The following is a 115,343-nucleotide window of genomic DNA, read 5'->3' on the forward strand; positions in this document are numbered from 1 at the left end:
GTTGACGTGACCATGGCTGCAATCCCAATTTTAAAAGCACTTAAGGTTCCGGTGAGTTTAAGTTTTGGTGAAATGGGTTGGTCCTATTGGCAAAAAGAAGGTAATCCTATCCCTGAGAGAACCTGGCAACTCATTAAACAGGCGGATACAACCTTAGTTGGCGCCTCGACGAGTAAGCCAAATCGTGAAGCAAAGGCTGAATTAGCAAGTGAATTAAGAGCTAAAAATCCACAGTATGTCTCACCAATTATTCAATTGCGACAAAATTTAGATTTGTTTGCAAATGTTAGACCCTGTTTTAATATCCAATCAGAAGGGCCTGATTTTAATTTTTGCGTGATTAGAGAAAATACGGAAGGCTTGTACTCTGGATTTGATTATCATCCTATCCCTTCATCATTGCAAAATTTATTAGCTCAGTCGCCAACTTGGCAAAAGCTGGCAAGCGATGAAATGAGTTGTAGCCTACGGTTGCAAAGTAAGCGAGGATTGATGCGTCTTTTTGAGTTCGCGTTCCAATATGCTCAACGACAGAATATGAAACGGGTGACTTTAGCGGACAAACCTAATGTATTACGTCAAAGTGGTGCTTTCGCACGCGAATTATTTGAATCAGTAGCGGACAATTATCCGCAGATTAAAGCGGATATTCTCAATGTGGATGCAGTGGGTTTATGGTTGGTGAGGCGTCCTGAAGAATTTGGGGTTATTGTTGCCGAAAATATGTTTGGTGACATTTTATCGGATGTTGGGGCTGGTGTAATGGGCGGGCTTGGTTTTGCTCCTAGTGAAAATATTGGTGAACAGGCCTGCTACTTTGAGCCTGTGCATGGTAGCGCACCAAGAATGAAAGCCCATCAGGCTAATCCTAGTGCGATGTTTTTAACCATAGGTTTACTACTGCAGCATTTTGGTTATAAAGAACAGGCTGAAAAAATTCGACAAGCGGTTGTGGCTGTAGTAAAAGAGCGTCGTTGCCTAAGCTATGATTTAGGTGGAAACTCTAGTACTGAGGAAATGGCAGAAGCGATTATAAGTTATTGTATTAATGGTAAATAAAATGAATCAATATCAGCGGTTACAGGAATTGAGCACGACAGAGGTATCCGATGCACTGGATGCCTGTGGCATAGAGGCTGCGTTACTCAATATCAAAGCTCTCATTCCCGGGACAAAACTCATTGGCCCTGCCTATACGGTTCAATATTCTTCTTATGATAAAAAACCTGAGGTCTTTAAAGGGGCTGCCGATTATATTGATTCAGTTCCAGCAAACTCGGTTATTGTGATTGATAATAAAGGACGAAGTGATTGCACAACTTGGGGAGATATTTTAACTCAAGTCGCAAAACATAAAAAAATAGCGGGAACTATCGTCAATGGCGCCGTAAGAGATGTTGCCTGCATTCGCACTGCAAATTACCCTTTGTATTGTTCTGCAATTTATATGCGTTCAGGGAAAAATCGAGTTTACAAATCAGGGGAACAATGTTCTCTAAGCATAAATGGGGTGGTTGTTAATCCAGGCGATTTTATATTTGCGGATGATGATGGTGTTTTAGTGATCCCGCTGCATGCCATGAATGAGATTATTGAAAAAGCAGAAAAAATAAAGGCCACGGAAAGAAAAATTGTTGCAGCAGTCAAGTCAGGCTCAAGTTTGGCGCAGGCACGCAAGGATTATCGCTATGACCAACCCTGGCTCAATGAGAAGAAATAACTTGAACGCTTTGCAGGATTTTAAATTTATTGATATTCATTATCATGCTTCTCCCGATCTTTATATTCGTCGCTTTGATGCTATAGAGACGGGCAGACAGTATCAGTCCTTAGGCGGAGCTGTTGTTTTAAAAAGCCATGTAGGTGCAACCTCTGTGCAGGCTACGCTAGCTCAAGCTCAAGGCCTGCCTGTTTTTCCTTCGGTCGTCTTGAATCAGCTTGCAGGCGGTATTGATTATCGCGTCATTATGCGGGCACTTGCCGAATATCAACCGCAAATTCCAACGAAGCTCATAGTCGATTTTCCGACACTTACTGGCCGTAAGTATCAATCCAAATTAGAAAGACAATTAAGTCACGAATATTTATCGAGCCATAGTTTGGCAAGTGAAACGCTTTTTGATAGCCATCATCAATTAAAAAAGAAAGTGATCGATATTTTGAAGATGGCGGCAGATTACCCGATTGTTCTTTCTACAGGGCATGCGTCAAAAGAGGAAATCAATTGTTTAATTGATGCTTGTCTGCAACATCAAGTAAGGACCTTGTTGCTCAATCAGCCAGCTAATCCTTTATCAGGTTTAAAGGCCAATGATTTAAAGGATCTAGCAAAGCACTCTTTTGTTTGGATTGAACAAACGGCATTGACTTATCTACTTGGTTATCAAACGAAAGAGGATATGGTAAAGGTTCTAAGTGAGTTGCCTCGTGTTATCTATAGTTCCGATTTAGGGCAGCCGAATCAAATGAATATTAGCGCATGGCTTGAATATTCATCGGCTTTATTTAATGAGATTAATTTAACGTCCGTTCGTCAAGAGAAGTTATGGCGAACTAATGCTTTGGAGCTTTTAAGTTTAGGATGACTCAATCCAGGAAAGCAAGCCTTTGCTCCTTCCTACGCATATCCTCGATGACATAATTCGCGCCGTAATGATTTAAATGATCGCCATTGAAATAGTAGGGAAGCTTATCATCGCGAGCGATGCATTGATTGTTTTTGCAGAGTAAGGAGCGCGGATCATAAACTTTTACCTGCGGAAACTCCGCTAGCAATTCATCGATGACTTTGTCGTAATCAGCGACTCTCGCGTTGTAGTTAGACTTATCTATCCAACATTGTTTTCTAGATTTTTGTGATAATTGAAACGGCCTTATCTTAAAGCAATTTTTAATATTAAAATCCAAATCCGGTATATCTTTTAAGAAAATAATTTCTTTATTTGTTTTAAGAATAGAGGCAAGAAAATGTCTGCCGTTTTCTTTAAACGTTTTCACGCCTTCTGCGTCTATTGCTTTTGCATGACGCCAATGCTCCCCCTGCTGGCCAAAACCACCCGTCATTAAATAGGCCCAATAGCCGGATAAATATACTTTTTGGATCGATGAATTGGATTGTAAAAAGGAAAGAATCCCCTTGTATTTTTCTTTGCATTCGCCTTGTAAAAAATAATTGCTAGCAAAAGGCAGGCAAGAGGTTTGTATCACCATTAAAACCGAATCTCTGGGGAATTGTTTCCATACGGCATTATAATAATGAGCAGTATGTGAATCGCCGAGAAACATAATATTGGGAGGGGATTCTTTCGATAAGCGACAGCCACCATCAAAGTCAAAGTTTTTTAACTCGGGTATGGAATTGAAACAAAAAAAATCTTGGCCGCTAGGATAAGGGTGATCGATAAGCGTTATTAATTCGTTCAGTTCTTTTAAATTATTAAACCTCAGGGTAAAGCCCTGATGCTCATAAACATAAAACCCGGTATAACCGATTAAAGTCATTAAGCTAATCAGTAAAATAGTTTTAATTTTGTCAATTCTGATGCTGCCAAAACGGATGGGCTTTTCAATAAATTTGTAAGTAAGCCAGGCTAAAATAATTGAAATTACAACGGCTGCGATGCGAATTTTTTTGTTAGGTTTTTCATCTTCGATAATTCTTGCAAATGCGAGCAAAGGCCAATGCCATAAATAGAAAGGAAAGCTAATTAATCCAAACCAGATAATAATAGGGTTGGAAAGAATAACGCGATTGACCCAGGCTTGGTTCCCAGCCAAGATAATCAGTACCGCGCCTAAGGTTGGTATTAATGCCCAAAAGCCCGGAAAATCAGTTTTGGTGAGTTGATAAATGCCAAATTCAATAAGCAAAAAGCCTGATAATGAAAGAAGATGGTTAAAAGTAAAGCGCTGAGCTTTCTCATTTTTTAAAACATATTTGGCCAACCATTGATTAAATTGTTCGCTGATTCTGGTGAAAGCCTGCTGCTTGTAAAGAAGTATCCAGGCAAGCAAACTCCCGCATAACAATTCCCAAAAGCGACTTTGGGGGGAGTAGAAAACGGCTGTTGTATCGCTGCGCACATTTTTGACATTGAGAATAAATGAGACTAAGGCAATACCAAGAATTACTGCAAGCAAGTTAATGCGTTTCTTCCATGCAGCCCAAAGCAGTAATGGCCAAATGATATAAAATTGTTCCTCAATTCCTAAACTCCATAAATGCAATAAAGGTTTCGTTTCCGCAGCATTATCAAAATATCCCGATTCCTGCCAAAGCAAAAAATTGGAAATGAAACCTGCCCCTCCTGCAATGTGTTTACCTAATTGCTTATATTCTTCAGGAAATAATACGAACCAGCCTAAGATAATGCTAAAAACTAAAACGAGCAGTAACGCAGGAAAGATGCGTTTAATTCGTTTTCCATAGAACTCGATAAAACTGAAGTTTTCGCGCTCCAAACTCTCAAGCAAAATAGTTGAAATAAGAAAACCGGAAATGACAAAAAAGATATCAACACCAATAAACCCACCCTTAAAGAGGTTAGGAAAGGCATGAAAGCCAACAACCGACAAAACAGCTATCGCACGTAGACCATCGATGTCTGACCGATATTTAGAGTGGACAAAAGGGATTGAATGCTTTTTCATAAGAAAATTTCATGTAAAAATAACTCGGTACTTTTCCAGGAACGATGGTCCGCTGTTTCATTGTAATGCAAGCCCATTTCATCATCATTAGCCTGTGGATCAGTAAACGAGTGCTGTGTAAGTCCATACATATGAATTTGCCAATCGGCTTTTCGTTGAGTCATTTCATTTGCAAATTGAGTGATTTCCTCGGGTAAAACCAGGGGATCATCATAACCATGGAGAATCAGGATTTTTGCGGAAATGGGCATTAAAACGTCTTGTTCAGGCGCAGATAGTACGCCATGAAAACTGATAACGCCTTTGATATCAATCCCGGTTCGGGCCAAATCTAAAACACATAAGCCGCCAAAGCAATAGCCCATGGCAGCAATTTTTGTTGGATCAATTTGGGGTAATTGAGCAACTCTGTCATAGGCGGCAACGACGCGTGCGGCCAAGCGCTTTCTATTTTCTCTTAAAGGAGTCATTAAGGCCCTTTTTTCCTTTTTATCTTTTCCAAGTGTCGCTTGTCCATACATATCAATAGCGAAGCCAACATAACCCATCGCAGCTAGTTGTGTTGCTTTCTGACAAACGGATTCACCTCGTCCTCCCCAATCGGGAGCAACAAGAACACAGGGTTTGGGGTCAGGATTTGTATCATCATAGGCAAGAAAGCCGCGACAGACAGTTTGCTCATCCAGATACTCAATTTCTTCAGTCTGTATCATGTCTTATTTACCTCTGGTTGAAATTAGGTTCCCACTTTATAGAAAAGTTAATTAACGAACAAGCAGCTAAGTCTCAACAATGCTAAGCTGTAAGAGGAATAACATTTTACCTGAATATTAATAAAAATATTAATAAAGAGGAGAAGTTCGATGGATTATGAACGCCGCGTGGACGACCAAGGAAATCCTTATTTTTTAGTAAGAACTAGCGATTATAAACTTATTCTAAATCCCCTTCTTAATAAAGGGACTGGTTTTTCCAATGAAGAGCGAGAGGAATTTAGATTATTCGGTCTTTTACCGCCAGAAGTGAGCACCATTAAAGAACAACGCGAGCGCTCTTATAAGGCATTTCAGAGCAAAAAGACTGATCTAGAAAAGTATATATATTTACGTGATCTGCAAGATTCAAATGAAACCCTTTACTACAATCTTCTCTGTGAACATATCACTGAGATGATGCCTATTGTTTATACCCCGGTGGTAGGCGATGCTTGCCTCCATTTTAGCCACATTTATCGGCGACCTCGAGGAGTATTTATCTCCTATCCTAATCGTGATCGAATTGATAAAATTTTAGCAAACCCCCATTTTGATCAGGTTAAGGCCATTGTCGTATCAGATGGAGAGCGGATTTTAGGTTTAGGTGATCAAGGGGCAGGGGGTATGGGGATACCTATTGGAAAGCTTGCTTTGTATTGCGCCTGTTCAGGCATCCATCCTGCCGCTACCTTACCTATTTTATTAGACACGGGAACCAATAATTCTGAGCTGATTCGTGATCCGCTATACATAGGCTGGCGGCATGAACGTGTGCGTGGTAAAGACTATGATGATTTTGTTGATGCGTTTGTTTCTGCAATTAAAAAACGGTTTCCCCATATTCTTTTACAATGGGAAGATTTTGCATTACAGAATGCAACACGTTTGTTAGATAATTATCGAAATCAACTCTGTACTTTTAATGATGATGTTCAAGGTACAGCAGCAATTGCGACAGGTACTCTTTTTGCGGCTGTACAAGTCACCGGTATACGTTTGGCAGATCAGCGGATCGTGATTTTGGGGGCTGGTACAGCAGGTTGTGGTATTGCCGAATTGATTGTGCAAGCCATGATGGAGGATGGTCTTTCAGAGCAGGAGGCCAGGGATCATATTTTTATGGTCGATCGGGATGGACTCTTGGTCGAAGGAATGAAGAATTTATTACCGTTTCAACAAAAGTTATTAAAATCAAAAAACCTGGTTGCAAATTGGCAACTGGAAAATGGTAACACCCTTAGTTTAAAAGATGTCATCAATAATTTGCACCCGAATGCCTTACTCGGTGTGTCTGGTCAGCCTGGATTGTTCACGGAAGATTTAATTCGTGAAATGGCCGCTCATGTGAAACAACCGATTATTATGCCCTTGTCTAATCCAATTACGCATAGTGAAGCGAAGCCAAGTGATTTAATGGTTTGGACAGATAATCGTGCAGTTATTGGTACTGGCAGTCCTTTTGGTAATATTGTAAAAAATGGCAATTTATTTCGAGTTGACCAGACTAATAATGTGTATATTTTCCCGGGTATGGGCTTGGGGCTCATAGCGGGCCAAGTCAAAAATGTGACTGATAAAATGTTTATGGCGGCCGCTAAGGCCTTAGCTGAATGTTCACCGGCTAAGCAAGATCCTGAGGCAAATCTCTTACCCCCACTCACACAAGTCCGAGATGTTTCGTACAAAGTAGCGACTGCAGTTTTAAAAGAAGCGGTTAAATCAAACTTAACTGATTCGTTAACTGATCAGGAAATCGAAGATCGTATTCGCAGTCATATATGGAAGCCGGAGTACCTGCCTTATAAACCGAAGCTGAAATAGGCCAACGCTTGATCTGGCGAATCTCCGTGACTTGACCGCGGGGATTCGCATTGATAGATAGACGATATCCTCAAGACAGCGCTACGTGGTTTTCTCGAATTTAACCACGCAGCAACGCCAAGTTTTATTGTCCTGATGTTCCCATTGCACCTGGGCTGGACGCTGGAGGAGTAAAGGTAGGACTAGGTTGAGATGCACGAGCATTCTGGATCAATAACATGGTATTGGTCAGTAACATACGCTCTTGCTGTTGGCGACTTAAATATAATTGATAATTGATCTCGGCCAGTAGGACCGCCATTTCCTTTTGCACCGTTGCTGCGGAAGCGTTATTAATTTGCGTAACCCATTGAGTGTTTGAAGTTAAATCAGGATTATAAAGACGCCAAGTAGCCATAGCAAACTCACTCAAGGCCTGACTGGTCTGCTGGCCAGAGTTATTAGTACTTTGGCTTTGAGGTAATCTCTTTGACAACATGTAATAAAGGTTAGCAATACCAACCGAACTTTGTGCAGCAAAAATTCGGACACTGTTTAAATAAGAAGTTAGCGTCGCTTGAGCAATGGCTTGTTCTGTAGCAGAATAGGTTTTACTTGTGTTTTGCGCCTTCAAAAGTAGGTTATCGTAATCATTGCGATTAGGTAAGGGCAGTGGTGTAACGGCTCCTGTGGCAAAACGAATAAAATTTGCTGCCTGCTGCTCTTGACTCGTAGCGATTAATCCTTGTTGATTATTTCCACCGGAAACAGTCGGTGATGCACCTGCGGAAGAGGGTGATCCGGTGCCAGTGTTAGATTGTTGGGAATAGATTAAAGGACTTATCAAACTATTGACGTTAAGCTCTGCCAAAAGAGGTTGTGTTTGGGCAAAGGTAAAGTAGTTTTGAGTAGTAGGTAAAGTACCAATCGAATTGGACTGGACTTGATAAGCATTTAGGGTACCTGAAGGATAGGTACAAGAAACAACGGCCGTTGCATCATTATTTAAACAGTAACTAAAGTCCGGTGTTCCTAAAATATTTAAAATTGCTTGGCTGACTGGATCAGTTTGGTAAGGAGGCTGATCAATCAAGGGAGAAACTGAAACCGTATCTTGAGCTGGCGATGAATAAGGCGGAGTAGTGAAAGTATAATTAGCAAAGGCATTTATCGGTGTATAAGGATTTGTTGTAGAGCCTGAGGTGGCAACAAACGAAGTTGCATTGGGCACTGCGGTGTTAACTAATAGTGCACCTAAGTAACTGTTAAAAACATAATTTTCATTGAGCTGCGCTGTAGCGCCATTGTTAAAAAGTAAATTTTGACTAATTGTGATAGGTTGTTGGTTTCCATTTGCATCAGTAGCGGTAGGACTGTTTTGTAAGCTATAACCGAAGTATGCGCCTAAATTAAGTAAGTAAGTTGTTAGCTCATTCATGCTATCGTTGGTCGTACCCTCAGCAGAAGCAAAAGAAGACGATGCCGCAAAAAATAAAACGCTAGGTAAAGCATATCGACTCAATAATTTCATTTATTCTTCCCCCTCAAGAGCGCGAGCTATAAGTTTTAAGCGATACTCAGAAAAAACACGAGCTAACAAGCGTAAACGTTCGAAAACGATGTTTCGTTTGAGGAAAAAGCCGGCGGGATCATGGCTGCCTGTGCTTGTTTCTTCAGCGTGGATTAAGATTCTGGAGGCGCTGCCTGGATGAACTGTATCAATGGCTTGAAGCAGACGTAGGCCTCTACCTGATTTGATGTTACCGACTAAGCGAATAAAAATATCTTCCTGAGAAAGCATGCCCATATCTATTTTTTCAATATCTTCTAATTCTCTACCTAGTTGATTGATCGCTGCTTCTAACTCAGGGTTACCATCGAGAGTCCAATCCTCGACACTTTCCATAAACGTAATAACTCGATAAATCATGGGGTCGACGTATTCGTACCAATATTGTGATGATGCTTCATGACTCAGATCAGGCATTTTTTACTCTTTTTTTACTGTATTCTTCAATGGTGGACGATCAATATTCTAACTACTATAGTATATTAAGAAGAGTAAAAGTCTATTTATAAAAAGTAAAATTTATGAAAAAGCAACAAGGTTCCAGGATTGTTAATGTTTTTGCGCGTATATTTAATGTACGATCATGGATCGATTTCGATCGTACAAAATCATTTACACTTTATCTAGTAAATGGTTTTAAAAAAATGTTTGTACCGCAGAAAAATGATAGCGGAGAAACATTTGAGGAAGCTGTATCAAGATTAAATCTAAGCGAGACGGAGCTTCAGGACAGAAAATCAGCCTTGTATCGTTTAAGCCTACTTATGTCTGCTGCGGCGATATTGATTTTTGGTTATGCGATTTACCATGTATTCTATGGTAGTTACAGGGCAGTGATAATTAGTCTAGTAGTGATGCTAATTGCTTTAGCGTTAGCCTTCCGTTACCACTTTTGGTACTTCCAAATCAAGGAACGAAAATTAGGTTGCACGATGCTAGAGTGGTACAGGAAAGGCCTCTTGGGTGATAAAAGATGAAAAAAATAGTATTAAGTATCCTGTCCTTGCTTTTTCCTGCACTGACTTATGCCTCTTCTGGAGGTTCTTCTTTAAGTTTTGCTCCTCCCCCTAGTGATCTGTCGGTTGTTTTTTTAGGAAATATATTTGGTATGGTTGACGGTGTTTTACACGGTACAGGCAGCCAAATTATGGGGAATATGTTTGGTGTATTCAACTCGGCGGTATTAGCACTGGGTGGAATCATCATTATGTACACCTTGCTAGTATCCACAATGAATACAGCACAAGAAGGACAGATGCTCGGCCAGAAGTGGTCGTCGATTTGGGTGCCGATGCGTTCTACTCTAGGTCTCGCGCTATTAATTCCTAAAGCCTCAGGCTACTGTTTAATGCAGATTTTTGTGATGTGGATTGTCGTACAAGGGGTCGGAGCGGCCGATAAAGTATGGGGAGCAGCGCTAAGCTATTTAAACCGCGGGGGTGTTATTGTTCAAACCAATATGACTCCAGCGACTTCTTTTACCAGTGGTGCTAATACGGTTGCTCAAGGGGCCTCAACTATTCTTGCTGGACAAGTTTGTATGGCAGGATTACAAAACCTATTGGAGTCTCAACGACAAAGCTATATTGATGCAAAACAAAACGATTCAGGCCCTTGTTCTGGATCCCCATCTCAGAAAATGCAAGATTTTTGCAATTCCCAAGTGCCCGATTTTATAAGTACCGTAAATATAGTATCAGCCCAACAAAAAGCAGATCAGGCTACTATTAAGCCACTAAATTATTCAGTACAAATGCCTAATTTTCCCACGGGTTCGGCTTTTGCATCCATCAATGGTGTCTGTGGTCTGATCACTTGGAATCCGTTTTCTTCCCTAGCCTCTGTGAAACAAAATATTCCTACGGTTTCTTCCAATGAAATTCAAACTGCACAGATGTCTAGAGCGATTGCTATTCAGCAAATGTATCTTGATTTATCAACGGTTGCGCAAGTAATAGTCAATAATGATCCACAATTGAATCCCCAACAGACTAATAGCAACACGAATAATGGAGCGGGAACGCAAACTAATTTCTCAGCAGTGGCTACCCAGCAATTTGGAGTTCCCTTTTTAAATTCGGGTTCTCCTTGTACTGGACCTAGTTCTAGTTGTGTCTCATGGGGCCAAGATCCATCCGGTAGTTCTGCACCACTGTTTAGTGGAACTGAGTTTCAGGGTGCGATTGCTGATTACAATGGGATTATGCTACCAACGCTAAATTTGGTACAACAAGCGGCTAATAATCAGAATGCAAATAATCAGCGCGCTTTTATCCAGCAAGCGAATACACAAGGCTGGATAATGGCTGGTAGTTATTTCTTTAATCTAGCTTGGTTAAATTCAGCAGCAATTAATAACGCAAATCTCACGGACTCTGATACGGGATTAGCTAATCCCGGTAGTGGTTTTGACGCAAGTAAAGCCCCAGGCGCATTCAACAATGGTCAGTGTGTGGGGCAGTTTGCTGATTTATGTACTTGGCTAGGTAAAAATCCTGCGCCTGTGAACCAACTCATTAGTCTAATTAACGGGTCAGGTATTTTAACTTCTCCTCTCCCACAGCCTAGTTTTAGTGCCACCGGTACTAAAGCAGAATCAGGGATAGCCTCTTCAACGGCTTATGGTTTCATCACCAACTCTAGTCTAGTGAGCTTACCAGGTCAGCCAGGTTTAACGCCTCCGGCCTTTGCGATGAAATTTAATATCGATATTAATCTCGGCCAGTTCCAATTGCAGTCTCAAAATTTCCCCTGTGGATCTGTGAAGATTATGTTCTTTTCTTTCTGCTTAGGTTCATTGCTGGGTAATATCTTCTATAACATCATTATTAAGAATCTTTTCAATTTCTTTCTAAGTATGGTTGCTCCAATTATTAATGCGGTGGTCATGAGTTTCCTTGCAGCTCCTTTGATAGGCATCGGTCAAATTTTCCAACAAGGGGTGGCGATCATACAACAACCCACGGTTAATCCGGTCATTGCCCTTGCTAACATGGGTGTAAATTATATCAATTTCGCTAATGATCTCTGGGTACTCTTGATTGGCTTGTCAGTCACTGTAGTTATGATTCCGGTCTTTGGGTTATTCATTCTCCCGCTAATTGCTTTAGCAATGCCACTGTTGCTTTCTTGGCTAGGGGTTATGGTGGGCATAGGATTCTTAACGGCATACTATATTCCATTTTTGCCATACATGATTTTTACTTTTGGTTCGATAGCTTGGCTCACGGCGGTGATTGAGGCTATGGTGGCAGCGCCCATTGTGGCTCTGGGTGTTACGCACCCGGAAGGTCATGATGCCTTTGGTAAGGGCGAACAAGCAATCATGATTTTGTTGAATGTCTTTTTAAGGCCTGCAATGATGATCATTGGTTATATCGCAGCAATTGCTTTATCTTATGTTTCGGTATGGATTATTAACGCAGGTTTTTCCAACGCTGCTGCCTTTATTCAGGGAACAGCAACTGGCTTGCAGTGGAATTATAGTGCTCAAAATAACATGCAATCACCTTCTTCCTGGGCCAATGATATAAAATCAGCTGGACAAGCTGCAGGCCAGTCTTTCACTGGAGGTACCGCTTCCACAGGGGGAGATGCTGGTCAGGCTGCTGCTAATGCGGCTGCAGCTGCTCAGGCAAATAACTTTAGTTCAATGAGAACTGGTTATAGTGGATGGGCAGGAATTTATGGTTTCTTCTTTTCCGTGCTTATCTATACCACAATGTACCTTATTGTTGTACAAAAAGCGTTTACATTAATCACTTACTTGCCCGATAAAGTACTGCGTTGGATTGGTGGTCAGCCTGAAGGTTTTGGTGAGCAGATAAGCCAATGGGGTGAAGAAGCGAAAGGTAAGGTTGAAGGTGGCGGTAAGGAAACAACCAAGGCAATGGCGACTAGGGATTCGCAATTGCAAGGTTACGCCGAAAAAGGAGTTGCAAAACTCAAAGGCGCTTCAGACAAAGGTAAACCTAGTGTCAGTGGTTTCGGTTCAGAATCGACTCCAAGTTAGGGTTAAAAAAATAGAAAATAGGCCTGCTCAGGCCTATTTTTGCTAATTGTTAACGGGGAGTAAGGGCTCTATTTCTTTACGGATTTTTTTTAACGAAGTGGTTGGTAGATAGCGTTTTAAAACGCGTCCCTGAGTATCAACGAGGATTTTAGTAAAATTCCAAGGAATAAACTTCCAAGGTCTTTTTTTGATGTGTTTAGCAAGATAGGTAAATAAAGGCGCTTGTTCTTTTCCTTTGACATCAATTTTGGCAAATAAAGGAAAGCTGATGTTAAAGCAGCTTTCTGCAAAAGTTTGAATTTCTTGGTTGCTGCCTGGCTCTTGGTGTAAGAATTGATCGCAGGGAAAAGCAAGTATGCTAAAGCCGCGCGTTTTAAATTCACGATAAAGTGTTTCAAGTTCTGCATATTGAGGCGTAAAGCCGCAACGACTTGCTACATTAACGATCAGTAACACCTGTCCTTGATAAGGCTCCAAAGTCATTCTTTGTCCAGCTATGGTAGTGACTTCAGTAGTGTATAGATTAGTGGGGGAGTTTGTACTCATATTTTTCCTGAATGGCTTAGGTGATTATAGATAGTTTAGTAAATTCATAGCCCTTATTTCAACGACTAATGATTTAATATATTTCTTGGATAAACAGGTAAGTTCAAATTTAGGTATTATTTCAATATAAGAAATGAAATGTTAATAAAATGCCGTAATCTCTTGATTATTTTTGTTTTTTATTTTTGGATAAATAATCATTAATATATTTAGGAAGTTGAGTGTTATTATATTCACTGCCATAATAGGCCGGTAATGAGTGAAGTAACTCAGGGGTACAATAGTTATGCCGTGTAGGAAAGTATTCAAAAAGTAGTTGTACTTTGCCCGCGACTTCTTTGCCCGCAATTTCATTAATAAACTCAAAGGCTAAATCAATGCCACTTGAGATACCACCAGCGCACCAAATCTTATCACTTTTAACAATGCGCTCTTCCACAATTTTAAGGTCTGAAAAGAAACTGGCTTCCGACAAAGCCCGCCAATAAGTCGTAACTGATTGATTATGAAGAAGGCCTGCTTTGTGCAAAAGAAACATACCTGTACAAACTGAGAGAATATACTGGGCATTTTTTGCTTGTTCTTGGATGAAGGAAATGGTTTTTTCGTTTTGTACTTCCTTTAGTCGACCTATTCCACCTGGAATGATAAGGTAATCAATGGGGGGAGAGTTTCTAAAATTGAAATGGGTTTTAAGGGTGATATTATTCATACAGTGTACTTCATCTCCTTGCTCGGAAATTAAATACATCTCAATTGGGGCGTTTAGTGTATTTTTCCAACAACCAAGCACTTCCCAGGGACCAAGAATATCCATAGCTTGTGCGTTTTCATAAACGACTATTCCGAGTGTTTTCATGATCCGCTATCCTTAAGTTGTCAACCTATATTGAGTATACCGCTTTTAATTTATTTGATAAATTTTTCTACAGGCGGAATTCTTTACTTGTTCAGCTTTTACTCCGTAATATTTTCCCTTTTCAATATTCGCACAAATCTGCTCCTGATTTAAAGAATCTAAACAGCTTGCTAAATTAAGATTTTCACAGTCACGAAAAATACCTTCGTTATGAATGGCTGTATATTGCTCATCGAGCCACTGCTGATTGGATCGAGTGTAGTAAGTAGTAAAATTACCGAGATTGCTATTTTTATCCAGCTTAAAGATTTTCATAGCTGTATTATTGTAATGGATTCGGCTAATGGCAGGAGTGGAAAAGGCATAGATATTGGGAGCCTGTTCAAAACTAATTTTTCTTATTTCATCCATATGTGAATGAGAGGTAAGTAGGGTAATTTGCTGATAGTGCGATTGATAATATTTAAGCAACTGCAAAAATTGTTCTAAATAAGCTTGGTCCCAATTGAGATTGCCTAAATAATCGTTTCCAGGTGGGATATGCATGGCAATAAGGAGTTGTTTGGCGTGATGTTGTGACAATTGTTGACTAAGCCAATAAAGTTGCATCAACGCATCTTTTTTTTGATTAGGATAGTAAATAAAACGAGAAGATAAATCGGCAAATTGCGTCGAATTTAATGCAATCAACAGTACTTCGTCATTATTAGGCATTACATAAGTGGAATAATAACCTCCATCATGCATATGCTCATCATTAATAATCAAGCCTTCGCAATTAGCACAGGCCCCATTCCAATCTTCAGCAAGACTAAGGGGAGAGCGGCCGTTAGAAGAAAAAGGTTGGTAATTACCAAGCAGGGAATCATTATTGCCAGCGACATAAAACATAGGTTTTGCTGTCTTATTTGCTTGATACAAATTCTGGAAAACAATTTTTTCATAGTTTTCTTTTTCTACGGCGGGATAATAACCATGAGCAGGGAGATCGCCTAAATAAATAATAAAATCGACAGCGTTTGTTAATTGAGTGAACTTAGTCATTGCTAATTGCAATAAGCTATCATTGGTATCATGGCCTTCGTCCGAAATAGTTTTACTGCCGTAATGAATATCAGAAATGGTTAAAAACCGGGTGGATGAAAAACAAGTTTGCACAACGAGAATTAGACTTAATACACGCAAAAAAAATAAGAACATAAAATGGATAGGTTGATAACTGGCAAAAAATCCTACACCATTTATTTTATTAAGGCAAGAAACGAATGACGCAGTTTTTATTAGAGTCACTATAATTTAAATGCATTGTTTGAAGCGCTGAACAAATTCAGGAACATTGATAAGGAAGATCATCATGAAAAAACAGGCTCTACTCGAATATCAAAAATTATCCGCTGATAGTTTTAAAAACTTGCTTGCCCTTCACGCAACTATAATGAATTCTGGATTGGAAGAACGTTTACTGCATCTTGTTTTTTTGCGTGCTTCGCAGATCAATGGCTGTGCTTACTGCTGTGATATGCATGTCAACGAAGCAAAAACAGCAGGGGAGAGTGACCGCCGTTTACACCTGGTTATAGTATGGCGAGAAACCTCTCTTTTTACGGAGCGAGAACGAGCCGCGCTTGCGTGGACAGAATCAGTGACTTTGGTGCATGAAACGCATATACCTGAGCATGAGTTTGAGGCATTGAAAGCTCATTTTTCTGATAAAGAAATTTCAGATCTCACTTACGCGGTTGCTTTAATTAATGCATTTAATCGGTTGGCAATAAGCTTTCATCGCGTCGTGGAGTGAGACAACGATATTGGGTGCTGGGCCTGAGGTATCGTCACTTTTTTTTTGAATAATATATCGAGCCAAATCCAGTGTTTTACTGAGCCGTTCGGGCTGAGGAGGAGCGCCAGCGACGTCTCGAAGGCCTGTCCTGAGGTACTCGAAGGGCCTGTCCTGAGGTACTCGAAGGTGTTCTTTGCACCAAGGCTTCGAGACAACGCTACGCGCACCCGAGCATCCTGAGGCTCTCGAAGGACTCAGCCCGAACGGATCGAGCTAATGATTGGAGCAACACCTATTTTTGTTCAAAAAAAAGTGAAGATCCCCCAGGTGCTGGCCCGGCCCAAGATTCCACCACATAACCGTTTCGCTTCCGCGACGAATTTGCTGGCCAAGACCCCTGCTAGAATCAGAACAAGAACAGGCAAGTCACGGGATTTGAAAAATTATCTTTGATATTCTTTGGTACCAGCAATAATGAGCTTATATACCCGCTCAGAAATAAGACCTTGTTCAAATTTGTTTTTTGCATCCACGGTCATGAGCTGTCCGCGCTGACGTACTAATTTTCGGGTGGTTGAGGTGACTTCGTTGGGATCACCTTCTAATAAAATATCTCGAACTTCTTCATCAAATACCAAATATTCACGCAGAGCAACTCGTTTTCCATCGACGGTGGGTACTAATTTTTGCCAAATACACAGTCTTATTGTTTCCAAAATATCAATTGTTCGACCAAGACGTTCCTCTCCCGCAAAAGAAGTCACCAAGCGTCGCATTGTTTCCGCAACACCTGAAGTATGGAGGGTGGTATAAACGGGGTGTCCTGTTAGCGCGGCTTCAAGAGCGGCACTAATTGTTTCGGCATCACGACACTCTCCCACCATGATTAAACGCGGTTTTCGTCGCAGCGCATTACGTACGCCATCAGCAAAATCGGGTAGATGTCGAGGAATTTCTGATTGGCTTACTACTGCGGAAACCGTTTCAATCTCGTCATAAACAAACTCAATGGGCGCTTCATAAGTTAATACTTTGCGATTTGAATCAGTGGTTTCGATGAGTTCGCGAATAATAGAAGCTAGCAGCGTCGATTTACCAGAACCGGTTGCGCCGGTGATAAAAACTATCCCTTCTTGAGGCGCTATTGCTTCAAGGATATTCGGCGGTAACCCCATGGTTTCCAACCGAGGTGGTGTAGTTGGAATTGTTCTCAAAGTAATTTGGATGGCGTCGTGGCCTTCTACTAAACAGGCGGTAGCATTTACCCTATAACGATAGCGTACTCCACGATTCGGACGGAATTCATAATGGGTATCAATATCTTTACCTGAGAGTAACTGAGTTGTCGCATTGGGCCCATAAATCGAATTAATCAAGTCACCTAGCTCAGTATTAGAAAGGCTACGGTTAGTTATCCTTAACAATCTACCATAAACTTCCGCAAAAATCGGCTCACCCGTCTGAATGGTAATATCAGAGGCGCTAAGATTTTCCGCATGCTGCAGCATTTTATCCATGAAGACAGGTGTAAAACGCGTTGGCTCGTCAGGCATTAAATTAGAATTTGATGACATAATTTATCAATATTTATTACGATCGGTTGTATTTACAGGCGCTATAACAGGTTGCCATGCTTTACTTGTTATTATAATTTTAGTGTTTTGTGCCAATTTTTCCATGTTCTTGAACTGTTCTAAAGCATTTTCATCTTTAGCGACCGGAGCAATCCATTCTTTGGGGTTAACATTCAGAAGAGGTAGAGCGGTAATACGTAATACTCTATCATCGATACGTAATTCATTTGAATCCCCAGTTACTCCTAAATCAGTATGAGAAACAAAGGGTGGCGAAACCATATTCATGGCTAACAATTTGCGATACAAAATCATACCCACATAATCTTCTTTAATACGAGCAATACTTTCTTCGAGAATAGTGGCTGCTTGTTCAACACCATTTTTCCAGCCTGTTTGGACATAATAACTCCAAACCTGTTTTTCTCTTCTCGTTTTGGGGAGCATACCCACGTTAGGGTATTCAGGTTGTTGATAGTCCAACCATAAATATTGTCGCCAATTAGGTGTGGTAGTCACGAAACGGGCTTGTTTAGCAATTTTATAAGTGCGATTTGAAATGCGAATCGTTTGAGCATCAGCAAGGTTAAATGCATTGCGGCCTTCAAGCAGTACCGGCGGCAAAATATTATGTTCAAGAATAAGTGCATTAAAATCATAAATCGCATCAAGTCGACGGGCTAATCGCGTTAATTGATCATCAATCATTCTCGCCCGCCAAGCTAATCCAGCTTGGGCTCCAATACTGAGAGCCGCTTCTCTCAGCGCCGTTTCCTTAATTTTATTCGTGTGTCTTCTTCTATTAGTTTTTTTAGATTGAACATTGGCCATTGCTTGCAAACCAGCAAGCGAGGCAGTATTACCTGGAAGTTGATCATCGTGGTTACGAGTGCAGGCAACGAGCAATGCCAAACAAATGATAGTTAAGCTAAGAATAAATTTTGGCATAGCGTAATTCTACAACTTGACTATTAGGATAAACGTGAATGAATGCTCTTTTTCCAGCTTGGTAATCAATATCACGTAAGATTTCAGCTAAGCTTTCATCCTTAACATTAAGATCAATCAACACAGGAACAGCGGGTTCTTTACCCAAAACGCGAAAACGAAAATGAGCTGCTTTAGCAATGCGTTGAATTAATTCCTCAATGGGGCCAGACCAATCAACTGAGGCGCGAGCTTGTAAGTTATAGGCGTTTGGAATCGTCAAGACATTATCTTTGTTTGGCGGTGTAATGACTTTTTCTACTTTTGCCATTTCCAACATAGAGTCACTCACTGAGACTGCCGCTTCAGCAAGCTTAATTGTTGCATCATCACTAGGGGCATTAACCGGTGGTTTTTTAAATATTCTTATGCCACATCCATTGAGCAGAATTGATGCAATAATTAGTATGACAAACTTGTTGATCATCTTATGGGCTTGAAATCGATAAGGACTGTTCTGATTGAAACAGGAGCATGGTTTCTTGTCAAGAAGAATAAGGTTAAGGTTAAGTTAAGGCTAGGATAAAATCCTAATTTATCATATAGGTGGGGCCTTGACCCAAAATTTATTATCCGCATTGGGTAAAACGTTAGGCCAAGGTCCCCGTTACATTATAATTTCTCATAAAGACCATAATAAACGTTTCCTGCTTTCTTGGATTTTCGTTCTTGCCAAACTGTGGGGTCAGGATGAGGCATTTCTGCCGATTCAAGATAGACCAAGCCGCCTTGGCGAAGCAAATTTGAGTGCGCTATAAAATCAAGGCAATGTGAGAGATAATTGGATGCAAAAGGCGGGTCGAGAAAAATAATATCAAACACCTCGCTTGTTTTTTGGAAATAATCTTCGCTATTCGCATTAACTACAGTTAAACCATGAGAACGAAATGAAGACGCAATTTGCTTAAGATTGCTATAAATTTTCGGTGAAGCTTCGACGAGGACAACCTGCTTGGCACCACGTGAATAAGCCTCAAAACCAAGCGCCCCACTGCCTGCAAAGGCATCAAGACAACGTGTATCGCGAATGTCGTGCATGAGCCAATTAAATAAAGTTTCTTTTACTCTATCAGGAGTAGGTCTCAAACCTTCAATATCGGGAAAATGAAGTTTTTTTCCCCGATATTGTCCACCAATAATACGAACTGTTTGTTTCACATTTTACCCACAGCAATAACCAGCATTTTATCTGGGTGAATTTGTTTTTGAAAAGCTTGTTTTATTTCCGCCGTCGTTACTGCATTAATGCGGTCAACATAAGTATCTAAATAATTTGCTGGCAAATTGTAGAAAACAATTCGTAGCAACATATTCGCTATACTTGCATTAGATGCTAACGATAGGGGAAAACTACCCATTAAATATTGTTTAGCATCGGCGAGTTCTTTTTCGCTTGGGCCATTTTGTAGATAGTTCGCTAAGGTATCTTCTGTGACTTTTAATGCCGTGGCCGCCTCTTTGTTCTCAGTAGATAGACTAATTATAAAAGGACCATTCCCGGGCATGGGCATAAACTGACTTGTCACGCCATAAGTTAAACCTCGTTTTTCTCTCACTTCACGCGATAGGATTGAAACCAAGGCACCTCCCCCTAAAATGTAATTTCCTACTGTCAGAGGAAAATAGGCTGGGTCGTGGTGGTCTATACCAATTTCACTTAGCCGCAGCATGGTTTGCGAGGAAGGAAAGTCAACGGATACCTTTTCTCCCGCAGAAAGAGGAAGCGCTTTAGGAATCGTTGGAGCTGCCTGTCCTTGAGCTAGGCCAGCTGTGATTTGTTCAGCTACTCGATGAGCGGTTACTGTATCCACTGCGCCAACAATCACGATCACGGCATTAGCACTGACAAAATAGCGCTTATAAAAATTGCGCACATCAGTGCTACTCATAGCCATCACGGTCTCTTTAGTCCCATTAATTGAATGGGCATAAGGATGATCTAGATAGAGTTTTTTAAACAGTAGCTGATTTGCGACGTCATCGGGAGATTCTTGGGTTTGAGCAATCGATAATAATTGCTGATTTTTTTCTCGTTCAAACGCCTCTTTTGGAAAGTCTGGTTTGGTAACAATGGCTGCAAATGTTTCCAATGCTTTTTTCATGGCATTGGGGTTTGTCAGTGTTTTAAGGCTTAAAGCGACCATATCGCGGCTGTTTTCGCTGACAAACTGAGCGCCTGTATCGGCTAAGTTTTCTGCCACTTTTGTGGCATCCATTCCTGCGCTTCCTTGATTCATTAGGTTAGTCGTCAAGGTACTGAGGCCAAATTGGTTACCATCGTAGGCAGAGCCTGCTGCGAAAGCAATACTGATGTTAAGCATAGGCACTTCTTGGGCTTGATAAAAAACCACTCGTGCGCCCTGACTTGTCTTCCATTGCTGAGTTTTAAAGGAGTTGGCATATAACGTTTGTGATGAGCTAAGTACTAAAAAACCTGCAAATAAAAATTTTAATTTGGATGAGAATTTCATGCTTGTTCCTCGGGAGATAAAGGAATTAATCGGGCTTCGGTTATTGCATCATCGTTGAAATAACGTTGCGCTGCTTGCTGTATTTGCTCGGGCGTAATACTGTTAATAAAATCGGTATAATTATCGGCAGCTTTCCAACCTAGGCCAATCGTTTCCAGCAGACCTATCTCCATGGCTTGACCAAAAATGGAGTCCTTTTCAAACGTTTTTTGTGCGATGATTTGCGTTTTAATTCGTTGTAATTCAGCAGGTTTTATGGGTTCGGTTTGCAATTTCCTAATTTCATCAAGTATCGCTGCTTTCACCTCGTCAACCGTATGTGATTGGGAGGGCGTGCCTAAGAAAACAAATTGCGTAGGATACCGCGCGTATAAATTATAATAAGTGTTTGCATCACTAGCGATATGCTTGCCACGGATAAGATTTTTAGGAAAACGCGCGCTTTCGCCGGCATCGAGAATACTGGCAATCATTTCTAAAGCATAAGGTTCCCAAGGTGTTTTTGCGGTTTTTGTGCTAGGAGCAGGGTAACCGAACATAATTAACGGGAGCTGTGCAGGGGCGTGAATTTCTACTTTTTTAGGTCCTAAAGGAGGGGGTTCAATCTGCGGCTTACGATGATAGTTCGTTTGTTTACCAATCTGACCAAAATATTTTTTAGCTAATTGATGGACTTGTTCCGGATTTACGTCACCAACGACCACTAAAGTGGCATTGTTAGGAGCATAAAATCGCTGATACCAAGATTCGATATCTTTAATTGTCATTTGGTTCAAATCACTCATCCAACCGATAACTGGATGATTATAAGGCGGTGTTAGATGAGCGGTAGCGAGATAGCGTTCGAAAGCAAGCGCCTGTGGATTATCGTCGGTGCGTAAACGCCGCTCCTCACGAATGACTTTGATTTCTTTAGCAAATTCATTGGCATCTAATAATAGATTTTGCATGCGGTCGGCTTCTAATTCAAAGCTAATCGGCAATTGATTAGCCGCTATTTTTTCAAAATAAGCCGTGTAATCATAATTAGTAAATGCATTTTCTTGTCCGCCCACATCAGCAATTGTTTTCGAAAAGACACCCAAAGGATATTTCTGAGTTCCTTTAAACATAATATGTTCTAGGGCATGGGAAACGCCAGAAATACCGCCGGGCTCATCAGCAGATCCCACGTTATACCAAACCATTGATACTGCAACTGGCGCGCGATGATCTTCCTTTACTAGCACTTTTAATCCATTATCCAAAGTGAATTCCTGCACTTGACTGTAGGATTGACACGACAGAGCAGCTAAAAGAATTAATAATAGAATGCGCACAGATTAACTCCAAAGCAAAAAAAGTGATAGAATTCCACATTTCCTTCGTTTTGTATACCTTATGATAAAATGGTTTAAAAGAAATCAAGGTGATAATACTCCTGTAGAATCCCCTGTAGAGGTTTCACCTGTGCCAACTGAAGAGCAGCATTATGACGATAAATTAGCTCATACACCTGCTCCGGTTGAAGAATCGCCAAAGCAAGGATTTTTTGCTCGTATTAAACGTGGATTAACCAAAACGCGCCAGCAATTTGGTGATGGTATTGGTCGATTGCTGCTGGGCAAAAAGGAAATTGATGCTTCTTTACTCGAGGAGTTAGAGGTTATTTTGCTGAGTGCAGATTTAGGGGTTGAAACATCTCAATCTATACTGAATCAACTGAGTGAGGGCTTAGCAAGAAAACAATTGACAGATGGCAATGCAGTTTTCCAAGAGCTGAAAAAGCGCCTAGAAACTATTCTCTCAGTCAGTCAAAAGCCCCTTGTCTTAGAAACGCCTGATAAATCTCCCTTTGTTATTTTAACCGTTGGAGTGAATGGAGCAGGCAAGACCACTTCGATTGGCAAGATGGCTAAACAATTTCAGCAACAGGGCAAAAAAGTCATGCTGGCCGCCGGGGATACTTTCCGTGCTGCAGCCGTTGAGCAATTACAAGTTTGGGGAGAGCGGAATCAAATACCTGTCATCGCTCAACATACCGGGGCTGATAGCGCTTCAGTAATTTATGATGCTTTCCAAGCAGCAAAAGCAAGAGACATTGATATTCTCATTGCCGATACCGCGGGCCGCTTACATACTCAAGGAAACTTGATGGAGGAATTAAAAAAAGTAAAGCGGGTCATACAAAAATTGGATGCGAACGCGCCTCATGAAACGATGTTAGTACTTGATGCAAGTATTGGTCAGAATGCACTTAATCAAGCCTGCCAATTTCATCAGGCCATTGGTTTAACCGGTATTACAATGACCAAGCTTGATGGAACCGCAAAGGGCGGAATTTTGTTTGCTATTGCAAATGAATTAGGGATACCATTTCGTTACTTAGGCGTTGGTGAAGCAATTGACGATCTACGTCCCTTTGATGCACAGCAATTTGTCAGAGCAATTTTTAATGATGATCAAATTTGACCAAGTTAGTAAACGCTATCCAGGCGGCTTTGAAGCCTTAAGCCAGGTTAACTTTTCTCTGCAAAAAGGAGAAATGGTTTTTCTCTCCGGTCATTCTGGTGCTGGGAAAACGACTTTGCTTAAGTTGATTGCGATGCTAGAACGGCCTTCTTCTGGTCAAATTATGGTCAACGATGTGCGCTTAACTCACTTAAAAAAACATGATATTGCCACTTATAGAAGCGGTTTAGGAATAACGTTTCAATCACCTAATTTATTAAGCGACAGAACCATTTTTGATAATGTGGCCTTACCCTTGCAAATTCAGGGAATGAATCCCGTGATGATAACCAAGCGAGTCCATGCTGCGCTCGATATGGTCGGTTTACTGTCAAAAGAAAAAATGCTGCCTATCCATCTATCTGGTGGTGAACAACAACGAGTAGGTATTGCTCGTGCAGTGGTGCATAAACCGGCCTTGCTTATTGCTGACGAACCGACTGGAAATCTTGACCCTAGTCTTTCAGCTGAAATTATGAGGTTGTTTGAACAATTTAACCAGGTTGGTGTTAGTGTTCTGATCGCTACTCACGATCTTGCTTTAATCGCTAGAATGAAACACCGCATTATTATGTTAAAAGGAGGGCGTGTATGTTAAATAAAATGCGTGCGCTACTCTCTTACCATTTGCAAGCCGCAAGTAGCAGTCTTAATTTACTCTGCAGAAAACCTCTCGCCACAATGATGACTGTTGTGGTGATTGCTATTGCCTTGACCTTACCGACACTATTTTGGGTTTTTACGGATAATCTAGATCAATTAACGACTGGTTGGCAACGAGGTAGTCATATTTCCCTTTACCTGAAATCACCTCTTTCACTGGAGGAGGAAAGTTCACTTCTGGAGCGTGTACGCGCAACAGAAGGAGTAGGGCATGTTAGCTTAAAATCGGCTGCTGAAGGACTTACGGAGCTTCAACAGCAAGAGGGAATGCATGATATTATGCGTTATCTGCCGGAAAATCCGCTGCCCGCTGTGATTGATGTTGTGCCGGCACTCGCTATCCATTCGCCTGCGCAAATAGAACAGTTATTTAATCGTTTAAAATCCTTACCGCAAGTAGAACAAGCTAAGCTTGATATGGAATGGATTAATAGATTGCACGCTATTCTGGGCTTTGTCAGTAAAACTGCACATGGTTTGATTGCTTTGCTTGCCTCTGCGGTAGTATTAATTGTCGGTAATACGCTGCGGTTAGCGATTCACAATCGGCACGAAGAGATTCAAGTATTAAAATTAATTGGCGCAACGGATCCTTATATCGCTCGACCCTTTTTATATTCTGGAATATGGTACAGTTTGGCTGGGGCCATATTAGCCGTGTTTTTGGTTAATATCTTTATGCTAAGCCTCGCTGTGGCGGTGAAACAATTGGCGTCCGCTTACCAAATGCATTACCCTATAACCGGTTTATCTGTAAAACAGGCTTATTTATTAGTTTTTGTATCGACTATTTTGGGCTGGTTAGGAGCTAGATTGTCAGTAAAGAGACAACTTGCTTCTATTGAACCCTATAGTTAATGTATAATAAACAGATCACTTATATAAATGTGCTATGAGTTTATTTATTGGAGGAAATAGCATGAATCAGCAGTTTCAGCTGGCGTCATTGAATTTGCCGATTGGCAGTTTGGATGCTTACATTCATCGGGTCAACCAGATTCCGATGCTTACCGCTGAAGAAGAACAAGATTGTGCTGAACGCTTTCGCAATGAAGGTGATATAGAAGGGGCTCGCCGTCTAGTGCTTGCTCATTTACGCTATGTTGTGCGCGTGGCCCGTGGTTATTTAGGTTACGGTTTACCTCTTAATGATTTGATTCAAGAAGGAAGTATTGGTTTGATGAAAGCGGTCAAGCGCTTTGATCCCAAAATGGGTGTTCGTTTAGTTTCCTTCGCTGTGCACTGGATAAAAGCCGAAATTCATGAATTTGTTCTGCGAAATTGGCGTATTGTTAAAATTGCAACGACTAAAGCACAGCGCAAATTGTTTTTTAATCTGCGCCAAATGAAAAATCGTTTAGGTTGGCTCAATGGCGAAGAAGTGAATGCCGTTGCCCGAGATCTCGGGGTAAGTCCTGAAGACGTGTTAATTATGGAGCAGCGCCTTAATGCCATGGATGCATCTTATGATTCACCTGTGTCGGACGACGATGATGAAGATTTCAAAGCGCCTGTGCATTATCTACACGATCCAAACAGTGATCCTGCGCATTTAATTGAGCAAGAAACAAGCGGTGAACATGGCCGTGAGCAATTATTTATGGCTTTGGAGTGCCTCGATGAGCGTAGCCAAGATATTTTACAGCAACGTTGGTTGGCAGAAGATAAAGCAACTTTACACGATTTAGCGGACAAATATGGTGTCTCCGCTGAGCGAGTGCGTCAATTAGAAAAAAATGCGATGAAGAAACTTCGTCAGTATATGGAAGAAGTAGGGTAAAAACTCTCTTACGATCTCTCTTTATATGCTCAAACCAATTCCCGCGGCATCGACCGCGGGGGTCCATAGATCTTATTCAGACTCCTTCTGGCTCTAATAAAATTGCCCCCATGGTCAAGCCACGGGGATAGCCAGTAGTGAAGGTCCAATCTATATCGCTTACCAAAATCGATGCCCGAACCAGAAAGGCACTGGTCTTCGTATGACCACATAGTTACGCGGTGGAGCCCAGCGGCGGAATTTCGCATAACTCCTATAATTGGAATGATAGAAATGGTCAACTTTGACATGCCGAGCGGAAGGGTAGGCATGGTGATGGGCATAGGATGGTGCGGCAAATAAAGTCGCAAAACCTAAAACACTACCCAGTAACACAGTTCTAGTTATCATTGTTAATCTCCTAATTACTAGCAATTAATATACTCAAGAAACCTTCAATCTCGCTTTTTGGCGATGTTGAGGTATCTAGGGAATAGTCTAGATAAAGAAAGTAATGGACATATAACAAGATGGGGAATAATTGTAACATCGGTGTTACAATTGTTTTTAGGTAAATAAAGCTAGATGTTATGCAAAACAAAAAATTGACTCTGTTTTTATTCTATTCATTATTATTACTAACCAGCATAAAATTAGTTGCCTCCTCTAATTCTCTAATGGCCCAAACTATGTCAAAACAATTTACTGTAATTGCTGATGATTATGAAAATAGCTTATTTGATTATTCCCCTGAAACAGGTCTTTTTTGGGGAAGAATCAATGTGGCTCAAGATCGATTCACTGATTATTCTTTGGAGGCTAGGCAAAAATGGCAACAACAGGAAGACCGTTTTCTCTTGGCTTTAAAACAGTTAGATGAGGTTTCTTTACGAAATTCGCCAGTGTATATCACTTATCTCCTCTTAATAGAAACGTTAGAAAATAAAAAGGCGAGTAGAATTTGTAAAGAAGAACTTTGGGATATCAATCCCGCATCGGGCTGGCATATAAAAATGGCAATAGTTGCTGAGAAGCAACCTGTGGGAACGGCTACAAATAGAGAGCTTGCGATAAAACGTTGGCAAACATTTAATTCCGTTGTTGATAAACAAATTGATAATTTAAAAACGGGCTTGAGTTTGGGTTATACCGCTCCTAAACCCGCAATAGAACGCGTCCTTGCTCAACTAAAAATCATGCTACAGAGTGAAATTGAAGAATCACCCTTTTTTGATTTCGCTCGGCGCGATAATGATCAACGGTTTAAAAAGCAAGTGAACTATTTAGTCGAAACAGTAGTGAATCCCGCCCTAACTAAGTATGTCAATTATTTAGAAAATGAATACCTAGCTCTTGCCAGAGTTGACATTGGACTTTCAGCTTTGCCGGCAGGCAATCAATGCTATCAGGCGAAGATCCAAGAAGAAACGACCCTAGCTAAAACACCCAAGGAAATACACGAATTAGGTCTTCAATTGTTAGAGAAGTTGGAAAAAGAAATTGCGGATCTGGGTTTTAAAAAATATGGTGTTTCTGATATTTCACTGATTTTTGAAGCAATCAAGAAGGATCCTGCCAATTATTTTTCGTCCGAGAAAGAGCTATTAGCTTATAATTTTTCTGCCTTGGAGAGAGCAAAATCTCAGGTTTCAAATTGGTTTGATCTGATGCCTAAGACGGATGGCACAATTAAACCCTATCCCGATTATCGAGCCAAAACGGGAGCTTCCGGTGAGTATTATCCACCTAATGAAGATGGATCGGAGCCGGGAGTTTTCTTTATTAATACTCATAAACCTCAACAACGTAATCGAAGTGATCAAGAAGCAACTTTATTTCATGAGTTAATACCAGGACATCATTTTCAAATCGCTTTAACTTATGAAGATAAATCGCTTCCTAATCTGAATAAATATCTTTGGAATTCAGGTTTTGGCGAGGGCTGGGCTTTATATGTCGAACGCCTGGCTGACAAAATGGGCTTATATCAAGATGAAGTTTCTAAATTAGGTATGTTATCCAATGAAACCTTAAGAGCCGCGCGCTTAGTGGTTGATACCGGAATACATGCTATGGGATGGAGTCGTGAAAAAGCCATCCTTTTTCTAACGCGATACACTTCTCTGGATAAATCAATAATAGAAGCGGAAGTAGACCGATATATCATGTTACCTGGCCAGGCAAACAGTTATATGCTCGGTAAATATGAAATTGAAACACTGAGAGATTTAGCTGAGAAGCAACTTGGTAAACAATTTGATATTCGTAAGTTTCATAATCAAATTCTAAAAAATGGTTCAGTTAGCCTGCCCATACTGAGAAGACAAATCGAGAATTGGTTAGCTGAACAAAGTAATCCTTAACTTTGTGTAAGTTTCATGAGCTAACTAAATCAACAATTTAGTTAGCTTTTGTTTCGTTTCTTTATCTGCAAAAGATGAATTGATCGCCATCTTGGTAAAATCAGTCATCTTAGAGTCAGAATAGAGGTAAGTTTGTTGGACTCTTTCGTATTCGCGGGCTAAATTGGTGCGAAAAAACGGTGGATCATCGGAGCCTAAACTCACTTGAATTCCGGCGGCCATGAGCTGAGTTAAAGGATGTTCCAACATATCCTTAAACAAGCCAAGAGCAATGTTACTGGAAGGGCAGATTTCTAAGGCAATACTGCGTTCTTTTAATTGAGTGAGTGTTTCTATGGAATGCATGGCTTGAACTCCATGGCCGATACGTTGTATTGGTAAATATTCCATGGCTTCAAGCATCCCACTCGCTGGGGCGAATTCTCCAGCATGGACGGTGCAAAAGAGCCCTCCTTCGGCAGCAATTTTGTAAGCTTTAGCAAATAATTTGGGCGGAAAATGGATTTCATCTCCTCCTAGACCAAAACCCACAATGCAAGGTACCGTTTCTTTTAAGGCTTGCTTTGCAACCTTCGTGACAGCGTCGACACCAAAATGACGAACGGCAACGATAATGATACGACCAATAATATTAAATTTTGTCTCAGCATCGTCAATGGCTTGTTGTATAGCTTGTAAGTGTTCTGCGGAAGAAATGCCGGTTGAACGTTCGGCATGATCGGGGGAATACATCATTTCTACATAGATCGTGCCTTCTAAAGCATTGGCTTTGAGATATTCGAAAGTAATATCATAATAATCGCGCGGCTGTTTAATGACCTCAGCTACGGAATCAAATGCTTTGAGAAAACCAAGAAAATCAGGATAGGAATAGCTTGTTCCGTCGGGAACAATTAATTCTTCTGGAAGAGTTAACTTATTTCGTTTAGCCAATCTCCTGGCCAAATCAGGTGTAATAGTTCCCTCTAGATGCACATGTAACTCGGCTTTTTTAATTGTCATGGCTATGTCGTCCCAGTGCTATAATCTTATAAGTTAATAGATGGTATCTTTACTGAAAAACCGATAAAATTACCATTTTGATATTTAAGTATATGCTATCCAGGATAAGTCATGAGTAACAAAGATATCGATAAAGCTTATGTAAGCCCTTACGACAAGTTCCTATTTGAATTTGACGCGACGCATGAAAAATCTGCCTCTCAGTTAAAAGAAATTAAAAAGCATGAGCGTATTGCTTTCCTTCGCGATCATGCGAAGCCAAAAGATTCCGAAGGCGAGATTTGGGACGCTTTTTAATCTCTATTGGGTAGGTGTTGGTCCTTGGGCTGAGGTATCGTCACTTTTTTTTGAATAAAAATAGGTGTTGCTCCAATCAGTAGCTCGATCCGTTCGGGCTGAGGAAGCGCGTAGCGCTGTCTCGAAGCCTTGGTGCAAAAGCACCTTCGAGTGCCTCAGGACTGGCCTTCGAGACGTCGCTGGCGCTTCCTCCTCAGGCTGAACGGTTCAGTAAAACACTGGCTTTGGCTCGAAATATTATTCAAAAAAAGTGAAGATACCTCAGGGTCTTTGCACTCAACTGCTACTGCCTGAATCCTGGCTTGACCGCGTGGATTTGCTTGAGCAGTTAATCAATTAGCAGACCTAACTGCATTTAACTATTCAAATATACCTGTTACCAAGCTTTTTGTTCAATATATATTAAAGATATATACTAAGAAATTGCTCTCTTATACAGGATGTATTTTAATGAGTTTTCTACAGGACTGGTTTCAACTTGAACCTATACCCGGGAATAAATTAGAAGGATACTATGATTTAAGTCTAGTTATTTTATCCTATATAGTCGCTGTTTTAGCCTCTTATGTTGCTCTAACCCTTGTTTCCCGTTTGCGTGAAGAAAAAAATAAACATGCAGCAAAGTACTGGCTTGTTGGTGGCGCATTCACCATGGGGGCTGGCATATGGTCTATGCATTTTATCGGTATGCTTGCTTTCGTATTGCCTATGCCAATGGAATATGAATTAATCTGGACGGGCGCTTCTTTATTTATGGCTATGCTCGCTTCAGGGTTTGCCTTGTTTATTCTCCAGAAAAAAAATTATTCCAGCTTACATTTGGCCTTTGGAGGGTTTTTAATTGGCCTTGCCATTTCAACCATGCACTATATGGGAATGGAGGCAATGAAAAACCATGTCATCATTCATTATCTACCCAGCTTATTCTTTCTCTCCATTTTTATTGGGATAGTCGCAGCCGAAGTTGCGTTATGGTTAGCTTTAGAAAGCGACCGCTTTGCAGCTCAAAAGCAAGTCTATTTTAAAATGGTTAGTGCTCTTATTATGGGGCTGGCGATTTGCGGAATGCATTATACTGGTATGGTGGCTTCAATTTTTACGCCATCACCCACTCATTTGATGCCAGATCAAAATCAAGTCATTCAGCCTAATTACCTTGCTTTTTTCATCGCTGGTGTTAGCGCGCTCATCATTAGCCTTGCATTAATAGTTTCTAGCTACTATAAAAAAATGATCGATGCTGTGCAAAACGAAAAAGAATTTTTAAACGCCATGTTGGATAATTTGGAAGATGGTATTATTGCCTGTAACGAAAAAGGAGAAGTTACTGTTTTAAATAATGCAATTCAAAAGAATTTTAGTATCGACAAATCGCTGCTTAACGTCGAAAAAATGTACAAATATTATCAACTATCGACCCCTGATCACAAACCACTTCCAAAAGATCAATATCCACTCAGACGAGTTTTTAATGGCGAGATAATACAACGATTACCCATGATCGTGAAGTTTAAAAATGATGAAACTATCGATGTGATTATCGATGGTCAACCTATTATTAATAAAGAGGGTCGCTCACTCGGTGCAGTGATAGTTACCCATGATATTACCGAATTGAAACGAGCTGAAAAGCTCAAAAACGAATTTGTTTCTATTGTCAGCCATGAATTACGTACTCCTCTGACTTCAATTCGAGGTTCTTTGGGATTATTGACAAGTGGATACATGGGTGGTTTTACAGAAAAAGCACAAAAACTGCTAGAAATTGCAAACAATAACTGTGAACGGTTACTGTTGCTGATTAATGATATTTTAGATATCGAGAAAATTGAAGCAGGCAAAATGGAGTTCCAGCTTAAAAATATGTACCTCATGGATATGATTAACGAAGCAGTCGATGCAAATAAAATGTATGCGGAAAAATATTCCATTTCTTTTCAGATAATACAGCCCCAAGAAAGATTGACAGTGAGCGTTGATACAGGCCGATTGATGCAAGTGCTTGCTAATCTTTTATCAAATGCCTGCAAGTTTTCACTGCCAAATGCAATAGTAACTATCGAAGTTAAAAAGCTAGAGGAGGCAGCGAGAGTATCTGTCATAGATAAAGGAGCAGGCATTCCTCTCGAGTTCCAACCCCGAATCTTTCAGAAATTTTCCCAAGCGGACTCTTCAGATACCCGAGGAAAAGGAGGTACTGGTTTAGGGCTGAATATTAGCAAAAGTATCATTGAAAAAATGGGTGGTACTCTTAATTTTCAGAGTGAACCCAATCAAGGCAGTACCTTTTATTTTGATTTGCCGCTGGTTGCCTCTTCTCCTGAAAGTGAAGTTTTTCATTTTCACGAAGGCGCAACCTCCACGAAACGTTTATTAATTTGTGAGGATGATCAAGATCAAGCGGATTATTTGAAGGCACTTTTAGAATCTGCCGGTTTTAATGTCGATATTGCTTTCACGGCTAGACAAGCAAAAGAAAAATTGGGGCATCAAGAGTATCAAGCCATGTTATTGGATTTGATACTTCCTGATCAAGACGGTATTTCTTTAATCAGAGAGTTACGGGTCGACCAAAAAACACGGGATTTGCCGATTATCGTTTTATCAATCATTTCCCAAACCGGGAAAATCTTATTAAACGGTGATGCCGTTTCGGTAATTGATTGGGTGGATAAGCCTGTTGATTTGAAACGTTTATTGCAAGTCATTAATAAATTAAAACCGCAGGGCACTGACCATTTGCCGATCATTTTACATGTTGAAGATAATGAAGATACACAACATGTAGTAGGAGTTTTGCTCGAAGAGCATGCCAAACTTTACACGGCAACTTCTTTGGGACAGGCCAAGAAAATGCTAGCGCAAAGAAACTATGACCTTATTATACTTGATTTGCTCTTACCGGATGGGAATGGAGTAGATATTTTGCCATTATTAGCTCAATACAAAACGCCAGTTCTTGTTTTTTCAGACATGCAGCTAAGTAACCAGTATGCACAGTATGTAAGCCAAGCTTTAGTTAAATCAAATTCAAATAACGAAAAATTGCTAAGCACAATTATGAACTTGATATAACGTCAAGGGAGAACTATGAATAATAAAGAGCTACAAAAAATCATCTATGCAGAGGACGAAGAGGATATTCGTGTTATTGCCCAGGTTGCTTTAGAAGATATCGGCACTTTTACAGTTAAATATTGTTTAAATGGCTATGAAGTGTTGGAGGCGATTAAAGAGTTTCAACCTGATTTGTTTTTACTTGATGTCATGATGCCTAAAATGGATGGTCCATCAGCATTGCGCGAAATCAGGCAGATATCTCATTTGGTTGATATACCGGCTATTTTTATGACAGCTAAAATCCAACCCAATGAAATTGAAGAATATAAATCGATTGGGGCAATCGATGTTATTCATAAACCCTTCGATCCAATTACCTTAGCCGATGATATAAAACGAATGTGGGATAAGTACTATGGATAATAAGGTACAGGATAAGCTGAATAACTTAATGCTGCGCTATAGAAGAAATTTACCAACGAAGCTTAATTCTATTCAGTCACAATGGCAGGAAATTCTTGATCGATGGGATCCACAAAAATTGGTGACCTTACATCGTGATGTCCATAGTTTATGTGGTTCAACGGGGACTTATGGTTATTCGGAATTATGCAAACTCGCACGAAAGGCAGAGGTTTTTTTAAAAAATATGCCGCTTGATAAAGAAGCAACCGATGTTGAAAAAAATGCGCTTTCTTCTTATTTAGCCCAACTAAAAACAACTTACTTAGAAAATCCAGATGTTCCCTCAGAGACGTTAGGCATGCTGCCATCGAGTAGTAAGTTAGTTTATCTTTTAGAACAGGACAAGTCTTTCGCTAATGATCTTTGTGACCATTTAAACAATATGGGATTTTATCCCACCATTTTAGATTCAGCAGCGGATCTAATCGTGAAAGTCAAAGAAGATCCCCCAGTTGCTATTATCATCAATAGCAACTACCTAGATAATGACGCTATCGATTTTCTCAGTAATCGCCAATATAGCGAGCACCCTATTCAATTATTTTGCTTTATACCCAATGCGGAACTGCTCCCTAGGTTGCTCGCTGTTCGCGCAAGATGCGATGCTTTTTTCCAACTTCCTGTCGATACTAGTTATTTTGCTCAGGTCTTCTTGAGTAAATGTAGTGCGGTGACGGAGTCATTTCGTATTTTAATTGTTGATGATACTGAAGCGCTTGCTGAATATTATTCATTAATTTTAACTAAAGCAGGAATGGTTACTCATACCCTATCTGATCCCATGCAATTATTAGATGAGTTGAAATTGTTTCAACCGGATTTACTTTTAATGGATATTTATATGCCAGTTTGTACTGGATTGGAGCTTGCTGCCATACTGCGTAAAGAAAAAAGTTACACTAAGATACCCATTATTTATCTTTCTACAGAAGGTGATCGTAACAAAATTTTATTTGCTATAAGCCTGGGCGGCGATGATTTTCTCTCTAAACCTGTTTCGCCTAACCATTTAATTTCTTCTGTGCGTTCTCGCGCTAAGAGAGCGAGTATTTTAAATTACTATATGAGAACCGATAGTTTGACGGGGCTACTTAACCATTCAAGTATTTTAGCGCAATTAGAAATTGAGATTGCGCGAGCCAAACAAAGGAAAGGTCCGTTAACTTTAATTATGATTGATATTGATCATTTTAAAGAAATTAATGATCGTTATGGCCATCCGGTGGGGGACAGAGTTTTAAAACAATTGTCTAATCTCTTTTTAATGTATTTACGTAATCAAGATATAATCGGCAGGTATGGGGGTGAAGAGTTTTTGCTCATACTGCCTGGTACTTTTCCTCAAGATGGAATAACCATTTGCGATGAACTACGTATCCATTTTAATCTCTACCCTTTTAAAGAACAAAATCTAGAGTTTAATGCGACCTTTAGCGCAGGCATTACCTACCTAAAAAACGGTGAGAGCGAAGCGGTTTCGTTGATCAAAGAGGCTGATAAAGCGCTCTATCAAGCTAAAAATCAAGGAAGAAACTGTATTGTCTTGAGTAATAAAAATACCCCTAGCTGAAGATACTGATTTTTTTCTATCGCTTTTTTATCCTAAGAAATTTTATCCAATAAGATAATGCAATACTTTAAAAGCTAAAATCGTTAACAAAGAAGCAAGCGGTAAGGTTAAGATCCAAGACATAAAGATATTGCGAATCACACGCAAATTTAAAGCACCAATACCCCGTGCTAAACCTACGCCCAATACTGCACCTACCAAGGTCTGAGTTGCTGAAACAGGAATTCCTGTACTAGTAGCAACTACGACTGTCGTCGCGGCTGCGAGAGTAGCGGCAAAAGCCCGACTCGGTGTTAAAGCAGTGATGGCAGAGCCCACGGTTTCAATCACTTTTCTGCCATACATTAAGAAACCAGCTATTACGCCCGAACAACCCAGCAAAATAATCCATGCGGGATAATTACTGGCGCCAATTGGCTGATTTGTTTGCATTACTAAACTATGAATGATAGTTAAGGGGCCTACTGCTAAAGCAACGTCATTTGAACCATGAGCGAAAACCATCGCACAGGCGGTTAATGCCATAAGTACGGCAAAATATTTTTCGACTTGAAGGAAACGCTCGCGACGTCTGATTCTAGGCATTTCTGGGATACGTTTAATAAAAATCATGCCAATGATGGTTATAGAAATACTCGTAGCAAGTGTAACTGCCAAATCTTGTTTTAAATTCAGGTGAATATCAAAATGCTTTAATCCTTTAAACACAGTAATGAACGACAGAATAGTGCCCACCAAAAAAAGATAGATGGGAATATATATTTTAGCTTTTCGCAGCGGATCAGATTTTATGAATATGGTTTGTTGAATACTCACAAAAAGGGCATAAGCGGTTACTCCAGCAATGAGAGGAGAAGTAATCCAGCCCATGGCGATGCGTGAAACCTGTTGCCAATGAATCGTATCAGTACCTAATACCATGGCACCAAAACCGACCATCGAACCGACTAACGCATTAGTGATGGAAACAGGGACGCCCAAATAACTTGCAAGATTCATCCAGATTGTACAGGCCAGCAAAACACTAAGCATTCCTTCAATAAGAATGACCGGTTGATTAGATAATTGACTCGTATTAATAATACCATCACGCATAGTCTCAGTGACGCCACTGCCACCAAGAAAAGCCCCTGCAAACTCAAAAACCACCGCAATAATCATCGCTTGGCGTACAGTGATCGCTTTTGAGCCCATTGTCGTAGACATTACGTTAGCGAGATCGTTTGCGCCTACTCCCCAATTCATTAAGAAGCAGAAGGCAATAGCAACAAGAAGCAATATAAACGTATAATCCATGGAATTTATTACCTGGAAATGAGAATTTGGAGCCGACCGCCCACTGTTTGGGCATGATCAGCTAAGTCACCAATCCATTGAACTAGTTTGTAGAGAAAAACTACTTCAATTGCAGGTAAATCCTTTTCCAGCTCAAAAATATGATGTCTAATATCAGCTAATTTTTCATCACTATCGTGTTCAATTTCGTCAAGTGTCATAATCATTTCTTCAACGATTTTCACTTCACTGCCTCGAAAACCACTTTCAAGTAATTCATCTAGCTCATTAATTGCTTTACAGGCTTGCTTAGACGCATCTAAGCATCGATGTAAAAAAGTTTTAATCACAGGCGCGAGACTATCAGGAATAATCATTTGTCGACTAACGATAAGGCCGGCGATATCCTGGGCTTTATTGGCAATGCGATCCTGAGCACTTAATAGCTCGAGTAAATCGGTACGAGATACAGGAAGAAATAAGCCGGTGGGTAAATGCAGTCGCAGATCGCGTTTAATGACATCCGCTTCTTTCTCGAGTTCGCATATTTTTTTCTTTATGATTTCAGCGGTTTTCCAATCTTGTACAAGTACGGCTTCAAAAAAAGGATCAAGTTGCTTCGCGCAATTGTGTGCTTTACGCATGTGTTGTTCAATGGGCCGAATAGGCGATGGCCCGAACATATTAAATATGCTACCCATTTTAAATACACATCGTTATAAGAGAAGATTTTGGCGATTATAACCAAACTTTGATCAGAACAAAACATGTTTATACCTATTCAGGTAGTATGGGTATTATTTCTGCTACACTTGAAATGAATGATTACAAGCACTTAACAGGGAGTGTGCTAATGAAGAAATGGATCTTCGCGTGGATGTTTATCGTGGCGACTGCTTTTGCGCAGTCAGCAATGATTACTAAAGTAATCCAACTGCAGTATCAAAATGCAGATCACATGATTCAACTGATCCAGCCTTTATTGGGAGCAGGGGAGCAAATCAGTGGTTCTGGACAAACCTTGATCGTTAAAGTAACGCCTGACACTTTGACTCAGTTACGCGCGGTTTTACATAAACTTGATCAGCCGCCTGTTACTTTTGAAATTAGCATTTATCAAGGCGACCCAGATTGGTTAAGTCAAAATGACGAGAACACAATTACCATCACCACTCCCTCGCATTCAGATCAACGACAACGTCAATCTGTAACGGTCATGAATGGCGAATCCGCCTTTGTGAGTACAGGAGCAGATCAGCCAGTTTTAAGCTCTGCTGGTATTGGTTTCTGGGGCGCTGGTGTCTCCTATGATAGACGCTTAACTCAGGATGGTTTGTTGGTTGAACCAACTCTACAAGGGCAACAAGTAAAGTTAAAAGTGCGCCGTATTCGCGAACAAGATAACCCCGTTGTTAATCAGCAATTTGATAATCAACAGGTTATGACGACGGTTATGGTACCTTTAAATAAATGGGTTCCTTTGGCAAGTCCGCAAGGTAGCGACCCTGTCGATTCTTCGACCCAAATTATTCGTGCAGGTAACCAGTTTTCGCAAAATTCGACTTTGTATATTAGGGTAAATGTCGTACAGCAACCGACTTCAGACTCTGCTGGAAATTAACCCAATGAGATAAGGTATTGCAATGAAAACTAAGAAAAAAGACCAGATTAGTGAGCAAATTAAACATGAAACGGTTATACCAGCCTTTTCAGTTGAAGAAGGATTAGCCAGTTTGCTCACAGGTACCCATAAATTGGATGATTTATTTAATTTTCTTGACCGTTTTTTTCAGGCTAATCTTGCAAAATTAACTGCAGGAATAAGTCCGGCTACTTTAGCAAGTGCCTATTGTGCTTGGTTAATTCAATTATCTATCAATCCTGGACGTCTATTAGAGCTTGCTCTTTATCCGATCATTCATTCGCAAGATTGCACGAATAAAATTTATTGTGAAGAGAGGACTGGCGATGGCAAAGACGTCCGATTTCAGTCAGACAGCTGGCAATATTTGCCCTGGCGTTATGGGGCAGAGAGTTTTCTGCAAATGGAAGATTGGTGGAAAAGAGCAACGACTAACTTACCCGGTGTATCCACCCCTGCTTCACGCATCGTTGCGTTCTGTACAAGACAAATTATGGATGCGGTGTCACCTTCAAACTTTGTTTTAACTAACCCTGACTTAATGAATGAAACAATTAAATCCCATGGATTTAATTTATTTCATGGCACTAAACTGGCTGTTGAGGACGTTCTTGTAAAGCTAACTGGGGTACCGCCTCAGGGAGTGGAAAACTTTATTCCAGGTCAGCAGGTTGCAATTACTCCAGGAAAGGTGATTTTTAAAAATCATCTTATTGAGTTAATTCAATATGAGCCACAAACTAAAACGGTTTATAAAGAACCTATTCTGATACTGCCAGCCTGGATTATGAAATACTATATTCTTGACCTCTCTCCCGAAAATTCTTTAGTACAATGGCTTGTTAATCATGGACATACTGTGTTCATAGTCTCCTGGCTTAACCCAACCTCAAAAGATCGTAATTTGAGTATGGATGATTATTATCGCTCTGGAGCGATGGCTTCTATCGATCAAATTTCTTCCATCTTCCCCAAAAGAAAAATAAATCTTATGGGGTATTGTCTGGGAGGGACTTTAGCAATTATTACCGCAGCAGCGATGGCAAGAGATGGAGATAAGCGTTTAAATAGCCTTTCTCTGCTTGCAGCCCAGGGTGATTTTAATGATGCAGGTGAGATGATGCTTTTTATTACTCAAGGAGAGATTGCATTTCTTAAGAATATGATGTGGGAACAAGGTTATCTCGATACTAAGCAAATGGCCGGTTCATTTCAAATGCTTCGTTCCTACGATCTAATCTGGTCAAAAATGGTTCAGGATTATATGAGTGGACAGCAAAGAGGAATGATCGATTTGTTGGCATGGAACGCCGATGCGACTCGCATGCCTAGCAAAATGCATAGTGAATATCTTGAGAGACTTTTTCTGCATAATGATCTTGCGGAAGGATCTTTTAAGGTCGAAGGAAAGACGATAGCCCCGGAAAATATCCGTATTCCAGCTTTTATAGTCAGTACAGAAAAAGATCACGTAGCACCCTGGCGCTCTGTGTATAAACTCCATCTCATGATCAATGGCAGGATAACCTTTGTTTTAACAAATGGTGGACATAACGCAGGTATTTTGAGCGAGCCAGGCCATAAAGGGCGAAGTTATCGGATTCATTCAAGTAAAAAAGATGCGCCCTATCTCGATGCATCGGCTTGGATAGAAATTGCGGAGAGAAAAAAAGGGTCATGGTGGATTGCCTGGCATAAATGGCTTGCTAAACACTCTAGTCCAGAGCGAACAGCAGCTCCTATACTCGATTCTTCATTACCTCCAGCGCCAGGAACCTATGTATTACAAAAGTAGAGCTGTCGCTTTCGGTTAAGAATTTGGCCAAGGTCTAGCGGGCGCAGGTACAAATTGGCCAAATATTTTCTATTTTTTCCATTTCTTAACAATCTATCGCTTGAAAATAACACTATTTGGCATTTTTTTTTGGTAAAATAGAGATATAGGTTTTAAGGGAGAGTTTTTATGCTTGATAGTACTAAAGCTGCACAAATGATCGCAGAAATGAAAAAAAAAGAGGAGTTGGACGGAGTAACAAAAAATCCATGCAAACTCTGTAGTATGCGGGGACGTAAGGTTTGTGGTTGCGGTGGCGGTAGCGGGGGTGGCAGCGGTGGTGATGCTGCTAGCGGAGATGATGAGGATGATAAAAAAGAACTCGACTCTATCGGAGAGCTGGATGAAACCGCAAAAATAGACGATAAAAACTATTTCGATATGGAGCTGGTCGCCTCTTCCGCTTTAGAACCTGGAAAATTAGAATTTGAAGATGAATTAGAGCCTGAAGATAAATTAACAGATCAAGAGCTTAGCGCGCTTTTAGAAGAACTCAGTGGTTTATTGAAGATAGAAAGAGATGACGACTCTGGGATTTTAAAAATTGCAAGCGTTCGTCCTTTTTCGAGCCCAGAAGCGCAGCGGATACTTCAGTATATCAAGTTAATTGAAGCGGAATTTGAAGCGTTTAAAGAGGAACTGCAAGAATCCGGAGAAAATCTGAGTGGCTATACTGCGACTAGGACTGAAAATAGCTTGATCATTCGTATTCCGTCAAAAAATTACGATCTCTTTATGGCAAGGTTAGAGAACAAGCATTTGCTCGATTTCAGTGGAAAAGCAGCGAAAGAAAATACTATGGAGATTCCAGAACAAAAAGAAGGACATCGGTTTTCACCCTTGTCAACACGACCTGTCCCTAAAGAAATTTCATCGGAAAGTTAATACTGTTATTACATCAGCTTGACATTGCTCCTTTATAGCAAAACAATAGCCCCAAAATAAATTGCTGAGGAAAAATAATGCAAATAGCTAGTATTAAGGGACGTGAAATTCTTGATTCTCGAGGAAATCCAACGGTTGAAGCTGATGTTATTTTAACGACTGGTGAAATGGGCCGCGCCAGTGTGCCTTCGGGTGCTTCAACTGGAAGCCGCGAGACTTGTGAACTGCGCGATAAAGACAAGTCCCGTTATGCCGGAAAGGGCGTTCGGCAAGCAGTTGAACACATCAATCAAGAAATTAATCAATCGCTCAAAGGTTTTTCTGTCACCGATCAAGCCAAAATTGATGAGCATTTATGCCTTCTTGATGGCAGCGAAAACAAATCCCGTTTAGGCGCAAATGCAATTCTCGCTGTTTCCTTAGCTTGCGCACGGGTCTATGCAATTGCAAAAAAATTACCATTATATCAAGCACTTAATCAAGGTGAGGTCATGTCAATGCCGGTCCCTATGATGAATGTGCTCAATGGAGGAGCTCATGCTGACAATAATGTGGATATCCAAGAATTCATGTTGATGCCAGTTGGCGCGCCTGATTTTGCTACCGCCTTACAAATGGGCACCGAAATTTTTCATGTGCTGAAGTCAGTTTTAAGAAAACAGGGGCTAAGCACGGCCGTTGGTGATGAAGGTGGGTTTGCGCCCGATTTAAAATCTAATCGTCATGCCTTAGATATGTTAGTACAGGCGGTAGAGCAGGCTGGGTATCAATTAGGCCAAGACATCGTTTTCGCTTTGGATGTTGCTGCATCAGAGTTATTCCATGATAATTTTTATCATCTTAGTTCTGAAAATAAAAAACTGAGTAGTAGCGAGATCATTGATTACTATGGTGATTTAGTCGCTAATTATCCTATTGTAAGCATTGAGGATGGGTTAGACGAGCATGATTGGCAAGGTTGGCAACAAATGACTGCTCGTTTTGGTTCTAAATTACAGCTCGTCGGTGATGATTTATTTGTGACTAATACCCGCATTTTACAAGAAGGTATCACACAAAAAATGGCCAATGCGATTTTGATTAAGCTCAATCAAATTGGTACTTTAACTGAAACAAGACAGGCCATTCAACTTGCTCACCAGCATGGTTACCATTGTGTGATGTCTCACCGTTCCGGCGAAACGGAAGATGCTTTTATTGCCGATTTAGCAGTGGCGACAGGTTGCGGCCAGATTAAAACAGGCTCATTGTGTCGTACTGATCGAATTGCCAAATATAATCAGTTACTGCGCATCAATGAAATGGCTAATATAGCCTATGCAGGCCGTCAGGTATTAATCGGCCAATGATGTATTTCATTTGATGTGGAAGCGCTATTATGCTTCCACATCCTATGTTAGTGTATATTAAAAAATATCTCTTCGTTCGAGTGTATTATGAGATCCCTTATTCTAGTCCTAATATTAGCGCTTGTTGGCCTCCAATATAAGTTATGGCTGGGAGATGGAGGCATATTTCAATGGATTGACCTTGAAAAGAAATTGTCCGCGCAAGAAAGCGAAAATGATAAGCTAGAGGTTCGCAATCGTGCTATCGAAGCAGATATTGTTGAATTACAAAGCGGTGATCAAGCGCTGGAAGAGCAAGCTCGCTATGAGTTAGGTATGGTAAAAACAGACGAAATTTATTATCAATTTGTTGATAAATAATTAATTAGCAAAATAGGTATTATAAAGATTGAGATAACTACCGTCTTTTTCCATCGCTTGTAATTGCTGGTTAATGCGCGCAATCAAGGAACTTTGAGAAGGCAGTGCCATGATTCCTATTCCTTGCCCTAGGGAAACGGAATCACCCAAGAGTTGAAATTGTCCACCTCCGTTTTGTTTCCAATAAAGGGCTGACGAGCGATGAATAAAGGCTGCTGCAATATCCCCATCATTTAAGGCGGTAATTAAATCCTCTATATCATTGTAGGGAATACTTTGAAATTGATTACCATAGGTTTGCATTAAATAAGTATTAATTACCCCTCCGTCTTGTTCTCCTTTAATCATTCCAACTTTTTTTCCAGTTAAGTCATTAATACTGGTGTAATCGGAACTTCTTAAAGTTAAAAATTGCCCTTTACTGAGCATGTAAGGCAGACTAAAGAGATATTGTGTACCTCGATTCTGAGAGATGGAAATGCCAGCAATAGCGAGATCAATTTTACCTTCATTTAAAGAAGTGAATAAATTGGTATAGTCCATGGGAACTATGTCGCATGTTTCTTTGATTCCTTGGCAGATAGTGCGCATTAAATCTATATCAAAGCCATCACCAGTGGACATTACAAAAGGTGGGTAAAAAAATACGGTACCCACTTTTATCTTCGCATAAAGAACAGGGGGGTTGTATAAAAAGCAAAAGAGTAGCGCTACTAACTGAGTTTTGAGTTTCATAACATTGCTAATCCTTTGCTTTTTTGAATAAATAAGAAGATGTGGTGTATTAAATTTAGACATTTTTTTTGGTTTTGTAAAATCGCGGGGGATCCAGTAGCTGCTTAGTAAGCAAGAAGGAATAGTGTCCTGTGAAACTCTACAGTAGCAGTTCCCGTGTTCAGCCCAATAGGTATTAGTTAAAGAATCTATTGCCACTAAATAGCAATGAACTCTATAGCGCTCATAGCTGGGGGACTATCCCAAAGACTTACAACATATCCACCACCGCCGGAACCAGTTGGTTTAACTGCTAAGGCACCTAAATCAAGTAACATTTGCATATGTTGTTGTAAGGTTTCGCTGACTAGCCCCCAGTCTTTAAAGCAGGTTGCTGTTGCACCGATGGCCTCTACAAGGGTCCCCAAAGAGTTTTCTCTGTTTTTTTCTAAAGCACTACACGCCTTCCTGACACTCTCATTCATTTTCTGGTCAATACGAGCAGCATGGCTAGCATCGGCCTGCCATAACTGTTGAACTTGGTTGATGCAGTGCGAGGTAATGCCAATCTGGCCACAGGAAGATAAAAACCAATGGGGATGCCAAGTTTGTTTAATGGGATTCATCTTACCTTGTTGAAAATAAATACCGGTTTCGGCAGCTACTCCCGCTATATCGAGACCGCTGCTTTTTCCATGAAATAAATTTTCTAACTCTTTAGCAAACGAAAAAACAGATTCGTTACCTAACATATTCTGCGATTCAAACCATCGAGCCATCGCGACACAAAGCGCAGCAGATGCGCCCATACCAACCCCAATAGGGATGTCACTGTATAAATGGAAATGGCCACAGAGGCTGTTTAGCGATTTTCCAAGTAATTGTTGACCTTGTTCCAATACGCTCCAAAACAATAAATGCATATCGGAACCGCTGGGGCCTTCATAATCAGCACTAAGCTCAGACCCTGACTTTCGGTAGCTGAGGATTAATTTTTTCTCTTTAATAGGAAAAACGAGGGCACCGTGTCCACGAAGAACAGCGTGCTCGCCCGCAAGAATCCATTTGCCGTGTGTAGTAGTTTGAAAATCATAGGACATCATAATTGCCAATTAAATAATCTTGTTTAAAGCGAAGGGCCAGTTCTGTCTGATCGGGACGATAGAGTAAATGGATATTAGGACCAGCATCCATAGTCACAATTGGGCCATCGCCCTCCCGATTCCATAATTCTTGTAAACTTTTTAATGCTTCATCTGCTGTTTCAGTTATATAACTAAAAGGTGGATTGCTGGTAGCAAATAAATGATGCATATCTTGAAATTCAAGCCAGCAGAGATGATAGGCATTCGCCCAATCTTTTGCTTTGAGCGCTCTTAATAAAACTTTCAGGTTCTCAGTGGCCCGGTAGCTACGAGTTTCGTAATGACTTGAACTTTTAACTCGTACATGAGCCTCGCTGGAAGGAACTCGTTTTTCAGCGTGACTGATTATAATGACTTGATGTTGCAACTGCATGTAAGGTAGTTCTATGGCCTTAACTGAGTCTTCTTCCCAAAGTGCCCAAGGAGAATAAAATGAACGGCAAGATGAGCCTGAACCTTGCATACTGAGTTGAGCTTGCTTTTCGATAGAAAGCAGAGGTTGTGATTTAAGTTCGCTGAGCGCAAGTGCTGCACATTTGGTGAGCGCTGCAAAGCTAGATGCAGAACTTGCTAAACCACTACTCGTTGGAAAATTATTACTTGAACGAACAACAAAAGAACCATTGTAGTTAAAATAGGCCTTCATTCGCGCCAAATGTTTCAGAAAACGTTCCTGCGCTAAAATAGATAAGTCGAATGGCGGAGCGCCTGGGATTTCTAAAGGCTCCCAAAAATCTTTCTTTCCCGCCTGGCTTTCAAGCATCACCGATGTTAGCAGGTTATTCAGCGTGTAAGATAAGGATGAGTTGTCTGGTATATTATTTTTACTATCTTTTTTACCCATATATTTTATTAGGGCAATATTAGCGGGTGCTTGGGCAAACCATTGCATAACGATTCTCTCCTGCTCAATAATTAATACCCGGGGGCATCATTCCAAAGAATTTTATGCAGCTGCAATTGAAATCGCACAGCTAATTTGTCTTTTACAATCCAATCAGCAAGCTTTGTTGGGTTTAATTCATTCCAGCTGGGAGAAAAAAGAATATGAGCTCGTTCTGTTAAACGGTATTCTTGCATCATTTGACAGGCCCAATCATAATCTTCGCGGCTACATAAGACAAACTTGATTTGATCACTTTGCTTTAAATGTTCTAAATTTGAAAATAAATTTTTCTCACTTTCACCTGAATCTGGAGTTTTTAAGTCCATGACAACCATCACTCGCTTATCGACCTGAGCAATATCTCTTGCGCCACTCGTCTCTAATGAAACTTGATAACCTTGATCACAAAGTTCTTGCAAAAGAAAGATACAACCTGGTTGAGCAAGCGGCTCGCCTCCTGTGACACAAACCTGTTTGCATTGGTAAGCGGAGATCTTATCTAAAATAGAACGAACCTCTGTTATTTCACCCCCATTAAAGGCATAAGCCGTATCGCAATATTGACAGCGTAGGGGACAGCCAGTTAAACGAATGAAAACCGTGGGGAGGCCCACGGTAGTTGATTCGCCTTGCAAGGAATGAAAAATTTCGGTGATACGAAGTGAGTTACTAACTTGCTTCATGAGACGCCTATAGACTCCAATTTTGTTGTTGCTAATTGTGCGGTTGGTGTATCAGGATAATTTTTTAATACTTGTTGTAGTCGAAGTCTTGCTTCGTTTTCTTTACCTGACGCTGCTAGTGCATAGCCGATTTTAAGAGTAGAGGCTGCTGCTTTAGAGGATGAGGGAAACTGTTTTAATACGGTTTCAAAATGTTCAATTGCTTTGGGATAATTATTTTTAACCATATAAAGCTCGCCCAGCCAATATTGTGCATTTGCGGAATATCCACCTTGTGGATATTGCGTTATGAAGGCTTGCATAGCAACGAGGGCATCATCAAAATGCTTGTTTTTTACTAGATCGTAAGCAGCAAGATAACTAATTTGCTCGTTTGCCGGATTGCTTCGTGACGAGTTAATGACCCCTGAAGCAATTTGTTTCTCTGGTTGAGTAGCTTCGGTAGGCTGAATCGGAAGAGTGGTTTTCGGTGCTACTGCAGCTACGTTAGGGCCGACAGATAGCTCTTGGGGTTGTTCAGTAGGTGTTGCTTGAGCTGATTGCACTGGTTTGGTTGCATCAGAACGCATACGAGTGTCTAAATCTTTATAAAAAGCTAATTGTTGTTGCTGTAATAATTTTAAATCATGGGCTTGTACTTCTAGCTGTCCGCGTAACTCTTGGATATCTTGCTGTAAGCCCTGGAGTTTATTCAATAATTCGGCGCTATCACTATTATTACTACTCTCATGATTATCTCGTGCAAGAGCAACTTCATCGCTATTATCACCATATTCATCAAGCTGCGCTTTGGCAACAGGCTGCTCGATAGCAGCCTGTTGATCATCGAGAATAGCGAAGTTTTCACTATCATCAACTACAGGAGCTTCAGCAAAAACCTGCCAAGATACCAGGCAGGTCATGCATAAGCTAAGTAGAAGTCGATGGAATTTCATCATCGTGTGGCCTCATAGGTTAACTCAACACGACGATTCATCTTGTGAGCTTCTTCATCGTGACCGGTATAAAGTGGACGCTCTTTACCATAGCTAACGACACGAAGTTGTTGTCGGCTAACGCCAGCCATCCGCAGCAGATTAGCTACAGTGTTAGCACGGCGTTCACCTAATGCAACGTTGTATTCGCGGCTTCCTCGCTCATCAGTATGTCCAGCTAAGAGAATATGGGCACCTGGATTGGCTACTAAGTAATTTGCTTGTGCCATTAAAGAAGGTTTATATTTTGATGCAAAAGAAGAGTCATCATAAGAGAAGAGATAACGTTGATTGTGTGGTGCTTGAGTAGTATATGATTCACCCGGTGCTTGACCAGCAAAATGACTAAATTGCCCCAAGCCGTGTGCAGAAGCCCCATCTTCACCATAGCTTACCCCTGCGCTACCATGGTGTTTAGAACAAGATGCGAGCAGAACAATACCTGCAGCAACAAGTCCTAGCTTAAACGATCTGGCTTTCATCCGTTTTCTCCTTCTTATTTTCATAGTTTACAAATTAGGTTAAGAGCCACAATGGCGGCCCATTGTACAATTGTTTTATACATTTGGCCAATGTCATAATGCTAATAAGTTGATTCCACGATAGCAAGAATTTCCATTAATTACGGTTAGAATCTTGTCTAACTTGTGAGAGCACAAAAGCAGTTACCTCTGCAGTAAAATTCTGTGTTGCAATATTGGCCGCAGTTACGCCGCCATAAGGCGTATCGGCTGGACATTTTACTCGTTGGTTCAACAAGCGGGAAGCGACAACTCGATTATCACTAACATGAGACAACACAACCTTAACAATCAACTCTATATGGCTGGGAATTGTTATAAAGTTTTGTTGTAATTCAATCAATTGGGTATCTAACCGGTAATCGGTTAGCTCTGAGTTAGTTGTAGAGGTTACTGCATTAAAATAACCACTACGTTGTAAGCTCTGAGCGATTAAGGGTAAAAGCATCTCAGCTGGTGGGTCGACCCAAACATTATGTGCAAATGAGCTAAGTTCAAAGGGTTTTTGCATATAAAGCATATCTTCGGTTTGATAGCCCGCAACCGCTTCAGGCATTGTTATCAAAATAGACCGCTTCGAAGATTGAGAAGTAAATTGCTTGCTACTATAGGCTTCTAATTTGTAGGAATTGGATTGCTGTAATTTAACCGGTGAACAAGAGGCTAAAAGAATAAGTAAAGCCCAGATAGTCAATTTAATCACATTTATTCTCCTGGTCCAGGCTGGGGTGGTGTGGTGCCGCGAATAACCACAGCAGGATTTTGGCGCATTTCTTTACTTATTTTTTCAAGATTGGCTGCGATCACATCGAGACGACGCATTAAGGTAATCGCTGGTGGAATAGTTTGTTGAGAGATCTTATCAATTGCTGTTTTGCCTGATGTCATAGTGGTAGAAACTTTATTACCCGCATTCGTGAGAGAGGTTGCCATTGTATTAAACTTTTTCAGTCCCGATTTTAGGTCTGTGACAATTTCTGGAAAATGCTCACTCACCTCTGCTGAATTCTGTAAAAGTACTTCTACATTTTTAATGCTATGGTTAAGGTTTGGACCATTTTTGGCCAAAACATCTGAAAACGATCGGATATTGGCTAAGGTATGTTGTAAATTGTCTAGATTATCTTTGCTAAAAACCTGACTGACTTTAACACTTACTTTATTCACATTGACAGACACTTCTTTAAGTACCTTATCAAGCTGATTAAATAAAGAAGGCTTAGCGGGAATAATGGGATAAGGCTGATTCAGACCTGCTCTTAAAGGCGTTAAATCGCTGGATTCGGCTGAAAGTCCGACGTAAGTGTTGCCCGTAATGCCCTGAGAAATTAAAGTAGCCATGGTGCTGACTGTGATAGGAGTACCATCTTCTATATTGAGCAAAATTTCAACTTGGCGGGGATCATTGCGGTTAAGCTCGATTTTGCTAACAAAACCCACTTTAACCCCATTGTATTTAACAGGAGATTGTTCGCTAAGACCGGAGACTGCTTCGCGAATAAAGACTGCATAAGTCTGGTATTTCTTTTGGTCGAAGCCGACGGACAGCCAGAGTCCCGCAGCAACCAAAGCCCCTGCAAGAATCAATACTGCTAAGCCCACCATTGTATAATTGGTTTTTGCTTCCAAAAAACCTGCTCCCGTTATATTTGTTATCTTTTTACCGGTACTTTTAAGATCAGTTTAAAGTTTACTGAAATAATCAGCAATCAATGGATGTGGATTTTTTATTAATTCTTTATAAGGAGCGGCACATAATACTTTTCCCTCTCCTAAAAAGGCAACTCTATCTGCTATCTTTAATGATTCTAAATCATGACTAATCATTACAATAGTTAAATATAACGCCTCTCTTAAAAAAAGAATTAGTTCATCAAATTGTCTTGCACTATGTGGGTCGAGTCCCGTTGTAGGCTCATCCAAAAATAATAACTCAGGGTCCATGGAAAGAGCTCGCGCAGCAGCTGCTCGTCGTTGCATTCCGCCACTTAATTCAGAGGGAAATTTGCCTGCCGATTCTTTCGGTAATCCTACTAAAGAAATCTTTAGCATGCCTAGCTCTTCCATGAACGTTTTTTTGAGCGCGGTAAATTCCTGCATGGGGAACATAATATTTTCTAAGACATTCATGGATGAAAAAAGGGCGCTATGTTGAAACATCATACCCCAGCGGCGACGCAAGGCATTGGCTTGATAGGTATTAAGCTGACTAATGTCGTTTCCAAAAATCTTTAAAGAGCCAGCAGTTGGTTGCATAAGCATGAGTAAGCTGCGTAAAATGGTTGTTTTGCCGCTGCCGCTTCCGCCGATGATGGCTAGAATTTCGCCTTTTTCTACGGTTAGATTGACATCGGAATGTACCCATTGCCCGCCTAAATAGTTTTTTAATCCAGAAATTTCGATGATTGGCTCACTCATTAGATACCCATCCAACTGTAAACGACAGAGTAAACGGCATCGGCAACAATGATTAGAAACAATGCCTGGACAACACTTTTAGTGGTTTGTGAGCCAATCGTATCTCCACTGGCTTGCACCCTGAAGCCTTGAAAGCAGCCTACCAGCGCAATGAGTATGGCAAATGCGGGTGCTTTATACAGCCCTAATAACATCTGTTCCAAGCCAACTGATTCTTTGAGGCGCGCTAGAAAATCGAGATAGCCAACATTCAGCATCCATTTGGACATGAATATAGCGCCGATAATACTAAAAACATCAGACCAGAAAATAATCAAAGGAAACACAAACAACAAACCCATGACTTTGGGCATGACGAGCAGTTCGGTAGGCGATAGCCCCATTGTCAGAAGTGCATCGACTTCTTCATTAATTTTCATACTACCTATTTGTGCAGTGAAGGCAGAGCTTGTGCGTCCGGCAACAATGATTGCAGTAATTAATGGGGCAAACTCTCGAAATATCGCCATTCCAGACAGATAAGCAATAAAAATATTGGCTCCATAAGTTTGCAACTGTAATCCCATTTGATAAGCAAGCACTACTCCGATAAGAAATGACAAGAGAGCAAGAATAGGTAGGGCTTGGATACCCGCGGAATGAATATTGGCCACGATACTGGGAAATTGAAACCGTCGCCAATTGCCAAGAGCTTCAAAAAATTTAGAACTTAAATCGCCGATTAAAATGATTAAACCGTCAGTTTGTCGTATTTTATGGATCGTTTCTTCGCCAATTCTATCTAGTAGGTTCGGCTGTTTGACAGTAGGTGGTTTGTAAGCGAGTATTTCTTTCTTTTCTTGGACTAAGTCTAATAGTTTTTTCTGTTCTTTGTTAAAGTCAGTTAATTCAACATCTTTCCCTTTGCTTTTTAAAATGTCCATGCAATGCGCCAAGGCTAAGGCACCAGAACTATCAAATTGAGTCATGGCGGCACCGCTGATTTTCACTTTTTTCTCTGCAGGAATGGTGGAAGTATCAAAACGACTTAATAAATCATTCAACTTTAAAACAGACCATGACCCCTCGCATTGATAGCAGAGGTTTTCTTGATCAAAAGTAAAATTGGTTAAAGGTGTTGCCTTAGCCATAAGAAATTTTATTAGAGGAAATAACCTAGCATAATACGAAATAGGTCATTGCAGCAAAGTAAGGTTTGAATAATTTTAGAAAAATGAAGAACTACCCAACAAACAGGTGTAAAGTTTCTAGAAAATCTAGTTGGAAGAGTTAATTTGTGATAAAATCCAGACCATTTTTCTGGCGAAGTAAATGGGCATGCAAGACGACTATAGCCAATTTGAAAAACGCAAACAAGATCACATTGAGCTTGCTTTAATGCAGGTAAATCAAGCGAGTGAACTCAATGTCTTAGATCATTTAACTTTAGCGCACGAAGCGCTTCCTGATCTTAATTTTGCAGAAATTATGATTACTAGCCAGCGTTTTGGTAGAGAAGTTTGCAGTCCTTTTTTTGTGAGTTCTATGACTGCTGGACATCGTGGGGCAGTGAATATCAATCGTAATCTGATAACAGCTTGCGCAGAGAGTGGTTGGGCAATGGGGGTGGGTTCGCAACGTCGTGAGTTAACCGACCATCAAGCAGCTCTTGAATGGTATGAGCTGCGTCGCGATTTCCCAAAAGTAAGTCTCTTTTCTAATTTAGGGATTGCCCAGTTAATTAATACGCCTTTGCTACAAATTCAAAATTTAATTGAAGCCTTAGAGGCAGAAGCGCTTATTATCCATTGCAATCCCTTGCAAGAGGCGATTCAACCTGAAGGTACGCCGCAATTTAAAGGCTGCTGGGATGCCCTCGCTAATCTAGTAAAGCAGATCGATAGACCCATTATAGTAAAAGAAACCGGTTGTGGTTTTTCACCCAATACGTTAAAGCGCTTAAATGACATTGGCGTTGCTGCAGTAGATGTCAGTGGTTTAGGCGGAACGCATTGGGGAAGAATCGAAGGACATCGCGCTAGTGAAGGAAGCATTAAACAGCGAACCGCAGTCACTTTTCGGAACTGGGGAGTCGATACGGTACAAACGGTAATTCAGGCGGTTTCTTTAAATCCTAGTTTTGAAGTCTGGGGCTCAGGTGGCGTCCGTAATGGCTTAGATGCCGCAAAATTATTGGCGCTCGGCGCAGCCTCAGTGGGTTTTGCCAAACCAATGTTAGATGCGGCGTTAGAAAATGCGCAAGCCGTACAAGATCTTATGAAATTAATCGAATATGAATTAAAGGTTGCTATGTTTTGTACTGGTAGCCGAATAATCAGTGAGCTAAAGGAGAAGGCATGCCGTTAAGTAATCAAGCAGGTCAATTATTCCAGGGATTTTCTAAATTAGCTCGCGAAGAAAGGTTTCAACGCTTATTAGAGTTGGGAGCGTTAACCGAGGAAGATATTCGCTATTTACAAGCAGGTGGTGTGCAAGAGACAGTGCTCGCTGATAAGTTAATCGAAAACGTGATTGGTTATTTTCAGCTTCCATTAGGCGTAGCCACGAATTTTTTTATCGATGGAAGAGATTATGTAATCCCTCTAGCTGTAGAAGAAACATCGATCATCGCAGCGCTCTCAAAGACTGCAAAATGGATAAGACAGCAGGGTGAAATTACTACTCAAGTAGAGGGCGAATGCATTATTGGCCAAATTCAATTGGCAAAAGTAAATAATTTGGCACGTTTTGAAACGCTTTTTCATGAAAGCAAACGTTTTTTGATAGAAAAAGCAAATGAAGAAGTTGCTTCCAGCATGGTAAAACGCGGCGGTGGAGTGGTTGATTTGCAACTGCGACATCTAGCCCGCGAAGATGGTGGTGATATGGTAGTTATTCATCTAATGATGAATAGCTGCGATGCAATGGGCGCTAATATCATTAACCAAGTTCTAGAGTATTTAAAAGAACCTTTAGAAAATTTAACTGGTGAACAAGTCACCATGTGTATTTTGTCCAATCTAAATGATCAGAAATTAACGACGGCTAAAGTCGTCATTCGTGATGTCGACCCCGAGCTTGGTGACCGTTTACAAGAAGCTTCCTTATTTGCAGAAACTGACCCTTACCGTGCAGCGACTCATAATAAAGGTGTTATGAATGGTATTGATCCTGTCTTAATCGCCACCGGAAATGATTGGCGGGCCGTCGAAGCAGGCATTCACGCTTATGCAACACGCGATGGAAGGTATCAAGCAATTACTCGTTGGCGATATGAACAAGGGACTTTAACAGGTCAATTAACTGCACCAATTATCGTCGGTACTGTGGGCGGAGTGACTGCGCTTCATCCTACTGCAAAACTCTGTCTACGAATGATGGATATTGAATCTGCTAATCATTTATCGCGTATTATTGCCGCAGTTGGTCTTGTACAAAATCTAGGCGCACTTAGAGCATTATGTACTGAAGGAATTATTCAAGGGCATATGAAATTGCACATCGATAATTTAGTGTTAGTCGCGGGAGCGACGGACAGTGAAATGCCTGTGCTGAAAGAGCGCTTGCAACGCTGGTTGACCACGAATAAACGCATCAGTTTAAATAATGCCTGTGCTTTGTTAACTGAAATCAGGCAAGTGCAGACTGCAACATGAAATGGCGTATTCCAGCAAAGACTTTTTTACTCGGTGAATATGCTGCTGTGGCTGGGGCCTCAGCGATTATTTTAACCACATCGCCTTGTTTTGAACTATCGTTGACCGAGGATAATATCATGCAAGGTATTCATCCAGATTCTCCGGCAGGGCAGTGGTGGGCTCATCATCGCATTTCATCTCAGGGCATCAGATGGCATGATCCTTATCAAGGAAAGGGTGGCCTCGGAGCATCGAGTGCCCAATTTCTTGGCGTTTATTTAGCGAGTTGTCGTTTATTGCACGTTGAGCCAAGTCCTAAAGCTTTATTAGATGCTTATTATCAATGCGCGTGGCGAGGCGAAGGTTTGAGGCCTAGTGGTTACGATTTGCTAGCACAATCGCAAAATCGCTGTGTTTATATTAATCGCGAACAGCAAATCCTTAAATCGTATGAATGGCCTTTTAAAGATATTTCTTTTTTGCTTTTGCATAGTGGTCAAAAATTAGCAACGCATTATCATTTAAGGAACATGAGCTTACCCCCCACAATAAACCAGCTAGCTGTCACTGTGGAACTTGCTCAAGCAGCGTTTGAACAGGTTAATAGCGAAGAATTAGTCAAGGCAGTAAACACTTATCAGCAACAATTGGCCAATTTACATTTGGTTGCTCCTCACAGTCTGGAGCATATTCAAATTTTTAATTCACAATCTGATGTTTTAGCAACCAAAGGCTGTGGGGCTTTGGGAGCTGATGTTTTATTACTAATAGTGCCTAGTAATTGCTTAAAAACAAAAGCAAAAAATTTAACGGCCGAGGGATGGACAGTTTTAGCAACGAGCGAAGAATTGTATACTGGTCGTGCGTTAATGAAAAATAAACCGCATAAAACACTTGAAATTTTACCCTGATCGGGTATGATTCCAGCCTCTTTGGGGCCGTTAGCTCAGTTGGTAGAGCAGGAGGCTTTTAACCTCTGTGTCATAGGTTCGAATCCTATACGGCCCACCATTTTGACACAAAAGTTTGTGTCGTAGTTTTATGTGAAGAGTTACCTTGTTAGGGCCGTTAGCTCAGTTGGTAGAGCAGGAGGCTTTTAACCTCTGTGTCATAGGTTCGAATCCTATACGGCCCACCATCCTAACAGATATTCCGATCATCCACCGCAATGCGCTCGTAGCTCAGCTGGATAGAGTACTTGGCTTCGAACCAAGGTGTCGGGGGTTCGAGTCCCTCCGAGCGCGCCATTTAATTCGTTTAAAATCAAATAGTTATAAATTAAATTTACATTTTTTGAAGAATTAGAAAAATGAGATGTAGCAAAATTCTAACACCCCTCTCCAGTCAGCAGGAAAGCCAAGTACCTTTTGTATAGCTATAAATTGGATTTTCAAAAAGAAACCGCTATGAACTCGGTCTCGCACTTCAAATGGTCTATCACGCCAATCGGGTCTAGCTTTGCCAGAAGGTATGCCTTTTATTTTTTAAAATCAGTTGGTTATTCAATAAAATTCGAGTGCGATTGCCATACGCTTTCGTGCAATGATATCTCAATTCTTGCGCAACTTTTTGAAGTATCGTTAGATTATTATCAATAATAATTCTCCTTTTTCACTGATTATCTTAAATCGCTACGGGCACTCGTAGGCTAGGTTTTTACTGCAGCGCTAGTAGATAGGATTTACTAAGTGTCTATCAACGTTATCTAAATCGCTTTATGGTGCAGAAAGAAGGAAATTTTAGAGAAAACCCAGGAGTAAGAATAGTGATTGCGCAGTCTACTGCTCAGATGGTAGTTACTGCTGCGAGGAGTTTTAGTGCTCTCAGGTTCCCGCGATATTATGCGGACTTTGTTGTATCTTCATTATACCATTGCAGCGATAGTGTTAGTTGTTGCATTTTAGTTAGAATCCGTCTTTAATCTTGCAAATAAATTAATAAACTCTAATCAGGAGCTGTTATGCAAAGTAAGTTTGTGCCTGTTAATGCTGAAGATTTCCTAAATAATCTCCTAAACACTGAAGGGGGGGCTAAAGCAATCTTAGTGAAACTAGAGCAAATTAATGGCCTAGCTCTAAAAGAAATTCTGGGTAAAATGGACTCTATTCAGATAGATACTACTCTTCAAGCTATAAAATCTCAGTCACACAACCCTTGGCTTGATCAACAAATTCAAAGTAATTTAGAACTCGTATCGACGGCAATGGCCGAAGTACCACCGGAACAGGATGGAATACGTTTTTTTCCCTCCCCCAGCAGCGAAATGTTGAAAGGCATTAAAGAAGCGATAGAGCAGTATAAAGCGTGGAAAGAAATAGATAAAGAATACAGTCCTATTTTGGAAGAGGAGTTAAAGAAGAGAAATACTTCTTGCCAGCCTTCTTTAAACTAGGGTCTGTTTAGCAAAGCCACAGCAGGTTAAGCAACTAGAAAGAACTTATGCTGCTTTTTTAGAGGCAATAACGATATTTTCAGAAACAGTAAAAATGGAGTTTTTTAATTCATAAATACTAAATGCATTGAAATTCCAATTATGGGGTCGCGCGTCTTGCTTTTGTTTAATTCTAACTGAAAAAGCTAAAGGCAAGACGCGACCCCGATTCCTTATATTCGATGGACATCTTTAGTATATTGCGCCCTTAGAATCGTGACGGGTGGAGTTCGCAGCGCTCATTTATTGATTAGATATTGAATTCATCGATCGGCGAGGTTATGCTGGGTGTTGAGATTGTTCAATTTGCGGAGAAAAATCGGGTCTTTCCCAATTACGGGGGCAATTTCTTAGCCCCATAGCACTCTAACTCTCAGTCTATAATTTTCAAAATTTCTAAATCCATAAGCCCTTCGTTGAATCAATTCATTTTTCGATGAAAGCCTTCTGTTATTCCATTATTTTTCGTAAAACGCAGCATTCTAACGACTTCGTCTCTCCATTTAAATAATGTATTACCTAAAGTTTTAAGAGGTTGAAAAGGGCTTTGTTTGAGTTGGTTAAGCATGTCTAAAAAGCGTGGTAATAACCGCTTACACTCTTTTGCAGTACAGTGCTTTTTGTTCAACAACAGATGCAACTGCTGTTTAAAGTCATAAATTGCGGCGATTGCAGGTTGTTGCTCTAGGTAGCTATTACGTTTTGATAATCTTAAAGAGGTTAAGTTCTCAGGCTTAGTTTTTAAAGCCCTCAACGTACCTCTTTGATATTTCATTTTAGGGTCAATTTGATGGAAGGTTTGCATACTTAGCTGATTGACAAGGCGGATAACATGAAAGCGATCTGCAACGATTTTAGCATTAGGGAAATACTTTTTGATTAAAGAACGAGGGGATCCATACAAATGACTTGGACTCGTTCTTTTCCTGGAAGTTGTTGAAGGTAGTCTCTTAAAGCAGGTTCACTGTGGCCTGGTACTACATCAAATACTTTATGCTTTCTAAGGTCATTTAAATTCCACTAAACTCAACTATTAAAGACTATAATTATCTTAATTGACAGCTTAAGGAGTAAATTATGTATGGTGAAGAGAATGTAATAATAGAAGATTGTAATAACATTTTACGTAATAATGGGTTTTCTACTGATGAATTTAAAATCACAATAGAAAACGGTACCAGTTATAATCCAAACCAAATAGTAGGCGTTCAAGTATGGATTACAGTAGAAAAGAAAGCTATAAGAAAAAAATATGGTTTATACCGTACTGATTGGCCTACTGATTTTGAAGCTGATTTAAAAAATGGCTCTTTTAATTAGGTAGGTAGTGACGCACTCTCTCTTCGACCCGATTGGTCAAATTGCGATAAATGATTACTTATATTAAAACTTTTATTTATGCAATTGAGTGAACTATTTATTGCATGAATACCCTAAAGACTCCAGTCCTTTCTCCAAATAATAAGCAATAGTGGGTTTTGAAAATAAGTGGGCTGTTAAATTAGGAGGTAAATTATTTCTTGCCTCTTTATGTGCACTACTCCAATCTTTTTCAACAAAATCACCTCTGCCTATATACATCAAAGAAAGTAGATCAACTTTCTCGTCACTATTGAGGTCATTTATTATTTCTTTTACTTCGGTATAACTAAGATCATCAGCATGATCTGCCAGAATTTGTTGCATATCATAATCATATTCTGAATTTGGTGCTTCTTCTTCGAAGGTAACACCCTCTTTTGCCTGAAATTCCTTTGCTTTGGCAATTATAAAACAAACAGTTTCAGGCAATGTAAGCATTTTGCTGCGGATTTCCTGGCTGAATAAAAATCAACTGTATCTGAACTTTTATCAGCCCATCGTTTAAGCAACTTACTAATATACTCAGGTATCACAACGTATTTGTTTTGGCTTAACCCGCCATTCAATGATTTGATTAAGTGTTCGAACAACTTGCTCTGCCGGCAAATCCCTTCACATTGCGTAAATATAAAAACACAGACCAAAACTCCAGTTTCGCTGATTTTGTATCAAACGTTCTAACCAAAATGTTTTCTTTTATTAGATCAAGAAATAACTAGGATAATTGTTCGAACTGAAAAAAATAAATTAAAGTGATCAATTCTTTTGTGACCACAACGTGTCTCACTTGTGCCGGTACTCCGCTGTTCTAGGTAGTTCTAGGCAGTTGTATTGTAACTTGACGTTTCGCAAGTGATGATTAATAACGAATCTTTAATGCTATGGCATCAGACTTCGAACCAAGGTGTAGGGGGTTCGAGTCCCTCCGAGAGCGCCATTTTTTACGAAAAACCTTATTTTATATCATGTGAAATTGTTCCAATCCAGTTTTTGGGCTAATGCCTTAATCGCTTTAACAAAAAATATTCTAATGATTCTATAGCCTTATTTGCTCCCTCTTTTTTGAGCAAGGAAATATGAATATTATTTAACTTAGGCAGTATGGGATTTTCAATCGATTCTAGGTAGCTAGGAATCATGGTTCGTTGAATCGCACTAATGCCTAAACCTGCTTTTACTGCTGCCATCCTTCCCGCATAACTGGGGCTTGAGTAGACAAGGCGCCAACGAAGGCCTGCTTTTTCTAAGGTTTGGATAACATTTTCTCGGTACACACAAGGTTGAGGCGACAGGACTAATGGAATAATACTGTTTCTATCCATTGATGAAAAAAAATCCGGTTTCCCTATCCATTCAACTGCCTCGCTCCAAATGTTTACCGCCTTGAGCAAGGTTTCTGGTTGATGGGTTTTAAGTAATACGAGATCCGATTTCCCTTGGGTAAATCGGGTAAAAATGTTAAGCGTTAGATCGCATTCAACATTGAGAGTAACTCGAGGATGCAGTCGTGAAAAATCGACTAGTACATCAGATAAGACCATTGTTGCAAAATCTTCGGGTAAGCCAAATCGAATTTCCCCCGCAAGTTCTGGTTCTTTAAATCTATCTAACGCTTCTCGGTGCAGCTCAAAAATTTTTCTTGCGTATCCAAGAAACAGCTCGCCATCGGTGGTTAATGAAAATGTTTTTCCCCGATTAATCAATGACTTTTCAGTGATCTGCTCAAGCTTTGCAATTTGTTGGCTAATGGCCGATTGCGTTCGCCCTACCTTGTCGGCTGCTTTAGTGAAACTGCCCGTATCTGCAACTGCCAGAAAACATTGAAGGGTAACGGTATCCAGTGACATTAGCTTTCCTAATAAATAATATAAGTATAATTAATTGTACTTATATTAGCATTCCTATTATATTTTTCCAATATTAATTGAAAATCTAATGGAGAGCACTGTGCCTTATTTTAGTGAATACCTAATCTTTTACCCCATACTCATGGTACTTATTACTTTGCTGGGTTTCATTATAAATGGCCTTCTTTATAAAAAAAATCCACTCAAAGGGGCTCAACTCGCTTCGCTCACCATTGGAATAGGGCTGATTTGTGGCCTTATAGGCATACTCTACATGCCAAGTCAGCTCAATAACACGGTATTTCTTGGCCTCAAAGCGGATCGACTGTCTTTATTGATGAGCGATTTAATCTTGTTTGTCAGCTTTATTGTTCATCAGTTTTCCAGGCGCTACATGGCCGGAGATAGAAAGTATAAGCACTATTTTCTTAAATTAACCGCACTAACCTTTAGTGCGATTGCGATGGTATTTGTTGATAATCTCCTGTTGTTCTGGATGGCCTGGAGTTGCAGTAATCTCTTGCTAGTTTCTTTGATGATTCATAAAAGCGAATGGCTAGCTGCTAAACACTCCGGCACTTTGGCATTAAAAATATTAAGCTCTGGTAGTTTGGCCCTGTTATTGTCTTTTTTCTTGATGTATCAAGCAACTGGAAGTAGCTCAATAACGGACATCAACGCACAAGCCACCCAAATTCCCTTACTGTCTTTAACCAGCATCATCTCATTTCTTGTATTAGGTGCGCTGACTCAATCGGCTCAATGGCCTTTTCACCGTTGGCTGACCAGTTCATTGAACTCGCCTACGCCAGTCTCTGCTTTAATGCACGCAGGCTTAGTGAATGGTGGTGGTTTTGTTTTAGTTCGATTTGCCCCTTTATTATTATCCGAAGGGCGTCTCTTGCTGGTATTGTTTCTCATCGGAGCACTCACAGCGATTTTGGGAACCCTCTGGAAGCTGCTGCAAAGCGATATGAAGCGTATGTTAGCTAACTCCACCCTGGCGCAAATGGGATTTATGATGATGCAATGTGGTTTGGGTCTTTTCCCTGCCGCAGTGGCTCACTTATGTTGGCATGGCTTATTTAAAGCCTACCTGTTCCTTAATGCAGGTTCCGCACTTAAAGCTAGAAAAGAAAAAACTCCTGCGCTTAAGCATTCGCCTTTAGTTTTTGCTCTTTCTTGCTTGGTTGGATTGGCAGGTGCTTTAAGTTTTGCCCTGGTTAGTGAAAAATCCCTATTCACCTTACAGCCTACGACCTTTCTAGTTGGCTTTGCTTATATTTCAGGCACACAACTGGCTTATGCGTTGCTTAAAGGTGGCGCACTGTACAAAAGAGTTCTGCCTGCATCCATCCTCGTTTCTTTAGTGGGCCTATTTTACGGTGAAAGCATTCATCTTATCGAATCATTTTTCCCAACTTACTCAGTAAAAGCATTACCCAATTTAAATCTAATACATCTTTTGGTGTTTGCCCTGTTTTTACTCCTATGGCTGGGTATGAATTTAAAAAGCGCTCTCGGTTTACAACGTACTAAAGTATGGAGCCAATTGTATGTGAGCGCCTTAAATGGGAGTCAGCCACATCCCAAAACTATTACGGCCAGCCGCAACACCTATCAATATTAAGACGAGTCATCCAATGATTAGGAGTAATGCCATGAAACAACAAACCAATAGAGAGTTAGAGTCGATGTCTAATTTCGCTGCGCCAAAACAACATCGAGCGGATGTTCAAGCCATGGTGAGTAATGCCGCTCAATGCATAGCTCCCGTTTGGCCTTTAGAAACATTTATTGCCTGTAATCCCTTGCAAGGGCTAGAGAGCGTACCTTTTGAAGAAGCACTTTTAGAGGGGAGACGATTATTTGGTTGTGCTCAGGCCATTACAAAGCTTGAAGTAGTCAATCGGGAATTAATTAAATGGTGTGGGGTATTTTTAGATATGGGGCAAGGAACGATTGAAGCCCCTAATCGTAATAAAGGGTTTTATGCCGCGTTCTTAAGTCTATGCAGCTATGACAACTCATTACATCAAGGATGTCAGACTACAAAATCTTGGCTAAGTAATTTACCGGAACATGCTGAGGATACCATTATCTTATGTCTCAATAAGTTAGGTGTTGCTTCTGAGCATCAAGAATCGTTTATTAAAGAGAGCTTTACCTACCTTCCTGGATGGGCAGGCTATATCAAATGGCGCTCTGTGTGGAAAAACTCCAGTGCAACAGATGACTATTGTCCAGTAACACTAGTTGATTTCATCGCGGTACGCTTAGTCCTAACAGCCACACTTTGGCCAGAAGCACGCTGGGAAAAAAAAAGTATAAAGAATGAAGCTGCCTTAATTGAGTCGATAGTGGCACAAATAAAAGTATCAGAACAAACCTATCAGCATGAGCTCCTGAGAAAGCTCATGCCTCAAGTAAAGAGTATTCAAAGACCCAAAACAAGAGCCGATGCCCAATTGATTTTTTGTATTGACGTACGCTCCGAACCATTTCGACGAAGCCTTGAGCCACTAGGTGCCTATGAAACACTTGGCTTTGCTGGTTTTTTTGGGGTCCCTGCTCGAATTCATGATTTTAACTCGGGAACCAGTAAAGACTCCTGTCCTGTATTACTGAAGCCGCGCTATGATATTGAAGAGCAACCCATTTCTTCTGCTCTGCCTTATGTTAAGAAAAGCGAGCAGGGTAAAGAGTGCTTTAAAATCCTCAGGAATGTCTATCATGAATTAAAATATAATTTTTCAACCCCTTTTGCTTTAGTGGAAACTTTGGGCGCATGGTGCGGTATAACGATGTTAGCAAAGACCGTTGCCCCAAGTCTTAGTGACAAAACAAGTACTGCGTTCAGCCGTCGCTTAATGCCAACATTGGCGACCCAACCGGTCGTTCAAATGGACAGCTCCAGTTCCGTTTATGGCATCTCTCCTGCGGAGCAAGCGCTTTATGGTGAAGCTGTATTAAAAATGATGGGGTTAACTCAGAACTTCGCAAAACTGGTTGTATTTTGTGGGCATCGCAGCACCACTAAAAATAATCCTTATGCATCTGCTCTTGATTGTGGTGCTTGTGGCGGGAATCATGGCGGCTCGAATGCTAAAATTCTTGCAGCGATACTAAATAATCAATCAGTACGCCAAACTCTTGCAGAGCGTGGCATAACCATCCCTGATGATACTCATTTCTATGCGGCGGAGCACGACACAACCACCGATGAAATGACTCTCTATGAGACTGATTTGAGACTTCAATCTCATCAAGAGCTGCTGCAGGATTTAAGACGCGATTTAAGTCTTGCACGAGCTATAAACTCTCAGGCGCGTTGCCAAACTTTTGGGTTAAAAAAGTCATCCAACTCTATTCAAACAACCTCAACACGCAGTAGTGATTGGGCTGAGGTAAGACCTGAATGGGGCTTAGCTCGCAATGCGGCTTTTATCATAGGACCTCGTCAGTTAACCAGGCAGATCAATCTAGATGGGCGTAGTTTTCTTCACTCCTACGACTGGATGCAAGATGAGGATGGCGGCTCGCTAGAGACGATTTTAACAGCCCCCATGGTTGTTGCCGAATGGATTAATACGCAATACCTCTTCTCAACCCTTGATAATGTGAACTACGGCAGTGGCAGTAAAATCACTCATAATGTCACAGGACAACTGGGTATTATGCAAGGTAATGGCAGTGATTTAATGCATGGATTACCGCTTCAATCGGTCAATTCAAGCGATGAAGACTCTTATCACGAACCCCAACGTCTCTTAACCGTAGTTTATGCCCCGCGAGCAACAGTGGATGCAATTATTGGACGTCAAGATATTCTTAAAACCTTATTTTTTAATGGTTGGGTAACTCTCGTGGTTATCGAGCCCACAGAAGAAGTCGCCTATCAGTTAGGTAGAGAAGGCCATTGGAGTTCACTCTAATTAAAGGAGCGTTATATGAGTATTATTAAAGTTCAGGAAAAACGAGAAAGCGGGATTAGTTTACATCCTATGAAAAAAATAGAAGTTATCGTTTCAGGAGAACAGGAGCAGATGATTGCTACAATGATGAACGAGGCTAATTTATCCGGATTTACGTTGCTACGCAATATTTCAGGTAAAGGACATCATGGATTTCATGAAGGAAAGCTTCTTTTTAATGACAAAGCAACTCTAGTCATGTTTATTGCGGTGGCACCTGAAGAGGCAATAGCCACCATTGCTTTAGGCATGAAAATCTTATTCCAAAAAAATTCAGGGGTGATGTTTGTATCGGATGTTGCTGTGGCACGGTTAGACTATTTTTAGTTAAATCATGGTGAACTACTGGCAATTAGTTCACCATGATTCACGTTGATAGGGAAAAAGCATGCATTATAGAAATGAACATGTTTTACTCGCATCCAAACATGAAAAAGAAAGGGTTATACAGCCTATATTTCATGAGAAAATTGGTTGTAAACTATTTACATCTGATTTTGATACGGATCAGTTTGGAACCTTCACGGGCGAGATCCCTAGGAATCAGAATGCCTATGAAACCTGTATTCTAAAAGCTAGAACTGCGGCAATTGCTGCTGATTGTTTTTTTAGCATTGCGAGTGAAGGCAGTTTTGGACCGCATCCATCGATACCCTTTTTTGCAAGTGATCATGAAATTATGGTCTTTATTGATTTGAAGAACGATTGGATTATTGCCGAACAACTCGTCACACCAAAAACCAATTATAAGATGGTGACTCTGCATCCAGGTACAGCTATTGAGACATTTTTACGCTCAGTACAATTCCCAAGCCACGCACTAACTCTTCAAGTAAACCATTCAAAAGAAATTCTTGGAAAAGGCATACAAGATCTTGAGCTTCTGGATAACCTAATAAAAATAGGCTTTACCAAAGGAGATGAATTGCTTTTGGCCACTGACATGCGCGCAATGATGAATCCTACACGGATGGAAGCATTATCCTCCTTAGCAGAAAAATTGGCCGCACGCATTTTAACCTGCTGCAGTGCTTGCGGCGCACCTGGATTTGGTTTCGTATCCACAACAGAACAGTTATCGTGCAGCCTATGTGACTCTCCTACATCAATGCATCGATTTGAGGTTTGGGGTTGTGTTTCCTGTGAGAATAAAGAAAAAAAACCAAGGCGTGACGATTTGGAAAAAGCGGAGCCAACCTATTGCAACTACTGTAATCCATAATCTTATTTTTAAGGGTTACTGACCTTGGTCCGCAGACAAACAGTGATTCAAGAGTCTCTAACGTTTGGAAGGTTTACTTGTTAGAACCCTAAAAAATAACATTATAAAAATTGATATTATATAATGCACGAACCATTTGATAAGTATGAAAAAAATATGAATGATAAAAAACAATGGGTTAACCGACATGAACATCCCGGGTTTTTAAAAAATGCGCTTGCAATCAGCGGTTCCGTGACACCCAGAGTATTTAAAAAAGTGCTATTTATGGTTGGTTATTCTTCTTTTATCTCATGCCTTTATTATTTTATACCGTCAATATCCTTACCCATAGGGCCATTTGAGTATGCTGGATTGATGATGGGACTAATATTGGTTTTTAGAGTGAATGCAGGGTATGACCGCTGGTGGGAGGCAAGAAAAATATGGGGAAACGTCGTCAATCAAAGCAGGAATCTTGCCATTATTATCTCAAATTACCCCAGCACGAGGAACATGAATTGGAGCAATAAGGTAACAAATTATATTGCAGCACTTCCTTATCTGATGAAAAATAATTTACGAGGAGATGCCTCAGTTGAGGGAATAAGACACTTGGTTGATACCCCACTTCTGTCAATTTTAGAACAATCAGAACACAAGCCTAATGCCTTGTCGTCAATTATTGCGCAGGAACTTAATCGAGTCCGTCTTAGCAATGAACTGGATTCTTTTTCATTTCTACAGGCAGAGGAAAAACGCGCTCTGATTCTTGACAGCCAAGGTGCTTGTGAACGTATTCTAAAAACGCCGATGCCCTTTGTGATGGCAGTCAAATCTAGGCGTTTCATTTTTTCATTTTTACTGGCTCTGCCATTTGCTTTAGTCACTGTTTCTCTTTTGATTAGTCCAGTCATTAGTGGTTTGGTAGCCTATGCTTTATTTTCATTAGATCAAATTGGTATTGAGCTACAAAATCCTTTTTCAGAAGAGCGGTTAAGTCATTTACCTTTAAATGATATTTGCGAGACGATTGAAAAGAATATTATCGAAATCCAGAAGATAACGCAGTGATGGTATTTTAGAGCCCAAGGGCTAGATGTTGAAGAGTGTGATTTGTTTTCATTCCTTGCCTTAATACAGTTCGCAGAACTCGTAAAAATGATAAAAGGGCAAGCCTTTGAAGAGTAAAATTAGCCTATCAAATGCCGTGTTGCTATTTCAAACGGTATACTCGCTAAATTTTTATTTTTGGCTTCAACCATAATATCAAAATGGCTCCTAAACGTTCCTGCCCAAGCATTGCATGCGCTATTCCACATCAAGTCACTATGCTGCCTGAGCTGGCTTTTATTGTATCCTTGAGACAGTAGCCTATTTAAATCAGGAAGAATATCAGTCTCATGCTGGTCTAATATGCGCTCTGGTGTCACAGAATAATGGATGACTGGTCGAACACCGCGCCAGCTATCAATGACACGACGAACCCGGTCATCAGTGACTTGAATGTATTCCCCTGTTTTTATCCAGTGATGGTGAATATCTAAAACCAGTGCTAGGTTTTTTTCAAGCTCTAAGCTTGCATCAAGACCCCATGACATTTCATCGTTCTCAATAGTAATCGAATTTCTTGCTTCGGGTGATAACCGCCCTAAAATTAATTTAATGCCCTCAGGCCCTTGCTTACCAGAAATGTGCACGTTGCATTTAAAATCCTGAAATATTTTACCGTATCCCATCCACCTGATTAAATTGGCATGGTATTCAAATTCAGCAATGCTGCGTTCGACAACATCGGGTGTAGTACTGGCAAGAACCACAAATTGCCCAGGGTGCATACTCAGGCGGACATCTAATTGGCGAGCCAAGTCACCCGCAATACGAAATTTTTCTTCAAGAAAAGTTAAAACATCTGCTTGTTGCCAAAAATACTTTAGTTTCGGATGCGTAAAGCCGGGGAGTTGATCACTACCTATTCGAACCATTCGTTGCTCTGGAACTAAATGTCCCACATAGTCAATAAGATTGTAAACAGAGCGCGTATTGTGGGTGATAATTTCCCATAATTTTTTTTCCACTTCATCCTTGCTTCTCGACTCGAGCCACTTAATGGTTGTTGTTTTTTCAGAATAATTTTGTTGTATTTCTTTTAAAATTTTGGGGCTTTGATTTTGATTCAAATCCATATATTTGCATGCAAATCCTACTCGCTTGAAAACCATTATTCGACAACCTTGTGGAATACACTTAATTATTGTTTGTTGCTGAAAATTCCTATCTTTAAAAAAGATGAAGAATGAGGCAGATAAGAGCAAAAGCAACAATGAGAGCGCTATGTTCTATATTAAACTTTTAGTTCTATCGATGGTAGTTTTTTCGCATGAACTTGGTATGAGGCTCGCTGATTCGTCCTAAAGCATAATGCCCTGTTATGTATATATTCTGTCCAGCCAACGCACGAGTTGCGGAATGCTAAGCTTATAAAGTATAGGATTAAATTAAAGACTATAATTAAATAGTTCAATTTTATGGGAATATGAATTATGCCAAACAAGACGCACGAAGAATTAGTAAAGGATGCTCAAAACAAATCAAAGGTGATTGCTTTAATTTACTCGCCAATTGAATTGCATGAGTATATTGTTGAAATAATCTCAAAAGATTCTGAAAAATTTATGCAGAAAGGTAATCAAATCATTCATTTTAACTCTGTCGATCAGGCCCTATATCATGCCACAAATTATGGAGCAGAGGAGTTTTTTCTTTGTGCAGATAATACTTATGATGAATGTGGTTCGAGTGGTCCGGCACAAAAATTTGATTACATACCAATTCATTCAAAATATAAACGATCTAGCAATTAGAATCAGTTATTTATGGCGATTGATCAAATGGATGGAGTTAGTTGGAATTATCTGGGATGTTAAACTAGTGCCAAATCAGTTTTAGAAATCTGATTCAAGCACAAAAATTGATAAGGAACGTTTATGAAATTAATAACCTTGTTTTTAGTGACGATGATTTCAGTGTTCATCATGGATATGATTTGGTTAGGATTAATTGCAAAAAATATATATGCACAAAATATTGGTATGTTGCTGCGTAAATCCGGTGATGCCATGACCCCAATATGGTGGGCTGCGGTGGTTGTTTATGTATGCATCACTATAGGAATTCTCTTTTTTGTACTTCCAAAAGCCCAGGGCAATTATTTTCAAGCGTTTTCTGGAGGGGTAATTCTTGGTTTAGTCACCTATGGTATTTATGATTTTACCAACTATTCCATACTTGCAAATTGGCCCTGGAAAATTACATTCATCGATTTTATTTGGGGAATGGTTCTATGCGGATTGAGTAGTCTTTTTGCCACATTTATTCAGAATCGATTTTTCGCTTAAACCAAGGAAAAAACATTGATGTTTGCTTTTGGTAATCGATGTAGGTTTGTCCTCTTGATTGCACCGATCCGCGCTCCGTCAGAGGCCCAGTGATCTGGGTAAATATTAGATATAAAACCAGGGGTGAAACAATTCCAAAGTATCCCTTATGTGATTGAAAGGCAAACAAAGTAAAGCCTAACCATGTCAACCAATCAAAAAAATAATTTGGATGCCTTGAGTAATTCCATAGGCCTATGTCGCATACGCTACCTTTATGCCCTATTTTGAATCTATAAAGTTGTAAATCAGCTACTGTTTCACCAATAATTCCAACTATGACCATACCGATAGCAATTCTGTCTGTTAGAGTCAGGGTGGCGCTGTTTGAGTTGCTAATCAAATAAAATACAAATGAAATGATAAAAATTAATAACCCCTGCAATTGAAAATTAAGAAAAAAACCAAGGGACTGATTTATTTTCCAATTATTGCTTAGTTCTGTATAACGTTTATCTAGATGACCTTGATGAATTCTGGTGTACCAGAGATACCCCGCTAATCTTAAAGCCCATAGTATAAGAAGCGCACTAGCTACAGTGGTACGTGGTGTTTTAGGCATCGATTCTAAGTAAATTAATCCGGACATCATAAGACCAATTGACCAGGAAGCATCAACAACAGACGGATTTTTTAATAATCGATAAACAATCCACACGAAAGACATTTGCAATACAAGATAAAAAAAGACGATGGCAATCACATTCATTTTATATCCATTATTTTCTTATAAACGTACACGACAAAAGGAAGCAAAATCAGCCAAATTGCTCCGATGAGGAAGCAGGTTTTATATCCATAAGGAAAAAATGCTGCCCCCATTTTCGCACCAATTGCATAAGCTAAAGTGAAGCCCATGAATGATAATAATCCTAATAGAGTTAAATGACTAAAAAGCTTGTCCAATGTTGCATATAAAATAACTGTAAAGCTTATCCAAATGGTTATCATCCAAGGTGAGGTAACATAAGGAGAAAATGGATTTGCTGCAAAAATAATAACCCCACTTGAAATTAACAGGCTATCAATCAGAGTGCTGATAAAAATGACCAATCCTAACAAACACCAAAGCCCATGAGTATTATGTTGAATTTGATATTGCCAAAAAATTTGCAATAATACACAGACTATAACGATAAAGGAGCTCAACCACGCATAACCACGAGCAGCTAATGTGATGCAAAAAAACCAAGCTATATAATAAGTGATCAAATGAAATAAATAATGAAATTTCTTCATTCTCTTTTCCGCCACAAGGCATGAATAACGCTAATGTAATTACTTTCAAAACCTGCCCCTGAATAGCAAAAATAAAATTGCCACATTCGAATAAAATTCTCAGTAAATCCTTGAGCAAGAATGTTTTGCTTATTGGCTAATAATTTATTATGCCAGTCATTTAATGTAGCTACATAATGTTTGCCAATATCTTCAAATGATATCAATTGCATTTTTGTTTGGGTTGCAATGGATTTGGATATGGAAAAAACTGAAGGCAGGCATCCGCCGGGGAAAATGTATTTCTTAATAAAATCAACTTCATTCTTTGCTGCCTCATAAGCCTGATCATTAATCACAATGGCTTGTAAGAAAAACATTCCTTGAGGTTTAACTAACTGATTGCATTGATGAAAAAATGCATCAAAATACTTATGCCCAACGGCCTCAATCATTTCAATTGATAACACTTTATCGTACTGACCTGATAATTTACGATAATCAAGATTCAACAATTCGATCCGACTTTCTAACCCTAGCTGTTTAATTTTTTCTTTGACAAAAGCATATTGTTTATCAGAAATTGTTGTCGTAGTAATTTTGCAGCCGTATTCTTGAGCCGCATACAATGCAAAACCACCCCATCCCGTACCAATTTCCAAAACATGATCACCAGGTTTCAATTCTAATTTATTACAAATTCGTTGTATTTTTTTGTTTGCAGCCTCATCCAGACTGATGTCAGATGGTTCATAAAGTGCGCAGGAGTACATCATGGATGGGTCAAGAATTAATTGAAAAAAATCATTGCCTATATCATAGTGAGCCAAAATATTATCTTTAGCTCGTAGTATAGTGTTCATTTTTAATTTATGGCTAATAGTCCTTATCCAGCTAAACAAGCGCGCAAAAGGGGTTTCTATATTATTAAATAAAGTGTCATTTTTTATAAATAGCTCAATTAATTTTTGTAAATCATCTGTACTCCAATCTCCATCGATGTAACTTTTACCTGCTCCCACAGAACCTTCCAACAGTATTTTTTTATAGGCTCGAGGCTGAATTATATGAAGAGTGGCATTTTGTGCATTAACTGCATTGATATCTCCAAATACATGACTCTCATTACCTTCATTAACCTGGATTGTTCCTTGTTGTATTCTCTTTAATACGTTTAGGATGATTTTTTTTGATAGGGCTTCACCCTGCCTAAATCTCGCATTATTATTCTCAACCATTTGGCTATGTCCTTTTATCCCTTTTTGGATGGAAATGAAACGGTACACCTTTCAGCCATAATTTTAATGCTTGCCAATATATTGCAACAGCTAATTTATAAGTTATCCATGGATAACGTTTAAATACTTTCGTAAATAAGGGTGCTTTTTGAGCTGATGCTTTGAGCCTGAGCGTGGCATCAAAGTCCTTTTTCCCATCAATATGATTTTCCATATGGACGATAATTTCTCGCTTATTTAACTTAAGATTAAATTGGTACTCATAATTCATAGCCATAAATGGAGACACATGCAATTCTTTTTGAAATTGATAATGGTACAGATCATTTTTTGGTTTGCCTGAACTTTCCAGCACGTAGTTATGTTTTTCGCCCCATGGAGTGTTAGTGACCTCAATAATCAAATAATCCAACTGTTGATTGGTTTCATCAAAAATAAAATACAAACTGATGGGGTTAAAGCAATAGCCAAGACAGGTAAGATGAGTTAATAAGTATATTTTTCCTTTCGGGTAGGTATGAAATTTTGCAACAACCAGTTGCCTTGCGTATTCATCCAGAGGAATCTCGGGATGACTCAGATAATTTATACGACGAAAGGAGAACCAATTAAATTTCTCAATTGAAACTTGTTTTATGTCTTTGAATGAATTGGGTAGATCGCCAATATCAAAACAAAACATAAATAATTTGTAGGAAAATTGATGCGTCTTTGGGGTAAAGCGCCGATGCCTCACTTCTCCAGTAAAAATAAGGTTCTCAAACATCTAGTTCCTCAATTAGTCTGCATGTATTGATTGCGCTGTTCACACCATCTTCGTGAAAACCATAGCCCCAATAGCTTCCAACGTAGTAGGTTTTATTTGTTCCATTTATCAATTTAATTTGTTGTTGGGCCTTCAGCGCAGCTTGATCAAGACAAGGATGGGCGTACGTAAAACGCTGAATAATTTTGCTACTGTCAATTGTCCCTGCAAGATTTACTGATACAAAGAAATTAGTGCGTGATTGAATCGATTGCAAGCGATTCATGTAGTATGTGAGCGAGGGAGATGAGCTCCCATTATCTAAATAATTCCAACTGGCCCATGATAATTTTCGTCTAGGCATAATCTGCTCGTCAGTATGAAGAACCACTTCATTTTCTGTAAATTTTATTGCTGAAAGGATATTTATTTCCTCTTCAGTAGGGTGTGAAAGAAGTTTTAAAGCTTGGTCGCTATGGGTGGCAATGACAACGCAATCGAAAATGGACTCATTAAATTCGGATTTCAAAACCACATGATTTGCTGCGCGCTGTATCGTTTCAATTGTAGTATTTAAGAAAATTCGGTCGTTAAGCTTTTTGATCAACGATGGAATATAGCTTTTTGAACCCTGAGTAATAACATACCACGGAGGTCTATTGTATAAATCCAGTAAGCCATGATTTGCATAAAACTTGAAAATAAAATGAGCAGAACAATGCAAAGTATCTTCTTTATTTTTCGACCAAACGGCTGACATCATGGGGATGAGATAACATTCCATAAATTGATCTGAGTACTGGTGGCGTTCTAAAAACTCTTTAATTGAAATATCTTTACTTTGAGCTTGTGCAAGGAATTTTTTAGCATCATCATTAAATAATAGTATTTCTTTGATAAAGCGATAAAAACTTAGTTTGAATAAATTGCGACGATCCGAAAACAGGGTGTTCAAGCTATGGCCATTATATTCGAAACCGCTACTTATTGAGCGGTAACTAAAACTCATTTCACTCAGTTGAATCGGTATATTAAGTTTCTCAATTAATTTGAAAAAATTGGGATAGGTTTTCTTATTAAAAACAATAAACCCAGTATCAATAGAGTATTGTTCATCCTCAATATCGACCGAAACTGTATTCGTATGGCCACCAAGGTAATCATTTGCCTCAAATAATGAAACATCGTAGCGTTCACTAAGTAAATAGGCACTAACCAAACCCGAGATACCTGAGCCAATAACCGCGATCCGTTTCGACAAATAAATCCTTTCTCAAATGCATGCGAAGGAATAAACTTAACATAATTAGCTGATGATAAAAAACAAAATTATCTAATGTTGACAATATCAAGGAGAGACAATGGCTCATTACTTAGTAATTGCTGCAAGTAGTTCTATTGGGCAAGCAGTGACCAACGCTTTAAAGGCACAAGGTGATAGCGTTTTTACTACAGCTAGAGACAAAACCAAAATTAATCCGGACATCTTATTAGATGCTACTGATTTCGATGCGGTAAAGGAAGCGTTTCAACTGGCAGGAACTATCGATGGTGTGCTTAATTGCAGTGGCTCTTTATTATTAAAACCGGCACATACAACCCTTAAAGAGCAATACCAAAGTGTCATTGACGCCTCGTTAACCACGTCATTCGCAACAGTGCATGCTGCTGGACATTACATGAAGAAAGGAGGCTCTGTAGTATTAATTGCATCTGCAGCTGCTTTAGTAGGGCTAGCTAATCATGAGGCAATCGCTGCAGCAAAGGCGGGTATTATTGGATTAGCTCAATCAGCCGCAGCAACTTATGCGACCAATAACCTGCGTTTTAATGTAGTTGCTCCCGGCATGGTTGACTCATCTTTAACCACTCAATTAATAAAAAACGAAGTTATGCATCATGCATCAAAGGCTATGCATGCATTAGGTCGCATTGGTAAACCTGAAGATATTGCACAAGCAATTTTATTTCTTTTAAATCCCAAAAATAATTGGATAACAGGACAAGTAATCGCTGTCGATGGCGGATTAAGCAGGGTTCGGCCTAAGATGAAAATTTAAATGAGTGCAGATAAGGCGACAGTTAAAATATTCATTGAAGCCCCTTTAATTGAGTAACCATATCGCATAATTTAAATAAGTTGCAAAAAGCAACCAAATAAAATAGGGAGCAAGCAATAAACGGATCTCATTTTTTTTATTTTTAATTGAATAAATAGTAAGAAAGGTTAAAGAGGTCATTATCAAGATCCAGATCAAACTAAAACCAATCCAATGGAATTGAAAAAAAAGTGGCGTCCATGCCCAATTCATCAAAAGTTGGGCCATATAGAAATAGAAGGCAGCGCGTATCTCGATATTTTCGCGTTGTCGCCAAAGCGCCCATCCTGCAACTGCAAGAAGCACATATAAAATTGTCCAAACAATTCCAAATACCCAGCCTGGAGGAGTGAGCGTTGATTTATTTAAGCCCTCATACCAAGAGTGAAGATTGGATTGCGTTAATAACCCTAATAAAAATCCGATTACTTGAAAAGTAACAATCCAAATAGTCAGTGTAATCCAGCTTTTTTTGTTCAAACTCTTCTCTCCATACCTCCATCGCTCCGGTTGATGATATGAAAAGTTTCTTGGAAAAACAACATCACAAACGAGAGGCTTTTTATAGAAGTAGGCTCTTATAATTTGGATGGATTAATTATGACGTGTTTATATTAGAGAAGAGCTAATGTGTTATATTGTTATAAACATCACCGATGCATTCCCTTTACAATTAAAAGAAATTTGGCTCTGAAGCCACTAAAAAATTAATGGTGGATGCTTTGTAATTTTATTCCAACTCTAAAAAAGAAGAGTAGTTTATGAAACCTTATTTTTTAATTTTTGGCTTTGGATATACTGCCAAAGTCCTTTCCTCCAAGCTAATTTCACAAGGTTTTAACGTAATCGGAACAAAGCGTAGTTTAGATGAAGAAGAGTTAGAGGTTACTCAAGGAATCAAACTGATTAATTTTAATTCCCCTAATATCGAAGATTATCTAAGTCAGGCGAGTCATATTTTAATTTCTATTCCCCCAACAAACTCCCCTTGTGATTCCGTGTTGATAAAATACGGGGACATGATAAGAAAACAAGCTGGTCAACTTAAATGGTTGGGCTATCTTTCATCCACCGGGGTCTACGGGAATCATGAGGGAGCATGGGTTGATGAAAAATCGATGTGCATTCCTCATACTCCAACAGCTATACAGCGTCTACAAGCAGAACAAGCTTGGCTCTCGTTTGCAAAAATAAATCAATTACCTCTTCAGGTCTTTAGGCTGTCCGGGATTTATGGTCCTGGTCGAAATGTTTTTGAACGCCTGCAACGTGGAAAAAAACAAAGTATATACAAAAAAGAACAGGTTTTTTGCCGTATTCATGTTGAGGATATCGTCTCTGTTCTTCTAGCCTCAATGAACTCCATTAACAACTTATCTATTTATAATGTATCAGATGATGAGCCGGCACCCTTGCATACAGTAGAGCACTATGCTTCTTCTTTGCTCCAGCGAGAACCACCTCCTTTAGTTCCATGGTCAGAGGCCTCGCTATCACCATTAGAGAAAGAATTTTATAGCAACAACCGCCGTGTTTCTAATTTGAAAATAAAAAAGGAGCTTCATATCACTCTCAAATATCCTACCTTTCGTGAAGGTTTAACCCAAATTTGGAGAGACGATTTTGCACCCTAAAACTTGACTCAATTGGTTGTAGACATTGTTGTTTTCCAATCATTGAATTTATTAGGTTTGATATTATAAGTTAACATTTTGATCGTGCCGGACCTCTCCAGGAATAGTCTTTTTTATCATAACTATTGATCGCAATTTAAAGACTAAAAGTTCCTCCTTTCGCCAATAGCAGAGCGAATTCTTCCTTTGGAATCGGTTTGCTAAAAATATATCCTTGAATTATATCGCATTTTATTGATTTTAATTGTTCTAATTCTTCTCTTGTTTCTACGCCTTCAGCAATCGTTATTAAATTAAGTTTTTTTGCCAAATTAATGGTCATAGTAACGATTTCTAAGGTTTTAGGTTTTGTTATCTCTTGTATAAATGACATATCAATTTTTATTGTGCTAAATGGGCATTTATTAAGATAATTAAGAGAAGAATATCCTGTACCAAAGTCATCTAGGGACAGTTTTATGCCTAAATCTCGCATCTCTAGTAAATCCTTAAGAATGTTTTCATGATTTTCTAGGAGTACGCTTTCAGTAATTTCTAATTCCAAGCTTTCGGGCAAAATCCCAGTTTCTAAAATAATATCTTTAATCATATCCAAAAATCCTGGATGATTGATTTGACAGGCAGAAAGGTTAACTGCCAAGTTAAGCTCTTTATAACCTTCAGTATGCCATTCCTTCAGTTGCTGGCATGCTTCTCTCAATAACCATAAACCAATTGGGATAATTAGTTTAGTTTTTTCACAAAGCGAAATGTAGTAGCTGGGAGATATTAAACCCTTTTCTGGATGTCTCCAACGCAATAAAGCCTCTGCTCCGACAATATGATAGTTCTTTGCAGCAACAAGAGGTTGATAATAAACTTCGAATTGATTTTTATCTAATGCATTTTGTAGATCATTATCAGATATTAAAATTCCGTCGGTATAAAGGAATTTATCATTGTTTTTACTCGCGTACAGTTGAAACGCTTCTTGAATAGTTTCAAGTAAAAAATTGGTATCCCAGGGCTTAGCTATAAATTTATAAATAGCACCCTCGTTAATACTTTTTTCAATGATATCAAAGTCTGCATAGCCACTCATAATTAAACGGATGATTTCTGGATATAATTCTTTTATTCTTTTTAGCAGTTCTGCGCCACTCATGTTAGGCATTCGGTAATCAGAGATAATCACTTGTATTGGCGTTTTTTTTAGTGTATTTAAGGCTTCTTCGCCATTTGACGCAGTAAAAACCTTATAACCTCTTTTTTTAAAAAGGGCATACAAAACCTTTAATATTTGCGGCTCATCTTCAACTAATAATATTATTTTATTCATAATATTCCCCAGAAAACTCCGCTGCGCATCAGAACTCTTTAATCGTTCATCTATTGACGTTTAAATAGCAATCTAACATTCTAATAAGTTCGTTTGAGTCGAAGGGTTTTATTAAAAAATTAATCCCTTCTTGTAATTGTAATTCTTTTTTTGCAATCTCCGCGCTGTAACCGCTCATATAAATGACTTTTAATTGCGGGGATTCTTTTAATAAACTTTTTGCTAACTCCCAACCATTTGTACCTTTGGGTAAAATCAAATCAGTCAATAATAAGTCAATTTTATCGCGATTAGCATGCCATAATTTTGAAGCGGTAGAGGCATCCTCTGCCTCTATGATTTGATAACCACAACGTTTCAGTATTTTAGATATTACAAAACGTAATGTGCTCTCATCTTCTACTACTAAAATGGTTTCATTATTTCCATGGACGATTTTGAAGTCTTGTGATTTATTTTGTACATTGATTGTGTTCTCTATCTTTGGGAGGTAAATACGAAAGGTTGTCCCTGTACCCACTTCGCTATACACATTAATCCAACCCTGATGTTGCTTTAAAAGCCCATAAACCGTTGAGAGTCCTAGGCCGGTGCCTTTGTCCACGTCCTTAGTAGTAAAAAAAGGCTCAAAAATCCGAGGTAAAATTTCTGGTGGTATGCCTGAACCAGTGTCACTTATACTAATACATACAAAGGCTCCAACTCTTGAACCAGGCGATTGGAAGATAGTTTCTTCATCAAATCGTTTAGTACAAGTTTCGATAATAAGTTCGCCACCATTTGGCATTGCATCACGTGCATTCACAATTATGTTGATAAGAATTTGATCTATCATTGTTAAATCAGCATGAATAAATTGCCTTTTTTTGGAAAGCTTAAATTTTATTTTGATATGCTCGCCTAAGATAGCCTGTAACATTTTTGCTACGTTTTTTATAATTTCATTAGCATCTTTCTGGACCAGTGACATTTCTTTCTGTCTGCTAAAAAGCAATAATTGGCGAGTAAGATCAGCTGCTCGATTGGTTGCATTATCTATTTCAGCCATTATTCCCGCCTGCTCAGGGGATAACTCCGAGTCTGTTTTTAAAAGTTCTGTGTTACTTTTGATAACAGCGAGTAAATTATTAAAATCATGTGAGATACCTCCTGCTAAGTTTCCGACTGCTTCCATTTTTTGCGCTTGATAGAATTGATCTTCTAATTTTCTAAAAACTGTAATGTCTTCGGCTACCCCGACAAAACGATATCTCTCATTATTTTCATTCATTATTTGGAAACTTCGGGCTCTAATCCACCGCAGGGTACCGTCTTTTCGAATAATGCGGTAAGTGATATTATAATTTTTATCAATATCATAATAAGAATTTTCAACACGTTGGCGATCTTCGGGATGTATTGCTTCTAACCATAAGCGTGAGTCTTTATACAGATTTTTAGCGGTATATCCCCAAATTTTCTCAAAACCTGGACTTATGTAGATTATTTTGCTTTTCATGGCATCTGATACCCAAAAAACCTCTTCAATAGTCTCAACCAACTGGCGAAAAAGTAATTCCGATTCCTGTAATGCTTTTTCCATTTCCAAGCGTTTGGTAACATCCGTTCCAGAAACTACTATTTTCGTAACCAGTCCTTTACTATCAATTATTGGAACAAAGGTCATATCAAGAGTTAACATTCGATATTCAGTTAAATTGATACAAAAATCTGCTCGTATAATCTCACCTTCTTTCGCACGCTGTAAAACCTCTCGAAGAGAGTTTTGAGTTTTTTTAGAATATAGCCACCAATAAGTATCAACAAAAGGTTTGCCGATAATGTCTTCGCGTCGCAAATCTCCCAGGTCTAGGGTGGTTTGGTTTACATCCAAAACAATACCATTGTTTGTAATAATTCCAACGAAAGTAAATAGGCTATCAATAATTTCTTGAAAACGGCTATCTCTATGCAACTCACTTCGGTTGAACGTAGTTCTTCCAAACTCCGAATCCCTTAACTGTTTTAACTGTCGAATCCACCATTTTGTACGTAATCTTTTCAGTTCTATCGTGGCAATTTGCTCTGGGCGCAACAATAGATCCGGCGGTTGGAAATAGGGATTGGGAGATATTAAACCGTCAATCATAGTCAATGGGTGTGTCAGTAATACGTCATGAATTAATGAAAGGTCAAAAATATCTTGCGTATATTGACAAAAAACGACACAGCGTTTGTCAATCAAAAAATCATTCAGCAGCGCCTCTAATTTGATCAAATGCAGACTATCAATATTTTCACCTAATACCCAACTCATTTCAGCGATAAGCCACACGCCTTTAAAACCGTCTTCCAAGGCTAAAGTTTCAACCTTAGACAAAAAATTCATAAATAATTGTGTATCTATTTGACCTGATTTCAGATAGGCATCCCTTTTGGTTAATATTTTCAATGCCCCACGATTTTGTTCATCTACGATGTTAATACCTGTATTGGCAAAGCTTTGGATTATTTTTTCAACCGAACTATCGGCTGCTACAAAAAAACAACGATTTCCATTCTTTAAACCTTGAGTGATAAATTGTGTCCGCTGTTCTATCTGTTCACTACCATTTTTATAAATGGAACAGATATGATCGTTGTATTTCAGAGTTTTCAGTTCTTGTTGCAGGTCGTCACCCATTACGACTCCATAACTTTTAGTCCATAACTGAGTATAGCTAAACTAAAAAGGTATCTAGCTCTAAAATCAATAAATATAGTATATTCAGCGAGTTATGGAAATTATTAGAGCGCAAGCCGCTGATATTATTAATATTAATACTTAATCAAATTAGCCCTTCGAACCAAAGTGCCGGAGTGCAAGAAGGGCTGGTAGGAACACCTTCTAAATCGATTAGAGATTCCTAACAAATCTAATAACTAGGCTCACCAGAAATAATAGGCAGTTAACAATTTTAATGGTCATTGTGAAAGATTTAGCTTGTTATCACTAGGAATAAGAGCAATATCATGGGATAATTATTGGCCAATATCAATAATATTTATCTAGTTGTATGAAAATAAAAGCAATTTATTTAACTATCTTTATTTTTTTTCCTGTCGTTTTATACGCTAATACTAAGACTTGTCCTTTATCAAACGGAATCAATGTACACACCACTAAGCGAGTTTTAACTATTTGTAAACAGGGCACTGTAATTAAGACGTTTAAAGTAGCTCTCGGATATAAAGGCGTCGGTAAAAAACACACAGGGGATAATAAAACTCCAATTGGTTTATATAGGTTAGCGTACCCAAGAAAATCCAGTCAATTTAAAGTCTTTATTCCAATTCTCTATCCAACTACAAAGCAATTAGCGTCAGGATATAGCGGTGGAGATGTAGGGATCCATGGGCCAACTCAGTCATCTGTTGGGTTAAATTGGTTAAACAACCTACCCTACTCAACGCGTGGATGTATTGCTGTTGGCAAAAATAACTACATCGAGTATGTGGCTAGTTGGGTAAAAGCCAATCCCGGGGCTAAGATTTTAATTATTTAAATTTAGACGAGAAGCGTAGTCATATCTCAGATTAATCAACTCGATTAAAATTCCTAGGACTTAGGCTAGAGTTATTATTTCTCTCTTTGTTTTTTAGTTTTTCTTTCTTTATCGAAGGAAAAAAGGCTCTTTCTCGTTGCAACTCTGTGCTCATGAATGTGGTATGTAATTTTTCTCGAATAAACCGTCTAGCAAAACGGCTTAACCCCGATTCAGTGCTGCGAGTTACACTCTTTAGTTCTCTAGTAAAGCGCGAAAAATCTTCTACCTTTTCTTTATCTTGGGTGCATCTAGCTGATAAGTAAGCCTTATTTATACCACCTTGCCATAAATCCAAACCAAGTTCATGGTGCTTAGCCATGCTGGTCGCGGTAACAAGAATGGGAATTTTATCTTGTTTATTAAATTCGGTTATAAATGTTTGAATTTGGTCAGTGGTCGAGGAGGTGGTATCCAATACAAAAACCTGAGGATGAACACTCTCTTTTAAAAGATTAGCTAGTACCTGTACAGCAGTATTAACTTCTATATTTTCCTTATTAATGCAAGGATTATTATCAGCATAATAAACTACAGGTTTTTGCAATTTATCTATCGTTTTTTCATTAATATAAGTAAGAGAAAATTCATTAATAATTCTTATCCCTTTTTCCAGAATATCATTAAGATTTTCTTGTAGAGAGGGGTAATGATCAATGTGTTTGGAGTTGATTTTTAATTCCTGCGAAATTTCATCAAAGCATTGAACTATTATTTCCTGGATATCTAGTTTTTTCCCCTTAATTTTATGCGCGTAAATTATAGGAATAATATGTTTAAAGCAGATTTGACCGGCCAAATAGTTCAGCGGAGGTAAGCTAGCATCCTCAGCTAACTTTTGGTGCACTATCTTGAAAGAATTTCTCTTATACATTTCTTCAGTCCAGTCGCATCGAATAAATTGATTTATATCTAAAGCCTTATTCCAGGTTAGTGCAACTTCAAAGTAATTCCATAAATCGCATCCATAAGGCGTTGCCATATTGGTTTTTGAGTTAAAAACTTTTCTGGCAGCATAGAGCGGAGCAAATAGTGCACTCATTCCGGCGGGCGAATAATAATTTTTTTGTGTGAATTCATTATCACTGTCTTCATCACTCGTATCTTCTGTGATCAGTGGATTTTTCTTTAATAAATATTTCACAGCTAAGTCTTGCGTTTCACATAAACTTCTTGTTAGATATTCAAGATCATTGCTATCTGAAATATCCGGTAATTCAGAATTAGAGTTGATAATTTTTAGATAAACCAACATGATTTCAGAATAAATAACATTGAATTCGTTGTCTGATTTATGTTTCTCATCGAAACTAGGGATTGCATGGTTAATGGCATCAATTAACCAAATTTCCTGCTCATCATTTAAAGAATAGATTTTTTCTTCATCAAAATTATTTTTAAGAAAATAATTAATTTTATTTTTGTCTACAGGTATCGATTTATTGCCACTTTTGTCATAGATAATTATAATGTTTTCGATTTCATTAAAGTAATAGTATTTTTTTAGTGCTCCTTTTTCGATTTTGATTAGATTTTGTCTATCTATATCTGTTTTTGATAAAAATACCTTAGGCTTTTTCGCTGCCACTTCCAACACTGAACTAACTTCTTTCCTTGTGATAATTTGTGAAGTTTCTTTTCTATTATATAGATTAAAAAGATATTTATGAGCCTCTCCACAAAGCTCACCCCCAAGAAAGTTCCTGACTAACAAAGGGTCTTGAGCTTTTTTAAACTCTAGCTCATTAAGTGCTGTATTTGTTTCTTTAATTCCCTCTATAACACAATCAATCCATTCTTTATTAGGTGTAAGTCCTAGTGATAATCTAACTCCAGTCTCAACCTCAGATAAGGTAGGCGTTAAAAAACCAAAACTTTGTCGTCTTTCTATGAGGGGATAGAGGTTTTTCGCCTTTAATTTCAAATTAATTTGAGCAATCATTAAATGAGTAATAAATTCAGGATAGCCCTTTGGAATTTCCTTACCGTCGCGATTAAAGTCCACTCTTCCTAAACCTTCCAGATTAATGGCAGGAAAGGTAATTATGAGGCAGGGATAATTAGCTCTCAGTTGCTCTCTATTAACATTAAGCCAATCAAATTTTTCCAAGGCTAATTGATTTACTAATATTTCAACCACTTTATTTTTATGGACTAATATCCTATCTCTTAATTCATTGAGATTTTTATTATTTCTTTTTGTAGGGATATAACTCGTACGGGAGCTGCTTTTTTTGGGTATATAAGAAATAACTCTATCTACACGTGAAGTATTTGCCCCTACACTGTAAGGGTCACCGTCCTCTGCTAACACATCACTAACATTTTCACCAAAGCGGTTTAACTCATATTTTAAATTATATTTGGTGCCTGTTTTGACTGCTATCGCCTCAAGTATCGCTCTTAATTCTTGATTGTTAAATTTTTTACCCTCTATTATCTTGAAGGCAATTTTTTTCTTATCTTCAATGGAAGGATCTATAATTACTAATTTTCCTTCGATATTAACTAGAAGTTGTTGGTTCTCATCTATGGCTATTAAAATTTCAGTTTTATCGTATTTTTTCTTATTTACTTCTGATAATTTGCAGCCTATTATTTTTTTGCCATCAGCATGCGTTTTATAACACAAATGACCGTCCTGAGATCGGCGATAAAAACGCTCTCTAGCGGGTGCACTACTTGCAATTTGAACAGACTTTGTGTTTATTGGACCAGGCAAGGGGGAAAGCCTATTATTTAGCTTTAAATCCTCAAGGAGATTTAGATCTTCTGTGCGACTAAAATATTGCTCTAAATCCCTTAGATTATCGTTGTAAATTTGAATTTTTTCTTGTAATAAAACGCTAGTTTCATTTCCAATAACCATACGATCAATATCGCCCAGTATTTTAAGGATGTTTTTGAATTCTTTTAAAATGCCAATGTATCCTAGCCTCATAGCCTTTAAAATTATTTTTTGTTTTATTGTCGTTAGATCATCGTCCGCGTTTAGTTCAACGTCAAAATTTTCTACAGAACCGTCTAAATAATAAAATTGAACCACTATTTTATTATCAACAAAGTGGTAATAAAAAACATCTTCCTTTTTTTCTGAACTATCTTCATTAATTTCATAAGTCGAGATAAAGTCAGACATATTATTAAGTGTTAATTTATCCAAAATAATTTTTAATTCAACTTGGATTTCGTCGATGCTTTTCAAAAAGGTTCCCACCTAGTTATCTATTAAAAATTTTAATAATAACGTAGAAAAATTAAAGGAATATTAAGAACTGACTAAAGAAGCTAGCGTTAAAACTCCCTATGCTGTTGCGCAAACCGGAAAACAAGCTGCGGTGAAGTATAGTTATGAATTCAGCAAGCCATCAAAGCGTTTATAGAAGAGAATAAGTCTGAGTTCAATTTGCTGTTTCACCATTCTCTGAGGATGGTTGTTTATTAATCAACCGTTTAAATGTCTCTTCACAGATTGGCTTTTCGTCTCTGGTTTGGAAGTAGCTCAGGGGGGTAAGAAGAGCGATATCAATATTTAACGCAGGACACAAAGTTACCCAGTCTGCATAACACTGCTCATCAAATTCATTCATGCCATAACCTGTCTGTGCATTCCCTAATTTGCAATAGGCGATGGAAGCCATTGCATTGATAAGTTTTGGACCCGCTTCTCTGTAAAGAATATCTTGCCCTTTTTTGTGAAACATAAAAGTAGTACCACAGTAGACGAGAGCGGTTTTTAAACCCGCTTGATAGCGATCAACATATTCAGGGTAATTAATATCTTCTTCATGAATACGTTTATCCGTTTGCGCTATGCGGCCTTGAGCAAAGTCTTGGTAAAACCAAATTAGTCGTCTAATCGCGATGGCTGTATTTAAATGTACTTTTCCTGGTGTTAAAGCGCCTTCATGTCCCTCTAAAAATTCCGTATCGTAACTTTGATTTTGAGCTAAATGAAACGCACTAAATAGTCGATCGGCTGAGGTTTGAGTTAAGCCAAAATTGGTTTGATGATTCAATTTAATTCGATTTTGTAATGTAAGCTCTAAGATATTTTTCCAGTGGTCTAAATCTGTTCTAGCTTCATTAGTGGATATGGAATAACCATTCATTTCCGTGACATTGGTTGAATCTCCGCTGCTTTCTTTGAGGATCATAGCAAGAAGATGCGCCCATTTATAGGCAGTCTGGTCGTCAAAATAAATATGATGAGCGTTGGCTATCTGTTGATAAACAGCAAAATGCTGGAACATAAGCAGCCTCAGATGAGGATGTATCGCGTTACACTGGCTATCGCTTTCTTCCTTCATGACGTCAATGACCTGTTGAGTAAGGAGGTCAATCTGAGCTTTATCAGGCAAGCCAGTAAGATCAGGCAGCCAACCCCCATCGACAGGATCGTGCGATTTCGTTAAAGGGAGATGGTCCGCTAGCGAAGGCGGTGCGTTTTCCTCGAAATTGGGAGAGGTAAATGCCAATAAGGGAGCTAAAAAAAGAATTCTCAGTATTTTAATCGATTGCCTTTTCATATCACACTTCACATTAATGTCATTTCTTCTCCTTGAAAGGTAGTTCGTCCTGAGTTAAAACCAAGATAAATAGGTTCATTTTAGAGAACACTTCGATAAATGCTCACGGTATTTGTTCATTATAGACGCTGAAACGGTGAATATCTTGGGAATAATGGAAAAGACGAGCTATTGAAGGAATAACCAGATCAAGATATCGTTTGTGATAAACAACGTTTTTTTTTCTTAAAAATTGCGTTAGGACATAAAAGGAGCAAAGTTCATGGGATTGTATGACAGCCTATTAGTTCACTGTAAATGTGGTAATGAAATTGAGCTTCAAAGTGAAGCGGGTAATTGTGCAATGTATCTATACAACATAGAAGAGTGCCCTTTAGAAATCCTAATCGATTTAGAAAAGGAAGAACATTACTGCGATCGATGTAATAAAGGTTTTTTCATAAAAGTACAACATTCTGCCCATTTGCTTTGGAATTAAAGGCCTTTTATCGCGTCAGAATACTTTTGAAATTTAACCGGAGGTTATTGTCAGTTTACAAAAGGATCAAAAGGCATAAATGCTTGAAAGGGAACGTTGTTGTGCATATTTTACACTTTTGTATTTAGCGAATATTGAGAGTCATTCGAAGTGCTATCGATACCTGTTGGAGAATAAAAAGGTACATGATTAACAAAGACAAATGGGACAAATTGGCCGAATGGATGGTAAAGCTTCATATCAGTGAAGCCGAACTCATCGAAAAATTTATCCTGGGCAGTGGTAAGGGCGGGCAGAAGTTGCATAAGACAGCTTCGACGGTCTACTTAAAGCATCTCCCCTCGAACTTGGAAGTCAAGTGCCAGGAATCCAGGAGTCAGGAAGATAACCGCTATTTTGCAAGAATGCGTCTTTGCGAAAAATTACATTCCATAATCAGCGACGAAAAGACAAAAGAGCAGCAAAAAGTAGAAAAAATAAAACGGCAAAAGAAAAGACGCTCAAGACGTTCTAAGCAAAGAATGTTGGATGAAAAATCCAAGCAAGGTCATCTTAAGGAATTGAGAAAAAAACCTCAGTCTCGGGAGTAAAATTTTGCTGTGATGGCTCATTTAAATGAGTTTTTGACTCATTAAAAAATCATGGGCAACTGTTTGCGGATTCATTTTTTTTACATCCACCAAGTAATTTAAATGTTGCATGGTTTTATTATCAATTTTTCCCAGCAAAGGCCTTAATACCAAGGCAATTTGAGGATATTTTTTAAGAACAGAATTACGGATGATAGGGGCAGCATAATAAGGTGGATAAAAATGCTTATTATCCTTTAATATGCGTAAATGAAACTCGGGAACTCTGCCGTCGGTTGTGAAGACTTCGATAATTTGTACATCACCATTCTGAATCGCTTGATAGACGAGATCTGGTTGCATTTGTAATATTTTCTTAAAACTAAGTTGATAAGTTTGAGTGAGGCCTGGCAAACCATCCGCGCGCTTAAGAAACTCGGCTGTGGCAGCGAGGATAAGTTGATCGTTGAGCTGGGTTAAATCACTTAAATTCACTAAATGATATTGCTGAGCAAATTGTTCTTTGACTGCTAATGATTCGTTATTATCAAAGCCGAAAGGTTCTAACCATAGTAAATCGTATTTTTTCAGGTAAGCTTCGCGAACAAAGCTATAAGTTTCTTGTGGACTTATAACCTGTTTTTTTTTAAGTACTACCAGATAAGCAGTACCGGTATATTCAGGATAAATATCGATTTGGCCGGCTAGCAAAGCATTTTGTAATATGGTCGTTGTTCCGAGATTAAATTTTTTGATAATACGCAAATCAGTTTTGGCTTCCAGTAATTCTGCCATTAAATAACCTAATAAATATTGTTCGGTGAAATTTTTGGTTCCTATGACCAGTGAATTTTTGCTATTTTTAGCGAAAGAGATTGAATCATAAGTGACAATGAAAATCAGGGTGCCAACGATAAGACTTACTAAGATAATTTTTGTTTTTTTAAAACGCAGTTTTAAACGTCGTCGTGGCGATAATAAAACAGCGAGAGTTGCTATAACGTAATCGATAGTTAAGGCAAGTAGAGCAGCAGGAATTGCCCCTAGCAAAATGAGTCCAGGATCATTGAGTGATAAGCCTTGGGTAATAAAATCGCCTAAGCCTCCAGCGCCTATAAAAGCAGCGATTGTGGTAATACCTATTGTCATTGCCATAGAGGTTCTAATGCCCCCCGTGATAACCGGCAATGCAAGAGGGAGCTCAACAAGATATAAGCGTTGCCATCGTGTAAAACCCAGGCTATTGGCAACCTCACGGTAGATAGGCGAAACTCCTTTTAAACCCGTATAAGTGTTGCTGGTAATGGGTAATAAAGCATAGACAATGAGAGTAATCAGCGTAGGAATCAATCCTATTCCGACAAAAGGAATTAAAAAACCAAGCAATGCAATACTGGGTATGGTTTGAAAAATATTGGTCATACCCAGTATGAAACCTCTTAATTTGGGCAGGCGTGTAATAAGAAGCCCTAAACTCAGGCCAATTAGGATCGCTATGAGCATCGCCGAGACAGATATAGAGATATGCTCAATTAACTTGGTATGTAATTCAGATAAATGTGATCTTATAAAATCCCAGTAATTATCCATTTAATTATTTGTTTTATTATTAAGTAATTGTTTAACAAAGTCGGTAGCCGGGTGAGCCAATACTTCTTCTTTTGTTTCAATTTGTTCAAGATAACCTTCATGCATAATGGCAATTCGGTCTGCTAAACGAAAGGCTTCATTAATGTCGTGTGTTACAAAAATAATTGTTTTATTGATTTTTTCTTTTAAGGCGATGATTTCATTTTGCAATGCCTCTCGAGTAATGGCATCTAAAGCAGCAAAAGGCTCATCCATTAAAATGTAATTGGGATTGACTGCCAAAGCTCGTGCTACGCCAACTCGCTGCTGTTCGCCTCCTGATAATTCATCGGGATAGCGGTTATAGTATTTTTCTGGTTCTAGATTAACGAGCTGTAATAATTCGTTGATACGTTGCTCGCATTGTTTCTTTGGCGTTCTCATCAATCGCATGACAATGGATATATTTTTAGCCACAGTCATGTGAGGAAATAAACCAGTATGTTGAAATACGAATCCCATAGAGCGGCGTAATTGGACTTTGCGATATTTTTCTATTGATTTACCGTCAATTTCTATCCAGCCGGAAGTCGGTTTAAGTGTATGATTTATTAATTTGAGTAAGGTGGATTTTCCGCTGCCTGATGAGCCAACTAAAACTAAGGTTTCTCCATCGACAATAGATAAGTTAATGTTTCTAACCGAATAAGAGGCTTTGCCATCAAAGGATTTGGAAACATTATGTAACGTAATCATCGCTAATTTGGTTTCCTCTAACAACATCTGTTTTTGTTTTAGCCTATTAATAGATAGTTGCAAAATTACAATGGACATGCAATCCCTTTGAGGAAAAGTATAGTTAGGTTAAGGAGGTTATTTCTAGAACATCAATGCTTAAGCTTCATTTAATAAAAAAATGTTAAAATTTGTAATTTATTGATCAATATAAGCCCCTATGAAATCTAAAAACGAAAGTACTGGCAAAAGAAAAGCAAGCGAATTAGAGCTAGGCCAATTAGGTAAGCAGCAAAGCTTAGAAGAAGAGGGAGTAATGGAAATTAGTCAGGAAGAATTCTATCAGCAAAAAGCGCCTAAAAAGCAAAAAGAAATTCCTACTAGACAAGCTAATAGCTCTAAAGAATCGCTATCTTCTATACCGATGGAAGAGCTACTGAAGTTAATGTTTTCTCAAACAGAAGATATATCACTCACGCAACTGAATCCTAATCTATATTCATCAATATTTTCGCCGCTGAATGAGGAACAACAGAAAGGAGTTCTGACTCAAACAACAGAGATCAGCAGTGCAGACCTACAATTTATTACTATTGATGATGAGGAGCCGGATCTAATCTTGCCTCAAACAAGGGAGCCAGGAGAGTTACAAAATGCGCAAGTACCAACACTGACTATCGATGACGATGATGAGGAGAAGGAAAAAGAGAAAGAATTGGCGACAGAAGATAGCAGTTTTCCTAGGACAATGCCTGCACAAAGTCCTACACCAATTTTCTATCTTGATGATAATAAATCCATTGAAGAGTTAGAGAATTCGATTAACTTATCAGTGAAAGGGGTTAGCGTTAAATTTCATTACAAAGCGGGCAAAAAAGATAGGCCAGATCTGGTTTACATTGCGCCTGTGGATATCATTTCATCGCAGCAAACTCATTACGGTGTTTATGCGAGGAGTTTCATCAAAAAGGGAACGGTTTTATTCGAGTACACCGGTGAAAAAGTTTCCGATGAGGAAGATAATGATGGGGAGAGAGACAGAGATTATTTTATGCTTTTGAGACACAAGCAAAAAATACTTGATGCAAAATATCAGGGAAATGGTTCTCGTTTTATTAATGATTCAACCGCTCAGGAAAATGTCGAATTTAGAGAAAAGAAAAAGAAAATGTTGGTTATTGCTGCCAAAGATATGTTTGAGGATGAGCAATTATTGGTTAGCTATGGTGACACTTATCAATTTGGCTTTAAACCGTTTTTTTTACACCCTTCAGATAACTTCAGATCTGCTCAGAAAATTTTTGAAGCGAATAAAGATTACTATCATCCTGTTGTTTATAATTTTGCAAACTGTCCTTATGATCTTAGTCCCTTAGGTATTTCGAAAGAAGATACTGCTTATATAACTAAACCTCTTTATGACCTGCTACACAATAAAAGTATCATAAAATATGATTCTTTTTCTCATTTGCCGTTGCCGATTTTAAAAGTAAAAGATGGACAATTCATACCACTTGGGCAGCAAGAACGCATCACTTTACTTTTGATGGCCGCCTATTTGGGCAAAGCAACTGTTTTGAAGAGGTTACTCCAGAATCCTAAAATGGATACAACGATTCAGCAAGCAATGTCAGGCCGAACTGCACTGCATCTTGTTTGTTTGGGTACTTCGCTGGATAGAATTCCTCGAGACGTAAAAAATCGATTAGCTGCTTTAGAGCTGCTTCTAACAACACCTTGCTTAGATTTCAAAGATGGAAATAAAAGAGCACCTATTTTCACTTTGATTGATAATGCTTCCTCCTGTTATTTAGTGCATTTTCTGCATTGCATTAAACCCTCCTTTAATAATTTCCAAGGTCATAAAAAAAATGGGTTGGACCCATTTTTCTATGCATTAAAAATGCATAAAAAAGACCATGCGTTAGTTATTCTTCAATACATGGAAAAAATTGGAAAATTATCTAATTATGTAGAGTATGTAAAAGAATTTGTGCGTAAAAAACTTATATTTACTAATGGTCACTTTGATCTCAGTTTAATTGCCGATTGTAATGAGGTGCTTGAAAAAGTCGGCATCCCTAAAATGATTGTTAAAGTGCCTAATCTTTTCAGGCCTCGAGTAGCCATTTCTAATGACCGAAACAAAGCTTTTCGAGAGGATTTGCAATCAAATTCGGCCGCACAGGGTAACTAATCTAGATAAGAACTGGTTTGACAGGTACTGCATGCTATGCCAGTCTTAAAACAACTAATTCAAGGAAGATTTCTATGGCTAAAGTTCATGCTTATGCAGCTCATAAAAAATCCGGTCAACTTTCACCTTTTGAGTATAATTTAGGTGAAATTGGTCCCGAACAGGTCGACATAAAAGTAGAATCCTGTGGTGTTTGTCATTCGGATCTCTCAATGATCGACAATGAATGGGGGTTGGCCAAGTATCCTCTTGTTCCCGGGCATGAGGTAGTTGGTACTGTCAGTGCAATAGGGGATCGCGTTAAAAATGTAAAGGTTGGCCAGCGGGTAGGGCTTGGATGGTTCAGTGGAAGTTGTATGTATTGCCATCACTGTCTTCGCGGCGATCATAATCTTTGCGACACAACAGAACATACCATTGTAGGAAGGCACGGAGGTTTTGCAGACTTGGTGCGCTGCGACTCAGTCTGGGCAACTCCTTTGCCTGACCAGCTGAAAGCTAGTGATGCTGGTCCTTTATTATGCGGCGGTATCACCGTATTTAACCCAATTGGACAATTTGATATTCGTCCAACACACCGCGTGGCTGTGATTGGAGTGGGTGGTCTTGGTCACCTGGCGCTGCAATTTCTTAATAAATGGGGATGTGAAGTGACTGCGTTTTCGTCTACAGCGGCTAAAGAAGCTGAAGCCAAACGTATGGGCGCGCATTATGTGGTGAATAGCAATGATAGCAAGGCGCTTCAGAAACTAGCTAAGCGATTCGATTTTATATTGAATACCGCTAATGCGAATCTTGATTGGCCAGCTTATCTCAGTATGCTAGCTCCACGTGGACGATTGCATATAGTGGGTGTTGTTCCGCAGCCTATTCCTGTTTCAGTGATGTCGCTAATTTTTCCTCAATGCAGTTTATCAGGTTCCCCACTTGGAAGTCCTGCGACCACTCTCGATATGCTTGATTTCTGTGTGCGCCACAACATTCAGCCTTTAACAGAGCATTATGCTATGAAAGATGTCAATAAGGCAGTTGAGCATTTACGAGCCGGAAAAGCACGTTATCGTATTGTTTTAGATAACTAATTTAGATATCTCTAAAAAAGGCTAATCCCTCACTTGAGGGTGAAAAAATTCATTAAATTGCTTGTTACAGTGGCGGGTAGTGGAGTAACCGCCGCCACCTAAAATAATACCCTAGTTTTGTTATCTTACTGCTCCATTTCTTCGTGTCACTTCAGTTTTGCGCAAGAGACTCAACGATTTACAGAGGATCGGAGTAAGACCATATCTCTATGAATACGCCACATAAACAAAATCATTAAAAAGGGAATGAGAAAGAGACTAACTACCATAATCGTCATTATTAAATTTAAAGCAGCAGGACTGAGTTTGACTTTATCTAACATACCAGACAATTCTTGAATTTGCGCAGCATTTTTCTTAATCGTGGCAGAACTTTGCTCAATAGCATTAATATTGGCTTGGATTGCTGTTGTGCTTTGAGCGATGATTTTTTGATTATTGTCGATAGCCGCACTGGCTTTTTGAATAACATCATGGTTTTCGCGGATAGCTTTAGAGCTTAGCTCAACAACATCTTTATTGGCAGTAATCACACGACTGCTTTCTTCAACTGCTACTTTATTGGCCTCAATGGCCTTTGTACTGGTTTCGACAGCTTGGTGGTTGCCATTAATTGCAGTTGTACTTTGTTCGACGGCTTCGCGGTTGCTGTTGATAGCAGCTGTACTTTGGTTGACCGCTTGGCTATTGCCATTAATTGCTGCAGTACTTTGCTCGACTGCTTGATGATTGCTGGCGATGGCTTTGGTGCTATCTTCCACGGCTTGGCGGTTATTGCCAATTGCATTGGTGCTTTCTTTAACTTGATCCACTAGCTTACAACCACTTAACATGACAATGAAGAAAAGAAGTGCCAAAGCAACTAAGCTTTTAAGGAATGATGCAATTGTTAGATTTCCTGTCATAATACCGCATCCTTGTGTAATAGCTATCCAGTTATTCCCTACCTGCCTGTTACAAGCTGCACATGTCAAGGGTCCGCTAATAAAATCCGTTTCTCTAGATACATTCTAACCATTTAATGCTAATTTTAAATAGATTTCAAGCGGCCCCTAGGCTTTAATGTACTATTCTGTAGTCAGTTAAAGCGAGCTCTCTTTCTTTTTGAGTTGAGCTATAATTTAAAAGCAATATTCAAATCTCAAAGGATTTGATTTTCGTTCTATGAGAATCAAAATTAACTTAAGAACTCGGAAAAATTCGTTTTTTTACTAAATTGAGTAAGGATAATGAATGATAAAGATAAGATTAATTTTTACTTAGTATCCGTTATTCTTTTAACGTCAGTTGCGATAGGTGCGCTTCTAAGCTCTTATTCAACAGCTCTTTATATAAGTAATTTTCCTCGTTCTAGTTTGCCTTATTATTTTATATTTTCTGGAGTTATTTCTGTATTAGTGATGTGGATTTTAATCCCAATTCTCGAAACGACAGATAAAAAACCCATACTTTTGACTCAGATTATTTCTATAATACTCGCCGCATTATATTTAATTCTTAGTTGGTGGCCATCCAAAATATTATCTTTAATCTATACCTTTTTATTTGTTGGTATAATACCTATTTACGCTGCAAACAGTTGGGATATTGCGGAGTCTGCTTTTGATATTCGTTTCTTTAAAAGGTTTACTAATAAATTTTTAGCAATAAACAGCATTGGTAGTGGTTGTATCAGTATTTTTTCTTATTTTGGAATTGATATCTGGGGGCAGGGTTTTTTAATTTATTTTTCTTTGTTCCTGATGATAGTTAATTGTTTGGCCATTACAAAAGTGAAGTTGGAGCAGACTACGACTTCGAAAAGCCGAACTGATTCTTTATCCTTGCGGATTTATCCTTTGTTCTTGATTCTAGCTGGTTTTATAGCTCTACTTAATCTCGTTGTGGTATTTGCAAATTATCAAATGATGTTTCGTTTAAGCGAAGCATTTGACATGACACAGATTACTAAATTTATGACGGTTTTCTATCTTGTCCTGAACTTCGGTGCGTTCTTCTCTCAGTATTATGCAAAACGCATTTTGGAGGGATTTGGCATCTCTGCATTATTTATATTCTCAACTGTAATTATATTCATTTTTCTTTTACCTACAATCGTTAATTCTAATCTATATAGCATTACTTTATTCAATGAAATTATCTGGATTGCTTACGCTGTTTTTATATCTTTAGGAAGTCAAGTTGCGCTAAATGCCTTGCCTCTTGGTTTAAAGAATAAAGGACAAATCTTTATCAATGCCATTACCGTTAACCTTGCTCGGATTGTTGCTTCATTTATCTTGCTATTTTTTGTTTATCGCTATGCATTTTATCCTTATATGATATTAGCGATACTGGCGCTTAGTATTATGCTTATATTGTCTTGTAAAATTAAGAAATTTTATGGTGAAACCTTGCTTGCGAGTATCAAGGGGAAAAGTTTTTATTTACCTGTCTTAGAGGAAGAACATGACTATCATTTTTTAAAAGGTCAAGTCAACTCTTTGTTAAAGAGTGAAGATCCAATAAAAATTAAATTGGGTTTGTCCATTTTAAGAGGGTCGAAAGACAAAGGAATGGACAAAAATCTACTTAATCTTTTTGACAATCCAGATCCATTAATACGTATCGAAGCTTATAAGGCCTCAAGTGATTTTAAAAAACTATATCTCGCTCAATTAACCCAACAATTACAAAAAGAAACAGATCCAGAAGCTACCTGGCAACTTCTCTATTTAATTTTCCAGAAATCTCCTCATAGTATAATGGAAAAATTGGATGAATACTTACACTCTTCTAATTCGGCCTATCAAGCAATTGCTACTATTGCTGCAATTAAATATGGTGAGTTTTCTCAAGTTCGTGATGCGATAGAAACTCTAGAAAAAATGACCAACTCAAAGGATGAGGATGAGAAATTCTTCGCAGTGATAGCCTTGAGTGAGGTGAGTGTCGGTAATCCAGTGGACTTACTAGAGAAACTCATCAATGATAAAAATTATAAAGTAGCAAAACAAGCAATTAAAGCGACTCACAATATGCAAGATAGGCGAATTGCCCACCTATTAATTAAGAAATTAAGTCAATCCAACATTTGTCATGATGCGATGCAATCTCTATTGAAAATCAAAATCGATGTGGCTCCTTTAATTTTTCGCTCCAGTTTAAAAATTAATGTTCACCGTTACAAACCTTTAATTAGAGTGCTTTGTAATTTGAATAGCTTGACTACAGAAAAAAGTCTGAGTCGTTTGATATCAAAGGCACCCTTCTTACTCTCAATAGAACTAGCTAAGCAAATCGCATTAAGAGCGACTAAATTCGAGCTATCGGAACCATTTAAGAAGAATATTTTGTCACATATTGATGAGATTATTGCTGAGTTAAATACGTTTAATTTTCTTTTGCAACAGCAAACAAATGCAGATAAAAAAAATGAGCTTTTATTTCGCCGGCAATTAGCTGAGAAAAAATTAATATATTATCTAGTAGCAGTGATTAAACCGGAAAAAATAATGGAAATTTATCCTAAACTTGAAGCGAAAAGTTTATCACAAGAAAAAAATACTGAGTATGAGATTGCTCTGGAGTATATAGATTGGTTGATTGATGATAGAAATTTAGCGAAAAAATTTTTTGCATCCATTGAGGATCAATTACAAGTCAGTAACCTAAGTTCATCACAATTGAAGTTAGATTGTTGGACTAAAAAAATCTTGGATCATGAATCTTCTGAGGGTAAAGCTATGGATACAGTCGACAAAGTTTTCGCGTTAAGAAAAGTTCCCATTTACGCACATATACCTGCTGAACTTCTTATGTCCATTGCTGAAGAATGTCAGTTTGTCGAATTTTCAAAAGGAGAAAAGCTAATTAAGATAGGCGATTATCCTGACAAAATTTATATGATTTTAAGCGGCAGCGTTGCTGTTATTCATAACGGAAAAATAGAGCGCTATGAAAAAGAAAATGATGTTGTTGGTTTATTCGTTTTGCTTTCTGGACGTAAGAGCCAGCTTGAGGTAGTAGTGAATGAGAGCTCAGCTATGCTTGAAATATCGCGAACGGTATTCGAACAGCTAACTAATGATTACCCAGAAATACTAAGAGAAATTGCTAAATACGTGGTTGGTATTTACATTGATGTTGTTGAAAGCCTTGGTCCAAACGAGTCAATATCTTAATAGGTCAGGACATCGATTTTCCTCTTATTATTTAATTACAATAGATTCCTTTTAAAGTGGGGATCTGAATACATTCACTTTTTTGTGGTGAGGAAAAAAATAAATTTGATTGTTTTAATTCTGAGTTTGTTTTTTTCCAGTGTGTGGAATTGTAATTTGTTGTTTTTCCTACATTAGAATCAACACAAGATTGGTCAGATTTTTTTTCTGTGTTTATTCGCATTTTTACCGACAAAGTTGATAAAAAATAAATAATTCCTCCGGTGAGGGCGACTGTGCCTATAATGGCGCGATTGATAGGTTTGACGGAAGGAATTTTTAGGGGGGATAAAAAGATAATGAAACTAATTGTCAGCATTATATATTTATAAATATTTAAACCCGATTTGACTCCTTGACAGAAAATAAAAATATCTTTTTTCAGGAAAGAATTATCAAGACCTTTTTCTTGTTCTCTTAGTTTATGATCTAAATAATATAAAAGCCTGAGGTATTCATCTGATAATAAAGGATTGTCAGCTTCCCGGTAAATTTCCTGTTCTAACTCGGATAATCGAGTTATTAAACCATTAATTTCTTTTTCTAATAGAGCAAACTCAATCTTTTTTTGCGAAATTTTTAATTTATTTTGTAAATTAATTTCATCATAAATTCGGATGGTTAGTGTAGCGATTAAATAAACGAGACAAAAAATGGTGATAAAAGTTAAGGCATGTGGCGTTAGCATTCCAAGTGCTAAAACACCGATATAGGGATTAATACCATCGATTAAACCGCATAATACAGAAGAGAGGAATGATAGCGTTTTAAGTTGAGTCGAGGACTTTTGTATTTGGCTTCGGATGAGTTCAATTTCTTCTAGAGATAATTCAGATAAACTACGGATTTCAGCTAGCAAGTTTTTATTGTTGTCATGGAGTTCATTTTGATGATTTGTTTTGTAACGAAACCAAATACGGTTCAGTATTGATAAAATGCCTATCAACAGTCCTAGAGGCATAATAAGATGACGAATGTCGGCAAGATCAAGTAAAAAAATTAATGTGAGGGTGCTAGTTACTCCGCGTAAAGCATTGCGTAAACTTTTTAAGGAATCGCGGAGATAGGGCCATAGGGTCGTAATCAAGCGCTTTAAAGCGTTTTTATCTTGTTTGTCAAAATGAGTCGCTAGTAGTGCGAAACTAATTAGACTCGCAGCAGTTACTATTCCAATTGCTATACCAGCGGGCGAACTCAGCCATTCATGCATTTCATGGACTGATATCTCGCTATTTGTAAATAATAGGTCAAAACAGTACCTAATCATGGCAAAAGATAGCCTGTAACTATCTAGGCCGATATAAAGAGAATAAAGATAAATATATTTGTGATGCTTTTTTGTTTTTGGAAGCATTTAGCGTAGAGTGATCACAAAATAAAGTATAGTGGACTATACTGAGGCAGATAGTAATAATCAATAACAAATTTGGCTTAAAATTTAAGGGAATCGTCGAAATTAATTGACTGATTCACACTAGGCTCTTAAGGCCTCTGCATGAGAGATATCTATCTCTGGCCAAATTTCCCCACGACAGGTTTCGATTATCTTATCTAACTCTTCTTTGATAAAATTACCAGTCTCTTTATAGAGGCCATGTAACTTTTTTTCTCCGTCTGAAAGCACATTTAACAAAGCTGTCAGATTATCTCCTAGTCCATATTTGTTTAATTTGTCCAACTTATCCTGTATTTCTTTGGCTAAAATTTCTGAATCCGTAGAGAAAAATGGTGGTATTTTAATAGGACAAACGGTGGATAAAATTTTATGAACAGATTTCCAAAATTCAGTTCTTTTTTGATAGGCCGAGAAACGTTGGGCCATGGTCTGAGCAAGGGTCAATTCACCAAAACCAGGGGATGATAAGCGATTTATAGAGGAAATCAATTTCTTATAGGTATAAGGAGGATTTGAAAGTATATGGAGTGATCTTGTATGCTGATACTCGGGATAGTTGTCCTTTTTTAACTGTTTTAATATTAATGGCATCTCTCTAAAGATTATTTTAGCTTGTCTAAGTTTTTCGTAGGTAGGGATACTAGAATCCTTTTTTAAATCCTTGAGCTTCTCATAAATCTCCTTTAGATAAGTTATTTGAGTTGTATGAAGAGAACGATTGTAACGCGCGTTTTCACCAAACAAAGTCATTGCTTCATCAATAAATTGCTCAGGACCAACACTTAATTTTCTTAATTGGCGCGCCATATAACTTCTTGGCTCACTCTGCGATAAGAAAGTAGATGAAGAAGAAATCGCTTTCTGTAAAATTTGAGTTGCGGTTTCTCGAGAGTTACTGGCTTTAGCTTGTTTAAGCCCCTCCTGTAATATACTGATAACCACTCTCGTTTCTAACGTATTTTCATTGCGATGATGAACATGATAATTAATTATCGATAAGATAGAGTGTTGTAGAAAACTAAAATCATCGCTTACTAAAGTCTCTCCTAATCTTGGGTAGGGAAAGAGTAGTTTCTTGCGAGGTTCTGGTATTTTGTCGTCTTTAATTCCACAACTTTTACAAAATACATGATAGAATTTCGGGTAGTTTGTTTTTAAATTATCAAGTTCGGACTTTACTAGTTCATCGTTTTCATTATTTTGGGAATTATTGTTAAAAAACCAATCAGACAAGTTGGGGTAGAGTTTTTCAAATAACTCCCAATGCTCTTGATTAACAAATAGTTCTAAATTTTGGACATATTTTCTATGCTCAATTAAAACTCGTCTTACATTGAGCTCAGTACCTTTAGAGTAAAACCACCAGTGCTTTTGCATTTCAACATATTCTGTAAAACGTTCTTTATCAGTTAGCACCTTTGCCTCACATTCGGTGTAATCTGTCCAGCTATGCATGACCTTGTAATTAGGCACTGGCGCATCGGCTGGTAAACTGCCTGTTTCTTTGGTGAATCGAAAAAAATCATCATGCAGTAATCGGGGTACATGGTTTGTATTTTCATCTTCTGTTAGATACATGGCCTTACCATGCCAACCTGGATAAACTTTTGTCGACATTTGGGTTTTTCGAGCATTAGAAACGACATATCTATCTCTATCCTGAGGGTCAAAGCCAGGTTTGTATTCATGTAACATGGTTGCCGATTCAAATTTTGCGACATTAGGTGGGATAGTATAAGAGCTTGGATCTTCGGATCGTCCGGGTCCTGCAACATGCTCGATTAGAAACATATTCACATTGACATCGGGATACATGCTGTATAATAGATGAGCAAGCCTCATGCATGTATCAGCACCACGACTATAACCATGTAAATTAATGGCCTCAGGAGCGTTGCCATTTTTATTTATGTAATGTTCAATGTAAAGAATGGCCTCTAACAATAATTCATCCATGCCTTCACCTGCAAGGCAGCCTTGCATCTGATGCATGAGATCTCTAACTTTTTGGAGTGTTTTTCCTGCTATCAGGATTTTTTGATCGGTTTCTGGATTATAAAAGTATAATCCTGGAGTAGGGTTCTTTTCCCCTTCTTCTGCATTCGCAGCCACTGAACCTACACCATCGAATAATCGAGCAGGTGTTTTTTCCTCTGATACTTTATTATAAAAATGAGTTAAAGCATCTTGATAACAGCTTCTATGACAGGCTGTACCTAAAAAGAAAAAGCTGACTACATTATTTGGCATAGTTCATAACATTGTTTTTTGCCTTAATATTAATGATACATCATGAACATTAATGTTATATTATGTTCAAAAACAAAGCTAATAAATATCTGGCACTAACTTTATTTATAGTTTAAGTAAAAGAATCCCAGGGCAAATGATAAAAAAATGACTTAATTTTGTGCATTATTGTTTTTTTTCACTACAATTAAACCAAATGAGAATGAGTAGTTAAAATCAAGGTAATGGATTATCGATGATTAAATTATTATTCATTTGGGCCTCTTTAATGTCCTCCCTGTGCCTAGCACAGGGGCGTGAAATTGCAATTACTATTGACGATCTACCGCTTGTGGCTTCAAAAATGAATACAATGAATGATCAACTTCTTGCCATGGAGCGTTTTGCCCGTATTGTAGAAGCATTCACACTGTATAAAGTTCCTGCCACCGGTTTTGTGATTGCTGGGTCTATTGCAAAAGGACAGTGGGTTTTTTTAGATCAATTTCGCCACGCTGGCCTCACACTCGGTAATCATACTTATTCACACTATAATCTCAATGAAATAAGCGCCGAGAAATACATTGCGGATATTGATCGCGCTGACAAAATCCTGGCACCAGTTATTTCAGAGCCTAAATATTTTCGTTATCCCTATCTCGCCGAAGGTAGTCCGGCTACCCGGGAAAAAGTCAGTGCTTACCTTAATGAGCACAATTATCTTATTGCGCCTGTCACCATCAATAGCCGAGATTATGATTTCAATGCCTTAATTTATAAAGTTCCACTTCATTTGCGCGAAAAATATATTAAAGGAATCGAGCCTTTCTATTTAATTTTTATTTGGCAGCAAACTTTGCAAGCAGAAAAAAGAGCACAAGAGGAAGGACATGGAACAAGGCAAATACTATTGCTTCATGCCAATCTAATAAATAGCTATCTATTAAAAGATGTTTTGGAGCTGTATCAACGAAATGGATATAAATTTATTAGCTTGAAGGAGGCCTTGGAAGATCCGGCTCCATTACTTACTGTACCTACCCTGGAAGAAAAGAGAAAAATGAAGTTGGAAAATAATCCCACACTTCATAATCCACATTACAGATTGATACAAAATAGATATTAATCAAATATAGGTTGGCCCCACTTAGCCTACTCTCAGGTGGATCCCCCGTGGCGTAACCATTTTACTTGTCAACTGGAGCAAGTTCAGTTTTATTTTGCCTTTTTAACACGAGAACAAAAGGTTCTTCATCGCTTCCATCAATTGCAGGGCTTAATAATTTGACTCGTACCAATGCGCGAATGGTTTTATTCTCCGTTGAACAAGTTTTTTGACCATAAGCGCGACTGCAGTTTGCCACCTGATGAACGGTATCGATTGGACTATCATCAAGAGCAATAAGTCTTTTGGTATCTATGTCGATGAGCTCAAGAGAAAGATGAGTTAGTTTCCATTCGGTATTATCTTGAAAATACCCTACACGACGCTCATGAACTAAGGTTATCTTATCACCAATGTCTAAAATGGTTTGATATTCTTGATTGGGGTGTTCGAGAGTCAATTGGCTTTCAATCAAATCATGACGCTGCTCAAACGCGTTTTCCATATTAAGATAACCCCAGCCATAGGTTCGGTTCCATTCAGAGCCCATGACTTGAAAATGACCATTTGGAAAGTTCTTATTGGAAGGATCTGGGTTTCCACTATCTGTCCAAGCATCAGCACTATTAATAAGCAATGCTTTAATGGCCATTGGATTGTGGATTCCTGCATCCTGGAGCAATAAAGCGGATGCACCGACATGAGGAGCAGCAGCGCTAGTGCCTCCCATTAAGCGATAACCATCGCGGTAGTCCATCGCAGGTGAATAATGCAGACTATAGACTTGAGGGTCGGGGGCACAAGTTCTTGTGTCGTGCCCGGGTGCAGTGAGATCGGGCTTGCGTCTGCCTGAGGGGGTAGGTCCGCGGCTGCTTGTTGAGCGAATAGTATGTTTAGAGCGATCGGCAGTTTTATAGGTTAGACCATTTTCTGTCACTAGGGTATTCATATTAGCTACAGTCAGAGCATTGTAATTATCCCCAGGAACTGTCAGCGTAGAAGCAAAAGAACTCATTAGAGTAGGTGCTATGTAACCTGCATTTCCAGCTGATTTAACCCATAAGATTTTTCCATGATTAACGACGTAATCGATAACTTTCGCAAGCCCGCTCCATTCCGGGCAAAAAGGACAAGCGAGATTACCATTTCCCATACTGTAGTTAATAATCGTGGGTTTTATCTCAGCAGATCCCAACATCCAATCAAGTGTAGTCAATGTCATCATAATATTTTCAGGATCGGCTGTTTCTTCGCCCGATAAGCCTGAAACAATCGTGGAAACGCCATAAGCAACACCGCGATAGACCTTATCTGTACTTGCATAAATACAAGCTACACCCGTGCCATGCGCAGTCCGAACGCCGTTATAAAAATCACGATTCTGCGGATCTCTCTCCACGTGTACAACTAACTTTTTATTAGCCAGTGCAGGATGATTAGGATCCACACCATCATCGATTAAGCCAATCACTCCCTTGCTACCGGTGTAACCATGAGCCCACCAATTCTTTACATCAGGATAAAATGAGGAAGGGGATAATTTTAATGCTTGCGTGGAAATTTCTAACTCTTTCGTGCCTCCTTTAATTGAGGAAACCTGCGCAGGTGCTTCGTAGTTAGCAATTTTACTTAAAATTTTCATCTCAGCAGGAATTGTAATTGCCACTGCAGGCATAAATCCTAACTCTTGAATTTGTACTTCTGGAAGCTCGCTCAGTTCATCTAAGAAGGCTTTTTTTTCTGAAAAGGAATGCAAAAAAATGATAAGCGACAGCGTAGGAGCTGAGGCTTCTTTGAGTTTCAATTTTTCTGTTTTCTTAATACTTTCTAGGACATCCCTATCAATAAGGGCTTTCCCAAAAACGATTGCAGTAAAAGAAAATAAAAAAATGCTTAAGAATAGTTTTCTCATTTAATATAGAAAGGAAGTTATGCTCTTATAGTTGTAAATTAAACTAACTCAGTTTTTATGCTAATTCAATTATACAGATAAGTACTTCTTTATAGAAAACATATTCAAAATAAGATTATATTTTATTAAATCCATAAAACCTTACTATAAAAAACATTATACATTGGGTTCTTGATCTTATACTGCGTGATTAAGGATAGTTAAAACTTAAGAAATACTGAGATGCTGATAGTTGAGGAAAGGTTGGGCTAGAGCCCTGAGGTATCGTCGCTTTTTTTGAATAATATTTAGAGGCAAATCCAGTGTTTTACTGAACCGTTCAGCCTGAGGAGGAGCGTCAGCGACGTCTCGAAGGCCTTGTCCTGAGGCTCTCGAAGGGCCTGTCCTGAGGCACTCGAAGGTGCTTTGCACCAAAAGGCTTCGAGACAGCGCTATGCGCACCCGAGCATCCTGAGGCTCTTGAAGGACTCAGCCCGAACGGATCAAGCTACTGATTGGAGCAACACCTATTTTTGTTCAAAAAAAAACTGACGATACCTCAGGCTTGAGCCCAACCTAGAAATTATGAAAGTTTGCATAAACTAACGTTTTGAAAGTTTGGATAAAAGTAAACCAGATAAAATAACTCCAACTCCTATTGCGATAAGCAAGCTAGGAATTGGCTCATCATGGATTTTATGAGCCATCTTATGAGTCTTATCTATTACCTGATCTCCAAATTCATCCAGTGCATCCTTCCCTTCGGCATAAAGATGACTGCCCAATTTCTTTGTTTTACCAAGAAAATCATCAGTGTGTTCTTTTCCAATGTTCATTTTGCTTTCCTTTTAGTTTGGAGGCTGCGTGATTGGCTGATCGCATGGTTTTACTCATTGCCTCTTTGGACTGATCCATCCCTTGTTTGATGCTTTTCATCGCCTGGTCGGAGTTTGAAAGCCAATTTTTTTCTAATATTTCTGTTGCTTCTTGAAAATATTCCAGCATTTTATGCCCGTTATGAACCAACATTTTAAGGCTTTTATCAAATAGGTCTTGAGGATTTCTTAAACTAGACCACTCTTCCGGTTTAATAAAAGATAGGTTCTTTATCGTTTTCATATTCAGTTCCATTAATTCAGGAACTGGACCTTGCATTCGATGAAGCGAGTCTTTCATATTCTTTAATAGTTCAGGTTGCATGGCACTCTCCTTATGCTAAGTTGAAATAAAGCATAGTTCTTGAATCGTTTTTAGTCAAATTGATCAATAGAGATGCGGTTAAAATACATCCAGAATGGAAGCTTTATGAATTGAGTGGGGCTTTATAAGAAAGATAGAAGGGAGGGCCCTTCTATCTTTTTGTAGAAATTGATAATCGATTATGCGAGTCCCATTTCTTTTTGAACTGCTTGAGCTTTTTGGAGATGCGCCATAACATGACTACGAGTAACTTCCAACTGTTTAACAAGCATTGGGTTAGCCGTTACTTTGATTAAGCCGTTGAGTAAAGCGACTGCCTCGGCATGACTTTTCACCATTGCTGACATATACACTCTATCAAACGTCATTCCATTGGCGTGTCTTAGAGCAGTTAACACTCTCTTGCCCTGGTGTTGTAGTTTTATAGCTACTGGGCCATTCTTAGGCATTACACCCATTCGTTGGCTTAGACTTTGAATTTCTTGTAAATTTTGACTATGTTGTTTATACATCCAGTCTGCGAATCGTCTAACAGCCATGTTAGTGGCTTTACTTTGCGCGACTGTTGCCATAGCAATTTCATTTTGATCAAGTGTAGCTACAGCACCTAAAATCTTTGCATCAGTGTCAGCTTGCGCAGCAGTTAGAGGAGTTGCAGGAACAGTGGTAGTATTGCTAAGTGGTGTACAGGCAGGTAACGCAATAACAGTACCTAATAGTAAAGACATCACTAATTTTAATTTCATCGTATATCCTTATTGAGTTTGGGGAGAGAAAATCAGCATACAATATTTGTAAATAAAAAAATACTAGGATAATCATAGAAATAAATAAATTATTAGCTGAGTTAGCTAGTGGTTGGTGTAGGAATCTCATTCAATGAATTTTCTATAGTTTTCAATCTTACCTTCTATAAATTACGAATTATGAAACAGAATATTGTCCTATTAATTGTCTCGTTTGCTATGTTCATGGAAGCTGTGGATACCACTATTATTAACACAGCTATTCCGGTTATGGCTGTAAGTCTTGATGTAAATCCTATCGATCTTAAATTGGCACTGATTAGCTATCTTTTAAGCTTAGCGATTTTTATTCCTATCAGTGGTTGGATAGCTGATAAGTTTGGTATCAAAAAAATGTTTATGATCGCTGTTATAATTTTTACTTTAAGCTCAGTGTGGTGTGGATTTACACAAAATTTGGGGGAACTTATTCTAGCCCGAATCATACAAGGTTTAGGGGGTTCATTAACCTTACCTATTGGTCGATTAATTATTTTACGCACCTGCAAACGACATGAATTAGTGAGCAAAATGAGTATTGTAGTCATGGTCGCCTCGTTAGGTATGATGCTTGGACCCTTGCTCGGTGGTGTGATTACCCATTATTTTTCCTGGCGTTGGATATTTTGGGTTAATGCGCCGGCAGGTATTTTAACGTTATTACTCTCCATCAAGCTATTGCCTTTTATGCCTTCTTACAAAGTGCCTCCACTTGATAAAATAGGATTTGTTCTCTTTGGTAGCGGGCTTGCAACCTTAACCCTAAGTTTATCCTTGTTTAGCGAAACGCATATTTCGATTACTCAATCGCTTTGTATCTTTTTGGGCGCCATATTACTTCTTCTTGGTTATAGCTGGCATTCCCATAAAAAAGAGAATCCGATTGTTAAAATTGAATTATTAGCGATAAGAACGTTTCGGATTTCTGTTGTAGGTAATTTATTAGTGCGGATGAGTTTCGGCGGCATTCCTTTTCTATTACCTTTGTTATTACAAATTGGCTTACATTTTTCTCCTCAATTATCCGGAGCACTGCTCGCTCCTGTTGCCTTAGGTGTTTTCATCGTTAAACCTTTTTCTATGGCAATCCTACGTCGTCTTGGCTATCGAAAGTTACTTATTTTCAATACCATTTTAATAAGTTTTTCTCTGTGGTCTTTCTCTAGTATTAATGAGGAATCATCGATTTATGAAATTGGCTTTTTGACTTTTATGTATGGTTTTTTGGTCGCATTACAATACACCGGCATGAATTCGCTTGCTTATGCGAATGTCAATGATAATGATATGAGCGCAGCAGCGAGCATTATGGCGACTATTCAGCAATTAGCCCAAAGTTTTGGTGTGGCTATTTCAGCAATTATGCTAAGTTTTTTCTCCTATGAATTTTCAGAGCATCAACAGTTGACGACTAAGATTTTTCACCAAACTTTTATTACTTTGGGGATATTAACTATCTTGATTGGATTAATTTTTACGCGCTTAAAAACGGAGGATGGGCAGGAAATGATCGGGGTTCCTAATAATTCCTAATTCTAAGAATATTCTACAAGAAAGTAGTTTCTTCACTGGCTTGTTTAGTACCTAAAGTTGTGAAAATTTCTAATAAATTTTAGGGTTGCCTATTAAGTAATTTGGATTTTGTTTCGCAAGAATTTGTGCTGAATTAAAGCCCCAAGTTACAGCAATAGAGCCTATGTTTGCGGCTTTTGCCGCATCAATATCTCAAGTTTCAAATTGATCAGCTAAAAGATTAAATTTTTTAAGAAGAGCTTGAAAGCTAGCAATCAAGGTTCCATCAAAGTCAAAAATCAAATGCATAATAAGGCTATCTTTTTGAAAATCTAATCTTTTAAACAAATATCAAACTAATTGGGTGTCTCAGAAAGTTGCTGCTTGGTGCAGATTGTACGTCCAGTTGAGGTACTGTTCAAATAGGTCCAAACGGTGGTAATACTGCCATCGGTCTTAATTTCGCTCACTGAAACACCTGTTTCTTCTGCTTTTTTAGGATTAACAAAACCCGTGGATAAACGTTGTGTGTTCGCGTCGTAAATGCCTGTTCCACTGTAAGAGTTTCCATCACTACAGCTGGCTGTTGATGCATAGGTGTCGCCTGTTTTTTTGACATTCATCTGACATTTAAAAGGAGCATTGCTACCAATTTCATTACCGTGGCAGTCGTAGTTTCCTTCAAAATTTACAGAAGATGCTGCTGCAAAACAATGCGAGCTAAGTAATGCCGCAGTAGCTAAAAAATATTTTCTCATTTTTCATCCTTATAAAATAAAATTAAAAATGAGTGTAAATTTAAATAAAATTATTTTCTAGATTTATCGTGAATATTTTCTTGCATATTAAAAACTACTTAGCTGCTAGGATATTTTCCGAGTAACCTAAAATAGAGTTCTCTGAAATGATTAGAATAAGGAAGTATTTCATTTTCTTCTAGAATAACTACATCTGCAGCCAAAATATCTTGATAAGATCTTGGGTCATCTCGATTAATAGGGATATCAATTTTTTTTCCATTTTGAGAAATTTGGTAGTGATTGAGTATTAAATAATAATAATGATCCAATTGGCTAAAATAGTTCGATTCAGTAAATAATTGTTTAAAGAAGTGCGTAAAACTACCGCCAATAACGGCGAGTTTTAGCGGTACTGGATTTTCATTTACTTTGAAAGAAACGAAGGGAACAGTATAGCGTTTGGGTGGAAAAAGTAATTTGCAAAGATGTAGTAAGTCTTTATCAACTCCAAGGGGTCTAGTGGTGACAGTATAAGAGTAAGAAAGGGGTGGTAATTGCGTTTGTGTTTGTTGAGAGATGAGGTCTAAAATTCTTTGCGCAACTAAGCTCGCGCCCAACATGGTCCAATGAGTACCGCCTCGGGGGAAAAGCAAATAGCCATAGGATTTATCTTTCTGGGCAAGCATAAATTGACTGGCATCAAAATAGGTGACATGGACCTTCTTTAATGCATCAAGCTTTAAAAAATAATCAGGCCGAGTATCCTTAATGATTTTGGCATAGCTATCAGGTAAATATTCAGGATAAAAACTGGCTTTAGAAGGAGTAATTAGATAAATAAATTTTTGTCCCCGTTTTTCAAAAAAATCAGCTAATTCTTTCAAGTCAGCAGCCCATAAGTCAAATTGCCGTTGTGTGTAAGGTATTTTGCTGAGGTTAACATACTGATTGATATAAATTTTTTCATAAAGATAACCTTTTTTGCCGATAACAATATTCGAATCGAACATCAAAGATTTTGAGAAAAGACTGTAATAAAACTGATTATTTAAGTTAGTGAACATAGACTTCAATGGATTATGATTGTTAAACCAAGTTTCATATTCCTTTTGTAAGCTACCGTTTAATACTTTTTCGACAGACACAAGAGGTGGGTTTTGTATTTTTGGAGTGGAGGAAAATTGGTTAACGATCTGCTTTATTATAAATAAATTAATGGGCAATACTAAGATAATAATCATCAAAAAAAATGGAATAATAGGCTGATGTGTTTTTAAAAAATTCTTAATGTTGACAGTCCGATTAGCGGGAACTTCTTCTGCAAGCTCGATGCTCATAATTAAAACCTAAAGTAAAGAAAGGATTTGAATGTTGCAGCCACTACTCTCGAGACTGCAAAGAAAGAAAGTGCAGAGATCATCCAATGTTCAATTAAGCGATGATTTTTTAGAGAATTCCATGATCTAATAGTATCCATGCTAGGTATGAAGCTAATCATGATAGCTGCAATGATAGCAACCCAAATATCATAGGTGATATAAATAAAACTACTTTCTCGAGAAGGATGGAAAAGAGCAGCAAAAAAATTGAGTAATTCAGTCACCGAATTAGTGCGAAAAATAACCCATCCAAACATAACGAACACCAAAGTAAAGATCACGTTGACATAGCGAGGTAAAAAATTGCTAATACGCAACCAACCTAATTTATCTATCACCAAAAAGAATCCGTTATAAGCTCCCCAAATCACAAAGTTCCAGTTAGCTCCATGCCATAATCCTGAAATTAAAAAGCAAATCCAAAGATTAGAATAAGTACGGAAAATGCCATAACGATTCCCCCCTAAAGGGTAGTATAGATATTCTCGTATCCAAGTTGAAAGCGAGATATGCCATCGTCGCCAAAAATCAGTAAAACTGGTGGCAAGATAGGGCATATTGAAATTTTCAAGCAATTTAAAACCAAACATTCTAGCTAAGCCAATGGCCATGTCTGAATAGGCGGAAAAATCCAAATAAATTTGTAAGCTAAAACAGAGAAGACCGAGCCAGGCATGATAAAAACCTAGTTGATCAGGAGGAAGGGAAAAGATTTTATCGGCTAATTCTGCAACGGTATCTGCAACGAGCACTTTCTTGACTAAACCTAAAAGAAAACGTTTAAAGCCGTGGATAAAATTATCTAGAGTTTGGTAATGATTTTTTAATTGTGCGGCAATATCATGGTATTTGACAATCGGACCCGCCAATAGTTTGGGGAAGAAAAATATATAAAGAAGGTAGTTTTTCAGTGAACTTGCTGGTTTAGATATTCCTCGATATACGTCTACAAGGTAGGTAATTTTTTCAAAAACGATAAATGAAATCCCAATGGGTAGGGCAATCTTTAGGATCGGTACAGGCTGTAAGTTCAGATAGGAAAAAAATACATTGGTTGAGCCAATAAAAAAATCGAGATATTTATAATAAAACAACATAAAAACGTTTAATAATATCCCTATATTCAAAAAGATGAGTGCTTTTGTTTTTCTTTCTGCACGAAAAATTTGATTACATAGGTAATAGTCACAGCAGGTTGATAAAACCGCTATAAAGAAGAAGCGCGGCTCCCCCCAAAAATAAAATAGAAAGCTTGCGATTAACAAAACTGTATTTTTTGCTTTTAACGGTGCCATAAAAAACAGGAAAAAAACCAGAGGAATAAAAATGAATAAGAAGAATGGACTCGAAAAAAGCATAATGGATAGGTTTTAAAAAGTGAAACTCGATTTTAAATAATGATTGGGGATAGTGCAATCTTCTGCTTGGATTTGGGCAAAAAGGTTTCAATTGTTAGAGATCGTGCGAGCTGATGTAGCACTTGCCTTGAGGATATTCTCTACCTGTGAGAACCTCTGACGGCTATTTAAGATTTTTTAGCATCTATAATTAGTTTAATAACTAATAGGGATTTTAATAATGGACAAATATTTAATAGAAACAAAGCAATTAGGCATAAGAGCAGTGCAAAAGGAAGATATCACATTTTTAGAAGAGTTGGATAATGATCCTGTGGTAAAAGAATATTTTCCTGAAGGAACCTTAAGTCGCGGGGAAATAAAAGGCTTCATTTTAGAATGTATTGAAAATTGTGAGATAAAAAGCCTACCTTGTTTTGTTATTTTTAGACTCAAAGATGATGAATTTGTCGGGGAAGCTTATTTCGATCAGCTTGATTCGGGTGAAATTAAAGTGGGTTATCTTTTTCATAGAAAATTTTGGGATAAAGGCTATGCGACAGAAGTATTAAAAGGATTATTAGCTTGGGCAAAAAATAATATCAATGCGGAATATATTATAGCCTATGCTGATAAAGATCATAAGGCTTCATTTCGTGTGATGGAGAAATGTGGAATGAAATACTATAAAGAAGATTATTTTTTAGACATGGAATGCAAGTTCTATAAGATAAAAAATCGATAAATCTAGTGATTTTTTAAATCTAAACAGAAAAGATTAATTAAATTTTTGATGACCTTTTCACAAATAATAAGTTGCTCGTTTGCAATAAATTCATTCGGTTGATGAGCCTGATCAATATGTCCTGGACCACAGACTACAGTCGGAATGTTGGCGTCCTGATAGATTCCCGCTTCGGTTGAATAAGAAACTTTTAAGCGGTCTTTTACACCAGTAATGGAGCGCACTAGTCTAATTAGTGGGGTATCTTCTAGAGCAACGAAACCTGAGGCATCTGAAATTTCTTCGAGATAGATAGCTGCTTCCGAATAATTCTTTTTCATCTCAGGAAGCAATTCTTTGTTAATATAATTTTCAATTTGGCTACGAAAATTTTCGAGAGGGAATTGAGGTAAATAACGAATTTCAAGAATAAATTCACAGGTACCAGGGATCACATTATAAGCGATACCGCCGCTAACAATATTGGTGGAAACTGTAGTAAATGGATAATCGAAATCATAATCAAAAGGTCCATTTTCTTTTAGATAATTAGCAAACTTATGAATATAGCAAATTAAGCGGCTTGCGTATTCGATAGCATTACAACCTTTGGCTGCAATCGATGAATGTGCTGACCAGCCTTGTATTTGGCAATGATAAACTCGCCTTGCTTTTTCGCCAATAATGGGGCGCATATTGGATGGTTCGCCTACAATACAACCCTCCGGTTTTATGCCTAATTTTTTGATGTAATCTAATAAAAAATCTACGCCAATGCAGCCAATTTCTTCATCGTAGGTAAAAGCGAAATGAATCGGTTTTAAAAGTGTCAATTTTTTCAGTTTAGGGATTAGGGCTAGAATCACGGCAATAAACCCTTTCATATCGCAGGCACCGCGACCATAAATTTTGCCATTTTTTTCTGTGGCGACAAAGGGATTAGTGTCCCACATTTGTCCTGCAACGGGCACAACATCAGTATGACCAGCAAAAACTAGCCCCCCGGTGATTTGATCATCTTTTGTGGGTATTGATGCAAATAAATTTGCTTTTGATCCATCAGGGCTGGGAATAATATGAAATTGTACATCATGAAGTTTAAGCCAGGACGCAATAGTCTCGATTAATTCCAGGTTGGAATTATTAGAGATAGTATCGATACTAATCAATTTTTCGAGCCATTGCTGTGTATTCATTCATTTTTCACAAAAATGTTATATTAAATAAAATTTAACCAAGCTTTATACAATTTTCCAGTTATCTCTTTATAATTAAAATTTAAAAAAATCTTAAATAGTGTTTGTTATTATTTTTTTAGTTAAAACAACTTAAATTTTTTATAAAAATTCTCTAAGTAAATTCAAAAAGTTCGCTATTATATTGTTTTTTTGTATTTGCTTTCTTTTCTTTATTGTCCTATTCGTTAAGTGGGTAACCAATAAGGAGATTTATAATGCCTAATAAAGAATGGAATCAACCAACTCGTCCAGGTCAACAAAGTCCTGGTCAGCAACGTCCTGGCCAACATGGTCAAGGCCAAGGTCAAACACAACGTCCAGGTCAACAAAAGGAAAATCCATCCCGTAAAGGGTAGTATTTAAAGGAGAAGCGATGCATGGTTCTCTAGAAAGTGGACTTATGCATCGCTAATGAGCGTAGTGGAAGTGGTAGGTTCACAATGGGCATACGACGTCAAATTAGGAGAGCAAATTATGAAAAGGATATTGGCCGCATTGGCTATACTCGCTGTATCTTCAGTTGCTTTAGCAACGAGTAGTGGAACGGGAACGGGCGGTACGGGAACGACAGGTACTACCGGAACAAGCTCCGGCAGTGGAATGGGCACAAGTACAGGCACAGGTACTGGCACTGGCTTAGGAGGAACCGATACAGGTACAACGGGTACAGGAACCACTGGCACCGGTACAGGAAGTACTACTCCTGGTACTACCACTACTCCAGGTGGCACTACTATTCCAGGTGGCACTACTATTCCAGGCGGCACTACTACTCCAGGTAGTTCTAATGGAACTTCTGGATACTGATATTAAGAAAACTTAAGTATAATCATCGAGCTTAGGGCTCGGTGATTATCCGTTTTTAAACGGTGCTATTTACTCAATTTTTTAATCATCTCATCAATATTTTCAACATCACCAGAGTAATGGTAATAAATTCTCTTATATACACAGTCTATGATGCACAGGGGTTCTTTGGGCTCTTCATCGCGCTGTTTAAAAATCCAATAAATCTCATCCGAATTCGCTGATTTAATTTCTTTCAACAAATCGACCATTTTATCTTCTTCAAATTCGGAATGACTACAGATAATTCCTTTAGAATCCCTAGAAATCTTATAAGCAAAATGTTTTTCTATCATGATATTACTCTATTGTAGGTAAAATTAATTCGCAGTTTTTTGGATATCTTGTCCTGCTTTCGAAACATCCTTGCCAAAACCCTTAACCGTGTTGCAGCCGTTCAATAGGCCGATCGTGGTTAGGAAAAGACAGAGCACAATGATTTGTTTGGCAATTTTCATGATTTTCTTATCCTTAAGTTAACGAGTATCGAATCATTCTAGCCTATATTCTTATCTTGGCGGAATATTTAGCTAGGGAATCTCCTTTTGTTTTGAATTTATCAATCATGGCTGTACATTAAAAAACTAAATCGATTTAAATAGTTATTGACTGATAAATATTTATTCTTAATAATCATTTTCATACAGCAAACAAGTGAGTTACCCCCAGGACGTTATGGAACCCATTTAATCGATTGACAAGGAGATTGTTATGTTGACTAGAGAGCAGATTAGAGAAATTATCGAAGAATGTCGTCGAATTGGGGTTAGCGGTCTGGAAAATGGGAGAAGAGCGACTATTCCGTTTATTAAAATTGATATCTTAAGGTCTAACCTCAATTTCACTGGAGCGTTAGGTAATTCCGCCATTTTTATTAATAAAAATACTTACAATATGTTGAGTCAATATCATAGCGGTTGGGTCGCCAATAAAACAATCGCGATAAAAGAGAGTCTTTTGCTAAAACCAACTATTGATATTATTGGCACAATTGTTCATGAAACGGGTCATGCCTTTAATGTGGCAGCAAAAATAGCTAACTCTGAAGGAAATGCCTATATTTTTGAAATCGAAGTGATACTCAAACTGCTGGAGTCCGGTAAGTTGCTCTCTTTTGATTGCGATCGACAAGAGGTTGAAAGGTATTTTCAATCTCGACTAACTAATTATCATATGGACACTCGCAATACTTATTTAGCAACGCTGGTGGGTCAAATTGTAGAAGAATTTGGATTACAAGATGACCGAAAAGAACAGCATGATAAAAAACTAACTTCCTCCGAAGAAACTAAAGAAAGGACTTCTCAAGCAAAGGTTCCTTCGCTACGGTTACTTTTTTTTGCTACGCCAGATAATTCCCAATGGAAAAAGGAAAATAATCTAATCTTGTCTCGTGTTGGCTATTAAAGCTCGCGAGTTTAAAAGACCAGAGAGGGTGTTTTAGAATTCCCTCCCAAAGTTTTTAGCCTGGCAAGCGAATTTTGTCATGATTTTTGCAAGCAATAATTTAAGTATGTGCTAGTTCATATGGGCTAAAATTAGAGGATATTTAGTTTTACTTATTGGAAGGAACTTGCAATGGCGACGACAAGTAATAATTCAGGAAGTAAATCGAAGGGACATATCGTTTTAACTTCTCATCCATCTGGTCATCGCTCAGTGCCATTACCGATTGAATGGGGTGCAAGGGATCCGAAAGAGCGTGGACCCATCATTGCCTCGCTCACCAATCTTAAAAATCGTAATGCGATTGGAACCCATTCAGGTTCCTACTCTGTCTATCGCGCATTGGCAGTTGCTGCCGGCGTTCTTGATCCCGAACATAAGCCTGATTTAACCGATACCACACCGCCGGTCACTATTGGTCCCTATGAGCAGTGGTTTGATCCCAGTAAAATTGTGTCGATTGATCCTTGGGGGCATAGGGTTGCCGAGGTTTTTGCAGACGAGATTGCCGCAGGTTATGACATCAGGCCTACCATTGCAGTGACCAGGGCCCACATCAATTTACCTGAGCTGCAAATTGCCATTCGTCAGGGAAGACTCAAACCAGATGGTAAAATTTTAATGCAATCTGGAGATGTTCTAGTGACCAAGGCTGCCATTGATCCCGTTTGGTATTTGCCTGGCATCGCAGAACGTTTTCAAATTTCAGAAACGGAACTAAGACGAATACTTTTTCAGCATACTGCAGGTATGTTTCCAGAGTTAGTTACTCGAAGCGATCTGAACGTTTTTCTACCTCCCATCGGAGGGTTAACCGCTTACTTCTTCGGTGATGTAACCACGATTCATGATCCCAAGATTGAATTATCTTGCCGTATTCATGATGAATGTAACGGTTCAGATGTTTTTGGTTCAGACATTTGTACTTGTCGACCCTATCTTGCTCATGGTATTGAATTATGTGTGGAATCAGCGCAACGTGGGGGAGCGGGGTTGATTGTTTATAATCGCAAAGAAGGTCGAGCTCTGGGCGAGGTGACTAAGTTTCTTGTTTATAATGCCCGTAAAAGACAAGCAGGCGGAGATACAGCTGCGAAATATTTTGAACGCACAGAGTGCGTAGCCGGTATTCAAGACATGCGTTTTCAGGAGTTGAGCACCGATGTCTTGCAATGGTTGGGTATTAAAAAAATCCATCGTTTTGTCTCGATGTCTAATATGAAGTTTGAGGCTTTATCAAATGCCGGCATTCAAGTCATCGAGCGGGTTAAAATTCCTGACGAACTGATTCCTCCCGATGCGCAAGTGGAGATGGATGCGAAGCGGGCTGCAGGTTATTATTCACCAGATAGACTCATTGATATTAATGAATTAGCCGTACCCAAAGGACGTGGGCTGAATGAATAAGGTATTGCAGTCATTACAAAATTTACAAACAATTCGCCAACAAGCGAAACGTCTTCTTCGTTTAGCACGCGAGAATAAGCTGAAGCATTTTTTATTTGTTGAAGAAAAAATACCGGCCGCGGTTGATTATGTTTTAAAAGTAATGAATGACCAATACCCAACGATGGCGATTCCCTACCATAGTCGCTGGCGTCATTTTGAAGTCGGTGGAATTGATCGCATTCAAAAAATAGGCAATCAACTAACTCAGCTAACAGCAGAAGAGCAGGGGAAAATTCTTTATGAGCTGGTCATTATCAGCGTTCTGTTAGATGCTGGTGCGGGTAAAAATTGGCATTACCAAGAATTAAGTACCGGACATAATTATAGCCGTTCTGAAGGTTTAGCTATCGCTAGTCTAGCCCTTTATCTAAGTGGCGCTTTTAGCGTACAGCCGCAGCAACCTTTTCGTGTGGATGCCGTAAGGCTGCTGGCTTTTAGTGAGGAAGAGCTGAGGAAAGGATTTCAGGTGAACGCAGAAAACCCACTCGAAGGGGTCGCAGGGCGAGTCGCTTTATTAAATCGTCTTGGCACGCTAGTCCAAAAAAAACCTCATTATTTTGGCGATGATCAACGTTTAGGAAATTTTTATTCTTATATAACGAGTCTGCAAAAAAATCATTGCATAGCCGCGGCGCAAATTTTTCAAGCGGTACTCCAGGCCTTCACTGAAATATGGCCTGAACGGCTACGTTATAACAATGTTCCCTTAGGCGACGTCTGGATTCATCCTGGGCTCAGAACGGATCTAGAGGGGTCTGAATTTGTTCCATTTCATAAATTATCCCAGTGGTTAACCTATTCTTTGATTGAGCCTTTGGAGCAATTTGGTATAAAAGTAACGGATTTAAATGACTTAACAGGATTACCAGAATATCGCAATGGTGGTTTATTGATTGATTTGGGAGTCCTACAGGCAAAAGATGAACAAATTTATTACCAGTTACAAGCAGCGGATTCGGAAATTATTGTTGAATGGCGTGCCCTAACCGTTGCTGTGCTTGATGAGTTGGCTGAGGCCATTCGTCAACGATTGCAAATGACTGCTGTTGACCTACCGCTTGCTAAAATTTTACAAGGCGGAACCTGGGAAGCAGGGCGTCGGATTGCCAAACACAAGCGCAAAGATGGTACCCCACCGATCCAGATCATTAGTGATGGGACTGTATTTTAACGAAGAATAGAGACTTGAGAATGTTAAGTCTTGGCCTATCACCGATTCAGGGCTAAACTCTAAGCTTTATCAAGGAATTAAGATGAATGAGAAACAAGTCTTTGAAATTAAACACCCGCTTGTTCAACATAAGTTAACCATTTTAAGAAAAAAAGAAACAAGCACCGTAAAATTCCGCACACTTGTACAAGAAATAAGCATGTTGTTGGCTTACGAGATTACTCGTGATCTTGAAATCAAATATGAAGAAATTGAGACGCCTTTGACTAGCATGGATGCCCCTGTTTTAAAAGGGAAAAAGCTAGTTTTCGTCTCTATTCTGCGAGCTGGCAATGGGATTTTAGATGGCATGTTGCAATTAATCCCCTCAGCGCGAGTGGGGCACATTGGTTTATATCGTGACCCCAAAACCTTAGGATCCATCGAGTACTATTCAAAACTACCTGAAAATATGGAAGATCGCGATGTGATTGTTGTCGATCCGATGTTAG

The 115,343-nt window shown here is 38.8% G+C and carries 104 protein-coding genes, 3 tRNA genes and 3 pseudogenes (2 of these 110 running past the window's edge); 53 read left to right on the forward strand and 57 right to left on the reverse strand.

What is annotated here, in order from left to right; all coding sequences use genetic code 11:
- Together Ldro_RS16980 and Ldro_RS05155 are read left to right on the forward strand one after the other, a co-directional pair.
- Positions 1-1,720 (forward strand): annotated as a pseudogene (locus tag Ldro_RS16980) (isocitrate/isopropylmalate family dehydrogenase); it begins 39 nt to the left of the window's first position.
- A complete protein-coding gene (locus Ldro_RS05155; protein ID WP_238583973.1) occupies positions 1,689-2,585 on the forward strand; it encodes a DUF6282 family protein in 897 nt (298 codons plus the stop codon). Before Ldro_RS16980 ends, Ldro_RS05155 begins: the two are co-directional and overlap by 32 nt.
- A 1-nt stretch (position 2,586) precedes the next feature.
- On the opposite strand, the gene Ldro_RS05160 is transcribed toward Ldro_RS05155, so the two are convergent.
- Positions 2,587-4,650 (reverse strand): acyltransferase family protein, encoded by a 2,064-nt coding sequence (locus Ldro_RS05160; RefSeq protein ID WP_058495346.1) that lies wholly within the window; start codon positions 4,648-4,650, stop codon positions 2,587-2,589.
- Positions 4,647-5,363: a dienelactone hydrolase family protein gene (locus tag Ldro_RS05165; protein WP_058495347.1), complete on the reverse strand. Its 717-nt coding sequence runs from the start codon at positions 5,361-5,363 to the stop codon at positions 4,647-4,649. Before Ldro_RS05165 ends, Ldro_RS05160 begins: the two co-directional genes overlap by 4 nt.
- A 150-nt stretch (positions 5,364-5,513) precedes the next feature.
- Here Ldro_RS05165 and Ldro_RS05170 point away from each other — a divergent pair, with 150 nt between their 5' ends.
- On the forward strand, positions 5,514-7,226 hold the full coding sequence (locus Ldro_RS05170; RefSeq protein WP_058495348.1) for an NAD-dependent malic enzyme: 1,713 nt from the start codon (positions 5,514-5,516) through the stop codon (positions 7,224-7,226).
- Positions 7,227-7,350: 124 nt separating this feature from the next.
- Here Ldro_RS05170 and icmX read toward each other — a convergent pair whose 3' ends face one another.
- Complete coding sequence (icmX, locus tag Ldro_RS05175; RefSeq protein WP_058495349.1) at positions 7,351-8,736, reverse strand: type IVB secretion system protein IcmX; 1,386 nt, start codon at positions 8,734-8,736, stop codon at positions 7,351-7,353.
- Entirely contained in the window at positions 8,737-9,192 is a 456-nt protein-coding gene (icmW, locus tag Ldro_RS05180; protein ID WP_058495350.1) for a type IVB secretion system protein IcmW, read from the reverse strand. It abuts the gene before it with no gap.
- Positions 9,193-9,296: 104 nt separating this feature from the next.
- Between icmW and icmV the strand changes: the two genes are divergently transcribed.
- A complete protein-coding gene (icmV, locus tag Ldro_RS05185; RefSeq protein ID WP_058495351.1) occupies positions 9,297-9,752 on the forward strand; it encodes a type IVB secretion system protein IcmV in 456 nt (151 codons plus the stop codon).
- Entirely contained in the window at positions 9,749-12,787 is a 3,039-nt protein-coding gene (gene dotA, locus Ldro_RS05190) for a type IVB secretion system protein DotA (RefSeq protein WP_058495352.1), read from the forward strand. The genes icmV and dotA overlap by 4 nt, the downstream gene beginning before the upstream one ends.
- A gap of 42 nt (positions 12,788-12,829) precedes the next feature.
- On the opposite strand, the gene Ldro_RS05195 is transcribed toward dotA, so the two are convergent.
- From Ldro_RS05195 to Ldro_RS05205, 3 genes are all read right to left on the reverse strand, one after another.
- Positions 12,830-13,333, reverse strand: coding sequence for a glutathione peroxidase (locus Ldro_RS05195; protein ID WP_083497898.1), 504 nt, complete (start codon positions 13,331-13,333; stop codon positions 12,830-12,832).
- A gap of 166 nt (positions 13,334-13,499) precedes the next feature.
- Entirely contained in the window at positions 13,500-14,192 is a 693-nt protein-coding gene (locus tag Ldro_RS05200; protein WP_058495354.1) for a DJ-1/PfpI family protein, read from the reverse strand.
- A 45-nt stretch (positions 14,193-14,237) separates the two neighbouring features.
- Entirely contained in the window at positions 14,238-15,482 is a 1,245-nt protein-coding gene (locus tag Ldro_RS05205; protein ID WP_274519109.1) for a metallophosphoesterase, read from the reverse strand.
- 64 nt (positions 15,483-15,546) lie between these two features.
- Between Ldro_RS05205 and Ldro_RS05210 the strand changes: the two genes are divergently transcribed.
- Positions 15,547-15,990: a carboxymuconolactone decarboxylase family protein gene (locus Ldro_RS05210; protein ID WP_058495356.1), complete on the forward strand. Its 444-nt coding sequence runs from the start codon at positions 15,547-15,549 to the stop codon at positions 15,988-15,990.
- Positions 15,991-16,248: 258 nt separating this feature from the next.
- On the forward strand, positions 16,249-16,425 hold the full coding sequence (locus Ldro_RS16260) for a hypothetical protein (RefSeq protein ID WP_157066462.1): 177 nt from the start codon (positions 16,249-16,251) through the stop codon (positions 16,423-16,425).
- On the opposite strand, the gene dotB is transcribed toward Ldro_RS16260, so the two are convergent.
- From dotB to Ldro_RS05240, 6 genes are all read right to left on the reverse strand, one after another.
- Entirely contained in the window at positions 16,416-17,546 is a 1,131-nt protein-coding gene (gene dotB, locus Ldro_RS05215) for a Dot/Icm type IV secretion system ATPase DotB (RefSeq protein ID WP_058495357.1), read from the reverse strand. The two genes, Ldro_RS16260 and dotB, sit on opposite strands and share 10 nt — an antisense overlap.
- Positions 17,547-17,552: 6 nt before the next feature.
- On the reverse strand, positions 17,553-18,494 hold the full coding sequence (locus Ldro_RS05220; RefSeq protein WP_058495358.1) for a type IV secretion system DotC family protein: 942 nt from the start codon (positions 18,492-18,494) through the stop codon (positions 17,553-17,555).
- Positions 18,475-18,960, reverse strand: a complete 486-nt coding sequence (gene dotD, locus Ldro_RS05225; protein WP_058495359.1) for a type IVB secretion system lipoprotein DotD — start codon at positions 18,958-18,960, stop codon at positions 18,475-18,477. Before dotD ends, Ldro_RS05220 begins: the two co-directional genes overlap by 20 nt.
- Before the next feature lie 185 nt (positions 18,961-19,145).
- Positions 19,146-19,691: a 16S rRNA (guanine(966)-N(2))-methyltransferase RsmD gene (gene rsmD, locus Ldro_RS05230; RefSeq protein ID WP_058495360.1), complete on the reverse strand. Its 546-nt coding sequence runs from the start codon at positions 19,689-19,691 to the stop codon at positions 19,146-19,148.
- On the reverse strand, positions 19,688-21,004 hold the full coding sequence (locus Ldro_RS05235) for a M16 family metallopeptidase (protein WP_058495361.1): 1,317 nt from the start codon (positions 21,002-21,004) through the stop codon (positions 19,688-19,690). Before Ldro_RS05235 ends, rsmD begins: the two co-directional genes overlap by 4 nt.
- On the reverse strand, positions 21,001-22,323 hold the full coding sequence (locus tag Ldro_RS05240) for a M16 family metallopeptidase (RefSeq protein WP_058495362.1): 1,323 nt from the start codon (positions 22,321-22,323) through the stop codon (positions 21,001-21,003). The genes Ldro_RS05235 and Ldro_RS05240 overlap by 4 nt, the downstream gene beginning before the upstream one ends.
- A 61-nt stretch (positions 22,324-22,384) precedes the next feature.
- Between Ldro_RS05240 and ftsY the strand changes: the two genes are divergently transcribed.
- The 4 genes from ftsY to rpoH all read left to right on the forward strand — a co-directional run bounded on the left by ftsY (position 22,385) and on the right by rpoH (position 25,937).
- Entirely contained in the window at positions 22,385-23,455 is a 1,071-nt protein-coding gene (gene ftsY, locus Ldro_RS05245; RefSeq protein ID WP_058495363.1) for a signal recognition particle-docking protein FtsY, read from the forward strand.
- Positions 23,442-24,092, forward strand: coding sequence for a cell division ATP-binding protein FtsE (gene ftsE, locus Ldro_RS05250; protein WP_058496065.1), 651 nt, complete (start codon positions 23,442-23,444; stop codon positions 24,090-24,092). The genes ftsY and ftsE overlap by 14 nt, the downstream gene beginning before the upstream one ends.
- A complete protein-coding gene (ftsX, locus tag Ldro_RS05255; RefSeq protein WP_058495364.1) occupies positions 24,086-25,015 on the forward strand; it encodes a permease-like cell division protein FtsX in 930 nt (309 codons plus the stop codon). Before ftsE ends, ftsX begins: the two co-directional genes overlap by 7 nt.
- 61 nt (positions 25,016-25,076) lie before the next feature.
- Positions 25,077-25,937: an RNA polymerase sigma factor RpoH gene (gene rpoH, locus Ldro_RS05260; RefSeq protein ID WP_058495365.1), complete on the forward strand. Its 861-nt coding sequence runs from the start codon at positions 25,077-25,079 to the stop codon at positions 25,935-25,937.
- 159 nt (positions 25,938-26,096) lie between these two features.
- On the opposite strand, the gene Ldro_RS05265 is transcribed toward rpoH, so the two are convergent.
- Positions 26,097-26,327, reverse strand: a complete 231-nt coding sequence (locus Ldro_RS05265) for a hypothetical protein (RefSeq protein WP_058495366.1) — start codon at positions 26,325-26,327, stop codon at positions 26,097-26,099.
- 278 nt (positions 26,328-26,605) lie between these two features.
- Here Ldro_RS05265 and Ldro_RS05270 point away from each other — a divergent pair, with 278 nt between their 5' ends.
- Positions 26,606-28,279: a DUF885 domain-containing protein gene (locus tag Ldro_RS05270; RefSeq protein WP_058496066.1), complete on the forward strand. Its 1,674-nt coding sequence runs from the start codon at positions 26,606-26,608 to the stop codon at positions 28,277-28,279.
- 24 nt (positions 28,280-28,303) lie between these two features.
- On the opposite strand, the gene Ldro_RS05275 is transcribed toward Ldro_RS05270, so the two are convergent.
- The gene (locus Ldro_RS05275; RefSeq protein WP_058495367.1) at positions 28,304-29,281 is read right to left on the reverse strand and encodes an adenosine deaminase; all 978 of its coding nucleotides are present in this window, start codon (positions 29,279-29,281) and stop codon (positions 28,304-28,306) included.
- 111 nt (positions 29,282-29,392) lie between these two features.
- Here Ldro_RS05275 and Ldro_RS05280 point away from each other — a divergent pair, with 111 nt between their 5' ends.
- From Ldro_RS05280 to Ldro_RS05295, 4 genes are all read left to right on the forward strand, one after another.
- On the forward strand, positions 29,393-29,578 hold the full coding sequence (locus Ldro_RS05280; protein WP_058495368.1) for a CBU_0585 family protein: 186 nt from the start codon (positions 29,393-29,395) through the stop codon (positions 29,576-29,578).
- 450 nt (positions 29,579-30,028) lie between these two features.
- Positions 30,029-32,653 carry an MHYT domain-containing protein gene (locus tag Ldro_RS05285; protein ID WP_058495369.1) on the forward strand — a complete coding sequence of 875 codons (2,625 nt, stop codon included), beginning with the start codon at positions 30,029-30,031 and terminating at the stop codon, positions 32,651-32,653.
- 15 nt (positions 32,654-32,668) lie between these two features.
- The gene (locus tag Ldro_RS05290) at positions 32,669-33,061 is read left to right on the forward strand and encodes a response regulator (RefSeq protein ID WP_058495370.1); all 393 of its coding nucleotides are present in this window, start codon (positions 32,669-32,671) and stop codon (positions 33,059-33,061) included.
- A complete protein-coding gene (locus Ldro_RS05295; protein ID WP_058495371.1) occupies positions 33,054-34,673 on the forward strand; it encodes a GGDEF domain-containing response regulator in 1,620 nt (539 codons plus the stop codon). The genes Ldro_RS05290 and Ldro_RS05295 overlap by 8 nt, the downstream gene beginning before the upstream one ends.
- Positions 34,674-34,715: 42 nt before the next feature.
- On the opposite strand, the gene Ldro_RS05300 is transcribed toward Ldro_RS05295, so the two are convergent.
- Together Ldro_RS05300 and Ldro_RS05305 are read right to left on the reverse strand one after the other, a co-directional pair.
- Complete coding sequence (locus tag Ldro_RS05300) at positions 34,716-35,969, reverse strand: inorganic phosphate transporter (RefSeq protein WP_058495372.1); 1,254 nt, start codon at positions 35,967-35,969, stop codon at positions 34,716-34,718.
- An 8-nt stretch (positions 35,970-35,977) separates the two neighbouring features.
- Complete coding sequence (locus Ldro_RS05305) at positions 35,978-36,631, reverse strand: TIGR00153 family protein (protein WP_193786642.1); 654 nt, start codon at positions 36,629-36,631, stop codon at positions 35,978-35,980.
- 170 nt (positions 36,632-36,801) lie between these two features.
- Here Ldro_RS05305 and Ldro_RS05310 point away from each other — a divergent pair, with 170 nt between their 5' ends.
- The 5 genes from Ldro_RS05310 to ftsB all read left to right on the forward strand — a co-directional run bounded on the left by Ldro_RS05310 (position 36,802) and on the right by ftsB (position 42,018).
- Complete coding sequence (locus Ldro_RS05310) at positions 36,802-37,569, forward strand: secretin N-terminal domain-containing protein (RefSeq protein ID WP_058495374.1); 768 nt, start codon at positions 36,802-36,804, stop codon at positions 37,567-37,569.
- Between the two features lie 22 nt (positions 37,570-37,591).
- Positions 37,592-39,385, forward strand: a complete 1,794-nt coding sequence (locus Ldro_RS05315; RefSeq protein ID WP_058495375.1) for a PHA/PHB synthase family protein — start codon at positions 37,592-37,594, stop codon at positions 39,383-39,385.
- Between the two features lie 168 nt (positions 39,386-39,553).
- The gene (locus tag Ldro_RS05320; protein ID WP_058495376.1) at positions 39,554-40,309 is read left to right on the forward strand and encodes a hypothetical protein; all 756 of its coding nucleotides are present in this window, start codon (positions 39,554-39,556) and stop codon (positions 40,307-40,309) included.
- Between the two features lie 77 nt (positions 40,310-40,386).
- Complete coding sequence (gene eno, locus Ldro_RS05325; RefSeq protein WP_058495377.1) at positions 40,387-41,658, forward strand: phosphopyruvate hydratase; 1,272 nt, start codon at positions 40,387-40,389, stop codon at positions 41,656-41,658.
- 87 nt (positions 41,659-41,745) lie between these two features.
- Positions 41,746-42,018, forward strand: a complete 273-nt coding sequence (gene ftsB, locus Ldro_RS05330) for a cell division protein FtsB (RefSeq protein WP_058495378.1) — start codon at positions 41,746-41,748, stop codon at positions 42,016-42,018.
- Here the strand turns inward: ftsB and Ldro_RS05335 are convergent, their stop codons facing one another.
- The 10 genes from Ldro_RS05335 to Ldro_RS05380 form a co-directional block, all read right to left on the reverse strand.
- Positions 42,019-42,753 (reverse strand): transporter substrate-binding domain-containing protein, encoded by a 735-nt coding sequence (locus tag Ldro_RS05335; protein ID WP_058495379.1) that lies wholly within the window; start codon positions 42,751-42,753, stop codon positions 42,019-42,021. It abuts the gene before it with no gap.
- 197 nt (positions 42,754-42,950) lie between these two features.
- Positions 42,951-43,832 (reverse strand): mevalonate kinase family protein, encoded by an 882-nt coding sequence (locus Ldro_RS05340; protein WP_058495380.1) that lies wholly within the window; start codon positions 43,830-43,832, stop codon positions 42,951-42,953.
- Positions 43,822-44,769 (reverse strand): GHMP family kinase ATP-binding protein, encoded by a 948-nt coding sequence (locus Ldro_RS05345; RefSeq protein ID WP_058495381.1) that lies wholly within the window; start codon positions 44,767-44,769, stop codon positions 43,822-43,824. Before Ldro_RS05345 ends, Ldro_RS05340 begins: the two co-directional genes overlap by 11 nt.
- A 23-nt stretch (positions 44,770-44,792) precedes the next feature.
- Positions 44,793-45,446, reverse strand: a complete 654-nt coding sequence (gene queE / locus Ldro_RS05350) for a 7-carboxy-7-deazaguanine synthase QueE (protein WP_058495382.1) — start codon at positions 45,444-45,446, stop codon at positions 44,793-44,795.
- Positions 45,443-46,384: a tol-pal system protein YbgF gene (gene ybgF, locus Ldro_RS05355; RefSeq protein WP_058495383.1), complete on the reverse strand. Its 942-nt coding sequence runs from the start codon at positions 46,382-46,384 to the stop codon at positions 45,443-45,445. Before ybgF ends, queE begins: the two co-directional genes overlap by 4 nt.
- Positions 46,381-46,902, reverse strand: a complete 522-nt coding sequence (gene pal / locus Ldro_RS05360) for a peptidoglycan-associated lipoprotein Pal (RefSeq protein WP_058495384.1) — start codon at positions 46,900-46,902, stop codon at positions 46,381-46,383. The genes ybgF and pal overlap by 4 nt, the downstream gene beginning before the upstream one ends.
- A 136-nt stretch (positions 46,903-47,038) precedes the next feature.
- Positions 47,039-47,644: an ABC-type transport auxiliary lipoprotein family protein gene (locus Ldro_RS05365; RefSeq protein WP_083497900.1), complete on the reverse strand. Its 606-nt coding sequence runs from the start codon at positions 47,642-47,644 to the stop codon at positions 47,039-47,041.
- Positions 47,645-47,646: 2 nt separating this feature from the next.
- The gene (locus tag Ldro_RS05370) at positions 47,647-48,570 is read right to left on the reverse strand and encodes an MlaD family protein (RefSeq protein ID WP_131764345.1); all 924 of its coding nucleotides are present in this window, start codon (positions 48,568-48,570) and stop codon (positions 47,647-47,649) included.
- 54 nt (positions 48,571-48,624) lie between these two features.
- Complete coding sequence (locus Ldro_RS05375) at positions 48,625-49,359, reverse strand: ABC transporter ATP-binding protein (RefSeq protein ID WP_058495386.1); 735 nt, start codon at positions 49,357-49,359, stop codon at positions 48,625-48,627.
- Positions 49,359-50,489 carry an MlaE family ABC transporter permease gene (locus Ldro_RS05380; RefSeq protein WP_058495387.1) on the reverse strand — a complete coding sequence of 377 codons (1,131 nt, stop codon included), beginning with the start codon at positions 50,487-50,489 and terminating at the stop codon, positions 49,359-49,361. Before Ldro_RS05380 ends, Ldro_RS05375 begins: the two co-directional genes overlap by 1 nt.
- A 187-nt stretch (positions 50,490-50,676) precedes the next feature.
- Between Ldro_RS05380 and fni the strand changes: the two genes are divergently transcribed.
- The 7 genes from fni (at position 50,677) to Ldro_RS05415 (ending at position 55,368) form a co-directional block, all read left to right on the forward strand.
- Positions 50,677-51,705, forward strand: a complete 1,029-nt coding sequence (gene fni, locus Ldro_RS05385; protein ID WP_058496068.1) for a type 2 isopentenyl-diphosphate Delta-isomerase — start codon at positions 50,677-50,679, stop codon at positions 51,703-51,705.
- Positions 51,696-52,994 (forward strand): hydroxymethylglutaryl-CoA reductase, degradative, encoded by a 1,299-nt coding sequence (locus Ldro_RS05390; RefSeq protein ID WP_058495388.1) that lies wholly within the window; start codon positions 51,696-51,698, stop codon positions 52,992-52,994. Before fni ends, Ldro_RS05390 begins: the two co-directional genes overlap by 10 nt.
- On the forward strand, positions 52,991-53,887 hold the full coding sequence (locus tag Ldro_RS05395) for a mevalonate kinase family protein (RefSeq protein ID WP_058495389.1): 897 nt from the start codon (positions 52,991-52,993) through the stop codon (positions 53,885-53,887). The genes Ldro_RS05390 and Ldro_RS05395 overlap by 4 nt, the downstream gene beginning before the upstream one ends.
- Before the next feature lie 24 nt (positions 53,888-53,911).
- Positions 53,912-53,987: transfer RNA gene (locus tag Ldro_RS05400), tRNA-Lys, on the forward strand.
- A 51-nt stretch (positions 53,988-54,038) separates the two neighbouring features.
- Positions 54,039-54,114, forward strand: a tRNA-Lys gene (locus Ldro_RS05405).
- Positions 54,115-54,146: 32 nt separating this feature from the next.
- Positions 54,147-54,223: transfer RNA gene (locus tag Ldro_RS05410), tRNA-Arg, on the forward strand.
- A gap of 713 nt (positions 54,224-54,936) precedes the next feature.
- A complete protein-coding gene (locus Ldro_RS05415; protein ID WP_058495390.1) occupies positions 54,937-55,368 on the forward strand; it encodes a hypothetical protein in 432 nt (143 codons plus the stop codon).
- A 389-nt stretch (positions 55,369-55,757) separates the two neighbouring features.
- Here Ldro_RS05415 and Ldro_RS05420 read toward each other — a convergent pair.
- Positions 55,758-56,415: pseudogene (locus Ldro_RS05420) on the reverse strand (ISL3 family transposase); the annotation flags it as partial.
- Between the two features lie 69 nt (positions 56,416-56,484).
- Between Ldro_RS05420 and Ldro_RS05425 the strand changes: the two are divergent.
- Complete coding sequence (locus tag Ldro_RS05425) at positions 56,485-56,727, forward strand: hypothetical protein (RefSeq protein WP_058495392.1); 243 nt, start codon at positions 56,485-56,487, stop codon at positions 56,725-56,727.
- A 93-nt stretch (positions 56,728-56,820) separates the two neighbouring features.
- On the opposite strand, the gene Ldro_RS05430 is transcribed toward Ldro_RS05425, so the two are convergent.
- The 3 genes and pseudogenes from Ldro_RS05430 to Ldro_RS05435 form a co-directional block, all read right to left on the reverse strand.
- The gene (locus tag Ldro_RS05430; protein WP_058495393.1) at positions 56,821-57,207 is read right to left on the reverse strand and encodes a DUF3775 domain-containing protein; all 387 of its coding nucleotides are present in this window, start codon (positions 57,205-57,207) and stop codon (positions 56,821-56,823) included.
- Positions 57,197-57,375 (reverse strand): annotated as a pseudogene (locus Ldro_RS16490) (IS3 family transposase); the annotation flags it as partial. The pseudogene Ldro_RS16490 and the gene Ldro_RS05430, both read right to left, overlap by 11 nt.
- 389 nt (positions 57,376-57,764) lie before the next feature.
- A complete protein-coding gene (locus Ldro_RS05435; protein ID WP_058495394.1) occupies positions 57,765-58,616 on the reverse strand; it encodes a LysR substrate-binding domain-containing protein in 852 nt (283 codons plus the stop codon).
- A 100-nt stretch (positions 58,617-58,716) separates the two neighbouring features.
- Here Ldro_RS05435 and Ldro_RS05440 point away from each other — a divergent pair, with 100 nt between their 5' ends.
- The 5 genes from Ldro_RS05440 to Ldro_RS05460 all read left to right on the forward strand — a co-directional run bounded on the left by Ldro_RS05440 (position 58,717) and on the right by Ldro_RS05460 (position 64,865).
- Positions 58,717-60,246, forward strand: coding sequence for a proton-conducting transporter transmembrane domain-containing protein (locus Ldro_RS05440; RefSeq protein WP_238583974.1), 1,530 nt, complete (start codon positions 58,717-58,719; stop codon positions 60,244-60,246).
- A 31-nt stretch (positions 60,247-60,277) separates the two neighbouring features.
- Positions 60,278-62,551: a DUF2309 domain-containing protein gene (locus tag Ldro_RS05445; RefSeq protein ID WP_238583975.1), complete on the forward strand. Its 2,274-nt coding sequence runs from the start codon at positions 60,278-60,280 to the stop codon at positions 62,549-62,551.
- 15 nt (positions 62,552-62,566) lie between these two features.
- The gene (locus Ldro_RS05450; RefSeq protein ID WP_058495396.1) at positions 62,567-62,917 is read left to right on the forward strand and encodes a P-II family nitrogen regulator; all 351 of its coding nucleotides are present in this window, start codon (positions 62,567-62,569) and stop codon (positions 62,915-62,917) included.
- A 61-nt stretch (positions 62,918-62,978) separates the two neighbouring features.
- Positions 62,979-63,812, forward strand: coding sequence for a DUF6671 family protein (locus Ldro_RS05455; protein WP_058495397.1), 834 nt, complete (start codon positions 62,979-62,981; stop codon positions 63,810-63,812).
- Between the two features lie 123 nt (positions 63,813-63,935).
- A complete protein-coding gene (locus Ldro_RS05460; RefSeq protein ID WP_238583976.1) occupies positions 63,936-64,865 on the forward strand; it encodes a bestrophin family protein in 930 nt (309 codons plus the stop codon).
- Between the two features lie 119 nt (positions 64,866-64,984).
- Here Ldro_RS05460 and Ldro_RS05465 read toward each other — a convergent pair whose 3' ends face one another.
- Positions 64,985-66,013 carry an apurinic/apyrimidinic endonuclease family protein gene (locus tag Ldro_RS05465; RefSeq protein WP_065235904.1) on the reverse strand — a complete coding sequence of 343 codons (1,029 nt, stop codon included), beginning with the start codon at positions 66,011-66,013 and terminating at the stop codon, positions 64,985-64,987.
- A gap of 321 nt (positions 66,014-66,334) precedes the next feature.
- Between Ldro_RS05465 and Ldro_RS05470 the strand changes: the two genes are divergently transcribed.
- On the forward strand, positions 66,335-66,655 hold the full coding sequence (locus Ldro_RS05470; protein WP_058495399.1) for a DUF6482 family protein: 321 nt from the start codon (positions 66,335-66,337) through the stop codon (positions 66,653-66,655).
- 123 nt (positions 66,656-66,778) lie between these two features.
- Entirely contained in the window at positions 66,779-67,189 is a 411-nt protein-coding gene (locus Ldro_RS05475; protein WP_058495400.1) for a DUF2177 family protein, read from the forward strand.
- Here Ldro_RS05475 and Ldro_RS05480 read toward each other — a convergent pair.
- Genes Ldro_RS05480 through Ldro_RS05500 form a run of 5 tightly spaced genes read right to left on the reverse strand, consistent with a single transcriptional unit; the run spans position 67,164 to position 71,690 of the window.
- Positions 67,164-67,937: a DUF1295 domain-containing protein gene (locus tag Ldro_RS05480; RefSeq protein ID WP_058495401.1), complete on the reverse strand. Its 774-nt coding sequence runs from the start codon at positions 67,935-67,937 to the stop codon at positions 67,164-67,166. The genes Ldro_RS05475 and Ldro_RS05480 overlap by 26 nt on opposite strands.
- Positions 67,934-68,467, reverse strand: coding sequence for a DUF2878 domain-containing protein (locus Ldro_RS05485; protein ID WP_058495402.1), 534 nt, complete (start codon positions 68,465-68,467; stop codon positions 67,934-67,936). The genes Ldro_RS05480 and Ldro_RS05485 overlap by 4 nt, the downstream gene beginning before the upstream one ends.
- Positions 68,464-69,684 (reverse strand): SAM-dependent methyltransferase, encoded by a 1,221-nt coding sequence (locus tag Ldro_RS05490; RefSeq protein ID WP_058495403.1) that lies wholly within the window; start codon positions 69,682-69,684, stop codon positions 68,464-68,466. Before Ldro_RS05490 ends, Ldro_RS05485 begins: the two co-directional genes overlap by 4 nt.
- Positions 69,685-69,688: 4 nt before the next feature.
- Positions 69,689-70,450: a DUF1365 domain-containing protein gene (locus Ldro_RS05495; protein WP_058495404.1), complete on the reverse strand. Its 762-nt coding sequence runs from the start codon at positions 70,448-70,450 to the stop codon at positions 69,689-69,691.
- The gene (locus Ldro_RS05500) at positions 70,443-71,690 is read right to left on the reverse strand and encodes an NAD(P)/FAD-dependent oxidoreductase (RefSeq protein ID WP_058495405.1); all 1,248 of its coding nucleotides are present in this window, start codon (positions 71,688-71,690) and stop codon (positions 70,443-70,445) included. Before Ldro_RS05500 ends, Ldro_RS05495 begins: the two co-directional genes overlap by 8 nt.
- A 100-nt stretch (positions 71,691-71,790) precedes the next feature.
- Here Ldro_RS05500 and Ldro_RS05505 point away from each other — a divergent pair, with 100 nt between their 5' ends.
- The gene (locus tag Ldro_RS05505) at positions 71,791-72,489 is read left to right on the forward strand and encodes an SDR family NAD(P)-dependent oxidoreductase (RefSeq protein WP_058495406.1); all 699 of its coding nucleotides are present in this window, start codon (positions 71,791-71,793) and stop codon (positions 72,487-72,489) included.
- A 45-nt stretch (positions 72,490-72,534) separates the two neighbouring features.
- Here Ldro_RS05505 and Ldro_RS05510 read toward each other — a convergent pair whose 3' ends face one another.
- Complete coding sequence (locus Ldro_RS05510) at positions 72,535-73,008, reverse strand: TspO/MBR family protein (protein ID WP_058495407.1); 474 nt, start codon at positions 73,006-73,008, stop codon at positions 72,535-72,537.
- A gap of 281 nt (positions 73,009-73,289) precedes the next feature.
- Between Ldro_RS05510 and Ldro_RS05515 the strand changes: the two genes are divergently transcribed.
- A complete protein-coding gene (locus tag Ldro_RS05515; protein ID WP_058495408.1) occupies positions 73,290-74,162 on the forward strand; it encodes an SDR family oxidoreductase in 873 nt (290 codons plus the stop codon).
- Positions 74,163-74,298: 136 nt separating this feature from the next.
- Here the strand turns inward: Ldro_RS05515 and Ldro_RS05520 are convergent, their stop codons facing one another.
- Both Ldro_RS05520 and Ldro_RS05525 read right to left on the reverse strand, forming a co-directional pair.
- Positions 74,299-75,480 carry an EAL domain-containing response regulator gene (locus tag Ldro_RS05520; protein ID WP_058495409.1) on the reverse strand — a complete coding sequence of 394 codons (1,182 nt, stop codon included), beginning with the start codon at positions 75,478-75,480 and terminating at the stop codon, positions 74,299-74,301.
- A gap of 46 nt (positions 75,481-75,526) precedes the next feature.
- Complete coding sequence (locus Ldro_RS05525; RefSeq protein ID WP_058495410.1) at positions 75,527-78,142, reverse strand: MEDS domain-containing protein; 2,616 nt, start codon at positions 78,140-78,142, stop codon at positions 75,527-75,529.
- A 373-nt stretch (positions 78,143-78,515) separates the two neighbouring features.
- On the opposite strand from Ldro_RS05525, the gene Ldro_RS05530 reads away from it, so the two are divergent.
- Positions 78,516-79,004: a L,D-transpeptidase family protein gene (locus Ldro_RS05530; protein WP_058495411.1), complete on the forward strand. Its 489-nt coding sequence runs from the start codon at positions 78,516-78,518 to the stop codon at positions 79,002-79,004.
- Positions 79,005-79,035: 31 nt separating this feature from the next.
- Here Ldro_RS05530 and Ldro_RS05535 read toward each other — a convergent pair whose 3' ends face one another.
- Together Ldro_RS05535 and Ldro_RS05540 are read right to left on the reverse strand one after the other, a co-directional pair.
- Entirely contained in the window at positions 79,036-82,248 is a 3,213-nt protein-coding gene (locus Ldro_RS05535; RefSeq protein WP_157066463.1) for a hypothetical protein, read from the reverse strand.
- Between the two features lie 196 nt (positions 82,249-82,444).
- Positions 82,445-83,572 (reverse strand): hypothetical protein, encoded by a 1,128-nt coding sequence (locus tag Ldro_RS05540; RefSeq protein WP_058495413.1) that lies wholly within the window; start codon positions 83,570-83,572, stop codon positions 82,445-82,447.
- A gap of 262 nt (positions 83,573-83,834) precedes the next feature.
- Between Ldro_RS05540 and Ldro_RS05545 the strand changes: the two genes are divergently transcribed.
- Together Ldro_RS05545 and Ldro_RS05550 are read left to right on the forward strand one after the other, a co-directional pair.
- Positions 83,835-84,050 (forward strand): hypothetical protein, encoded by a 216-nt coding sequence (locus Ldro_RS05545; protein ID WP_058495414.1) that lies wholly within the window; start codon positions 83,835-83,837, stop codon positions 84,048-84,050.
- 185 nt (positions 84,051-84,235) lie between these two features.
- On the forward strand, positions 84,236-84,640 hold the full coding sequence (locus Ldro_RS05550; protein ID WP_058495415.1) for a peptide chain release factor family protein: 405 nt from the start codon (positions 84,236-84,238) through the stop codon (positions 84,638-84,640).
- A gap of 21 nt (positions 84,641-84,661) precedes the next feature.
- Here Ldro_RS05550 and Ldro_RS05555 read toward each other — a convergent pair whose 3' ends face one another.
- Positions 84,662-86,209 carry a glycine betaine ABC transporter substrate-binding protein gene (locus tag Ldro_RS05555; protein WP_058495416.1) on the reverse strand — a complete coding sequence of 516 codons (1,548 nt, stop codon included), beginning with the start codon at positions 86,207-86,209 and terminating at the stop codon, positions 84,662-84,664.
- Entirely contained in the window at positions 86,210-87,022 is an 813-nt protein-coding gene (locus tag Ldro_RS05560; protein ID WP_238583977.1) for an ABC transporter ATP-binding protein, read from the reverse strand.
- A 121-nt stretch (positions 87,023-87,143) separates the two neighbouring features.
- On the opposite strand from Ldro_RS05560, the gene Ldro_RS05565 reads away from it, so the two are divergent.
- Positions 87,144-89,120, forward strand: coding sequence for an SET domain-containing protein-lysine N-methyltransferase (locus Ldro_RS05565; protein ID WP_058495417.1), 1,977 nt, complete (start codon positions 87,144-87,146; stop codon positions 89,118-89,120).
- A gap of 74 nt (positions 89,121-89,194) precedes the next feature.
- Positions 89,195-90,202, forward strand: a complete 1,008-nt coding sequence (gene ahr / locus Ldro_RS05570) for an NADPH-dependent aldehyde reductase Ahr (RefSeq protein ID WP_058495418.1) — start codon at positions 89,195-89,197, stop codon at positions 90,200-90,202.
- A gap of 170 nt (positions 90,203-90,372) precedes the next feature.
- On the opposite strand, the gene Ldro_RS05575 is transcribed toward ahr, so the two are convergent.
- Positions 90,373-91,107 (reverse strand): hypothetical protein, encoded by a 735-nt coding sequence (locus Ldro_RS05575; RefSeq protein ID WP_058495419.1) that lies wholly within the window; start codon positions 91,105-91,107, stop codon positions 90,373-90,375.
- Between the two features lie 324 nt (positions 91,108-91,431).
- Between Ldro_RS05575 and Ldro_RS05580 the strand changes: the two genes are divergently transcribed.
- Complete coding sequence (locus Ldro_RS05580) at positions 91,432-94,365, forward strand: cyclic nucleotide-binding domain-containing protein (protein ID WP_058495420.1); 2,934 nt, start codon at positions 91,432-91,434, stop codon at positions 94,363-94,365.
- A 31-nt stretch (positions 94,366-94,396) separates the two neighbouring features.
- Here Ldro_RS05580 and Ldro_RS05585 read toward each other — a convergent pair whose 3' ends face one another.
- Positions 94,397-95,671: a hypothetical protein gene (locus Ldro_RS05585; RefSeq protein WP_131764342.1), complete on the reverse strand. Its 1,275-nt coding sequence runs from the start codon at positions 95,669-95,671 to the stop codon at positions 94,397-94,399.
- A 207-nt stretch (positions 95,672-95,878) separates the two neighbouring features.
- Entirely contained in the window at positions 95,879-98,050 is a 2,172-nt protein-coding gene (locus Ldro_RS05590) for a DUF5621 domain-containing protein (RefSeq protein ID WP_058495422.1), read from the reverse strand.
- Positions 98,051-98,285: 235 nt separating this feature from the next.
- Here Ldro_RS05590 and Ldro_RS05595 point away from each other — a divergent pair, with 235 nt between their 5' ends.
- Positions 98,286-99,155 (forward strand): polysaccharide deacetylase family protein, encoded by an 870-nt coding sequence (locus Ldro_RS05595; protein WP_058495423.1) that lies wholly within the window; start codon positions 98,286-98,288, stop codon positions 99,153-99,155.
- Positions 99,156-99,216: 61 nt separating this feature from the next.
- Here Ldro_RS05595 and Ldro_RS05600 read toward each other — a convergent pair whose 3' ends face one another.
- From Ldro_RS05600 to Ldro_RS05615, 4 genes are all read right to left on the reverse strand, one after another.
- Complete coding sequence (locus Ldro_RS05600; RefSeq protein WP_058495424.1) at positions 99,217-101,046, reverse strand: S8 family peptidase; 1,830 nt, start codon at positions 101,044-101,046, stop codon at positions 99,217-99,219.
- A 581-nt stretch (positions 101,047-101,627) separates the two neighbouring features.
- Positions 101,628-101,861: a hypothetical protein gene (locus Ldro_RS05605; protein ID WP_058495425.1), complete on the reverse strand. Its 234-nt coding sequence runs from the start codon at positions 101,859-101,861 to the stop codon at positions 101,628-101,630.
- Positions 101,836-102,225 (reverse strand): hypothetical protein, encoded by a 390-nt coding sequence (locus Ldro_RS05610; protein WP_058495426.1) that lies wholly within the window; start codon positions 102,223-102,225, stop codon positions 101,836-101,838. The genes Ldro_RS05605 and Ldro_RS05610 overlap by 26 nt, the downstream gene beginning before the upstream one ends.
- 179 nt (positions 102,226-102,404) lie before the next feature.
- Complete coding sequence (locus Ldro_RS05615) at positions 102,405-102,971, reverse strand: DUF4142 domain-containing protein (RefSeq protein ID WP_058495427.1); 567 nt, start codon at positions 102,969-102,971, stop codon at positions 102,405-102,407.
- A gap of 180 nt (positions 102,972-103,151) precedes the next feature.
- Between Ldro_RS05615 and Ldro_RS05620 the strand changes: the two genes are divergently transcribed.
- Complete coding sequence (locus Ldro_RS05620; RefSeq protein WP_058496072.1) at positions 103,152-104,543, forward strand: DHA2 family efflux MFS transporter permease subunit; 1,392 nt, start codon at positions 103,152-103,154, stop codon at positions 104,541-104,543.
- 335 nt (positions 104,544-104,878) lie between these two features.
- On the opposite strand, the gene Ldro_RS05625 is transcribed toward Ldro_RS05620, so the two are convergent.
- The 3 genes from Ldro_RS05625 to Ldro_RS05635 form a co-directional block, all read right to left on the reverse strand.
- Complete coding sequence (locus tag Ldro_RS05625; RefSeq protein ID WP_058495428.1) at positions 104,879-105,280, reverse strand: hypothetical protein; 402 nt, start codon at positions 105,278-105,280, stop codon at positions 104,879-104,881.
- A gap of 98 nt (positions 105,281-105,378) precedes the next feature.
- The gene (locus Ldro_RS05630) at positions 105,379-106,599 is read right to left on the reverse strand and encodes an alginate O-acetyltransferase AlgX-related protein (RefSeq protein ID WP_058495429.1); all 1,221 of its coding nucleotides are present in this window, start codon (positions 106,597-106,599) and stop codon (positions 105,379-105,381) included.
- 2 nt (positions 106,600-106,601) lie between these two features.
- Positions 106,602-107,936: an MBOAT family O-acyltransferase gene (locus tag Ldro_RS05635; RefSeq protein WP_202972525.1), complete on the reverse strand. Its 1,335-nt coding sequence runs from the start codon at positions 107,934-107,936 to the stop codon at positions 106,602-106,604.
- A 283-nt stretch (positions 107,937-108,219) separates the two neighbouring features.
- Between Ldro_RS05635 and Ldro_RS05640 the strand changes: the two genes are divergently transcribed.
- Entirely contained in the window at positions 108,220-108,723 is a 504-nt protein-coding gene (locus Ldro_RS05640) for a GNAT family N-acetyltransferase (protein WP_058495431.1), read from the forward strand.
- Between the two features lie 2 nt (positions 108,724-108,725).
- Here Ldro_RS05640 and argE read toward each other — a convergent pair whose 3' ends face one another.
- Positions 108,726-109,898 carry an acetylornithine deacetylase gene (gene argE, locus Ldro_RS05645; protein ID WP_058495432.1) on the reverse strand — a complete coding sequence of 391 codons (1,173 nt, stop codon included), beginning with the start codon at positions 109,896-109,898 and terminating at the stop codon, positions 108,726-108,728.
- A 257-nt stretch (positions 109,899-110,155) separates the two neighbouring features.
- Between argE and Ldro_RS16540 the strand changes: the two genes are divergently transcribed.
- Complete coding sequence (locus Ldro_RS16540) at positions 110,156-110,296, forward strand: hypothetical protein (protein ID WP_164480607.1); 141 nt, start codon at positions 110,156-110,158, stop codon at positions 110,294-110,296.
- A 118-nt stretch (positions 110,297-110,414) separates the two neighbouring features.
- The gene (locus Ldro_RS05650; protein ID WP_131764341.1) at positions 110,415-110,747 is read left to right on the forward strand and encodes a hypothetical protein; all 333 of its coding nucleotides are present in this window, start codon (positions 110,415-110,417) and stop codon (positions 110,745-110,747) included.
- 65 nt (positions 110,748-110,812) lie between these two features.
- Here Ldro_RS05650 and Ldro_RS05655 read toward each other — a convergent pair whose 3' ends face one another.
- Positions 110,813-111,082: a hypothetical protein gene (locus Ldro_RS05655; protein ID WP_058495434.1), complete on the reverse strand. Its 270-nt coding sequence runs from the start codon at positions 111,080-111,082 to the stop codon at positions 110,813-110,815.
- Positions 111,083-111,106: 24 nt separating this feature from the next.
- Positions 111,107-111,244, reverse strand: a complete 138-nt coding sequence (locus Ldro_RS05660) for an entericidin A/B family lipoprotein (protein ID WP_058495435.1) — start codon at positions 111,242-111,244, stop codon at positions 111,107-111,109.
- Between the two features lie 253 nt (positions 111,245-111,497).
- On the opposite strand from Ldro_RS05660, the gene Ldro_RS05665 reads away from it, so the two are divergent.
- From Ldro_RS05665 to upp, 4 genes are all read left to right on the forward strand, one after another.
- Positions 111,498-112,193: a hypothetical protein gene (locus tag Ldro_RS05665; RefSeq protein ID WP_058495436.1), complete on the forward strand. Its 696-nt coding sequence runs from the start codon at positions 111,498-111,500 to the stop codon at positions 112,191-112,193.
- 171 nt (positions 112,194-112,364) lie between these two features.
- Positions 112,365-113,639, forward strand: a complete 1,275-nt coding sequence (locus tag Ldro_RS05670) for a GTP cyclohydrolase II (protein WP_058495437.1) — start codon at positions 112,365-112,367, stop codon at positions 113,637-113,639.
- Positions 113,632-114,852, forward strand: coding sequence for a URC4/urg3 family protein (locus tag Ldro_RS05675; RefSeq protein WP_058495438.1), 1,221 nt, complete (start codon positions 113,632-113,634; stop codon positions 114,850-114,852). The genes Ldro_RS05670 and Ldro_RS05675 overlap by 8 nt, the downstream gene beginning before the upstream one ends.
- Before the next feature lie 82 nt (positions 114,853-114,934).
- A protein-coding gene (gene upp, locus Ldro_RS05680) for a uracil phosphoribosyltransferase (protein ID WP_058495439.1) crosses the window boundary here: on the forward strand, positions 114,935-115,343 show its 5' portion. 236 nt of this gene lie beyond the right edge of the window; the window shows 409 of its 645 coding nt (coding positions 1-409); the start codon lies at positions 114,935-114,937; its stop codon lies beyond the right edge, outside the window.

Origin of the sequence: Legionella drozanskii LLAP-1, assembly GCF_001467585.1 — a bacterium.
Taxonomy (GTDB): Bacteria; Pseudomonadota; Gammaproteobacteria; order Legionellales; family Legionellaceae; genus Tatlockia; species Tatlockia drozanskii.

Coding starts and splice junctions, on each gene's coding strand:
- Ldro_RS05485 (WP_058495402.1), bottom strand. CDS start 68,467: ATGAAGAAATTTCATTATTTATTTCATTTGATCACTTATTATATAGCT.
- Ldro_RS05605 (WP_058495425.1), bottom strand. CDS start 101,861: ATGAACATTGGAAAAGAACACACTGATGATTTTCTTGGTAAAACAAAG.
- dotA (WP_058495352.1), top strand. CDS start 9,749: ATGAAAAAAATAGTATTAAGTATCCTGTCCTTGCTTTTTCCTGCACTG.
- Ldro_RS05575 (WP_058495419.1), bottom strand. CDS start 91,107: ATGACAGGAAATCTAACAATTGCATCATTCCTTAAAAGCTTAGTTGCT.
- Ldro_RS05530 (WP_058495411.1), top strand. CDS start 78,516: ATGAAAATAAAAGCAATTTATTTAACTATCTTTATTTTTTTTCCTGTC.
- Ldro_RS05665 (WP_058495436.1), top strand. CDS start 111,498: ATGTTGACTAGAGAGCAGATTAGAGAAATTATCGAAGAATGTCGTCGA.
- Ldro_RS05580 (WP_058495420.1), top strand. CDS start 91,432: ATGAATGATAAAGATAAGATTAATTTTTACTTAGTATCCGTTATTCTT.
- Ldro_RS05160 (WP_058495346.1), bottom strand. CDS start 4,650: ATGAAAAAGCATTCAATCCCTTTTGTCCACTCTAAATATCGGTCAGAC.
- Ldro_RS05615 (WP_058495427.1), bottom strand. CDS start 102,971: ATGAAATTAAAATTAGTGATGTCTTTACTATTAGGTACTGTTATTGCG.
- Ldro_RS05595 (WP_058495423.1), top strand. CDS start 98,286: ATGATTAAATTATTATTCATTTGGGCCTCTTTAATGTCCTCCCTGTGC.
- Ldro_RS05285 (WP_058495369.1), top strand. CDS start 30,029: ATGAGTTTTCTACAGGACTGGTTTCAACTTGAACCTATACCCGGGAAT.
- Ldro_RS05220 (WP_058495358.1), bottom strand. CDS start 18,494: ATGCCAAAATTTATTCTTAGCTTAACTATCATTTGTTTGGCATTGCTC.
- Ldro_RS05610 (WP_058495426.1), bottom strand. CDS start 102,225: ATGCAACCTGAACTATTAAAGAATATGAAAGACTCGCTTCATCGAATG.
- Ldro_RS05270 (WP_058496066.1), top strand. CDS start 26,606: ATGTCAAAACAATTTACTGTAATTGCTGATGATTATGAAAATAGCTTA.
- Ldro_RS05670 (WP_058495437.1), top strand. CDS start 112,365: ATGGCGACGACAAGTAATAATTCAGGAAGTAAATCGAAGGGACATATC.
- queE (WP_058495382.1), bottom strand. CDS start 45,446: ATGAAGCAAGTTAGTAACTCACTTCGTATCACCGAAATTTTTCATTCC.
- Ldro_RS05460 (WP_238583976.1), top strand. CDS start 63,936: ATGCACGAACCATTTGATAAGTATGAAAAAAATATGAATGATAAAAAA.
- ftsX (WP_058495364.1), top strand. CDS start 24,086: ATGTTAAATAAAATGCGTGCGCTACTCTCTTACCATTTGCAAGCCGCA.
- Ldro_RS05415 (WP_058495390.1), top strand. CDS start 54,937: ATGCAAAGTAAGTTTGTGCCTGTTAATGCTGAAGATTTCCTAAATAAT.
- Ldro_RS05495 (WP_058495404.1), bottom strand. CDS start 70,450: ATGTTTGAGAACCTTATTTTTACTGGAGAAGTGAGGCATCGGCGCTTT.
- Ldro_RS05635 (WP_202972525.1), bottom strand. CDS start 107,936: ATGGCACCGTTAAAAGCAAAAAATACAGTTTTGTTAATCGCAAGCTTT.
- icmX (WP_058495349.1), bottom strand. CDS start 8,736: ATGAAATTATTGAGTCGATATGCTTTACCTAGCGTTTTATTTTTTGCG.
- argE (WP_058495432.1), bottom strand. CDS start 109,898: ATGAATACACAGCAATGGCTCGAAAAATTGATTAGTATCGATACTATC.
- Ldro_RS05660 (WP_058495435.1), bottom strand. CDS start 111,244: ATGAAAATTGCCAAACAAATCATTGTGCTCTGTCTTTTCCTAACCACG.
- Ldro_RS05650 (WP_131764341.1), top strand. CDS start 110,415: ATGAAAAGGATATTGGCCGCATTGGCTATACTCGCTGTATCTTCAGTT.
- Ldro_RS05345 (WP_058495381.1), bottom strand. CDS start 44,769: ATGCAATGGTTTGCCCAAGCACCCGCTAATATTGCCCTAATAAAATAT.
- Ldro_RS05545 (WP_058495414.1), top strand. CDS start 83,835: ATGGGATTGTATGACAGCCTATTAGTTCACTGTAAATGTGGTAATGAA.
- Ldro_RS05490 (WP_058495403.1), bottom strand. CDS start 69,684: ATGGTTGAGAATAATAATGCGAGATTTAGGCAGGGTGAAGCCCTATCA.
- Ldro_RS05425 (WP_058495392.1), top strand. CDS start 56,485: ATGTATGGTGAAGAGAATGTAATAATAGAAGATTGTAATAACATTTTA.
- Ldro_RS05200 (WP_058495354.1), bottom strand. CDS start 14,192: ATGAAAACACTCGGAATAGTCGTTTATGAAAACGCACAAGCTATGGAT.
- icmV (WP_058495351.1), top strand. CDS start 9,297: ATGAAAAAGCAACAAGGTTCCAGGATTGTTAATGTTTTTGCGCGTATA.
- Ldro_RS05555 (WP_058495416.1), bottom strand. CDS start 86,209: ATGGATAATTACTGGGATTTTATAAGATCACATTTATCTGAATTACAT.
- Ldro_RS05390 (WP_058495388.1), top strand. CDS start 51,696: ATGCCGTTAAGTAATCAAGCAGGTCAATTATTCCAGGGATTTTCTAAA.
- Ldro_RS05655 (WP_058495434.1), bottom strand. CDS start 111,082: ATGATAGAAAAACATTTTGCTTATAAGATTTCTAGGGATTCTAAAGGA.
- Ldro_RS05375 (WP_058495386.1), bottom strand. CDS start 49,359: ATGAGTGAGCCAATCATCGAAATTTCTGGATTAAAAAACTATTTAGGC.
- Ldro_RS05550 (WP_058495415.1), top strand. CDS start 84,236: ATGATTAACAAAGACAAATGGGACAAATTGGCCGAATGGATGGTAAAG.
- Ldro_RS05600 (WP_058495424.1), bottom strand. CDS start 101,046: ATGAGAAAACTATTCTTAAGCATTTTTTTATTTTCTTTTACTGCAATC.
- ftsB (WP_058495378.1), top strand. CDS start 41,746: ATGAGATCCCTTATTCTAGTCCTAATATTAGCGCTTGTTGGCCTCCAA.
- ahr (WP_058495418.1), top strand. CDS start 89,195: ATGGCTAAAGTTCATGCTTATGCAGCTCATAAAAAATCCGGTCAACTT.
- Ldro_RS05300 (WP_058495372.1), bottom strand. CDS start 35,969: ATGGATTATACGTTTATATTGCTTCTTGTTGCTATTGCCTTCTGCTTC.
- Ldro_RS05590 (WP_058495422.1), bottom strand. CDS start 98,050: ATGCCAAATAATGTAGTCAGCTTTTTCTTTTTAGGTACAGCCTGTCAT.
- Ldro_RS16540 (WP_164480607.1), top strand. CDS start 110,156: ATGCCTAATAAAGAATGGAATCAACCAACTCGTCCAGGTCAACAAAGT.
- Ldro_RS05625 (WP_058495428.1), bottom strand. CDS start 105,280: ATGAGAAAATATTTTTTAGCTACTGCGGCATTACTTAGCTCGCATTGT.
- Ldro_RS05295 (WP_058495371.1), top strand. CDS start 33,054: ATGGATAATAAGGTACAGGATAAGCTGAATAACTTAATGCTGCGCTAT.
- Ldro_RS05585 (WP_131764342.1), bottom strand. CDS start 95,671: ATGATTAGGTACTGTTTTGACCTATTATTTACAAATAGCGAGATATCA.
- Ldro_RS05515 (WP_058495408.1), top strand. CDS start 73,290: ATGAAACCTTATTTTTTAATTTTTGGCTTTGGATATACTGCCAAAGTC.
- Ldro_RS05435 (WP_058495394.1), bottom strand. CDS start 58,616: ATGTCACTGGATACCGTTACCCTTCAATGTTTTCTGGCAGTTGCAGAT.
- Ldro_RS05305 (WP_193786642.1), bottom strand. CDS start 36,631: ATGTTCGGGCCATCGCCTATTCGGCCCATTGAACAACACATGCGTAAA.
- Ldro_RS05470 (WP_058495399.1), top strand. CDS start 66,335: ATGCCAAACAAGACGCACGAAGAATTAGTAAAGGATGCTCAAAACAAA.
- dotB (WP_058495357.1), bottom strand. CDS start 17,546: ATGTCATCAAATTCTAATTTAATGCCTGACGAGCCAACGCGTTTTACA.
- Ldro_RS05195 (WP_083497898.1), bottom strand. CDS start 13,333: ATGAGTACAAACTCCCCCACTAATCTATACACTACTGAAGTCACTACC.
- Ldro_RS05455 (WP_058495397.1), top strand. CDS start 62,979: ATGCATTATAGAAATGAACATGTTTTACTCGCATCCAAACATGAAAAA.
- Ldro_RS05265 (WP_058495366.1), bottom strand. CDS start 26,327: ATGATAACTAGAACTGTGTTACTGGGTAGTGTTTTAGGTTTTGCGACT.
- Ldro_RS05525 (WP_058495410.1), bottom strand. CDS start 78,142: ATGGGTGACGACCTGCAACAAGAACTGAAAACTCTGAAATACAACGAT.
- ybgF (WP_058495383.1), bottom strand. CDS start 46,384: ATGATGAAATTCCATCGACTTCTACTTAGCTTATGCATGACCTGCCTG.
- rpoH (WP_058495365.1), top strand. CDS start 25,077: ATGAATCAGCAGTTTCAGCTGGCGTCATTGAATTTGCCGATTGGCAGT.
- Ldro_RS05640 (WP_058495431.1), top strand. CDS start 108,220: ATGGACAAATATTTAATAGAAACAAAGCAATTAGGCATAAGAGCAGTG.
- Ldro_RS05165 (WP_058495347.1), bottom strand. CDS start 5,363: ATGATACAGACTGAAGAAATTGAGTATCTGGATGAGCAAACTGTCTGT.
- Ldro_RS05310 (WP_058495374.1), top strand. CDS start 36,802: ATGAAGAAATGGATCTTCGCGTGGATGTTTATCGTGGCGACTGCTTTT.
- Ldro_RS05540 (WP_058495413.1), bottom strand. CDS start 83,572: ATGAAAAGGCAATCGATTAAAATACTGAGAATTCTTTTTTTAGCTCCC.
- Ldro_RS05380 (WP_058495387.1), bottom strand. CDS start 50,489: ATGGCTAAGGCAACACCTTTAACCAATTTTACTTTTGATCAAGAAAAC.
- Ldro_RS05565 (WP_058495417.1), top strand. CDS start 87,144: ATGAAATCTAAAAACGAAAGTACTGGCAAAAGAAAAGCAAGCGAATTA.
- Ldro_RS05275 (WP_058495367.1), bottom strand. CDS start 29,281: ATGACAATTAAAAAAGCCGAGTTACATGTGCATCTAGAGGGAACTATT.
- Ldro_RS05445 (WP_238583975.1), top strand. CDS start 60,278: ATGAAACAACAAACCAATAGAGAGTTAGAGTCGATGTCTAATTTCGCT.
- Ldro_RS05315 (WP_058495375.1), top strand. CDS start 37,592: ATGAAAACTAAGAAAAAAGACCAGATTAGTGAGCAAATTAAACATGAA.
- Ldro_RS05480 (WP_058495401.1), bottom strand. CDS start 67,937: ATGAATGTGATTGCCATCGTCTTTTTTTATCTTGTATTGCAAATGTCT.
- Ldro_RS16260 (WP_157066462.1), top strand. CDS start 16,249: ATGATTGGAGCAACACCTATTTTTGTTCAAAAAAAAGTGAAGATCCCC.
- icmW (WP_058495350.1), bottom strand. CDS start 9,192: ATGCCTGATCTGAGTCATGAAGCATCATCACAATATTGGTACGAATAC.
- Ldro_RS05430 (WP_058495393.1), bottom strand. CDS start 57,207: ATGCTTACATTGCCTGAAACTGTTTGTTTTATAATTGCCAAAGCAAAG.
- fni (WP_058496068.1), top strand. CDS start 50,677: ATGCAAGACGACTATAGCCAATTTGAAAAACGCAAACAAGATCACATT.
- Ldro_RS05210 (WP_058495356.1), top strand. CDS start 15,547: ATGAAAAAACAGGCTCTACTCGAATATCAAAAATTATCCGCTGATAGT.
- Ldro_RS05675 (WP_058495438.1), top strand. CDS start 113,632: ATGAATAAGGTATTGCAGTCATTACAAAATTTACAAACAATTCGCCAA.
- Ldro_RS05340 (WP_058495380.1), bottom strand. CDS start 43,832: ATGTCCTATGATTTTCAAACTACTACACACGGCAAATGGATTCTTGCG.
- Ldro_RS05170 (WP_058495348.1), top strand. CDS start 5,514: ATGGATTATGAACGCCGCGTGGACGACCAAGGAAATCCTTATTTTTTA.
- ftsY (WP_058495363.1), top strand. CDS start 22,385: ATGATAAAATGGTTTAAAAGAAATCAAGGTGATAATACTCCTGTAGAA.
- Ldro_RS05280 (WP_058495368.1), top strand. CDS start 29,393: ATGAGTAACAAAGATATCGATAAAGCTTATGTAAGCCCTTACGACAAG.
- Ldro_RS05450 (WP_058495396.1), top strand. CDS start 62,567: ATGAGTATTATTAAAGTTCAGGAAAAACGAGAAAGCGGGATTAGTTTA.
- Ldro_RS05155 (WP_238583973.1), top strand. CDS start 1,689: ATGACCAACCCTGGCTCAATGAGAAGAAATAACTTGAACGCTTTGCAG.
- ftsE (WP_058496065.1), top strand. CDS start 23,442: ATGATCAAATTTGACCAAGTTAGTAAACGCTATCCAGGCGGCTTTGAA.
- pal (WP_058495384.1), bottom strand. CDS start 46,902: ATGAAAGCCAGATCGTTTAAGCTAGGACTTGTTGCTGCAGGTATTGTT.
- Ldro_RS05335 (WP_058495379.1), bottom strand. CDS start 42,753: ATGAAACTCAAAACTCAGTTAGTAGCGCTACTCTTTTGCTTTTTATAC.
- Ldro_RS05630 (WP_058495429.1), bottom strand. CDS start 106,599: ATGAGCATCGAGCTTGCAGAAGAAGTTCCCGCTAATCGGACTGTCAAC.
- Ldro_RS05235 (WP_058495361.1), bottom strand. CDS start 21,004: ATGAAATTCTCATCCAAATTAAAATTTTTATTTGCAGGTTTTTTAGTA.
- Ldro_RS05465 (WP_065235904.1), bottom strand. CDS start 66,013: ATGGTTTTCAAGCGAGTAGGATTTGCATGCAAATATATGGATTTGAAT.
- Ldro_RS05505 (WP_058495406.1), top strand. CDS start 71,791: ATGGCTCATTACTTAGTAATTGCTGCAAGTAGTTCTATTGGGCAAGCA.
- Ldro_RS05290 (WP_058495370.1), top strand. CDS start 32,669: ATGAATAATAAAGAGCTACAAAAAATCATCTATGCAGAGGACGAAGAG.
- Ldro_RS05475 (WP_058495400.1), top strand. CDS start 66,779: ATGAAATTAATAACCTTGTTTTTAGTGACGATGATTTCAGTGTTCATC.
- Ldro_RS05560 (WP_238583977.1), bottom strand. CDS start 87,022: ATGTCCATTGTAATTTTGCAACTATCTATTAATAGGCTAAAACAAAAA.
- eno (WP_058495377.1), top strand. CDS start 40,387: ATGCAAATAGCTAGTATTAAGGGACGTGAAATTCTTGATTCTCGAGGA.
- Ldro_RS05520 (WP_058495409.1), bottom strand. CDS start 75,480: ATGAATAAAATAATATTATTAGTTGAAGATGAGCCGCAAATATTAAAG.
- Ldro_RS05620 (WP_058496072.1), top strand. CDS start 103,152: ATGAAACAGAATATTGTCCTATTAATTGTCTCGTTTGCTATGTTCATG.
- dotD (WP_058495359.1), bottom strand. CDS start 18,960: ATGATCAACAAGTTTGTCATACTAATTATTGCATCAATTCTGCTCAAT.
- Ldro_RS05395 (WP_058495389.1), top strand. CDS start 52,991: ATGAAATGGCGTATTCCAGCAAAGACTTTTTTACTCGGTGAATATGCT.
- Ldro_RS05320 (WP_058495376.1), top strand. CDS start 39,554: ATGCTTGATAGTACTAAAGCTGCACAAATGATCGCAGAAATGAAAAAA.